93 protein-coding genes are annotated in these 114669 nt (G+C 70.7%); 64 read left to right on the plus strand and 29 right to left on the minus strand.

The window, feature by feature from the left end; all coding sequences use genetic code 11:
- Positions 1–18 precede the first annotated feature (18 nt).
- The gene (locus K8556_RS25720) at positions 19–651 is read right to left on the minus strand and encodes an ATP-binding protein (RefSeq protein WP_223742734.1); all 633 of its coding nucleotides are present in this window, start codon (positions 649–651) and stop codon (positions 19–21) included.
- Positions 652–783: 132 nt separating this feature from the next.
- Here K8556_RS25720 and K8556_RS25725 point away from each other — a divergent pair, with 132 nt between their 5' ends.
- From K8556_RS25725 to K8556_RS25735, 3 genes are all read left to right on the plus strand, one after another.
- Positions 784–1245, plus strand: a complete 462-nt coding sequence (locus tag K8556_RS25725; RefSeq protein WP_223742735.1) for a GNAT family N-acetyltransferase — start codon at positions 784–786, stop codon at positions 1243–1245.
- A 254-nt stretch (positions 1246–1499) separates the two neighbouring features.
- Positions 1500–1838 (plus strand): UBP-type zinc finger domain-containing protein, encoded by a 339-nt coding sequence (locus K8556_RS25730; protein WP_223742736.1) that lies wholly within the window; start codon positions 1500–1502, stop codon positions 1836–1838.
- A 103-nt stretch (positions 1839–1941) separates the two neighbouring features.
- The gene (locus K8556_RS25735; RefSeq protein WP_223742737.1) at positions 1942–2583 is read left to right on the plus strand and encodes a glutathione S-transferase family protein; all 642 of its coding nucleotides are present in this window, start codon (positions 1942–1944) and stop codon (positions 2581–2583) included.
- A 353-nt stretch (positions 2584–2936) separates the two neighbouring features.
- On the opposite strand, the gene K8556_RS25740 is transcribed toward K8556_RS25735, so the two are convergent.
- On the minus strand, positions 2937–4331 hold the full coding sequence (locus tag K8556_RS25740) for an IPT/TIG domain-containing protein (protein WP_223742738.1): 1395 nt from the start codon (positions 4329–4331) through the stop codon (positions 2937–2939).
- A 95-nt stretch (positions 4332–4426) separates the two neighbouring features.
- Here K8556_RS25740 and K8556_RS25745 point away from each other — a divergent pair, with 95 nt between their 5' ends.
- The 3 genes from K8556_RS25745 (at position 4427) to K8556_RS25755 (ending at position 7373) form a co-directional block, all read left to right on the plus strand.
- Entirely contained in the window at positions 4427–5356 is a 930-nt protein-coding gene (locus K8556_RS25745) for a methyltransferase domain-containing protein (RefSeq protein WP_223742739.1), read from the plus strand.
- A 73-nt stretch (positions 5357–5429) separates the two neighbouring features.
- Positions 5430–6749 carry an amidohydrolase gene (locus K8556_RS25750; protein WP_223742740.1) on the plus strand — a complete coding sequence of 440 codons (1320 nt, stop codon included), beginning with the start codon at positions 5430–5432 and terminating at the stop codon, positions 6747–6749.
- Positions 6750–6758: 9 nt separating this feature from the next.
- Positions 6759–7373: a Crp/Fnr family transcriptional regulator gene (locus tag K8556_RS25755; RefSeq protein WP_223742741.1), complete on the plus strand. Its 615-nt coding sequence runs from the start codon at positions 6759–6761 to the stop codon at positions 7371–7373.
- Here K8556_RS25755 and K8556_RS25760 read toward each other — a convergent pair.
- Entirely contained in the window at positions 7351–7995 is a 645-nt protein-coding gene (locus K8556_RS25760; protein WP_223742742.1) for a DUF4386 domain-containing protein, read from the minus strand. The two genes, K8556_RS25755 and K8556_RS25760, sit on opposite strands and share 23 nt — an antisense overlap.
- A 238-nt stretch (positions 7996–8233) precedes the next feature.
- Here K8556_RS25760 and K8556_RS25765 point away from each other — a divergent pair, with 238 nt between their 5' ends.
- From K8556_RS25765 to K8556_RS25775, 3 genes are all read left to right on the plus strand, one after another.
- Entirely contained in the window at positions 8234–9916 is a 1683-nt protein-coding gene (locus K8556_RS25765) for an invertase recombinase-like protein (RefSeq protein ID WP_223742743.1), read from the plus strand.
- A 140-nt stretch (positions 9917–10056) separates the two neighbouring features.
- Positions 10057–10578 (plus strand): MarR family winged helix-turn-helix transcriptional regulator, encoded by a 522-nt coding sequence (locus K8556_RS25770; RefSeq protein WP_223742744.1) that lies wholly within the window; start codon positions 10057–10059, stop codon positions 10576–10578.
- Positions 10562–11902: a S41 family peptidase gene (locus K8556_RS25775; RefSeq protein ID WP_223742745.1), complete on the plus strand. Its 1341-nt coding sequence runs from the start codon at positions 10562–10564 to the stop codon at positions 11900–11902. The genes K8556_RS25770 and K8556_RS25775 overlap by 17 nt, the downstream gene beginning before the upstream one ends.
- A 15-nt stretch (positions 11903–11917) precedes the next feature.
- On the opposite strand, the gene K8556_RS25780 is transcribed toward K8556_RS25775, so the two are convergent.
- Positions 11918–12781 carry a caspase family protein gene (locus tag K8556_RS25780; RefSeq protein WP_223742746.1) on the minus strand — a complete coding sequence of 288 codons (864 nt, stop codon included), beginning with the start codon at positions 12779–12781 and terminating at the stop codon, positions 11918–11920.
- A 145-nt stretch (positions 12782–12926) separates the two neighbouring features.
- On the minus strand, positions 12927–13649 hold the full coding sequence (locus K8556_RS25785; RefSeq protein WP_223742747.1) for a hypothetical protein: 723 nt from the start codon (positions 13647–13649) through the stop codon (positions 12927–12929).
- 72 nt (positions 13650–13721) lie between these two features.
- Here K8556_RS25785 and K8556_RS25790 point away from each other — a divergent pair, with 72 nt between their 5' ends.
- A complete protein-coding gene (locus K8556_RS25790) occupies positions 13722–14249 on the plus strand; it encodes an ureidoglycolate lyase (protein ID WP_223742748.1) in 528 nt (175 codons plus the stop codon).
- A gap of 9 nt (positions 14250–14258) precedes the next feature.
- On the opposite strand, the gene K8556_RS25795 is transcribed toward K8556_RS25790, so the two are convergent.
- A complete protein-coding gene (locus K8556_RS25795; RefSeq protein ID WP_304504001.1) occupies positions 14259–15623 on the minus strand; it encodes a HEAT repeat domain-containing protein in 1365 nt (454 codons plus the stop codon).
- An 81-nt stretch (positions 15624–15704) separates the two neighbouring features.
- Between K8556_RS25795 and K8556_RS25800 the strand changes: the two genes are divergently transcribed.
- Entirely contained in the window at positions 15705–16514 is an 810-nt protein-coding gene (locus K8556_RS25800; RefSeq protein ID WP_223742750.1) for a class I SAM-dependent methyltransferase, read from the plus strand.
- Between the two features lie 4 nt (positions 16515–16518).
- Here the strand turns inward: K8556_RS25800 and K8556_RS25805 are convergent, their stop codons facing one another.
- Positions 16519–17433 (minus strand): DMT family transporter, encoded by a 915-nt coding sequence (locus K8556_RS25805; protein WP_223742751.1) that lies wholly within the window; start codon positions 17431–17433, stop codon positions 16519–16521.
- Between the two features lie 123 nt (positions 17434–17556).
- On the opposite strand from K8556_RS25805, the gene K8556_RS25810 reads away from it, so the two are divergent.
- The 3 genes from K8556_RS25810 (at position 17557) to K8556_RS25820 (ending at position 20994) form a co-directional block, all read left to right on the plus strand.
- On the plus strand, positions 17557–18477 hold the full coding sequence (locus K8556_RS25810; protein ID WP_223742752.1) for a LysR substrate-binding domain-containing protein: 921 nt from the start codon (positions 17557–17559) through the stop codon (positions 18475–18477).
- Between the two features lie 86 nt (positions 18478–18563).
- Complete coding sequence (locus tag K8556_RS25815; RefSeq protein WP_223742753.1) at positions 18564–19118, plus strand: MarR family winged helix-turn-helix transcriptional regulator; 555 nt, start codon at positions 18564–18566, stop codon at positions 19116–19118.
- Positions 19105–20994: a chloride channel protein gene (locus tag K8556_RS25820; protein WP_223742754.1), complete on the plus strand. Its 1890-nt coding sequence runs from the start codon at positions 19105–19107 to the stop codon at positions 20992–20994. Before K8556_RS25815 ends, K8556_RS25820 begins: the two co-directional genes overlap by 14 nt.
- Before the next feature lie 10 nt (positions 20995–21004).
- On the opposite strand, the gene K8556_RS25825 is transcribed toward K8556_RS25820, so the two are convergent.
- A complete protein-coding gene (locus K8556_RS25825; protein WP_223742755.1) occupies positions 21005–21991 on the minus strand; it encodes an NAD-dependent epimerase/dehydratase family protein in 987 nt (328 codons plus the stop codon).
- Positions 21992–22097: 106 nt separating this feature from the next.
- Here K8556_RS25825 and K8556_RS25830 point away from each other — a divergent pair, with 106 nt between their 5' ends.
- The 6 genes from K8556_RS25830 to K8556_RS25855 all read left to right on the plus strand — a co-directional run bounded on the left by K8556_RS25830 (position 22098) and on the right by K8556_RS25855 (position 27482).
- Positions 22098–22721 carry a TetR/AcrR family transcriptional regulator gene (locus K8556_RS25830; RefSeq protein ID WP_223742756.1) on the plus strand — a complete coding sequence of 208 codons (624 nt, stop codon included), beginning with the start codon at positions 22098–22100 and terminating at the stop codon, positions 22719–22721.
- 172 nt (positions 22722–22893) lie between these two features.
- Positions 22894–23715, plus strand: coding sequence for a TadE family protein (locus K8556_RS25835; protein ID WP_223742757.1), 822 nt, complete (start codon positions 22894–22896; stop codon positions 23713–23715).
- Positions 23716–23717: 2 nt separating this feature from the next.
- On the plus strand, positions 23718–25343 hold the full coding sequence (locus K8556_RS25840) for a pilus assembly protein (RefSeq protein WP_223742758.1): 1626 nt from the start codon (positions 23718–23720) through the stop codon (positions 25341–25343).
- Positions 25343–26431 (plus strand): pilus assembly protein, encoded by a 1089-nt coding sequence (locus tag K8556_RS25845; RefSeq protein WP_223742759.1) that lies wholly within the window; start codon positions 25343–25345, stop codon positions 26429–26431. Before K8556_RS25840 ends, K8556_RS25845 begins: the two co-directional genes overlap by 1 nt.
- Positions 26428–27285: a hypothetical protein gene (locus tag K8556_RS25850; RefSeq protein ID WP_223742760.1), complete on the plus strand. Its 858-nt coding sequence runs from the start codon at positions 26428–26430 to the stop codon at positions 27283–27285. Before K8556_RS25845 ends, K8556_RS25850 begins: the two co-directional genes overlap by 4 nt.
- Entirely contained in the window at positions 27282–27482 is a 201-nt protein-coding gene (locus K8556_RS25855) for a hypothetical protein (protein WP_223742761.1), read from the plus strand. Before K8556_RS25850 ends, K8556_RS25855 begins: the two co-directional genes overlap by 4 nt.
- Before the next feature lie 16 nt (positions 27483–27498).
- Here the strand turns inward: K8556_RS25855 and K8556_RS25860 are convergent, their stop codons facing one another.
- Complete coding sequence (locus K8556_RS25860) at positions 27499–28233, minus strand: hypothetical protein (protein ID WP_223742762.1); 735 nt, start codon at positions 28231–28233, stop codon at positions 27499–27501.
- Here K8556_RS25860 and K8556_RS25865 point away from each other — a divergent pair.
- On the plus strand, positions 28232–28882 hold the full coding sequence (locus tag K8556_RS25865) for a hypothetical protein (RefSeq protein WP_223742763.1): 651 nt from the start codon (positions 28232–28234) through the stop codon (positions 28880–28882). The two genes, K8556_RS25860 and K8556_RS25865, sit on opposite strands and share 2 nt — an antisense overlap.
- Here the strand turns inward: K8556_RS25865 and K8556_RS25870 are convergent.
- Positions 28863–29483, minus strand: coding sequence for a hypothetical protein (locus tag K8556_RS25870; RefSeq protein WP_223742764.1), 621 nt, complete (start codon positions 29481–29483; stop codon positions 28863–28865). The two genes, K8556_RS25865 and K8556_RS25870, sit on opposite strands and share 20 nt — an antisense overlap.
- A 161-nt stretch (positions 29484–29644) precedes the next feature.
- Here K8556_RS25870 and K8556_RS25875 point away from each other — a divergent pair, with 161 nt between their 5' ends.
- The gene (locus tag K8556_RS25875; RefSeq protein WP_223742765.1) at positions 29645–31327 is read left to right on the plus strand and encodes a DUF1800 family protein; all 1683 of its coding nucleotides are present in this window, start codon (positions 29645–29647) and stop codon (positions 31325–31327) included.
- A 5-nt stretch (positions 31328–31332) separates the two neighbouring features.
- Entirely contained in the window at positions 31333–32880 is a 1548-nt protein-coding gene (locus K8556_RS25880; protein WP_223742766.1) for a DUF1501 domain-containing protein, read from the plus strand.
- 50 nt (positions 32881–32930) lie between these two features.
- Here the strand turns inward: K8556_RS25880 and K8556_RS25885 are convergent, their stop codons facing one another.
- On the minus strand, positions 32931–34016 hold the full coding sequence (locus K8556_RS25885; RefSeq protein WP_223742767.1) for an aldo/keto reductase: 1086 nt from the start codon (positions 34014–34016) through the stop codon (positions 32931–32933).
- A 94-nt stretch (positions 34017–34110) separates the two neighbouring features.
- On the opposite strand from K8556_RS25885, the gene K8556_RS25890 reads away from it, so the two are divergent.
- Both K8556_RS25890 and K8556_RS25895 read left to right on the plus strand, forming a co-directional pair.
- Complete coding sequence (locus K8556_RS25890; protein WP_223742768.1) at positions 34111–34518, plus strand: MarR family winged helix-turn-helix transcriptional regulator; 408 nt, start codon at positions 34111–34113, stop codon at positions 34516–34518.
- Between the two features lie 87 nt (positions 34519–34605).
- Positions 34606–35988, plus strand: coding sequence for a hypothetical protein (locus tag K8556_RS25895; RefSeq protein ID WP_223742869.1), 1383 nt, complete (start codon positions 34606–34608; stop codon positions 35986–35988).
- Positions 35989–36066: 78 nt separating this feature from the next.
- Here K8556_RS25895 and K8556_RS25900 read toward each other — a convergent pair whose 3' ends face one another.
- Entirely contained in the window at positions 36067–36999 is a 933-nt protein-coding gene (locus tag K8556_RS25900; RefSeq protein WP_223742769.1) for an MBL fold metallo-hydrolase, read from the minus strand.
- Between the two features lie 114 nt (positions 37000–37113).
- Here K8556_RS25900 and K8556_RS25905 point away from each other — a divergent pair, with 114 nt between their 5' ends.
- From K8556_RS25905 to K8556_RS25950, 10 genes are all read left to right on the plus strand, one after another.
- Positions 37114–38001 (plus strand): LysR family transcriptional regulator, encoded by an 888-nt coding sequence (locus K8556_RS25905; protein WP_223742770.1) that lies wholly within the window; start codon positions 37114–37116, stop codon positions 37999–38001.
- A gap of 39 nt (positions 38002–38040) precedes the next feature.
- Entirely contained in the window at positions 38041–38628 is a 588-nt protein-coding gene (locus K8556_RS25910) for an NYN domain-containing protein (protein ID WP_120587154.1), read from the plus strand.
- Positions 38629–38655: 27 nt separating this feature from the next.
- Complete coding sequence (locus K8556_RS25915; RefSeq protein WP_223742771.1) at positions 38656–40404, plus strand: DUF885 family protein; 1749 nt, start codon at positions 38656–38658, stop codon at positions 40402–40404.
- Complete coding sequence (locus tag K8556_RS25920) at positions 40401–41279, plus strand: alpha/beta fold hydrolase (RefSeq protein ID WP_223742772.1); 879 nt, start codon at positions 40401–40403, stop codon at positions 41277–41279. The genes K8556_RS25915 and K8556_RS25920 overlap by 4 nt, the downstream gene beginning before the upstream one ends.
- 172 nt (positions 41280–41451) lie before the next feature.
- Positions 41452–48189: a polyketide synthase gene (locus K8556_RS25925; RefSeq protein ID WP_223742773.1), complete on the plus strand. Its 6738-nt coding sequence runs from the start codon at positions 41452–41454 to the stop codon at positions 48187–48189.
- Positions 48186–54641: a non-ribosomal peptide synthetase gene (locus K8556_RS25930; RefSeq protein ID WP_223742774.1), complete on the plus strand. Its 6456-nt coding sequence runs from the start codon at positions 48186–48188 to the stop codon at positions 54639–54641. Before K8556_RS25925 ends, K8556_RS25930 begins: the two co-directional genes overlap by 4 nt.
- 28 nt (positions 54642–54669) lie before the next feature.
- Positions 54670–55446, plus strand: a complete 777-nt coding sequence (locus K8556_RS25935; protein ID WP_223742775.1) for an alpha/beta fold hydrolase — start codon at positions 54670–54672, stop codon at positions 55444–55446.
- Positions 55446–56285, plus strand: coding sequence for an alpha/beta fold hydrolase (locus K8556_RS25940; protein ID WP_223742776.1), 840 nt, complete (start codon positions 55446–55448; stop codon positions 56283–56285). Before K8556_RS25935 ends, K8556_RS25940 begins: the two co-directional genes overlap by 1 nt.
- 122 nt (positions 56286–56407) lie before the next feature.
- Complete coding sequence (locus tag K8556_RS25945) at positions 56408–56857, plus strand: hypothetical protein (protein WP_223742777.1); 450 nt, start codon at positions 56408–56410, stop codon at positions 56855–56857.
- A 149-nt stretch (positions 56858–57006) separates the two neighbouring features.
- Entirely contained in the window at positions 57007–58056 is a 1050-nt protein-coding gene (locus K8556_RS25950; protein WP_223742778.1) for a LuxR C-terminal-related transcriptional regulator, read from the plus strand.
- 20 nt (positions 58057–58076) lie between these two features.
- Here K8556_RS25950 and K8556_RS25955 read toward each other — a convergent pair whose 3' ends face one another.
- Together K8556_RS25955 and K8556_RS25960 are read right to left on the minus strand one after the other, a co-directional pair.
- Complete coding sequence (locus K8556_RS25955) at positions 58077–58766, minus strand: iron-containing redox enzyme family protein (RefSeq protein ID WP_223742779.1); 690 nt, start codon at positions 58764–58766, stop codon at positions 58077–58079.
- Between the two features lie 83 nt (positions 58767–58849).
- Entirely contained in the window at positions 58850–59644 is a 795-nt protein-coding gene (locus tag K8556_RS25960) for a GNAT family N-acetyltransferase (protein ID WP_223742780.1), read from the minus strand.
- A 207-nt stretch (positions 59645–59851) separates the two neighbouring features.
- Here K8556_RS25960 and K8556_RS25965 point away from each other — a divergent pair, with 207 nt between their 5' ends.
- From K8556_RS25965 to K8556_RS25995, 7 genes are all read left to right on the plus strand, one after another.
- On the plus strand, positions 59852–61516 hold the full coding sequence (locus K8556_RS25965) for a bifunctional aspartate transaminase/aspartate 4-decarboxylase (protein ID WP_223742781.1): 1665 nt from the start codon (positions 59852–59854) through the stop codon (positions 61514–61516).
- 262 nt (positions 61517–61778) lie between these two features.
- Positions 61779–62396 carry an RNA polymerase sigma factor gene (locus tag K8556_RS25970; RefSeq protein WP_223742782.1) on the plus strand — a complete coding sequence of 206 codons (618 nt, stop codon included), beginning with the start codon at positions 61779–61781 and terminating at the stop codon, positions 62394–62396.
- Positions 62383–62763 carry a hypothetical protein gene (locus tag K8556_RS25975; protein ID WP_223742783.1) on the plus strand — a complete coding sequence of 127 codons (381 nt, stop codon included), beginning with the start codon at positions 62383–62385 and terminating at the stop codon, positions 62761–62763. Before K8556_RS25970 ends, K8556_RS25975 begins: the two co-directional genes overlap by 14 nt.
- A gap of 113 nt (positions 62764–62876) precedes the next feature.
- A complete protein-coding gene (locus tag K8556_RS25980; protein WP_223742784.1) occupies positions 62877–63485 on the plus strand; it encodes an ImmA/IrrE family metallo-endopeptidase in 609 nt (202 codons plus the stop codon).
- 2 nt (positions 63486–63487) lie between these two features.
- Entirely contained in the window at positions 63488–64681 is a 1194-nt protein-coding gene (locus tag K8556_RS25985) for a hypothetical protein (protein WP_223742785.1), read from the plus strand.
- 15 nt (positions 64682–64696) lie between these two features.
- On the plus strand, positions 64697–66904 hold the full coding sequence (locus K8556_RS25990) for an ATP-binding protein (protein ID WP_304504000.1): 2208 nt from the start codon (positions 64697–64699) through the stop codon (positions 66902–66904).
- Between the two features lie 55 nt (positions 66905–66959).
- Positions 66960–68327, plus strand: coding sequence for a hypothetical protein (locus K8556_RS25995; protein WP_223742786.1), 1368 nt, complete (start codon positions 66960–66962; stop codon positions 68325–68327).
- Positions 68328–68331: 4 nt separating this feature from the next.
- On the opposite strand, the gene K8556_RS26000 is transcribed toward K8556_RS25995, so the two are convergent.
- Both K8556_RS26000 and K8556_RS26005 read right to left on the minus strand, forming a co-directional pair.
- The gene (locus tag K8556_RS26000) at positions 68332–68649 is read right to left on the minus strand and encodes a hypothetical protein (protein WP_223742787.1); all 318 of its coding nucleotides are present in this window, start codon (positions 68647–68649) and stop codon (positions 68332–68334) included.
- 122 nt (positions 68650–68771) lie between these two features.
- Positions 68772–69959, minus strand: coding sequence for a cyclic nucleotide-binding domain-containing protein (locus K8556_RS26005; protein WP_223742788.1), 1188 nt, complete (start codon positions 69957–69959; stop codon positions 68772–68774).
- Between the two features lie 145 nt (positions 69960–70104).
- On the opposite strand from K8556_RS26005, the gene K8556_RS26010 reads away from it, so the two are divergent.
- From K8556_RS26010 to K8556_RS26025, 4 genes are all read left to right on the plus strand, one after another.
- The gene (locus K8556_RS26010; RefSeq protein ID WP_223742789.1) at positions 70105–71091 is read left to right on the plus strand and encodes a Rieske 2Fe-2S domain-containing protein; all 987 of its coding nucleotides are present in this window, start codon (positions 70105–70107) and stop codon (positions 71089–71091) included.
- Positions 71078–71989, plus strand: coding sequence for a fatty acid desaturase (locus K8556_RS26015; RefSeq protein ID WP_223742790.1), 912 nt, complete (start codon positions 71078–71080; stop codon positions 71987–71989). The genes K8556_RS26010 and K8556_RS26015 overlap by 14 nt, the downstream gene beginning before the upstream one ends.
- Positions 71986–73512: a phosphatase PAP2 family protein gene (locus K8556_RS26020; RefSeq protein WP_223742791.1), complete on the plus strand. Its 1527-nt coding sequence runs from the start codon at positions 71986–71988 to the stop codon at positions 73510–73512. Before K8556_RS26015 ends, K8556_RS26020 begins: the two co-directional genes overlap by 4 nt.
- Positions 73513–73614: 102 nt before the next feature.
- The gene (locus tag K8556_RS26025; RefSeq protein WP_223742792.1) at positions 73615–74925 is read left to right on the plus strand and encodes a DUF418 domain-containing protein; all 1311 of its coding nucleotides are present in this window, start codon (positions 73615–73617) and stop codon (positions 74923–74925) included.
- Here K8556_RS26025 and K8556_RS26030 read toward each other — a convergent pair.
- The gene (locus K8556_RS26030; RefSeq protein ID WP_223742793.1) at positions 74888–75421 is read right to left on the minus strand and encodes an SgcJ/EcaC family oxidoreductase; all 534 of its coding nucleotides are present in this window, start codon (positions 75419–75421) and stop codon (positions 74888–74890) included. The two genes, K8556_RS26025 and K8556_RS26030, sit on opposite strands and share 38 nt — an antisense overlap.
- Before the next feature lie 1383 nt (positions 75422–76804).
- On the opposite strand from K8556_RS26030, the gene K8556_RS26035 reads away from it, so the two are divergent.
- Together K8556_RS26035 and K8556_RS26040 are read left to right on the plus strand one after the other, a co-directional pair.
- Entirely contained in the window at positions 76805–77869 is a 1065-nt protein-coding gene (locus tag K8556_RS26035) for a FadR/GntR family transcriptional regulator (RefSeq protein ID WP_223742794.1), read from the plus strand.
- A 69-nt stretch (positions 77870–77938) separates the two neighbouring features.
- Positions 77939–79210 carry a type I restriction enzyme HsdR N-terminal domain-containing protein gene (locus K8556_RS26040; protein ID WP_223742795.1) on the plus strand — a complete coding sequence of 424 codons (1272 nt, stop codon included), beginning with the start codon at positions 77939–77941 and terminating at the stop codon, positions 79208–79210.
- Here K8556_RS26040 and K8556_RS26045 read toward each other — a convergent pair.
- Both K8556_RS26045 and coaA read right to left on the minus strand, forming a co-directional pair.
- Complete coding sequence (locus tag K8556_RS26045) at positions 79185–80174, minus strand: cysteine synthase A (RefSeq protein ID WP_223742796.1); 990 nt, start codon at positions 80172–80174, stop codon at positions 79185–79187. The two genes, K8556_RS26040 and K8556_RS26045, sit on opposite strands and share 26 nt — an antisense overlap.
- A 16-nt stretch (positions 80175–80190) precedes the next feature.
- Positions 80191–81144 (minus strand): type I pantothenate kinase, encoded by a 954-nt coding sequence (coaA, locus tag K8556_RS26050; protein WP_223742797.1) that lies wholly within the window; start codon positions 81142–81144, stop codon positions 80191–80193.
- A 179-nt stretch (positions 81145–81323) separates the two neighbouring features.
- Here coaA and K8556_RS26055 point away from each other — a divergent pair, with 179 nt between their 5' ends.
- The 3 genes from K8556_RS26055 to K8556_RS26065 all read left to right on the plus strand — a co-directional run bounded on the left by K8556_RS26055 (position 81324) and on the right by K8556_RS26065 (position 85279).
- Positions 81324–82631: a porin gene (locus tag K8556_RS26055; protein ID WP_223742798.1), complete on the plus strand. Its 1308-nt coding sequence runs from the start codon at positions 81324–81326 to the stop codon at positions 82629–82631.
- Between the two features lie 162 nt (positions 82632–82793).
- On the plus strand, positions 82794–83801 hold the full coding sequence (locus K8556_RS26060; RefSeq protein WP_223742799.1) for a hypothetical protein: 1008 nt from the start codon (positions 82794–82796) through the stop codon (positions 83799–83801).
- 131 nt (positions 83802–83932) lie between these two features.
- Positions 83933–85279 (plus strand): hypothetical protein, encoded by a 1347-nt coding sequence (locus K8556_RS26065; RefSeq protein WP_223742800.1) that lies wholly within the window; start codon positions 83933–83935, stop codon positions 85277–85279.
- A 3-nt stretch (positions 85280–85282) separates the two neighbouring features.
- On the opposite strand, the gene K8556_RS26070 is transcribed toward K8556_RS26065, so the two are convergent.
- A complete protein-coding gene (locus K8556_RS26070; RefSeq protein ID WP_223742801.1) occupies positions 85283–86569 on the minus strand; it encodes an ATP-binding protein in 1287 nt (428 codons plus the stop codon).
- 33 nt (positions 86570–86602) lie between these two features.
- Entirely contained in the window at positions 86603–87298 is a 696-nt protein-coding gene (locus K8556_RS26075) for a glutamine amidotransferase (protein WP_223742802.1), read from the minus strand.
- Positions 87299–87537: 239 nt separating this feature from the next.
- On the opposite strand from K8556_RS26075, the gene K8556_RS26080 reads away from it, so the two are divergent.
- The 7 genes from K8556_RS26080 (at position 87538) to K8556_RS26110 (ending at position 94558) form a co-directional block, all read left to right on the plus strand.
- On the plus strand, positions 87538–88623 hold the full coding sequence (locus tag K8556_RS26080; protein WP_223742803.1) for a M35 family metallo-endopeptidase: 1086 nt from the start codon (positions 87538–87540) through the stop codon (positions 88621–88623).
- Between the two features lie 93 nt (positions 88624–88716).
- The gene (locus K8556_RS26085; RefSeq protein ID WP_223742804.1) at positions 88717–89334 is read left to right on the plus strand and encodes a protease; all 618 of its coding nucleotides are present in this window, start codon (positions 88717–88719) and stop codon (positions 89332–89334) included.
- Between the two features lie 114 nt (positions 89335–89448).
- A complete protein-coding gene (locus K8556_RS26090; protein WP_223742805.1) occupies positions 89449–90555 on the plus strand; it encodes an isopenicillin N synthase family oxygenase in 1107 nt (368 codons plus the stop codon).
- Positions 90556–90627: 72 nt separating this feature from the next.
- Positions 90628–91911 (plus strand): MFS transporter, encoded by a 1284-nt coding sequence (locus K8556_RS26095; protein ID WP_223742806.1) that lies wholly within the window; start codon positions 90628–90630, stop codon positions 91909–91911.
- Positions 91912–92095: 184 nt separating this feature from the next.
- Positions 92096–92269, plus strand: a complete 174-nt coding sequence (locus K8556_RS26100; RefSeq protein ID WP_223742807.1) for a hypothetical protein — start codon at positions 92096–92098, stop codon at positions 92267–92269.
- A gap of 44 nt (positions 92270–92313) precedes the next feature.
- Complete coding sequence (locus tag K8556_RS26105; protein WP_223742808.1) at positions 92314–92880, plus strand: class I SAM-dependent methyltransferase; 567 nt, start codon at positions 92314–92316, stop codon at positions 92878–92880.
- A gap of 46 nt (positions 92881–92926) precedes the next feature.
- On the plus strand, positions 92927–94558 hold the full coding sequence (locus K8556_RS26110) for a fumarate hydratase (RefSeq protein ID WP_223742809.1): 1632 nt from the start codon (positions 92927–92929) through the stop codon (positions 94556–94558).
- Between the two features lie 30 nt (positions 94559–94588).
- Here the strand turns inward: K8556_RS26110 and K8556_RS26115 are convergent, their stop codons facing one another.
- A complete protein-coding gene (locus tag K8556_RS26115) occupies positions 94589–95662 on the minus strand; it encodes a type IV pilus twitching motility protein PilT (protein ID WP_223742864.1) in 1074 nt (357 codons plus the stop codon).
- A 236-nt stretch (positions 95663–95898) separates the two neighbouring features.
- Between K8556_RS26115 and K8556_RS26120 the strand changes: the two genes are divergently transcribed.
- Entirely contained in the window at positions 95899–96192 is a 294-nt protein-coding gene (locus tag K8556_RS26120; RefSeq protein WP_223742810.1) for a FruA-associating protein, FapA, read from the plus strand.
- Positions 96193–96291: 99 nt separating this feature from the next.
- On the opposite strand, the gene K8556_RS26125 is transcribed toward K8556_RS26120, so the two are convergent.
- Positions 96292–96690, minus strand: coding sequence for a MarR family winged helix-turn-helix transcriptional regulator (locus tag K8556_RS26125; RefSeq protein WP_223764069.1), 399 nt, complete (start codon positions 96688–96690; stop codon positions 96292–96294).
- A gap of 207 nt (positions 96691–96897) precedes the next feature.
- Between K8556_RS26125 and K8556_RS26130 the strand changes: the two genes are divergently transcribed.
- Genes K8556_RS26130 through K8556_RS26140 form a run of 3 tightly spaced genes read left to right on the plus strand, consistent with a single transcriptional unit; the run spans position 96898 to position 102726 of the window.
- Positions 96898–98325 (plus strand): TolC family protein, encoded by a 1428-nt coding sequence (locus K8556_RS26130; protein WP_223742812.1) that lies wholly within the window; start codon positions 96898–96900, stop codon positions 98323–98325.
- A gap of 26 nt (positions 98326–98351) precedes the next feature.
- A complete protein-coding gene (locus tag K8556_RS26135; protein ID WP_223742813.1) occupies positions 98352–99539 on the plus strand; it encodes an efflux RND transporter periplasmic adaptor subunit in 1188 nt (395 codons plus the stop codon).
- A gap of 28 nt (positions 99540–99567) precedes the next feature.
- Positions 99568–102726 (plus strand): multidrug efflux RND transporter permease subunit, encoded by a 3159-nt coding sequence (locus K8556_RS26140; protein WP_223742814.1) that lies wholly within the window; start codon positions 99568–99570, stop codon positions 102724–102726.
- Positions 102727–102815: 89 nt separating this feature from the next.
- Here the strand turns inward: K8556_RS26140 and K8556_RS26145 are convergent, their stop codons facing one another.
- The gene (locus K8556_RS26145; RefSeq protein ID WP_223742815.1) at positions 102816–103799 is read right to left on the minus strand and encodes a hypothetical protein; all 984 of its coding nucleotides are present in this window, start codon (positions 103797–103799) and stop codon (positions 102816–102818) included.
- 148 nt (positions 103800–103947) lie between these two features.
- Complete coding sequence (locus K8556_RS26150; protein WP_223742816.1) at positions 103948–105519, minus strand: glucan 1,4-alpha-maltotetraohydrolase domain-containing protein; 1572 nt, start codon at positions 105517–105519, stop codon at positions 103948–103950.
- A 184-nt stretch (positions 105520–105703) separates the two neighbouring features.
- On the opposite strand from K8556_RS26150, the gene K8556_RS26155 reads away from it, so the two are divergent.
- Both K8556_RS26155 and K8556_RS26160 read left to right on the plus strand, forming a co-directional pair.
- Entirely contained in the window at positions 105704–106999 is a 1296-nt protein-coding gene (locus K8556_RS26155; protein ID WP_223742817.1) for an MFS transporter, read from the plus strand.
- 5 nt (positions 107000–107004) lie between these two features.
- Positions 107005–107487 (plus strand): GNAT family N-acetyltransferase, encoded by a 483-nt coding sequence (locus K8556_RS26160; RefSeq protein WP_223742818.1) that lies wholly within the window; start codon positions 107005–107007, stop codon positions 107485–107487.
- Between the two features lie 155 nt (positions 107488–107642).
- Here K8556_RS26160 and K8556_RS26165 read toward each other — a convergent pair whose 3' ends face one another.
- From K8556_RS26165 to K8556_RS26180, 4 genes are all read right to left on the minus strand, one after another.
- Positions 107643–108875 carry an HlyD family secretion protein gene (locus K8556_RS26165; protein WP_223742819.1) on the minus strand — a complete coding sequence of 411 codons (1233 nt, stop codon included), beginning with the start codon at positions 108873–108875 and terminating at the stop codon, positions 107643–107645.
- Positions 108876–108878: 3 nt separating this feature from the next.
- Positions 108879–110510, minus strand: a complete 1632-nt coding sequence (locus K8556_RS26170; RefSeq protein WP_223742820.1) for a DHA2 family efflux MFS transporter permease subunit — start codon at positions 110508–110510, stop codon at positions 108879–108881.
- A 1-nt stretch (position 110511) separates the two neighbouring features.
- The gene (locus K8556_RS26175; RefSeq protein WP_223742821.1) at positions 110512–111132 is read right to left on the minus strand and encodes a TetR/AcrR family transcriptional regulator; all 621 of its coding nucleotides are present in this window, start codon (positions 111130–111132) and stop codon (positions 110512–110514) included.
- 147 nt (positions 111133–111279) lie between these two features.
- The gene (locus K8556_RS26180) at positions 111280–114552 is read right to left on the minus strand and encodes a C45 family autoproteolytic acyltransferase/hydolase (RefSeq protein ID WP_223742822.1); all 3273 of its coding nucleotides are present in this window, start codon (positions 114550–114552) and stop codon (positions 111280–111282) included.
- Positions 114553–114669 lie beyond the last annotated feature (117 nt).

Genomic DNA, 114669 nt, shown 5'->3' on the forward strand with positions numbered 1-114669 from the left:
GACGGCAACCTCGTCATGCTACCGCAGGGAACTCGTCGCGCCGCCTGACGCGTTTCCACTCCAATTGACACGACCTCGGACGATGACGGTGCCATGCGCTCCCATCCAGTCAGGCCGCACGGCCGCCCAATCACAACCATGCTCTTCGTCCAAGTAGGGCCGGGTCGTGGTTTCAATGGACTGGGTGCCGTCATCAAGCTCCACGGACCAGATCTTCAAACCGTACTCACCGGTCTCCGGGTCCTGCTGGAGCCAGACCATCGACGGCTCCTGTCCCTCCACCCAGGACACCACCACCATGCCATGGCGGTTCCACGGCAGCAGGGACGTCTTGGAGCCCACGCCGAAGTTCTCCGCGGCTTCCCCAATGGGCTTGCTGCCTCCACCGAACGTGTTGAAGAACTCCTCGAGTTCCTCCGGACCCATGCCCTTTCCATCGTCCGCGATCACCCGCCGGTACACGCCCTTGCGTTCCACGGCCTGCCATTCGATGCCGTATTCGACGTGCCGCGCCCCGGCCTCCAGGGCGTTCATCAATGTCTCGCGCACCCACTGGAACACGCCCCCTTCTCGGTAGGTGCGTTCGACGAAGTGCTGCGTGCCCGCGGACTGCATCGCATGGATTCGGGTAGATGACTTCCGGGTGGCCATGCCCGCGTCTTGTAGCGTGCCGTTCGGCGGATGCATCTCCCCCAGAAGAGGGATTGCCGGCGAACCTTGGCGAGTTCACCGCCTCCACCGCGTGGCCCACCCGCCCCACTGTCGCTAAGGTGACCGGACACCATGGCCTCCTCTCCTCTCGACTGGCAGTGGAAGCGCTTCAACGAGCTCACGCTCGAGGAGCTGTACCGGCTGCTCGCGCTGCGCTCCGAAGTCTTCGTGGTGGAGCAGAAGAGCCTCTATCTCGATGCGGACGGCCTGGACGCCGCGTGCTTCCACCTGCTCGGGTGCGTCCCGGGCACGGGACAGTTGGGTGCCTACCTGCGGGCACTGCCGCCCGGCCTCAAGTTCCCCGAGGCGAGCCTTGGCCGCGTCGTCACCGCGCCGACGCTGCGCGGGCAGCGGCAGGGCCGCGACCTGGTCGAGCGCGGCCTGCATTTCCTCTCCGAGCGCTTTCCGGGCGCGCCCGTGCGCATCGGGGCGCAGGCCTACTTGCAGCGCTTCTACGAGGGCTTCGGCTTCGTGGCCGTGAGCGACATCTACGACGAGGACGGCATCCCGCACCTCGACATGCGCAGGGACTGAAGAGATTAGAAGACGACGCGGCTGTCCGACATCATCCGGCGCAACACCAGCATCCGGAGGATCCAGAACGAAGTCTTCTACGTGAAGTAGCGCGAAGTGCTCGGCCCCCCGGCCCGCCGCGCACCACGAGCGGCGAGCCGGGCGCCCGCCCCGCGACCGACACGGCCCCACGCGCGTTGCGGCCGGCCCTCTCGCATCCCCATGTTCGACACCATGAGGCCCTCGGACGGAGGCCCCGACGCGGAGCGCGAGCCATGAAGAAGGCATGTCCCCATCTGGAAGCGACCGAGCATCACCGGACGGCTCCCATCCACCCCAGCGGCCACGGTTGCGCGGAGTGTCTGAAGGACGGAGGGGACTGGCTTCATCTCCGGATGTGCCTGACCTGCGGACACGTGGGCTGCTGCGACGACTCGCCGTCACGCCACGCGACCCGGCACTTCCACGAAAGCGCCCACCCGGTCATCAAATCGTTCGAGCCCGGAGAGGACTGGGCCTGGTGCTTCGTGGATGAGCAGTTCGTCGAGCGGATCCCCACCTTCCCGGGTGAGTCGCCCCCGGTGCACTACTCGGCCCCCACGAGCGCGCCGTAGGCACCTGCCGCGCGGACAGAGTCCCTGAAGATACCTGACAGGCCCTTGTCACGCCGGGGGGATAGGACTTCCTCATCCACCCTTGCTGACCTGGAGGTCCGTCTTGAAGCTCTACTTCCACCCCCTGTCCGGAAACTCGCGCCGCGTGCTGCTCGTGGCCGCCCACCTCGACCTTCCCCTCGAGCGCATCGTGGTGGACCTCACCACCGGCAAGCAGCGCGAGGCGTCGTACCTGGGCATCAACCCCAACGGGCGCGTCCCCGTCCTGGACGACGGCGGCTTCGTGCTCTGGGAGTCGCGCGCCATCATGGTGTACCTCGCGGAGAAGACCCCGGGGCAGACCCTGCTCCCGACGGACGCGCAGGGCCGCGCCGACGTGAACCGCTGGCTGTTCTGGTGCTCGGCCCACATGGCCCCGGCGAACACCGTGCTCGTCCAGGAGAATTTCGTGAAGCAGCGCACCGGCCGCGGGCCGCCGGACCCCGCCGAGGTCGCGCGCGGCGAGGCCCTCTTCGCGCAGACGGCGCCCGTGCTGGACTCGCACCTGGCGGGCAGGACGTGGGTCGCGCAGGAGCGCCTGACGCTCGCGGACCTCTCGCTCGCCGCGTCGTTCGCCCTCGCGGCCCCGGCGCGCCTGCCCGTCGAAGGCTACGCGAACCTCCGGGCCTGGCTGGGGCGCGTGCAGGAGCTGGAGGCGTGGCAGCGCACCGCGCCCGCCATGCCGCCGCCGGCCGCCCGGGGCTGAGCAACCGCTCGCGGCGCTCCACCCGGCATGGGTGAGCACGGCGCCGTGCCTCAGCGCGGTTCCTGGGCGAACTGCTCACGATAGCGCCCCTGGAGCGTCTTCAGCTCCCCCACTGACGGAGGTAGGCGCAGGGATGGGGCGGCCGGAGAGGCTCCTGCGCCGAGCGCATGGCGTTGCAGGGCATGAGCTCGTAGATGAGCTCGACCTCGATCGGGAGGTTGCTCGTGGACATGGGTCCCCCTTCGGCCACGACTCGAATGGAGGCCTCGCCCGAGCACGGTGGGGGCTCCCTGACCGTCAGGAGGCCCCCTGGTGCAAACGCTTCCCTGCTGCCCCCTCGCTCGCGGCGGTCCCTACCGGGGCGCGCCCTGGGCGACCCAGTCGATGATGGCCTGCTTCTGCGCGGCCGACAGGGGGCTTCCCTTGGGCATGGCGCCCCCGGAGCACGCGGGGCTGCTGTTGGTCGCGAGGATCTTGTCGATGAGGAAGCTCTGCGCGCGCAGCGGGCCACAGGCCTGCACTCGCAGCCGCTGACCACACCCCTTGCTGCTGGTGGGGACGCCGACGAGCTCGTTGTAGGCGTTGCCGGCGGTGAGGTTCACCGGCGTGGAGGCGGTCGCATGACAGCCGCTGGTGGCGCAGGTCGCCGTGAAGATGGGTTGCACGTCCGACGCCAGCGTGGACACCTTGCTGGCCACGCCGAACGTCACGGGCGCGGACGTCTCGCGGCCCGGTGCCGGGTGGACGACGGTGACGGTGGCGGCGTTGCCGCCAGGGGCAGAGGCCACCAGCGCCGCGGGAATGGAGGCGCGCAGCTCGCTTGCACTGATGAAGGTCGCCGCCACCGTCGTGCCGTTGAAGGAGAGGCTCGCGCCCTCCTTGAAGTTCATCCCCTTCACGGTGAGCGTGAACGTCCCCGAGCCCGCCACCGTGCCGCAGGGTGACAGCGAGGACACCGTGGGGAGCACCACGCCCGTCGCGGTGACGGTGAAGTCGAGGCTGGCGCTGACGCCGCCCCCTGGCGCCGGGGTGACGACGCGCACCTGGTGCGTGCCGGCCCGCGCCGTCACGGACGCCGCCACGCGGACCTCCATCCGCTGCGGACCGTCATGGGTCGTGGCCAGGGCGACGCCGTCCAGCTCCACCTGACTTTCGTCCACGAAGCCACCGCCTCCCACGGAGAGCACCACCTCGCCCACCCCCTCCTGCACGGTGGAGGGCGTGAGGGTGTCGAGCGTGGGAACCGGACGGGTGGGCACGCCGCCATCCGTGACGGAGGTGGACGGCTCCGGCGCACCGGCGCAGATCCACCCGGCGACGTCCCGCAGCGCGGCGGTGTCCAGGTACGGGCCGCCCTGGGGCATGCGTCCCTGCGCGTCCGGCTGAAGCTTGAGGGACAGGCGGCTGCGCTCCGGGTGGCCGGGCTCCACGAGCAGGAGCGAGGAGTCGCCAACCGAGGGCCGCTGCACGGTTGCCTGCCACAGCTCGCGCGCGTCACGGAACGTCAGGCCGCCCGCGCCGGTGTCGTGGCACCCGACCGTGCAACCGGTGGGGCGGTCCGCGGCGAAGTGCGCCGCGTAGACTTCTTCTAGCGTGCGGGGGGCGACGCCCTCACAGGCGCTCCCGGTGGAGGTGCCGGGATCGGGCAGCACCTCGGCGTCCCGCTGCTCGACACAGCCTGTCAGCCCCCACACTGTGAGGCACAGCAGCCATGCGACCTTCGAGGTGCGCGAGGTCACACCGGCCATGGGGGCGCTCCGGATGGATTCTCCCTGCATGACAGGAAGGACTCGCAACCCCTCGCGCCGGCCACACCCCTGGCGATCTGATACCGTGACGCCCCATGCCCCCCTCCGCCCCCGTCCCACCTGCCCCTCCCTGGTGGGTCGAGCGCGCCGAGGCGCTCCTGGCCCCGAGCGATTTGCGGACGTTGGGACTTGGCGCGCAGTGGGAGCTCCTGGAGCGGTTCTCCTTCGTGCAGGAGAACGTGGAACCGGAGCTGCTCCTGCTCGATGTGCGGGCCCGTCCGGAGCTTCAGGCGCTCTGGGCCGCGATGCAGGCGCGGGCACTCCGGGTGACCGAGGCCTTGGATGCGGCCGGAGATGACGTCGCCCAGCAGCTTCGAACAGGGGTCCTCTCTCCGGCGCGCTTCCGGGAGCAGTGGGAGGGGCTCGGCTTCATCGAAGCCACGGGCCGCGCGAGCACGGCGGCGGATGACTGGCTCGAGGGCCTGCTGCGCATCTCCCGCATCACCACCGGCCAGGACCGTCCGCCGTTCGGGCAGGTGAACCTGGCCTCGCGGGCCCAGCGCATCTCCGACTTCCTCTCCATCACGAGTCCGGGGCCGCGCGACACGGTCTACGACCTCGGCTGTGGCAACGGGAAGTTCGCCATCACCGTCGCCGCGAGTTCCTCCGCGCGGGTCAAGGGCGTGGAGTATGGACAGACGTACGTCGAGTCCGCGCGCCGCAACAGCCAACGTTTCGCGCTGCCCAACCTGGAGTTCATCCACGCGGATGTCCGCGACGTGGACATGTCCGACGGCACCGCGTTCTATCTCTACTTCCCCTTCTGGGGAGAGGTGGCGCACGCGGTGGCCCGGATGCTCGGGGACGTCGCGCGGAAGCGGGACATCACCGTGTACGCCTCGGGCCCCCGCCACGACTACGGCGAGCACTTCCTCGAGCAGGTGTCGCAGGGGGCGCTGCGTCTCGAGCCGCGGCGCCACGACTTCGCCGACGTGATGGTGCTGCGCAGCGCCGCCTTCGCTTGAGGGGCTTCCCGCGCGAAGCTCCGCGCAAGACGTGCTGTAGTGGGGGGTGCCCTGACGGTCAGGAGGCTCCCTGGTGAAAACGCTCCCCCTGCTTCCCCTGCTCTTCGCCTGCCTGACGGCGCCCGGCGGCCCCGTGCTCGCGGCGGCGCCCCCTCCCCCGGTCCTCGCGGGTCTGGACGCGCTGTACCCCGAACTGGACGCGCTCTACCGCGACCTGCACCAGACGCCCGAGCTGTCACTCCAGGAGGAGAAGACGGCGGCGAAGCTGGCCGAGCGCCTGCGCAAGCTCGGCTTCGAGGTGACCCCGAAGGTGGGCGGTCACGGCGTGGTGGCCCTGTTGCGCAACGGCAAGGGGCCCACGGTGATGCTGCGCACGGACCTGGACGGGCTGCCGGTGGAGGAGAAGACGGGGCTGCCCTACGCCAGCAAGACGAAGGCGAGGGATGGAAGCGGGACGGAGGTCGCGGTGATGCACGCGTGCGGGCACGACGTGCACATGACGTCATGGATGGGCACGGCCACGCTGCTGGCGCGGACGAAGGACCGGTGGCGCGGCACGCTGATGCTGGTGGGGCAGCCGGCCGAGGAGATTGGAGCGGGGGCCCGGCAGATGCTGGCGGACGGCCTGTTCAAGCGCTTCCCCAAGCCGGACTTCGCCGTGGCCATGCACACCGTGGCCACCGCCGCGGCGGGGACGGTGCGGTTCACCCCGGGCTATGCGCTGGCGAGCGTGGACTCGGTGGACGTCACCCTCTACGGCAAGGGCGGGCACGGTGCGTACCCGCATACCACCGTGGACCCGGTGGTGATGGCGGCGCGAACCGTCCTCTCGCTGCAGACGCTCGTCAGCCGGGAGAAGAGCCCGCTGGAGCCAGCGGTGATCACGGTGGGCTCCATCCACGGTGGCACCAAGCACAACATCATCCCGGACGAGGTGCGCCTGCAGCTCACGGTGCGCACGTACAAGCCGGAGGTGCGCAAGGCGCTGCTGGCCGGCATCGAGCGCATCGCCAGGGCGGAGGCGATGGCGTCCGGAGCGCCCCGCCCGCCCGACGTCAACGTCACCGAAGGCACGCCCGCCACCTTCAATGACCCGGCGCTCACGAAGCGGCTGGTGGACGCGGTGGGCAAGGCGCTGGGCGAGAAGAACCTCAGCGAGACGCCGTCCGTCATGGGCGGAGAGGACTTCTCCGAGTACGGCCGCGCGGGCGTGCCCTCGGTGATGCTGTGGCTGGGCATCACCGAGCCCAAGCGCTTCGCCGAGGCCAAGGGCACGGAGGAGGCACTGCCCTCCCCGCACTCCGCCCTCTACGCGCCGGACCGCGAGCGCGCGCTGCGCACCGGCGTCACCCTGCTGACGACCTCCGCGCTGGAGCTGCTGGGCAGTCCCTGAGGCCGCGTGGTGCTTCCCTTGAAGAACAGGCTCGTCGACTACTTCCGCCGCATTGCTCCTCTGTCGGACGAGGAAGCCAGGGCCATCCTGGACAGCATCGTGGTGAAGCGCTGTCCGAAGGGTACACACCTGCTCATGGCGGGGCAGGTCTCCACCGAGGCCTACTTCGTCCTCCAGGGCTGCGTGCGCCAGTACGCCATCGTCGACGGTGAGGAGCGGAGCAACGGGTTCTTCACCGAGGACGACTGGGTCCTCTCGATTCACAGCATGATGAACCAGACCCCGGCGGATCACTTCTGGGTCTGCGCGGAAGACACCACGGTGGTGGTGGGCACCGAGCAGCGCGAAGGGGACCTGTATCGGCGCTTCCCCCGCTTCGAGAGCATCTCCCGCCAGGTGATGCAGAAGGTCCTGGCGGAACAGCAGGAGTGGTTCGCGTCCTATCTCAGGGATACGCCGGAGCAGCGCTACCTCAAGCTCTCGAAGACGCGGCCGGGCCTCCTCCAGCGGATTCCGCAGTACCAACTGGCCAGCTACATCGGCGTGAAGCCCGAGTCGCTGAGCCGGATCCGCAAGCGGCTCGCCACGCGTGGCCAGCCGGCTACGCCGCGACGGAAGGCGTGACCGTCCGGAACCCTTTCGTGATGAGCCAGCCTCCGAGCAGCAGCTCGAACAGGCCGCCGGGTCCGGAGAAGAGGATGCCCCACGGCAGCCCGAAGAGCTCAAGCACGGCCCCCAGCGCCAGGAGCCCGTAGCCCACCGCGCCCAGCAGCGGGAGCCACGCGGGAAGAAGCCGGGCGCGGTACAGCGACAGGCAGAACGCCACGCCGCCAGCCCCCAGGAGGATCATCGCGAGCTGGTACGCCCAGAAGTTCCCCTTCGAGAGGAGGTTGAGCAGCGTCACCCGCTCCGGCGGTGCGGATTCTCCGAGCTGGAGGATGCACAGCAGGAACACCACTCCGACGATGAGGGTCAGCGCCTCCATCACCCGCGTGCAGACGTACGCGACGGCGATGCCCGGGCTCCGTTGCCGGAGGATGGGAAAGAACAGCACGCCGATTCCGACGACCAGGATGGAGTTCAACAGGAGCAGCAGCGCGCCCCCGACGAACAGGGACCGCTGTCCGGCCAGTTGCTCCGGGTCCTTCAGGACGGCCGTGACGAGCGCGGTGCCGATGCCGTAGGCGAAGAACGGGAGGAGGAAGAGGCTTCCCAGGGCGCGGGAGTGAAGGCGGGTGATGCGCATCGCGAGGGCTCCAGGACGTTCAGCGACGTTGTGGCCTCGAGAGTAGGGAGGGGCCGCACTCCCCCGCATTGACGAGGGTCAATAAACCCGGGGAGGGCCGCTGGGAGCACTCCCCGGCGATGGGGGGGCACGGTCAGGCGTGGAGCAGACCCCGCCGGAGGCCGCTGAGCCCCTGCGGGTGATGGCTCTCCTGTACAGTGTGGTACGAAAGATCCAGTTCTGGAACCGGAGGCTCGCGTTGACGTTGTTTCGAGTGTGTCTGACTTCGCTGTTGGTGTTGGCCGTCGCGTGCGGCGGTGATTCGAATCCCGCGGAGACCCCCGATGCCGGGCAGACCCGGCCGGACGCGGGCGTCGAGACGCCCGACTCGGGCGAGCCGGTGCCCGACGCAGGCACCGAGACGCCTGACTCCGGCACCGAGACTCCTGACTCCGGCACCGAGACTCCTGACTCCGGCACCGAGACTCCTGACTCTGGCACGGAGACGCCGGATGCGGGCACGGAGACGCCGGACTCCGGCACCGGAACCCCGGACGCTGGCACCGAGCCGACCGACGCGGGCTCCGGGACACCGGACGCGGGCGGGCCCACCGAGGTGAACGTCATCGACAACGGGGGCTTCGAGGAGTGGCCCGGGGCGCTTCCCGCGCTGTGGTCCGGGAGCACGACGAACATCGAAGACGTCGTGCAGAAGGTCACGTCACAGCCCTACGAGGGCTTGAACGCGGCCCGGCTGATCAACACGTCGAGCACGCACAAGCGCTTCACCACCGTGGCGAAGTCCATGGCCGCGGGCCGCTACTCCTGCACCTACCGGGCGCGGGGCACCGGTGACGTCCGCAACGCCTGGTTCGGCACCGACTACTCCAGCTACTCGTCCTACACCTCCCTCGACACGCAGACGTGGACCCAGGTGAGCTACAACTTCAACCTGGCCAACGCCGTCTTCGACACCTTCGAGCTCATCTTCAGCGTCCGGAACACCAGCGGCGAGCACGTGCTCATCGACAACGTCCGCTGCGTGCGCACCCCCGAGCCGTGCGATGCGGTGAGCTGCGAGGCCTGGGCGCGGTGCGACAACGCCACCGTGACCTGCCAGCCGCTCTCCGGCCGCTGCGACGACGCCATGGACTGCAGCGAGTGGCAGGCCTGCGACGCGACCCACACCTGCGTGACCGCGGCGGACCGCTGCGTCCGCCACGCGGATTGCGCGGGGACCCCGGAGACGCCGGTCTGCGACACCGCCTCGCACCTCTGCGTGGAGGGCGACCCTTGCGCCGGCGTCACGTGCAGCAACCCGGCGACGAGCTGCAACCCCACCACGGGCGTGTGCGAGCTGGCCGAAGGCGCCTGCTTCACGACGTATGACTGCCGCGGCGCCCTGCCCGCCTGCGACCCGGCCACCCGCCGCTGCGTCGCGGCCGACCACGCGGCGAACATCATCCGCAACGGCGGCTTCGAGAACTGGAGCACCCGCCCCATCCCCTACTACGGGAACAACTACGTGCCGGATTACTGGTACGGCCTGGACAACGGCATCACGGACCCGGGCACGGAGATCAAGCCCTCGCGCCTCGCGCGCTACACGAGCGCGGTGCACGGCGGCTCCTCGGCGCTGCAGTTCGTGGTGCCCATCCAGATCGCGGAGCGCTTCACGACCGAGAAGTTCAACGTCCCGACGGGCAACTACTCCTGCTCGTACCGCGTGCGCGGCCACGGCAGCATCCGCCACCGCAGCTACTCGAGCGGCGGCTGGAGCCCGCAGACGGACTTCCTCACCGTGGACAGCGATGAGTGGCAGCCGGTGTTCTTCCGCTTCACCGGCAACGTGCGCGACTGGCGCCTGTTCTTCTACCCGAGCCGCAGCGTCGCCGACCGCGACCACCTCCAGGTCGACGACGTCGTCTGCACGAAGGACTAGGACGCGCCGTTGACAGGAAGGGAGCGGTGGGGCGTGAAGCCTCATCGCTCCCTGGCCTCCGGTCCGTCTCTCCCCTGACACCGCGCGCTCCAACCTCCCCGGCTTGACGGCGACAATATCCGTAAGCAATAACGGAGTCCATGGACGACGTCGCGAAGCAGGGGACGGGGGCGCTTGGCTCGCGGCTGCGGCGGGTGGTGGAGCGGATGGACCGCGACGTCCACGCCATCTACCAGGCGGCGGGCGTGCGCTTCGAGCCGCGCTGGTACGCGGTCTTCACGTCCCTCCGGGACCACGGCCCGCTGACGGTGGGAGAGCTGGCGGAGCGGCTGGGCGTCACGCACGCGGCCGTCAGTCAGGTGCGCACGGCGCTGGAGCGCGAGCGGCTCATCACCGGCGAGGCCGACCCCGTGGACGGCCGGAGGCAGCGCTTGAAGCTCACCGCGCACGGCCGCAAGACCGCCGCGAAGCTCGCGCCGCTCTGGGCCGCCATCCAGACCGCGGCCACGGCGCTCCTCGACGAAGGAGCGCCCCGACTGCTCGCCGAGCTGAATGGATTGGAGCGCGCGCTCGACCACTGCGGCCTGCGCGCGCGGGTGGGTGACCTGCTGCACCTCGAAGACCCAGACGCACCAGGAGCGCCCCATGATTCCAAGCGCTGACCGCCTGCTCATCGCGGCGACCGCCCTGTGGCTCGTCGCGAGCCCCCTGCCCTCCTTCGCGCAACCTCCCGCCAGTGGCGCCGTCACGGCCCCAGCGCGGCTCACCGCCGCGGAGCGCGACGCGGCGCTGTCCTCCATCCAGGCGGAGCTCCAGCGAACCTACGTCTTCCCGGAGCAGCGCGCGGCGCTGGTCGAGCGTCTGGAGCGGGAGCGGAGGGCGGGCCGCTACACCGTCGACTCTCCAGCGGAGTTCGCCGAGCGCGTCACCGCCGACCTGACGGAGGCCAGCAAGGACCGGCACCTGTACCTGGTGAACGACGCCGCGCGGTACGCCGCCGCGAAGGCGCCCAGGGCGCGGGAGACGGAGACCGACGCGTACTGGCGCCAGCGGGCCCTGCGCGAGCACCACGGCCTCACGGAGCTGCGCGTGCTGCCGGGCAACGTGCGCTACCTGAAGGTCTCCGGGTTCCACTGGGTCCAGGACGAGACCGGCACGGCCTATGACGACGCCCTGCGGTTCCTGAAGGACGGGGACGCGATCATCATCGACCTGCGGGACAACGGCGGGGGCGTCCACGCGGCGGTGCGCTACCTGGTCAGCCACTTCCTCGATGGGGACGTGCCGCTGTTGACCTTTGTCTCGGGCTCCAAGCCTCCCGAGCAGTCCAGGACGCTGGAGCACCTTCCCGCCGGGAGGTTGATGGGCAAGCCCCTGTACGTGCTGATCAACCCGCGCGTGGCTTCAGCGGCGGAGGAGTTCGCCTATCACGTCCAGCAGCTCAAGCTGGGGGAGCTGATCGGCGCCAGGACCGCGGGGGCCGCCAACAACAACGCGCTCGTGCCCGTCGCCCCCTGCTTCGTGCTCAGCGTCTCGCGTGGGCACCCGGTCCACGCGGTCAGTGAGACGAACTGGGAGGGCGTGGGCATTGCTCCGGACGTGGAGACACCTCCCGAGCAGGCCCTGGAGGTCGCGCAGTCCCGCGCCTTGAAGAAGCTGCTGGCGAACCCCGGCCTCACTCCGGCGCTCCGCTCCGGATACGCCTGGGCCCAGACGACGGTCGAGGCCGGACTGCATCCGGTCTCCGTCCCGGCGCGGATCCTCAAGCCCCTGGCTGGCCGCTTCGGGCCGAACGAGGTGTCCTGGCGGGACGGCGCGCTGTGGCTCCGCCGTGGAGGCCGGCCTGCCGCCCGGCTCACGCCCCTGACGGCGGAGGGGCTGTTCTCCGTGGAGGGCCATGAGTCCTTGCGCGCACGGCTGACCGGCAAGGCGCTGGAGCTGCTGTGGAGCGACGCGCCGGAGCCGGCCGTGTTCGCGCGCGGCTGAGGCCCCTCCCCCGCGTCATTTGACGTGGAATGGCACCTGCTGCTCGAACTCGCGGCTGGGGACTCCGATGACGGAGTACGCCGGAGACTGGATGGGCGGCATGGTGCGCAGGATGCGGCGGTGGAAGGTCGGGTAGCTGGCCTTGAACTTCCCCCCGTTCCACACGCGCAGCAGGTTGGCCGTGAAGAGGCCGTTGTGCACGCCGTCGCTGGAGAGCTGGTTGTCCTGGCAGCCGGAGATGAGCAGCACCGTGGCCTTGAGCGTCAGCCTGGGGTCGTCCTTGGGCAAGCCCTTCAGGATGGCGTCGTACATCGCCTTGTTGTCGCGGTACGTGCGGTGCTCGATGCCCAGGGGCATCTCCTTGAAGCGCCGCTCCGTGTGCTCCGTGCTCCGCAGCGAGTCCGCCAGCAACTGCAGGCTGCCGCTGGCGCGCAGGGCCGCGTAGGCGACGCTGCTCACCGAGCCGCTGTGGCAACTGTCGGAGAGCATGAAGACCCGCACGCCCGCCTTGAGCTTGCCCATCGCCTGGTAGATCTCGTCGTCGACGAGCTCCCCGTCGTACAGACACCAGGTCTCATCCAGGCCGTCGTCCTCGTCTCCGTTCAGGTCGGGGAGCTGGCCGCCGTGCCCCGAGTAGGTGAGCAGCAGCAGGTCCCCCGCCTGGAGCACCGACGCCGCCTCGCCCAGCTCCGCGAGCACCTTCGCGCGCGTGGCGTCGCGGGTGAGGAAGGGGCGGATGCGGCTGAACTCCTGCGCCTTCGCGATGCTGATCATGTCCTCGGCGTCCGCTTCGCACGCCTGCAACTGGCCATCCCAGCCCGCGTAGTGCTTCGGATCCACCGCGTTCAAACCGATGTTGATGGAATATCCCTGCGCCATGACAGTCCTTGCCTCCCTCCTTCACGGTGGAGACGGACGGCAGGGATGGCAGGAAGGAGGCGGGGCGCGCCGTGCCCCTCCCCGGCCCTGTCCCGGCCGGGAGCCCGGGGCTCGCCCCCTCCGCTGCGCGCGTGGCGGCGGTCGGTCAGTCGTCCGAGGGGACCGCCTCCCCCCAGGGGCCGTCCTTCAAGCGCAGGTGACGGCGCAGGGTGTTCGCCAGCCAGGTGACGTCGCCTTCGCTCTCGAAGCCGCTCACCAGCGTCAGCGTCCGGCCGTCTCGCGTCCTCGCGCGCAGGGCGAAGCGACGGAGGACGAGCATCCCCTTGCCGCCCTTGCGCGTGAAGGCGTGCACCGAGAGGGAGTCCAGCGTGCGCACGTCCACGGTCGCGGCGCCGGACAGCGGCAGCGGCTTCGAGAAGATGCGCATGCGGTCTCCCCGCACCTCCACCCAGGTGAGGTTGAGCGTCGCGGCGAGCGCCGGATAGAGGACCGCGAGCGCGACCACGCCCACCGCGCCCCACTGGAGGGCACTGAAGCTGGCGACCGTTTCGTGGAACCGGACGGCGAACAGGACCGCCGCGAGGAGCAGGCCCAGCATCAGGTACATCGCGTCGAAGGTCGGGGCGGTCCACCCGATGCGCAGGGCCCCGTCCTCGCGCTCCACGAGGAAGTTGGGGGGCGCCACGGAGACCGCGCCCCGGGCCTTGGCCGGCGCCTGTCCCTGAGGGGCGGCCGGGCCTCCCACGCGGCGGAAGTGGCCGTCGTCGCGCACGTGGTACGTCACACCGCAGCCCCGGCAGGTGAGAAGGACATGGCCGGGCGCCAGGCCCGGGAGTGACGTGCCGCACTGCTCACATTGCGCCTGCATCCACCGCCTCCCGGTCTCGCGAGCCTAGCCGGGAACGCGGCGTCGCGGCGCCCGCCCCCCTATAGTCCCCTCATGAAGGACGCTCCCGCCCCGCCCCGCTCCATCGTCGCCCTGCCCCTGACACCGGAGGGCTTCGCTCCCTTTGGCGACGTCGTGTCCGCCGGGCTCAAGAGCGGCGCTTCGGCGAACCAGGGCACCGCGGTGCGCTTCGACTGGTCGGCGCGGCTGGAGAACGGACGGCCGGGGGCGCAGCCCAACCTCGCGGTGTTCCGCTCCGTGCCGCAGCCGCTCCCCTTCACCGTGAAGCTGCTCGAACACCATCCCCAGTCCAGCCAGGCGTTCCTGCCCATGCGCTGCTCGCGCTTCCTCGTCTGCGTCGCGCCGACCGCGCCTTCGGGCGGGCCCGACCTGGACGGGCTCGTCGCGTTCGTCTGCGGCCCCGGCCAGGGCGTGAACTACCACCGGGGCGTGTGGCACCACCCCATCATCGCGCTCGATACGCCGGCCGAGTTCGCGATGCTGGCATGGGAGGACGGGGGTGCGGAGGACTGCGTCGTGCGGCGGTTCTCCACGCCCGTCACCGTCGTCGTCGGGGACTGAGCGGTCTCCCTACCCGTCCGTCCTCGGCTGACGCGCGAGCCACGCGCGCCACTCCTCGGCCGTTTCGTACTGCTCACCGGAGAGCTGCTTCAGCACCATGACCGCGGGGTCACGGTTGATGGGCGTCTGGAGCGCGGACATCTCCACCAGCCGCTCCCCCAACTGGCGGATCAGCCCGGTCCGCTGCGCCTTCAGCGACTCCGGGGGCAGGTCGTCCAGCAGGTAGGTGAGGAGGTAGGTCGCCTTGTTGCGGTCGCCCGTCCTCGGCAGCAGCACCGCGTCCGCCACGGTGGCCACGTCCAGCAGCGGCCGGGTCGCGGCCTGCTGCGTGGCCGTCAGCACGCGCAGCACGTTGTTGCGCACGCCGCCGCTCGGGTCGCGGATGAAGGGCCGCAGCCTGTGCACGGTCTCCTCGGCCGTGGGCGCATAGGCCAGCAGGAACGCGGCCCGGGCTCGCGTCTCCCCGTCCGACTCCTCGCGCAGGACCGCGGTCAGCGCCTCCAGGTGCCGGGGCACCTTCTCCAGGAACTCCGGCTCGAAGGCCGCGAGCTCCGGATGGCCGAACCCGCCCATGCAGTGCGCGACCTTGCAACCGGAGTCCTCCGCGAGCTGGCCCTGCGCCTGGAGCCGCTGAAGCCGCTGCTCGTACTCGCCCCACCGGGCGACCAGCCCCTCCGGGTCCGTGGGGTGGCCCTTGGGGTCCGGGAGGAAGCGCAGCCGGGCCGCGTCCTCGGCGTCCACCATGTCCATCACCACGAAGGCGCTGCCCTTGAGGTCGTCCGCGAAGAAGAGGGTCATCCCCAACTGGGCGAAGGCGAGGTGGTACTGCTGGCGCAGCGCGGCTTCCTTCTGCTTGAAGACCGCGGCGCTGTGCACGACGGGCTTGCCCACCTCCAGCCCCAGCACGCGCCGGACCGTCTCCCGGTCCACCCTCCGCGAACCGAACGCATCAATCCCCTTCAGCGTGAACGTCGGGAACGGAGGCTCGGTCGCCTTCGACAGGTTGGCGCGGGCCTCCGCGACGATGCCGCCCCACGCCGGCAGCGCGTGCAGCGCCGCCAGCTCCAGGTCGTATTCGAGGTGCTCCGCGTCGTAGTAGCCGCCCTGGACCGCCCGCTTCAGCACCTCCACGGCCGCGTCCGTGTGGCCCGCGAGCGAGGCGCACCCCGCGGCGCGATAGAAGGACTCCGCGCGGTCCGGCCCCTCCCCGGCCGCCTCGCCGGAGGCGCGGAAGCGCTCCGCGCACCGTTCAAAGTCCAACGCCGCATAGGCCTGCTCGGCTTCCGCCGAGAGCTGCTGGGCCCGCGCGGCCGGGTCCGCCGGCTTCGGGGCATGCGCGCAGCCCGCCCCCAACGCGACCACGGTCAGTGCCATCACGACTCGCATCTGGACCCACCTTTCGGAAAAAGCGCGTATCTCATGCAAGCTGCGAGCAGGTTTCAAGGAGCGCCAACCATGGCCAACGCCATCTCGAAGACCGCGTACTACACCCTGGCCTGCCGGGCCGAGGACGCGCGCCAGCCACGACCGCTGTGCAATGACACCTTCGCCTTCCGCTTCATGGATGACGAGGCGCGGCAGGTCTGGGCCCGCTTCCAGTCCTTTGACCGGGCCAACGCCAGCAACGCCGCGCGGCACCAGATCATCGACGCGCAGGTGCAGGAGGAGCTGGACCGCGAGCCCAACGCGCGGGTGGTGGTGCTGGGCGCGGGCTTCGACACGCGGGCCTACCGCCTGCGCGGAGGCCGGTGGCTGGAGGTGGACGAGCCCGCCCTCCTCACGCACAAGGACGCGAAGCTGCCGGTGACGGAGGCGAAGAACCCACTCGAGCGCCTCCCCATCGACTTCGCGTCGGAGTCGCTCGTCCGGAAGCTCGAACCCTACCGGGACGCGAGGCGCACGCACGTCATCATCGAGGGCGTGCTCATGTACCTGTCCACCGCGCAGCGCCGCGACATGCTCGCCGTGCTCCGGGAGGTGTTCCCCCACCACGCCGTGTACTGCGACCTGATGCGCGAGAGCTTCCAGCGCGAATACAGCCGCGACCTGCACGCGGTGCTCGCCAGCATGGGCGCGTCCTTCCAGGACATGTCGGACACGCCGGAGGCCCTCTTCCTGGAGGCGGGCTACACGGCCGCGTCCTCCACCTCCGTCCCCCTGCGCGCGCTGGAGCTGGCCGGCAAGCGCATCCCGGCGCTCATCGTCCGGAACTTCATGCGGCCGGTCCGCGAGGGCTACCGCATCTGGAAGTTCGAGCGGCGCTGACGCCTCACTTCGCCTTCGGCGCCGAGGAGGACTGCCCCAGCGCCACGCTCCCCAGGATGAGGGTGCCCGCCACCAGCATGGTGGGCGTCAGCGGCTCGCCCAGGAGCAGCCACGCCCACGTCAGCGCGAACAGCGGCACCAGGTAGGTGACGACGGAGGCGCGCGGCGCGCCGATGCGCTGGATGAGCCGGTAGAACACCGCGTACCCCAGGCCGGTGCAGAGGACGCCCAGGGCCGCCGCCGCCAGCCAGGGCCGCGTGCCGATGGGCTCCGTGGGCCACGTGGCCACCGCGAAGGGCACCATCAGCACCGCGCCGCAGGCCAGCGTGGCGGCGGCGACCGCGGCGGCCGGCAGTCCGGCGAAGTGGCGGCGCACCAGGTTCGACCCGATGCCGTAGAGGAACGCGCCCGTGGTCCCCGCCGCCACGGCCCCGGCGACGCTCGCGCCCCCGGCCTTGCCGCTGGCCAGCACCACCACCCCGGCGAAGCCCGCGAACAGCGCCACCGCACGCCGGGCCCCGATGCGCTCGCCGTAGAAGAGGAACGCCACCAGGGCGGTGAAGAGCACCGCCATGCTGTTGGTGATGGCCCCGACGCCCGCGGGGGCCTGCCGCGCGGCCCAGGCGAACAGCGAGAAGGGCACCGCCGCGTTGATGACGCCCACCAGCGCCAGCCGGGGCCACAGCGCGGGACGCAGGGCCGAGCGCGCGCGCCACAGGAAGGGCATCAGCACCGCCGCGCCCAGCACCAGGCGCAGCGCCACCAGCGGGATGGGGCCGAAGGCCGGCGCCGCGATGCGCAGGAACAGGAAGGACGCGCCCCAGATGGCGGCCAGCCCGCCCAGCTCCAGGGGCGTGAGCCACGCCCGGTTGAAGGTAGGAGTCACGGCCTGGGGATGGGTGAGACCGGATGCGCTCATGGCGGCCCCCTCGTGCGAGGAAGGAATCAGACTTCTGTCTGGCCCTCTCTTCACGCCGCCGCCCTTTCTTCACAAGCGCATCCTTTCCGTGCCAGACATGAGCCAGATTTGAGGCTCGTCCCCATGCCCCTCCACACCGAACTGCTCCCCGCCCTGGCGGCCTTCGAGTCCGCCGCCCGCCACCAGAACTTCGCCCGCGCGGCGGAGGAGCTGCACCTGACCGCGAGCGCCGTCAGCCACCACGTCCGCAAGCTGGAGGACCGGCTGGGGGTCGCGCTCTTCCAACGGCACGCCCGGGGCGTGGCGCTGACGGCCGAGGGGCGCCAGCTCGCGGACGCCGCCAGCAACGCGCTGTCGGACATGGACCACGTGCTCGGGGGCCTCAAGCATTCCCGGGACGAGGACGCCGTGGTGCGCATCACCACGGTGCACTCGCTGACGTACGCGTGGCTCCTGCCGCGCATGCCGGACTTCACCTCGCGGCATCCGCGCATCCGGATCCACGTGGACACGGAGATGGCGCTCACCCGCTTCGACGAGGGCGGGCCGGACCTGGGCATCCGCTACGGCCAGGGGCCCTGGCCGGGCTTGAGCGCGCAGCCGCTCATGGACGACGCCCTGTTCCCCGTGGCCTCCGCGCGGCTGGCGGGCGTGGAGCACGTGCGCGACGCGGCGGACGTGGCGAAGCTCCCGCTCATCGCGGACCTCAGCCGCCAGGGCTGGCAGGACTGGTTCCGCTCGGCGGGCGTGCGCGGGACGCGGTTCGAGGAGCGCTACAGCTTCAGCGACACCACCGGCGCGCTGATGGCCGCGGTGCAGGGCCTGGGCGCGGCGCTGGCGCGCGAGAAGATCGCCACGCCCTACTTCGCGGACGGCCGGCTCCTCCGGCTGCCCGGCCCCATCGTGCCCACCCGCGCCAGCTACTTCGTGGTGTACCCCTCGCACCGGCGCCTGCGGCCCGCCGCGCGCCTCTTCGTGGACTGGCTGCTGGCACAGCGAGACAGCGCGACGGCGCCGCCACCGCCACGCACGCCCCGGCGGTAATCCCGTCCCCGCCTCCAGGCAGCCGAGCAGCCGCCGCGCTTTCGCTTGTGCCCGCTGCCCCTGCCCCGTAGGTTGCGGGCAGTTATATGGGTTCCCATACAAATCGAACGCCGGCGCCCCCGGACGTGTCCGGCGAGGTGCGCGCGGCCATGGACGGCGTGCGGCGGCTGGTGCGGCTGCTGCGGGTCTCCGCTCGCGCCTCCGAACGGCTGGTGGGCATCAGCGGCGCCCAGCTCTTCATCCTCCAGGAGCTGGCGGAGTCCGGGCCCTGCTCCATCAACACGCTCGCGGAGCGCACGCTCACGCACCAGAGCAGCGTGTCCGTCGTCGTCACGAAGCTGATCGAGCAGGGGCTGGTGAGCCGCCGCCGCTCCGACGAGGACGGCCGCCGGGTGGAGGTGGCGCTGGAGCCGAAGGGCCGCGCGCTGGTGCGCAAGGCGCCGCCCATGGCCCAGGCGCGGCTCATCTCCGGGCTGCGCGGGCTGAAGCCCGACGTGCGCGCGGGGCTGGTCCAGGGCCTGGACGCGTGGGTGCGCGCCCTGGGGCTCGACGGGGACGTGGCCCCGCTCTTCTTCGAGGACGAAGCCTCGCGCCCTTCGCGGCGCCGCAAGACACAGGAGCACACCGATGAAGAAGCCTGATGTGGAACGCATCGAGGAGGGCCTGGGCGAGGGGGCGGACGCGCGCTCCAGCCTCCCCGTGGCCCCGTCGATGGGCCCCGCGCTCGCCACCCTGCGCACCCCCGCCGCCTCCGTGGCGGTGGACTCGCGCACCGTGTTCATCAGCGCCATGGCCGTGGTGCTCGCGGCCGTGGCGGGCCTGGTGGCGCAGGGGCTGGGCGCCCTCATCCACTTCGTCACGAACCTGGCCTTCTTCGGGCGGCTGTCCGTGCAGCCGGTGTCTCCCGGCGACAACACGCTGGGTGGCTGGGGGGTGCTGGTGCCCGTGGCGGGCGCCCTCATCGTGGGGTTGATGGCGCGCTACGGCTCGCGGGCCATCCGGGGCCACGGCATCCCGGAGGCCATGGAGCAGGTGCTCTTCAACCAGAGCCGCATCCCGCCCCGCATGACGCTGCTCAAGCCGCTGTCGGCGGCGATCGCCATCGGCACCGGCGGCCCGTTCGGCGCGGAGGGGCCCATCATCGCCACGGGTGGCGCGCTGGGGTCGCTGCTGGGCCAGGGGCTCCACGTCACGGCGGACGAGCGCAAGGCGCTGCTCGCCGCGGGCGCCGCCGCGGGCATGGCCGCCACGTTCGGCGCGCCGGTGTCCGCCGTGCTGCTGGCCGTGGAGCTGCTGCTCTTCGAGTTCAAGCCCCGCTCCGTCATCCCCGTGGCCCTGGCCACCGCCACCGCCACCGGCGTGAGGATCGCCTTCATGGGCGGCGCGCCCGCGTTCGCCATCCCGGACCTGACGACTCCGTCCGGCGGGGCGCTCGCGTTCTACGGAGTGCTGGGCCTTGTCATCGGCGCCGCCTCCGTGGCGTGCACGCGCGCGGTGTACTGGCTGGAGGACCTGTTCGAGAAGCTGCCGCTGCACTGGATGTGGTGGCCCGCGCTGGGCGCCATCGTCGTGGGCGTGGTGGGCTACTTCTCCCCGCGCACGCTGGGCGTGGGCTACACCAACATCGAGGACATCCTCTCCGGCCGCTTCGTGGGCACGGCGATGCTCGTCTTCTGCGCGCTCAAGTTCATCTCCTGGTCCGTCGCGCTGGGGAGCGGGACGTCCGGCGGAACGCTGGCGCCCCTCTTCACGCTGGGCGGCGGCCTGGGCTCCGGGCTGGGGCTGCTGGCCACGCAGGTGTTCCCCGGCCTGGGCGTGGACGTGCGCGTCGCGGCGCTGGTGGGCATGGCCGCGCTCTTCGCGGGGGCGTCCCGCGCGCTGCTCGCGTCGGTGGTGTTCGCCTTCGAGACCACGCGCCAGCCGCTGGGCCTCCTGCCGCTGCTCGCCGGCTGCGCGGCGTCCTACCTGGTGTCCGCGCTGCTCATGCGGCACTCCATCATGACGGAGAAGCTGGCCCGCCGCGGCGCCCGCATCCCCACGGAGCTGGGCGCGGACGCGCTGGGGACGGCGCTCGTGCGCGACCACGGCCTGAAGACCGTGGTGACGTTGCAGGCGGACATGCCCCTGGAAGAGGTGCGCGCGTGGCTTGCGTCCGACGCCTCGGGCTCCCACCACCAGGGCTTCCCCGTCGTGTCCCTCGAAGGGACGCTCGTGGGCGTCGTCACGCGCAGGGACCTGCTGGACGGCCACGCGAGCGAGGGCCGGCGGCTGCGGGACGTGGTGAAGCGGCCTCCCGCGGTCGTCTTCGACGACAGCTCCCTGCGCGAGGCGGCGGACCTGATGATGGACGAGGGCGTGGGCCGTCTGCCCGTCGTCTCCCGCGCGAGGCCCCAGCACGTCGTGGGCATCCTCACCCGCAGCGACCTGCTCGCGGGCCACCGGCAGCGGCTGGCGAACGCCCGCACGCGGGAGCGAGGCCTGGGCTCCGCGCGTCCCCCTTCGCCCCGGACCGCGTGAGCGCTCCGGCTCAGGTCGTCGCGGCGACCGGGGCCGGGCGGGCCTTCGCCTCCTGCTCGCGGCGCAGCGCCGCGAGCGTCTGGCGGATGCCTTCCGCGTACGGCGTCTTGTGCACCGTGCCCAGCAGCCCCCGCAGCGCGGAGTCATCCAGCAGCACGGGGTTCGTGAGCAGGTAGTACATCTCCACCAGCTCGCGCATGAAGGGGTCGAAGAGGCCCGCCAGCCGCACCATCCCCTTCCCCATCGTCATCGTCTTGGGCGCGTGGCCCGCCTGCGCGTAGATCTCCTTCACCATCTCGCGCTGGGTGGTGACGCCCGCGCCGGCCAGGTTCCAGAAGCGGCCGTACGCGCGCGGCTCGTCCATCAGCGCGGTGACGACGGGGCCCACGTCGTTCACGAAGACGAACTCATGCGGCGTGTCCAGCGGCCCGATGAGCGGGGCGCGCTTGCCCTGGCTCGCGGCGACGAAGGCCCGGTACAGGAAGCTGCGCTCCACGCCCGGCCCGTAGAAGTCCGGCAGCCGGAGGACGGTGCCCTGGATCCGGCCCGCGGCGTCCGCCTCCAGCAGCAGGTCCTCCTGCGCCTTGCGCATGCGGCCCTTGTAGGCGTTCGGCTCGCGCGGATGGGACTCCGTCACCGTCGCGGTGCGCGCCATGCCATACGGGTACACCGTGCCGATGAGCACCACCCGCTCCACGCCCTCCGCGATGGCCGCGTCCAACGTGCGGCGCATCAGCTCCGGGTGCAGGTGGAACTGCCAGTAGTTCACCCCCACCATGTAGATGAGGGTCCGCACGCCCCGCGCCGCGGCCCGGATGGACGCCGGGTCGTCCGGATTCCACGTCACCACCTCCGCCCGGGGGTCCGCGCCGAACTCCCTGCGCAGGCTGCCCTCCGAGCGCCCCACCACCCGGTAGGACCGCCCCTGCGCCTGCAGCGCCCGCGCCACGGACTGACCGATGACGCCCGAGGCGCCGAACAACGCAACCGTTTCCATGTCGCTCTCCTGGAAGATGAACATCCGAACGTTTCATGAACACCGTTCGGTGAACACCGTTCATCTATTGCTATCCGTTCGGTCCGTCAAGGCCTACCCTGGTGACATGGGCATCACGGAGCGCAAGGAACGACAGCGGGCGGAGCTGCGGGAGCACATCCTGCGGGTGGCGCGGGACATGGTGATGAAGGAGGGGTTCGGGGCCCTCTCCATGCGCAAGCTGGCGGACGCGGTGGAGTACGCGCCCGCGACGCTCTACCTGCACTTCGAGAACCGCGACGCCATCGCGCGGGAGCTGTGCGTGCGCGGCTTCCAGGAGCTGCTCGCGGCGCTGGAGCCGGCAGCCGCCGTGAAGGAGCCGGTGGAGCGGCTGTCACGCCTGGCCCAGGCCTACCTGACCTTCGGCCTGGAGCGCCCGGAGACCTACCGCCTCATCTTCATGGAGGACGCCAAGCTGTCCGCCGAGCTCTTCCAGGACAAGCAGCACGGCGAGGGCCCCCGCTCCTTCGCGCTGCTGGTGAGGGCCTGCGAGGACCTGAAGGCGGCGGGCCGGACTCCGGAGGCCACGCCCGCGGAGCAGTTGGCGGAGGTCTTCTGGGCGGGGCTGCACGGCATCGTCAGCCTCAAGCTCACCTGCACCGGTTTCCAGGGATCTCCCGCGGAGGTGCTGGCCGAGGCCCTCGTCGCCACGCTGGTGCGGGACCCGAAGCCCGGAAAACGCGCGCGGTAGCCTTCGCCTCACCCGCCAGGTGGCCCGCTGAAATCCGGGCGCGGCCATGTGCCCGATACCTTCTTTCTGGGTCCTGTATTGGATGCGGCTGTTTCATGGGAAGGGCTGGCGGGCGACCCGGCGACCGCCAACTGGCATCCCGATGACACGCTGTGTGAATATTGGACGTCCCATGAAAAGGTCCCCATCAACCCATCCCGGTGAGTCGGGTCAGGCGGTCGTTGAGTCCGCGCTGGTCATCCCGGTGATGGTGTTCCTCATCCTGGGCATCCTCCAGTTGGGGACGCTCCACCACGCGCGGCTGATGACGGAGTACGCCGCGTACCGGGCGGCGCGCGCGGGCATCGTCAACAGCGGCGACTGCGAGATCATGAAGGACGCCGCCTACGTGGCGCTGCTGCCCACCCTGGGTCCGCCCAGGTCCGGCGGCAAGGGCCGCGTGGACACGCTCATCAACGTGGCGCTGGTCCATGACGCGTACACGGACAAGAAGCTGGCGGCCCAGAACCAGCGCTACCAGCAGGTGAACCTGGAGCGCGTGCGGGTGGAGGTGCTCAACCCCCGGCGCAGCCAGTTGCCCATGCTCTTCTCCTCCTATGGCTCGCACCTGTCGGGCCTGGAGGTGGACTTCGACGACATCCGCAACGCGCAGGTCATCGAGGCCAACCTGCTCACGGTGCGCATCACGTACTTCTACGAGATGCGCATCCCGTTCGCGAACTGGCAGTTGCACGCGTTCTACATGGGCCGCGAGGCGCTCAACGGCCTGGCCATGCGGGGCCCCAACTTCACCACGCAGAAGGTGAACGGCGGCAGCCTCACGGACCACCTGGAGGACCAGGGCGCGGGCCAGAGCGCGGACCACCAGAAGATCCGCACGCTCGCCGACAGCAACGTCTTCGCCATCCCCGTCGTGGCCACCTATTCGATGCGCATGCAGTCCAACTTCCTCAACGGCACGCACGGCCCCACTTCGTGCGCGGTGGACGGCTAGCGATGTTCCGGATTCTGCGAAGACTGCGGCGCGACGAGCGCGGGCAGGCCATGGTGCTCGGGGTGGTGGTCATGCTGGTGCTGGCCGTCACCATCATGACGTCGGTGGGCATTGGCCAGGGCGTGTACGAGAAGATCAAGCTGCAGGATGCCGCGGACGCGCAGGCGTACTCGCTGGCGGTGAAGGAGGCGCGGGCCTACAACTTCCTCGCGTACACCAACCGCGCGATGATCGTGCACTACTCCGCGATGCTCACGCTGATGTCCTACGTGAGCCACGCGGTGTACCTGGACCGCACCATCGGCGTCGCGGCCAAGTACCTGCAATACATCCCCGGCATCGGCGCCATCTTCATGGCGGTCTCCACGGCGATAAAAACGTGGAAGGTCACGGTGGAGACCGTCTCACGATTACTCATCCCCGTGCTGACAGCGCTCAACATCGCGCTGTGGCTGGCCCAGGAGGCCATGCTCACGGGGACCCTCTTCGACCTCTACACCACGAAGGGACACGGGAACGTCATCCAACAGACCGACCCGCGCGCGGAGGTCACCGAGGACATGGACTCCGGACAGTCGTTCAACAACGCGTCCGTGTCCTCGCTGTTCGGCAACCCGAGCGACATCAACTACTCCAACGCCAAGAACTTCCTGCACGTGCTGGACGACGGCCCCTTCAGCAGCAGCCCCACCATGGGCGTGGACCCCACCGGCATGCTCGCGCGGGGGAAGCTGGTGACGGGCAACAAGCTGTCGGATCCGAACATGGCCAAGTACCGCCTGCTCATGGGCAACCTGGCCAACGGCGTGCGCCGGCGGTGGACGGCCGAGGGCGAGGGGCCCATCCTCATTGGCCGGCGCTGGGAGTTCAACCTGTGCGTCGTCATTGGCCAACTGCGCATCCGCAAGACGGCGGACAGCCAGATCAAGAGCTTCGACGAGAACTTCGAGAACAACCGCAAGGATCAGCTCTTCGCGTCGGACGACATCCGCATCGAGGTGCGCCCCACCTGCTTCCTCTTCGGCTGGAAGGACGTCTTCCGGCTGCGCTTCCGGGCGGCGGCGGACAACCGGGGCGGCTTCCACCAGGAATACGGCTCCAACAAGACGGATGACCACCACCCGTGGCTGGGCATCACGCCGTTCATCACGTCCGACACCAGCTTCGTCAGCCCCCGGCAGAACCACTTCGGCTACCCGTGCAACCTCATCGTCCTGGGCAAGGACATGGGCGCGGAGCGCAGCGGCAAGAAGCCCGTCTACGAGCTGGAGAACCTGAAGAACAACGCGTTCATGGAGGGCAGCGGGGACGGCAAGTACAACACCGCGGAGAACAACGACGAGGCCATCCGCGAGTCGTACCTGGACATGACCTGGGAGTACGTGGGCGGCAAGCAGGACGGCTACGCGGCGGACTTCCGCCAGCGCACGGGCGGCATGATGGCCATGGCCGTGGGCCGCGCCATCTACCACCGCCCCGGCGCGTGGAAGGAGGAGCCCAACTTCTTCAACCCGCTCTGGACCGCGCGCCTGGCGCCCGTGCAGACGCACTGGGACGCGGATCACCTCAAGTGGCTGGTGCCGGCCTGGGAGGACAGCGAATGGCTCATTCAAGGCATCAACTACTGATGCGCCCGGGCCGCCGTGCCCAGCGGGGCGCGGCGACGGTGGAGCTGGCGCTGCTGGCGCCGCTGCTCGTCGTGCTCGTCCTCTGGGCGAACTACTTCTGGGAGGTGCAGCGCGCGCGCCTCAAGATGGCGGAGATGGCCCGTTTCGTCGCCTTCGAGCGCACGGTGCGCCAGGACCTGTCCACCATCGCGGCGGAGGCGCGCACGCGCTACCAGGACCTGGACGGCTCCACCAAGACGGGCACGCTGGGCACGGCCTACCGCAACGGCATCACCCTCCAGGTCCAGGCCCAGAACGCGGACGCGCCGCTCGAGAGCGTGGAGATGTCCAAGATGGGCGGGCAGGCCGGCGTGGGCGGGCTGGCGGGCGCGGCCATTGGCGCGCTGGGCAGCTCGCCGGACAAGCTGGCCCAGGACATGGGGTTCGACCCGAGCGTCGGGGCGGTCCAGGCGGACGTGCAGGTCCGGCTGATCAACCACATCATCCCCCGGGAAGTGGCCCTCTACACGACGGGCTTCGACGGCAACCAGTTGGACCTGAACTTCCAGGAGCACTTCTACCTCTTCCACGACACGTGGAAGGCGTGGGGGCCGGGGGACGCGCCGTCACAGACGTACCCGCGCGTGGAGCAGCTCACGCATGACCGCTCCAGCAAGATCGTCTACGCGGGCGTCAGCGGCGGGGCGATGAACTCCATCTCCGCGGTGCTGTCCGTGCTGGGGCTCGACTTCCCCTTCTCCGACGAGTACATCCGCCAGTCCGTGGTCATCCGCGAGGTGACGGCCGCGGGCAACTTCAACGCGGTCCGGCCGACGCGCACGGTGCCCGGCGACGTGCTCCAGGCGGCCTACTGGCGCAACGACACCAGCTACTGCTACGGCAACTGCGAGCCCAGCGCCATCCGCACGAAGCGCGGCCTGCAGAACTCCGGAGGCCGGGACGACAACTGGCCCATGCGCTCGTACCGGTGCCGCGGGAACTTCTTCCAGGGCGCGGTCATCTCCAACCAGCCGGAGTCCGTCTACACGCAGTCCACGACGGCGGCGGCGGCGTACTTCCGCTACAACAGCGACGCCTGCATCCCATGAGCGGGCTGACGGACCGCACGGGCGCGCTCACGCGCTGGGTGGGCCTGGGCGGGTTGCTCGCGCTCGTGGCCACCGCCGCGCTCCTGAAGGACCCGCCGCCCCCGGCGCCGGAGTCCCCGGCGAAGCCGCCCTCCGCGCCCCAGGTCGCCCTGCCCCCGGCGCCGCCGTTCCCGGATGCCGGCGTGGGCCGGGTGCACCGGCTCATCCCGCCCTTCCCGGGCGTGGTGATGGTGCCCCTGGGCCGGCTGGTGACCAACGGCAGCCCCATGGAGATGGGCTACTTCGAAACGGAGCACCCGCCGGGCGAGGTGCTGGAGTTCTACGCGCGGGAGTTCCGCCTGCGGGGCCGCCACATCGTCACGCAGGACGACGGCGCGGGCGGCGGCTCCGTGAACTACTACGACGAGCGGCTGGGCGCGCTGGTGGCCGTCACCACCATCCGCGTGGGCGGCGCCGCGACGCGCACGCTCGTGTTCCCCTCCGTGGTGGAGGCGCGCGAGGGCATCCACCTGCAGGGCACGGCGCCCGCGTCGCTGCCGCAGCCGCCGGGCGCGGTGACGGTGCTGCGCGTGGACGAAGGCAACGAAGGCCCGGGCGCGGGCAGCACCACGCTCACGCAGGTGGCGCACGGCACGCCCCAGATGCTCGCGGAGTTCTACCGGGCGCAGATGCCCTCGCGCGGCTACGCGCCCGCGGACCGGCGCCTCGCGCGCGGCGTGGAGGTGCTCGAGTTCGAGCGCCCCGGTGAGCGGCTGTCGCTGACGCTGGCGCCGCTCGACAAGGACGGTCCCCCCGAATCCCTCATCACGTTCGTGCTCGAGCGTGCTGCCCTTCCCCAGGAGTCGAATCGATGAATGGCTGGTTGTCGCGTGGCTACCGGTGGCTGCGGCGTCCCCGCTCGCGGGGGCAGGCCATGGCGGAGTTCACCGTGCTGCTGATGGCGTTCATGTTCGGCGTCGGCGCCATCACCACGTTCGCGCCGGAGATGTTCGCGGCGCTCACCATCTACATCCGCGGCTTCTACTGCGTGCTGGGCTACCCGTTCGGCTGAAAGGGCCGCCCCCGCGTCAGGGCACGGGCACCCGGGGCAACGTCAGCGGCACGGAGTCCAGCGCGGGCCGGGCGCCGGTGCCGCTCTTCTGCGCCGTCCAGGTGGCCTCCGCGTCGCGCAGGGACTCCACGCCGAACACGGGGACCCGGGCCGCCGTCACCACCGTCACCTGCTGGCCGGACTCCAGGCGGAAGGTCTGTTCGCGCCCCTTGCCGGCGAAGGGGCCGGCGGCCAGGTCGGTGTCGCGCTGGCGGACGGGGGTGCCCCGGAGCGCGGCGTGGTCCGCGACCAGGTCCACCGGGACGGCGACGGGCGTGTTGGGCGGCACGGTGATGGCCAGCCGCTCCACCACGGCGCGGCCCGTCCCGGCGCGGGCCACCCAGGCGATGATGAGGGCGCGGGGCGACGTCTGGTAGTCCAGCTCCACCTGGTAGAGCGTGTCGCGCTCACGCGGCGTCTCGCCCACGATGGCGGCGCGCACCGGGAAGGTGACCTGCTTCGAGCGGACGGTGTATTCCACCCACGTGCCCACGACGGGCTGGAGCTGGCCGTAGAGCAGCAGGGCCGGCACCAGGGCGCGCGCCTCCGCGAGGCGCTCGGGGGCGATGGGCGGATCCGCGGGCGTGGGCGTTCCCGCGCCGGAGGCGGCCACCGCCGGGGCGGGAGTAAGGCCCGCGTCGGGCGCGGCGGAGGTGGCCGGCGCGGCGGAGAGCAGCACGGCGGTGCACACGGGACACAGGAGGCGGCGCATGGGAACAGCACTATCGGTCCGGGGCTTCGCGCCGGACAAGTCCGGGGGCCGCATGGGGCGGCTGCTGACGCTGCTCGCGTTGCTGCTCGTGGGCCTGGGGGCCGTGCCCGCGCGGGCGCAGGGCAGCGCGCCGGATGCGTTGTTCGGCCTGCCGCTCGTCCTGCGTGAGGGCGGCTGGGCGCGCTACGTGAACACGTCGCCGGACGGGCCCCCGCAGTTCGTCATCAAGCTGGGCGGCGCGGGACGCCACGAGGGCAGGCGCGGACGCTGGGTCCTCATCGAGCTGGACGTGCCCGCCACCGGACGCGTGGGCTTCGACTTCCTGGTGGAGGGCGACCGCTTCAGCGCGAAGGGCGTGCTGCTCATGCGCCTGCGCGTGCCCGGCCGCCCGCCAAGCGACACGCCCGCGCCCTTCCATCAACCGGGCGCCGACCGCAAGCCCCACCCCCTGCGCGAAACCACGGAGACCCTCGCCGGCAGGAAGCTGACGGTGACGGAGTACTCGTACGCCGGAGGCATCACCGCCCAGTGGTCCCCCAGCGTCCCGGCGCTGGGCCTGGTGCGCGTCTCCGGCACGCAGTCCTTCCAGTTGGAGGCCTTCGGCGTGGGCGGAGACCCGTGGAAGGACGCTACCGCCGCCGGGCGGTGAGGCCCGCACCGGCGAGCGCGGCCCGCACCGCCTCCTCATCCGCGCTGGCGAGCCGCGCCGCCAGCAGCAGCCGCGTCCCGTGCCCCGCCTGGAGGCGCACGCGGGGCAGGTCCCCCGACTCCCGCTGGAGCGTGAACCACTCCAGCCGGGAGAACGGCGTGCGCCGCCCCAGCGAGTCGATGAAGCCCGCGGGGCCCAGGAACAGCGCGGGCACGCCATGCAGGCCCACGCCCGCGAGCCACCCGGCGACGCCCAGGCAGAACGTGGCGAGCGCGGGCCGCCCCCCTGAAGTGAAGAGCCGCAGGCCCACCAGCGCCAGCACGCCCATGGTCGCGAGCACCAGCGCGTAGGTGCCCATCTCCGCGCGCGAGCGCAGCGCCAGCAGCCTCCCGCCGCGCAGCAGCCCCACGAGCGCGCCCAGCGCCACGAGCGCCAGTCCCGCCGCGGCCACCGCCACGCCCAGCGCCATCATCCCGGGACGACCTCCCAGCTCCCGCGACTCGCGCGCGAGCCACGCGGCGCAGCCCGTGAAGAAGGCCAGCGTGACGCCCTGGAAGGCGGCCGCGGAGACGGGGCGCGTGGGGACCGGAGGACGACTCACCCGGTCCTCTCTACACCACCCGCGAAACCTCCTGCATCCCACGCTTCAAGGACTACCAGAAAAGGCCGCTTTAACTGAATTTACATATCTCCTAGAATCTTTTGAGACGTCGCGGCCCCGGCGTTCCGGGGTCTTTCCCCGCAGTCACCAGGAGGTACCGGATGCTTCGTCGCACCGCCCTGGCCCTCGCCCTGTGCGCTACGTCCTGCACACAGGCCGACGGGCCTTCCGCCACAGAGTCCCCTCCCCCCGAACAGCAGGAAGTCCTGGGCCGGGCCGAACAGGCCGCGGAGTCCCTGGAGACGCCGAGCGAGGCGAACAGCATCCGCTTCCTGGAGCAGTCCTCCTTCGGTCCCAAGCTGGCGCGCGGCGTCACCCCCGCGCCCGTGGGCACCGTGGAGCGCGTGATGTCCCAGGGCATCACCCAGTCGCTCACGGAGCAGTTCGCGCTCCAGCCCGCCGCGCCGTACGACGGGGAGAGCGCCCAGGACCTGGGCTCGCAGTTCTTCCAGCGCGCGGTGGCGGGGGAGGATCAGCTCCGCCAGCGCGTGGCGTTCGCGCTCAGCCAGATCTTCGTCGTCTCCCAGAACGGCATCCCGGAGTCCACCCGGACGCCCTACTCGGATTCGCGGGTGGCGCTCGCGGGGTACCTGAACCTGCTGTCGCAGCACGCCTTCGGCGACTTCCGCGCGCTGCTGGAGGCCGTGACGAAGGACCCCGCCATGGGCCGCTACCTGGACATGGCGAACAACCGGGCCTTCGACAAGCAGGGCAACCCCATTGACCCGAACGAGAACTACGCGCGGGAGATGCTCCAGCTCTTCACCCTGGGCACGGACAAGCTGAACCTGGACGGCACCCCGGCGCTGGACGCCAACGGCAACCGGCAGCGCGCGTACAGCGAGGAGCAGGTGAAGGCCTTCGCGCACGCCCTGTCCGGCTGGACGTGGAACGCCACCGCGTGTCCGGCGAAGGGCGCCGCCATCTCCACGCCCGACTACAAGAACCCGCTGATGCCCTGCAATGACAACCACGACACGAGCAGCCAGGTGCTCCTGCGGGGCGTGTCCACCGCGGCGGGCGGGACCATCACCACGCACCTGAACCAGGCGCTGAACAACGTCTTCAACGACCCCAACGTCCCGCCCTTCATCAGCAAGCAGCTCATCCAGCACCTGGTGACGAGCAACCCGACGCCCGCGTACGTCAAGCGCGTGGCCACCGTCTTCAAGAACGACGGCACCGGCGCGCGCGGCAACCTCCAGGCGGTGGTGCGCGCCATCCTGGAGGACACCGAGGCGCGCGGCGCCCAGCCGCCCCTCGCGCTGCGGCCCGGCTTCGGGCACCTGCGCCCGCCCGCGCTGTTCGTCACCCAGGTGGTCCGCTGGTTGGACCCCACGCTGGACACGGCGACCAAGGACCCGGGCCTGAAGCTCAGCAACTGGAGCAGGACGATGAACCAGTGGGTGCCGCGCGCGCCCTCCGTGTTCAGCTACTACCCGCCCAACGCGCCGCTGCCGGGCGCGGACGGACTGGTGGGGCCGGAGTTCGCCATCCTGGACACGGCCACCCTCACGGCCCGCGCCAACTTCCTCCACGAGTTCCTCTACACCAGCGCCGCCACCAACGCGGGCCTCACCGTGGACTACGACCTGCTGCCGTCCAGCAACGCGGAGCTGGTCGCGTACCTGGGCCGCTACTGGCTGCACGGCACGATGGCGCCGGAGCTGGAGCAGAAGCTGCTCACGGCCATGGGTGACAGCCGCGCGAGCTCGCTCATCCGCAAGAAGAAGCTGGCGCTCTACCTGACGTTCCTCTCCCCCTCCTTCCAGATCCAGCGGTGAACGCCATGACCACCACCCGTCGCCAGTTCCTCCGGCGCGCCACGCAGGGCCTGGGCTTCCTGGCCGCCGCCGCCGCCCTCCCCCGCTGGGTGGGCAACGCCCACGCCGCCACCCTCAACGGCTACTCCGGCAGCCGCGTCGCCGTCTGCGTCTTCCTGCTGGGAGGCAATGACAGCAACAACATCCTCATCCCGCGCGAGGCGAACGCCTACGCGAAGTATCTGGCCGCCCGGCCCACCCTCGGGCTGAAGACGGACCAGATGGACCTCATCAACCCCACGGACCTGGCCGCGGGCTCGTTCGCGCTGCCCAAGACGCTTTCGAAGCTGCGCGCGCACTTCGAAGCGGGCCGCGCCGCGTTCGTGTGCAACGTGGGCCCGCTGGTGCTCCCGCTGACCAAGGCGGACTACCTGGCCGGCGGCACCTCCGTCCCGGAGAACCTCTTCTCCCACAGCGACCAGCAGGACGCCTGGGCGAGCGCGCTGGCCAACCCCGGCTCCAGCGCCGTCACCTCCGACATCAAGGTGACGGGCTGGGGTGGCCGCGCCGCGGACAAGCTCCACGGGCTCAACACCAGCGCGCCTCCGGACTACCCGGAGGTGACGTCGTTCGGAGGCAAGCCGCGCTTCTGCGCGGGCGTGGACCGCAAGCCCATGATGGTCGCCCCGGACGGCACGCTCGCGTTCCGCACCGTCACCACCCCGGCGTCGGACTTCGACCTGCTCCAGCAGGCGGCGCTGGCGGACGTGATGACGGCGCAGGACGGCAACGTGCTGGAGACGGGCTACGCGGGTGTCTTCACCACGGCGCAGACCTTCTCCGCCGCCCGCGCCGCCGCGCGCGACGCCGCGTGGGCGCAACTGCCGCAGGCCACCCGTGACGCCATCGAGGGCTACTTCGTGCCCACGCTGCCGCCGGAGGACACCGCCAGGTGGACGCTGCACACGCAGCTCTACCAGGTGGTGCGCGACCTGGTGGCGGGCGCCATGCCGGTGAGCAACGCGGGCCTGGGCCTCAAGCGGCAGGTGTTCTCCGTGGGCTTCGGCTCCTTCGACACGCACCAGAACCAGGACGTGGACCAGCCGAAGCTCCTGGAGCAGTTGGACTTCGCGCTGGACGCCTTCCAGCAGGCGGTGACGCTGCTGGAGACGCAGGCCGCGTTCGGCTCCAACGCGCCGCAGGCCACGCTCTTCACCATGAGCGACTTCAACCGGACGCTGCTGGAGAACGGCGACAGCGGCACGGACCACGCCTGGGGTGGCCACGCCATCGTCCTGGGCAACCGCGTGGCGGGCCGGAAGCTCTACGGCACCTTCCCCAACCTGGACCTGTCGGGCTCGCTGGACGGCTCCACGGATGAGCGCGGGCGCTGGATCCCCACGCTCACGGTGGAGCAGTACGGCTGGACGCTGGCCTCGTGGCTGGGGCTGAACACCGCCGCCGAGCGCGACTACGTGTTCCCCAACCTCGCCGGCTACGTGGCGGACGCGGTGGCGCGCAGCTTCCCGGCGCAGGCGCGCAAGTACAAGGTCGGCTTCATGCTGGCGGACTGACGCCCGCGTGAAGGAAGCAGGCCGCGAGCCCCACAAGGCTCGCGGCTCCTTCAGTAGACCTTGTCGCCCTTCTCCACGCCGAAGGGGGAGGCCGGCATCTGGATGCCGTTCACGGACGTCCCGCCGTTGTGGATGGCCGGGAACATGGGCTCCATGCTCTGCGGGAACCCGAACGTGGGCTTCGTGAGCTCATCCAGCCGGCCCAGCTCCTGGGCCGTGAGCTTCACGTCGGCGGCCTTCAGGTTGTCCTCGAGCTGCGCGAGCCGCCGCGCGCCGATGATGGTCGAGCCCACGCCCGGCTTCGCCATGACCCAGGCCAGCGCCACGCGCGCCGGGGTGCTCTCATGCGCGCGGGCGATGGCCTCGAGCGCGTCGACGACGGTGTAGGTCTTCTCGTTCAGGTAGGGCTCGAGGAAGGCGCCCCGGTCTCCCTTCACCTGGCCCGCGTTCTTGCGGGTGTACTTGCCGCTGAGCGCGCCGCTCTTGAGCGGAGACCAGGGGGTGATGCCCAGCCCGTGCTCCAGGGCCATGGGGACCAGCTCCTGCTCCACGCTGCGCTCCAGCAGCGAGTATTCAATCTGCAACCCGATGAAGGCCGACCAGCCCCGGAAGCGCGCGGTGACGTTCGCCTCGACGACCTTCCAGGCGGGCGTGTCGGAGACGCCGAGGTAGCGGACCTTGCCGGCCCGGACCAGGTCCTCGAGCGCGGCCATCGTCTCGTCGATGGGCGTGTGCTTGTCCCAGTTGTGGAGCCAGTAGAGGTCGATGTAGTCGGTCTGCAGGCGGCGGAGCGAGTTCTCGCACGCCGAGATGATGGACTTGCGGCCGGAGCCGCCCCCGTTCGGGTCGCCGGGGTAGAGGTTGCCGCTGAACTTCGTGGCGATGACCAGGCGGTCGCGCCGGGCCGCGTGCCGGCCGACGTGGTCCCCGATGATCTTCTCGGAATGACTCTTCGTGTAGAAGTTCGCGGTGTCGATGAAGTTGCCGCCCAGTTCGATGAACCGGTCGATGATCCGCTGGGACTCCTCCACGCTGGTGCCCCAGCCAAGGTCTTCACCGAACGTCATCGCACCAAGGCACAGCGGGCTCACGCGCAGGCCGGAGCGGCCGAGCGTCACGTAGTGGTCGAGAGGCATGGGGTCTCCAGGGGATGTGTTACCGTTTCAGCGAGGCCGAATTGGTTCAGCCTTGAATTGATTTAATTTTGTACCAATTTCCGCGCAAGGGCCCATGTCGAGAATCGACCCGGCGAAGATCTGGTCGCTGAACTACAACCTGCTGATGTCGGTCATCGCGGGTGTCGCCCCCGACATCGCCGCGCTGGGGTTGGACACGAAGGAGCTGTTCGTGCTGGCGCAGGTGGAGGAGCACCCCTACCCGGCCGAGCTGGCGGCGACCCTGAGCATGCCGAAGCCGACCATCACGGTGTACGTGAAGCGGCTGGAGGCGGCGGGCTTCCTGCGCCGGGAGCTGGACACGGAGGACCTGCGGCGGCACCGGCTGCAGGTGACCCCGGCCGGCCGCAAGGTGACGGCGAAGGGGCTCGCGCTGTTGTCGGAGGCGTTCGGCGCGCGGCTTGGCCGCTTGAGCGCGGCGGAGCAGGCCGAGCTGCGGGGCCTGCTCGAGAAGCTGAGCTGACGGCGGCTTGAATCCGGGTGATCCCCTGGTGCGTAATTCCGGCCATGACGCCGGGGCGGTCTCCGCCCGGCCGGGAGTTCCCCATACATGCGGACGCGTCGCGCGGGTGAAGTGGTTCTGGGTGCACTGGTGTGCTGGATGCTCGCGGCCTGTGGCGGCGGCGACAAGGTGACGGTCCATGGGCATGTCACCAACAGCGCTGGACAGCAGTCGCAGGGGCTCACCGACGGCGCGCCCGCGCTGGCGGGGGACGGGACGGTCTCGGCGGCGGCCACGGTGCGGATCAGCCGCGTGGTGGCGGCTGGCGACCTGACGACGCTGGCGGAGGCGGACGTCGCGGCGGATGGCAGCTACACGCTGGAGCTGGACGACGAGGGGCAGCGGCTGATCATCGAAGCGGTGAGCGCGTCCGGCGCCACGGTGGGCTCCGCGCTGCTGGACTCCACGACGCCTCGGTCCGGAGGGGACGCGCGCACGGCGCCGCCCATCACGAGTGAGTCCTCGCTGGAGGCGGAGGTCTTCGTGCAGATGGTGCGGGACGGGGACTCGCCGGACGGCGTGGACACGGTGGACCTGCGCGCGAGGCTGAACGCGGAGCAGGCGGCGGCGGTGCGCGGCCAGCTCAAGGCGACGGCGGCGGAGTCGGTGGAGGCGCTGGGCGCGGCGGTGCGCGCGGCGCAGGCGACGCGGATCAAGGCGTACGCCCGGGCGGGCGTGGTCGTCACGCAGGAGCAGCTCTTCAGCGCGTCGCTGGACGCGTCCGCGCGGTTGGACGCGTCGCTGGATGCCGGTGGGCAGTCCGCGGCGGACGCCTACGACACGTTCTTCGCGGCGGTGCGCGCGGCCACGCCCCAGGCGAACGACGCGCAGGACCAGCAGGCGGAGCGCGAGGCCAGCGTTTCCTATCGCATGGCGGTGGACGCGCGGCTGTCCTCGGGAGCGGGGATCGCGGTCGCGGACGCGTCGGTGCGGGCCGCCGCCGCGCTGGAGGCCCGGGCCACCGAGGCCGCCGTGAAGGCCCTGCTCCAGGGCGCGAACGCCGCCGACCTGACGGTGCAGCAGGCGAACACCGCCGCCACGTCGCTGCGCGCGAGCCTCTCTTCCGCCACGTCCGCCAGCGCCGCCGCGACGGCCTGGACGAGCTACAGCACCCAGCTCGCCACCGGCGGCAGCGCGTCCGTGATGGGCGCGCAGTTGGGGGTGACGGGCAGCAACCAGCTCGCCTTCGACTCGGCGGTGCACACGGGAGCGCAGGCAGGGGCGGTGCTGGAAGCCACGCTGGGCACGGTGCTGGAGCAGTCCGGCAAGGCCTCCGCCACGGCGCTCTCGGACGCGGTGGTCAGCGCCTTCGCCACCTATGACGCCGCGGTGCGCGGCGGAGCCACCGCCACCCTGACGGCCTTCGGCCCCAAGGCCACCACCGGCGTGGAGCTGCTGATCATCGCCGAGGGTTCCTTCCGCCTGCGGTAGTCGTGGCGCCCAGGGCCGCGTCCACCTGGACGTGGCCTGGGCACCCCGCCGCGCCCGGCCCCCGGGGAGCCTCACGCCTCAGTGCTGGTGGCCGAAGCGCACCTCCACCTCCGGGTGCGCCGCGACGAAGGCGCGCAGCTTCTTGAAGCTCTCCACGCTTCGCGGCCCGTCCTCCGTGAAGGTGCCCGGCTCCACGTCGTGCTCCCAGCCCCAGCGCGTGTGGCTGGCGTCACCCAACAGCAGCACCGGCCCCTTCGTGGAGCGCACGAGGTACGCGGTGCTGCCCGGCGTGTGCCCCGGCACCCAGAGCGCCCACACGGACCCATCCCCGAAGATGTCCACCGCGCCTTCGAAGAGGCCCTTCGGGTCGGCCGTGTAGTTCCACTCCGACAGCGGCGGCTTGCCCGCCAGCGCGCGGTCCGTGGCGCCCTGCACCACCAGGTTCCGGAAGGCGCGGAGGCCCGCCTCTCCCGGGCCGGTGTACACGGGCGTCCCCGCCGGCGCGTCCGCCATGCCGCTGATGTGGTCCGGGTGCAGGTGCGTGAGGAAGACGCCGGCGAGCGGCTGGGGCTGCTTCGCCAGCCACTCGCCCAGCGGCGCCAGCACCGTCATCTTCTCCAGGTGCATCGCGTTCGCCACGATGCCGCCCAGCGCCGAGCGCTCCGGCGCGTCCCGCAGCGCCGTCTCCACGCCGGTGTCCACGATGTACATCCCCTTCGTCGGGTGGCGCAGCGCGTGGAAGAAGACCTGCACGGGCTCGTCCCCGTCCTCCAGGTGCGCCGCCTTCGCCGCCGGGTGGTCCAGGTTGAGCAACCCGCCGCGGCCGGCGACCCAGTCGCACGAGGTGACCGTCTCCAGCTCCACCGGCCCGGGCACGGACAGCTCCGCGAGCAGCGCGTCCGCCGGCCGCGTCACGCCGAGCGCGGACTTCTGGACGCCGTGCGAGGACGTGGCGCAGCCGGTGCCGAGACCGGCGACACAGAGGCAGAGCGCGAGCAGGGAGGACTTCATGGCGGACTCCTTCTTCCTTCCGGCGCGAAGGCACCGGGCGTTCGGGACAGGCGGCACGATGCGCGATGCGCGAGTGGATGGAAATCCGCGAAAACAGCATGATGCCATCCATTCATGGATATCTCCTGGGACGACGCCCGGCTGTTCCTCGCCATCGCGGAGACGGGCAGCTTCAGCGGGGCCGCGCGGCGGCTGCGCATCGGACAGCCCACGGTGAGCCGGCGCCTGGCCGCGCTGGAGTACGCGGTGGGCTCCGCGCTGTTCCGCCGGAGCGTGGAGGGCGCGGCGCTCACGGCGGCGGGAGAGCGGCTGCTCGTGCCCGCGAAGAAGATGGCGGAGTGGGCCGGGGAGCTGCACCGCGCGGCGGAGTCCGCGGACAGCGCCCCCCGGGGCATCGTGCGCGTGACGGCCACGCCCTACATGAGCTTCGACTTCCTGGCCCCCTTCGCCGCCTTCGTCGCCCAGAAGCACCCGGGCCTGCGCCTGGAGGTGCAGTCCCAGATCCAATACCTGGACCTGGCGCGCGGAGAGGCGGACCTCGCGCTGCGCGGACGCCCGCCCACCAGCGAGGACCTGAAGCTCGTGGACACGCTGGAGGTCCCCAACGCCGTCTTCGTGTCCAAGGCCCTCAAGGCCCGGCTGCCCAGGAAGGTGTCGCTCCAGCAGTTGCCCTGGGTGGCCTGGGCGCCCCCCTTCGAAGCCGTCCCGCCCAACCCCCAGTTGGAGTCGGTGATCCCCGGCTTCACCCCGTCCTTCACGGCGGACAACTACCTGGTGATGCTCGCGGCGGCGGAGGCCGGCCTGGGTGCCATGGTGATGGCCCGCATGGCGCACCGCTTCCCCCGCCTCACCCGGCTGGTGCCGCTGGAGCTGGACCTGGGGCCCTTCTCCCGGAGCCAGACCCACCTGGTGTGCGCGAAGTCCGCGCTGGACATCCCCCGGGTGCGGCGCGTGTCGGAGCTGCTTCAGGAGGAGTTCCAACGAATTCGCCTGGGTCGATGAAAACCCCCAACGGCCGGCAGCCCGCGTATTGTCCCCGTCATGCAATCCGTCCGCCCCGCCGCAGCCTCCTACGTCCTCATCGACGCCGAGAACGTCGACTGGGCCGTCTCCAATATCGTCGGGCGCAAGCCCGAGCCCCAGGACCGGGTGCAGTTCGACCGGCTGGTCGCCTTCTGCGACACGTACTTCCCCAAGCCCGTACGCTGCGTGGTGGTGCTCAACGCGCGCGGAGAGCAACTGCCGGACGCGATGATTGGCTTCGTGCGCGCGCTGAAGTCCGCGGGCTGTGAGGTGGCGCTGCTGCACGGCCGCCCGGACCAGAAGGTCGTGGACCTGGGCATCCTCAAGCTCCTGGAGAACATCCGCACCCAGCGCCCGCAGGCGGCGGTGGGCCTGGCCAGCCACGACGGCGCGGACTTCGCGGAGGCGCTCAAGCCGCTGCTGGAGGAGAAGCGGCAGGTCGCCGTGCTGGGCCTGCGCGAGTACGTGAGCCAGAAGTTCCGCGAGCTCACCCCGATGGGCCTGAAGGTCGTCGACCTGGAGCTCAACGCCCGCGTGTTCCAGCGCCCCCTGCCCCGCCTGCTGCCGGTCAACGTGGACGAGTTCGATCCTTCGCTGTTCGTCTAGTCGCGGTTCCTCCGCCGGAGTCCGACCATGTCATCCCAGTCCGTCCCCCAGCGCGGCGCCGCGTCCGCTTCGCTGCACGCCCTGCTGGAAGCGGAGTGGCAGTACTCGCTCCAGCAGTACCCCACCTACGCGTCGCTCCTGGGGGACCGGCGCTGGAATGACCGGTGGGATGACCTGAGCCTCACCGCGCTGGAGGCGGACCACCAGCACAGCCACGCCGTGCTGCGCCGGCTCCAGGACGTGGACCGCGCCGCGCTGGACAGCGACGCGGACCGGCTGCACCTGGACCTCTTCCGCCGGATGCACGAGACCTGGATTGAAGAGTACGGGGTGAAGTGGCACCTCATGCCCCTCAACCAGATGGGCGGCCTGCCGGAGGGGCTCAAGCAGCCGCCGGGGCTCCAGACGGCGTACCAGCTCGCGGACACCCTGCGCTTCGAGACGGTGCGGGACTACGAGGACTGGGTGAAGCGGCTGGAGGGCTTCGGCGCCTACGCGGATCAGGTGGTGGCGCTGATGCGCGAGGGCATGCGCCAGCACCGCATCCACCCGCGCATCGTGCTCCAGCGCATCCCGCCGCAGTTGGAGCGGCAGGTGGTGACGGATCCGACGCGAAGCGGCTTCTACGGCCCCTTCACCCGCATGCCGGCAGGCTTCTCTCCGGAGGACGCGCGGAGGCTGTCGCAGGCGGGCCGCGACGCCATCGCGAACACCGTGGTGCCCGCGCTGAAGCGCGCCCTGGACTTCGTCACCACGGAGTACCTGCCCGCCGCGCCGGAGGCCGTGGGCGTGTGGCAGTTCCCGGACGGCGAGGCGCTGTACACGGTGCTCGCGCGCCGGCACACGACGACGCGGATGACGCCGGAGGAGATCCACGCGGTGGGCCTGGCGGAGGTCCAGCGGCTGCGCGCGGAGATGGACGCGGTGATGGCGCGCACGGGCTACACCGGCACGCTCCAGGGCTTCTTCGAAACGCTGCGCACGGAGCCGCGCTTCTACGAGCCCACCGGCGAGTCGCTGCTCGCGCGCTACCGGGCGCTGGCCCGCCGCATCGACCCGCTGCTCCCCCGGCTGTTCCGCACGATGCCGAAGAAGCCCTACGTCGTCGAACCCATCCCGGAGGCCATGGCCCCGGACGTGACGACGGGCTTCTACTTCCCGGCCTCCGCGGACGGCTCGCGCCCGGGCACCTTCCAGGTGAACCTCTACCGTCCGGAGACGCGGCCCGTCTGGGAGATGGTGCCCCTGACGCTGCACGAGGCCGTGCCCGGCCACCACTTCCAGGTGTCCCTGGCCTCCGAGCAGACGGACGTGCCGGACTTCCGCCGCTTCACGTCCTACGTCGCCTTCGACGAGGGCTGGGCGCTGTACAGCGAGTCCCTGGGCGACGAGCTGGGCCTGTACGACGACCCGCACGACAAGTTCGGCCAGCTCGCCTACGAGATGTGGCGCGCGGTGCGGCTGGTGGTGGACACCGGCCTGCACGCGAAGCGGTGGACCCGGAAGCAGGCGCTGGACTTCTTCATGGAGAACGCGCCGCGCCAGGAGCTGGACGTCACCAACGAGGTGGACCGCTACATCGCGTGGCCGGGCCAGGCGCTGGCGTACAAGGTCGGCCAGTTGCGCATGCGCGCGCTGCGGGACCGGGCGGAGGCCGCGCTGGGGGCACGCTTCGACGTGAAGGCCTTCCACGACGAGGTGCTGCTGACGGGCTCGCTGCCGCTGGACGTGCTGGAGGCGAAGATCGACGCGTGGGTGGCCCAGGAGTCCGCGTGAAGCGTCCGCTCGTCGCCGGGCTCCTGCTGGGGGGCGTGGCCCTGCTGGCGATGGCCGCCTGGGTCGCGGTGCGCAGCGCGCGCTACATCGCCCAGGAGGTGCACCCGCCCCGGCAGCCGGTGGGCAGTCCTCCGAAGGACGCGGAGCTCGCCGGCCTGCGCGACGTGGCGTTCCAGGACCGCGACGGCCTCCCGCTCAAGGGCTGGTACCTGCCGCCGCGCGACGGGGCGCTCGTCGTCCTGGTCCATGGGCTGTCGGGCAACCGCACGCAGTTGTTGCCGGAGGCCCGCTTCCTGGCCCGGGCCGGGTACGGGCTGGTGCTCTTCGACCTGGGGGCGCACGGCGAGAGCGGCGGGACGGTGTCCACCTACGGCGACCGGGAGGCCGCGCAGGTGCGGGCGGCGGTGGACTTCGCCGCGCTCCAGCCGGAGGTGGACGCGAAGCGCATCGGCGCGCTCGGGTTCTCCCTGGGGGGCTACTCCGTGCTGAAGGCCGCGGCGGAGGACCCGCGCCTCAAGGCCGTGGTGGTGGAGGCCGCCGCCGTGGCGCCCGCGCAGGCGCTCCAGGACGAGCTGGGCCACTGGGGTCCCCTGGGCCTGTGGCCGGCGCTGGGCGTGATGAAGCGCGCGGGCGTGGACGTGAACGCCGTGCAGCCCGCGCGGCACATGGCCGCGCTCGCGGGCCGCCCCGTCCTGCTGGTGGCGGGCGAGTCGGATCCGTGGGTGCCGGACGCGGCCCTGGAGGACCTGCTGCGCCAGGGGCAGGGCCCGTGGGAGAAGTGGCGCGTGCCGGGAGCGGGGCACGAGAGCTACCTCCCGGCCTCCCCTGAAGAATATCCACGCAGGGTGTTGGCGTTCTTCTCGCGCTTTCTCTGAATGTGGTGGTTGGGGAGCGGGCGAGGGGCCGTCCGGCGGTAAGAAATCTGCCCGGCCGCGATCATTCCATTCCAGGCATGGCATGCTGCGTGCCCGGTTTGCGCCGTTTTTCCATCCTTTAATCACAAACGCCTGGAACCAGACGGTCGGATGGCCCTGGGGGACTAAGTCCGTGGACGCAGCGCTCATGCAGACAGTGGTGGCGCGTTTCACCGCGCAAGCGGCCTGGACACCCGACGCGGAGGCGGTCCGGTTCGAGGGAGCGGGGCTGACGTACGCGGCGCTGGACCGCCGCTCCAACCAGCTCGCGCACCACCTCCGGGGCCTGGGTGTCACCACGGACGTGCTCGTGGGCGTGTGCCTGGAGCGCTCGGTGGAGATGGTGGTGGCGGTGCTGGCCGTGCTCAAGGCAGGCGGCGCGTATCTGCCATTGGACCCGGCCTATCCCGCGCCACGTCTGGCTTTCATGTTGGAGGACGCGAAGGCGCCGGTGCTGCTCACCCAGGCGAAGCTGCGCGCGGGCCTGCCTGCCTTCGCGGGCCCGGTGTTGTGCCTGGATGAGTCCCCTGCCCTCTTCGCTCCGGAGGCCCCGGCCTCGCCGGTGGACGCGTCCCACCTGGAGGGGCTGGCCTACGCCATCTATACGTCCGGCTCCACGGGCACGCCCAAGGGCGTGGCCATGGGGCACCGGCCGCTCGCCAACCTCATCGCGTGGCAGTTGGGCCAGTCCCTCGCGGGGCCGGGCACGCGCACGCTCCAGTTCTCCCCGCTGTCCTTCGACGTGTCGTTCCAGGAGCTGTTCGGCACGTGGTGCTCCGGCGGCACGCTGGTGCTGGTGCGGGACGCGCTGCGGCTGGACGCCGTCCTGCTGTTGCGGCTGCTGGCGGACGAGCGCGTGGAGCGGCTGTTCCTGCCCTTCATCGCGCTGCAGAACCTGGCGGAGATCGCCACCTCGCACCAGCAGGTGCCGCCCGCCCTGCGCGAGGTCGTCACCGCGGGCGAGCAGCTCCAGGTGACGCACCACCTGCGCGCGTTCTTCGCCGCGCTGCCGGGCTGCGCGCTGCACAACCACTACGGCCCGTCGGAGACGCACGTCGTCTCCAGCTACGTGCTCCGGGGCGCCCCGGAGACGTGGCCCGCGCTGCCGCCCATCGGCAAGGCGGTGGACGGCTGCGAGCTGCTGGTGCTGGACGAGCAGAAGCAGCCCGTGCCCCAGGGCGAGTCCGGCGAGCTGTTCCTCGCGGGCGTGTGCCTGGCGAAGGGCTACCTGCACCGCGAGGCGCTGACGGCGGAGCGCTTCGTGCCGCACCCGCTCAAGCCCGGCACCGGCGAGCGCGCGTACAAGACGGGCGACCTGGCGCGCGTGCTGCCGGACGGCAACGTGGAGTTCCTGGGCCGCATCGACGGACAGGTGAAGGTGCGCGGCTACCGCATCGAGCTGGGCGAGATTGAAGTCGCGCTGGGCAGCCACCCGGCGGTGAAGCAGGTGGCGGTGGTGGCGCGCGAGGACGTGCCCGGCGACAAGCGGCTCGTCGCCTACGTCGTCCCGGACGGCATGCTGGAGCACGCGGCCGGGGCGCTGCGGCGCCACCTGTCCACCCGGGTGCCGGACTACATGGTGCCCTCCGCGTTCGTGCTGATGGACGCGCTGCCGCGCACGCCCAGCGGGAAGATTGATCGCCGGGGCCTGCCCGCCCCGCTGCCCACGCGGCCGGAGCTGCAGCAGGCGTTCGTCGCGCCGCGCTCGCCGCTGGAGCGCACGCTCGCGGACGCGTGGGCGCAACTGCTCCGCATCGACCGGGTGGGCGCGCACGACAGCTTCTTCGAGCTGGGGGGCAACTCGCTGCTCGCGCTCCAGTGCGTGGCGCGGCTGCGGCAGGCGCACGGGCTGGAGCTCCCCATCGTCCAGTTGTTCCAGTCCCCCACCGTGGCGCAACTGGCGGCGGTGCTGACGGGGGATGCGTCCCGACCGTCGCTCAAGGAGTTGGCGGAGGCGCGGCAGGCGAAGCGGCGGCAGGCGGGGGGCGGCGCGGAGCCGGTGGCCATCATCGGCATGGCGGGCCGCTTCCCGGGTGCGCCGGACCTCGACACGTTCTGGAAGAACCTGGTGGGCGGCGTGGAGTCCGTCACCACCTTCGCGCGCGAGCAGGTGGACCCCTCCGTGCCCGCCGCCGAGCGCGACGCCCCCGAGTACGTGCGGGCGCGCGGCATCCTGGACGGCGTGGAGCTGTTCGACGCGGCCTTCTTCGGCATCACGCCGAAGGAGGCGCAGGTGATGGACCCGCAGCAGCGCCTGTTCCTGGAGACGGCGTGGGAGGCGCTGGAGTCCGCCGGCTGCGTGCCGGAGACGTACCCCGGCCTCATCGGCGTCTTCGCGGGCACGCACAACAACAGCTACGGGCCGCTGCACGTCATGCCCCGGCAGGACATCGTGGGCCGGGTGGGCGCCTTCCAGGCGATGGTGGCCAACGAGAAGGACTACGTGGCGACCCGCGTCGCGCACAAGCTGGACCTGCGCGGGCCCGCGCTGTCGCTCAACACCGCGTGCTCCACGTCGCTGGTCGCCGTGGCGCAGGCCTTCTGGGCGCTCCAGACGCACCAGTGCGACGTGGCGCTGGCGGGCGGCGCGTCCGTGACGGTGCCCCAGAAGTCCGGTCACCTGTACCAGGAGGGCGGCATGCTCTCCCAGGACGGGCACTGCCGCCCCTTCGACGCGGAGGCCACCGGCACCCTCTTCAGCGACGGCCTGGGCGCGGTGGTGCTCAAGCGCCTGTCGGACGCGCAGGCGGACGGCGACGTCATCCACGCCGTCCTTCGCGGCGTGGGCGTCAACAACGACGGCGCGGCCAAGGTGAGCTTCGCGGCGCCGGGCGTGGAGGGCCAGGCCACCGCCATCGCGACGGCGCACGCGAACGCGGGCATCGACCCGCGCACCCTCCGCTACGTGGAGGCGCACGGCACGGCGACGCCGCTGGGCGACCCCATTGAAGTGGAGGCGCTGTCGCAGGCGTTCCGCGCGCACACCTCCGACACGGGCTTCTGCGCCATCGGCTCGGTGAAGAGCAACTTCGGACACCTCACCGCCGCGGCGGGCGTGGCGGGCCTCTTGAAGACGGTGCTCTCGCTGAAGCACCGCGAGCTGCCGCCGACGCTGCACTTCCAGGCGCCCAACCCGAAGATCGACTTCCCGCGCAGCCCCTTCTTCGTGCAGGCGAAGCGCTCCGCGTGGCCGGAGGGCACGGGCCCCCTGCGCGCGGGGGTGAGCTCGTTCGGCGTGGGCGGCACCAACGCGCACGTCGTGGTGGAGGAGGCCCCGGAGCGTCCCGCCTCCGGCCCGTCGAAGCCGCGCCAGGTGCTGACGCTGTCCGCGAAGACGCCCGCGGCCCTGACGCAGGCGGCGCTGCGGCTGGCCGCGCACCTCCAGGCGCATCCGGAGGACTCGCTCGCGGACGTGGCGCACACGCTGGCCACGGGGCGCAAGGCGTTCCCGTTCCGGCGCGCCGTGGTGGCGGGCACCCATGAGGAGGCGGTGCGGGCGCTGACGGCGGCCGAGCCGGAGGCCCCCGGACTGGAGTCCACGCCGCCCGTCGCGTTCCTCTTCCCGGGTCAGGGCTCGCAGCACCCGGACATGGCGCACGGGCTGTACCGCCACGCGCCGGCCTTCCGCGCCACGGTGGATGCGTGCGCGGAGGTGCTCGAGCCGCTGCTCGGGCGCGACCTGCGCGAGCTGCTCTTCCCCAGGGACCCGGAGTCTCCCGAGGCCGCGGAGGCGCTGCGCCAGACGTCGTTCGCGCAGGCGGCGCTCTTCACGGTGGAGTACGCGCTCGCGCAGCTCTGGTGGAGCTGGGGCGTGCGGCCGGGCGCGCTCGTGGGCCACAGCGTGGGCGAGTTCGTCGCCGCGTGCCTCGCGGGCGTCTTCACGCTGGAGGACGCGCTGCACCTGGTCGCGAAGCGCGGCCTACTGATGCAGGCGCAGGCGCCGGGCAGCATGCTGTCGGTGCGCCTGTCCGCGGAGGCGGTGACGCCCCGGCTGACGGACGGGCTGGCCATCGCGTCGGACAACGGGCCGCGCCTGTGCGTGGTGTCCGGGCCCACGGAGGCCGTGCAGCGGCTTCAGGCCGCGCTGGAGGCGGAGGGCACCGCGTGCCGGATGCTCCAGACGTCGCACGCGTTCCACTCGCCGATGATGGACGCCGCGGTGGCGCCCTTCCTGGAGACGCTGAAGGGCGTGCGCCTGTCCGAGCCGCGCATCCCCATCGTCTCCACCGCGACGGGCACGTGGCTGAAGGCCTCCGAGGCGACGTCCCCCGAGTACTGGGCGCGGCACCTGCGCGACACGGTCCGCTTCTCCCCCGCGCTGCGCACGCTCTGGGACCGGGGGGAGCACCTGCTGTTGGAGGTGGGCCCGCGCGTGACGCTCGCCACGCTGGCGCGGCAGCAGGCCACGGCCGACCAGCGCTCGCGGGTGTTCGCCTCCCTGGGCGAGTCCACCGGCGACGCCGCGGACTGGACCGCGCTCCTGACCGCCGCGGGCCAGCTCTGGCGCCGGGGCGTGGCCCTGGACTGGCGGGCCTTCCACGCCGACGAGCAGCGCCAGCGCGTCACCCTTCCCACGTATCCCTTCCAGCGGCAGCGCCACTGGATCGACCTCGAGCGGGCGCCAGTGCCCGCCACGACACCCGCCACTGGAGTCTCCGTGAGCCCCGCCCCCGTTCCCCGTGCCGAGCGTCTCGTCCCCACCCTGCGCAACCTGTTCGAGGAGCTGAGCGGACTGGAGCTGGCCGACGCGGATCCGGGCGCGAGCTTCCTGGAGCTGGGGCTCGACTCGCTGGTGCTCACGCAGGGGGCGCTCGCGGTGCAGAAGCAGTTCGGCGTGAAGGTGACGTTCCGGCAGCTCCTGGAGGAGGTCTCGTCGCTGGGGCAGCTCGCCGCGTTCCTCGACGGGCGCATGCCCCCGGAGGCCGCCGCGCCGGCCGCGCAGCCCACCGCGAACATCCTGGGACAGCCGCACGTCTCCCCGTCCGCTGGCGCCGCGTTCCCCGCGCAGGCCGCGCCTGCGACTGGCGCCTTCCCCGCGCAGTTCGCGTCCGCTGGCGCCGCGTTCCAGGCCCAGGCGATGGCCGCGCCCGCCGGGAGCCTCCAGGCGGTCGTCGCGCAGCAACTCTGGCTGATGACGCAGCAGCTCGCGCTCCTGTCCGGTCAGCCCGCGCAGGCCGTGGCTCCGCAGGCCGTCGCTCCAGCGCCCATCGCGCAGGCCCAGGCCGAGCAGGCTCCCGCCGCGCCGCCGCAGGCCGCCCAGCCCGCTCCCGCCGCGCCGGATGAGGCCGACCTCAAGGGCCCGGTGAAGTACGACGTGAAGAAGGCCTTCGGCGCCATCGCGCGCATCAGCCTGGCCCCGAAGGACGCGCTCACGCCCCGCCAGCAGGCGTTCCTGGAGGACTTCACCCGCCGCTACAACGCGAAGACGCAAGGCTCCAAGCGCTACGCCCAGGAGCACCGGAGCCAGTTGTCGGATCCGCGCGTGGTGACGGGCTTCCGCCCGCTGCTCAAGGAGCTCATCTACCCGCTGACCGTGAACCGCTCCAAGGGCTCCAAGCTCTGGGACGTGGACGGCAACGAGTACCTGGACGCGCTCAACGGCTTCGGGTCCGTGATGTTCGGCCACGCGCCGGACTTCATCACCCAGGCCGTGCACCAGCAGGTGGACGACGGCTACGAGCTGGGGCCCATGCACCCGCTGGCCGGCGAGGTCGCGAAGCTCGTCTGTGAGTTCACCGGCGCGGACCGCGCGGCGCTCTGCAACACCGGCTCCGAGGCGGTGATGGGCGCGATGCGCATCGCCCGCACCGTCACCGGCCGCAGCACCATCGCCATCTTCACCGGCAGCTACCACGGCATCTTCGACGAGGTGCTGGTGCGCGGCACCAAGGGCCTGCGCACCGTGCCGGCCGCCCCGGGCATCATGGCGGGCGCGGTGCAGGACGTGCTGGTGCTGGACTACGGCACGCCGGAGTCGCTCGAAATCCTGCGCGCCCGCGCGGACTCGCTGGCCGCCATCATGGTGGAGCCCGTGCAGAGCCGCCGCCCGGACTTCCAGCCGCGCGAGTTCCTGCACCAACTGCGCGACCTCACCCAGAAGTCCGGCTCCGTCTACATCTTCGACGAGGTCATCACCGGCTTCCGCATGCACCCGGGCGGCGCCCAGGCCCTCTTCGGCGTGCAGGCGGACGTGGCCACCTACGGCAAGGTCGTGGGCGGCGGCATGCCCATTGGCGTCATCGCGGGCAAGCGCCCGTTCATGGACGCGCTGGACGGCGGCCACTGGCAGTTCGGCGACGACTCCGTGCCCACGGTGGGCGTGACGTACTTCGCCGGCACCTTCGTGCGCCACCCGCTGGCGCTCGCCGCCGCGAAGGCCGCGCTGCTGCACATGAAGGCCGCGGGTCCGGAGCTGCAGCGCAGCGTGAGCGCCAAGGCGGACACGCTCGCCACCACGCTCAACGCCTTCTTCGACGAGGTGGGCGCCCCGCTGCGCATCAAGCACTTCGGGTCGCTGTGGAAGACGTTCGTCACGTCGGACGTGGCGAACGCGGACCTGCTGTTCTGCCTGCTGCGCGACAAGGGCATCCACATCTGGGATGGCTTCCCGTGCTTCTTCACCACGGCGCACTCGGACGCGGACGTGCAGCGCCTCGTCACCGCGTTCCAGGACAGCGTCACGGAGCTGCAGGACGCGGGCTTGCTGCCCGGCACGGCCCGTCCCCAGCCGCAGGCCCCCGCCGCCTTCGACTCCAACCAGCCCCCCGTCCCCGGCGCCCGCCTGGGACGTGATCCGCAGGGCAACCCCGCCTGGTTCGTCCCGCACCCCACGGTGCCCGGCAAGTTCGTCAAGCTGAGCGAGACCCGATGAAGACCCCCGCGACCCCGATCCAGGACCTGCCCGACGACTTCGATCCGTTCGCCGGGCCCGCGCTGCTGCTCACCGCGCCGTCCACCGAGCCCCAGCGCGAGGTGTGGACCGGCGTGCAGATGGGCCCGGATGCGTCGTGCGCCTTCAACGAGTCCATGTCCGTGCGGCTGCACGGCCCGCTGGACGTCGAGTGCCTGCGCTCCGCGCTCCAGGACCTGAGCGAGCGCCACGAAGCGCTGCGCACCACGTTCAGCGCGGATGGCCTCACGCTGTGCGTGGCCGCCTCCACGCCCTTCCCGCTGGAAGTCCTCGCGCTGGACGCGCTGCCGCCCTCCGAGCGCGACGCCCGCGTCCGGGAGCTCGTGGCCCAGGAGGTGGAGACGCCGCTGCCCCTGGAAGCAGGGCCGCTCCTGCGTCCGCGCCTGGCCCGGCTGTCCGCGCAGGAGCACCTGCTGACGCTGACCGCGCACCACATCGTGTGCGACGGCTGGTCCATGGCGGTGATGCTGCGCGACCTGGCGACGTTCTATTCGGCGCACGCGCGGCGCGCCCCGCACACGCTGTCGCCCGCGCCCACGTTCAGCGACTACGCCCGCGCGCAGGCCCGGCTTGCCACCACGCCGGAGTACGCCGAGCACGAGCGCTACTGGCTGAAGCAGTTCTCGGGCACGCTGCCGGTGCTGGAGCTGCCGTTGGACCGGCGCCGTCCGCCGTCGAAGACGTACAGCTCCCGGCGTGAGGACTGCGTGCTGGAGCCCGCGCTCGTGGAGCAGCTCAAGCGCGTGGGCGCGAAGCACGGCGGCAGCTTCTTCACCACGCTGCTGGCGGGCTTCAAGGCGCTCCTGCACCGGCTGACGGGGCTGGAGGACGTGGTGGTGGCCATCCCCGCCGCGGGCCAGTCCGTGGCCGGGCTGAAGGACCTGGTGGGGCACTGCGTGAACGCGCTGCCCCTGCGCAGCAACGTGGCCGCGGAGGCGCCCTTCACGCAGGTGCTCAAGCAACTGCGCACCACGATGCTCGATGCCTACGAGCACCAGGAGTACACGTTCGGCACGCTGCTCAAGCAACTGGCGCTGCCGCGCGACCCCAGCCGCCTGCCGCTGGTCAACGTGCTGTTCAACGTGGACCAGGCCGTCACGGGCGAGCAGTTGGAGTTCCAGGGCCTCACCTGCACCCTGGCGAGCAACCCGCGCCACTACGAGAACTTCGACCTCTTCATCAACGCGGCCGAGGCCCATGGCCGCGTCGTGCTGGAGTGCCAGTACAACACCGACCTCTTCGATGGCTCCACCGTCCGCCGCTGGATGGCGTGTTACGAAGAGCTGCTGCGGGGCGTGGTCGCCGACGCGGAAGCGCCCGTGTCGCGCCTGCCGCTGCTGCCCGAGGCGGAGAAGCAGCGCGTGCTGGTGGACTGGAACGCCACCGGGAAGCCGTTCGACCGTCAGGCCTTCGTCCACACGCTCGTGGCCGCGCAGGCCCGGGCCACGCCCGACGCGGTGGCCCTGCGCGCGGGGGACGTGACGCTCACGTACCAGCAGCTCACCCAGCGCGCCCATCAGGTGGCGCACGCGCTGAAGCAGGAGGGCGTCGCGGCGGGGAGCCTCGTCGGCCTCTTCACGAGCCGTGGCGCGGACATGGTCGTGGGCCTGCTGGGCATCCTTGAAGCGGGCGCGGGCTACGTCCCGCTCGACCCTGGCTTCCCGGCGGAGCGTCTGGCCTTCATGGTCGAGGACGCGAAGCTCTCCACCATCCTCACGCAGCAGGCCCTGGTGGCGTCCCTGCCGTCCACGAGCGTGAAGCCCCTGCTCATCGAGCACACGGCCTCGCAGCCCGAGTCCGCGCTCCCGGCGCAGGACGTCTCGCCGGAGGCCGTGGCGTACGTCATCTACACGTCGGGTTCGACGGGCAAGCCCAAGGGCGTACGCGTGCCGCACCGCGCGGTGGTGAACTTCCTCGGCACCATGCAGGAGGCCCCGGGCCTGTCCTCGCAAGACGTCCTGCTGGCCGTCACCACGCTCTCCTTCGACATCGCCGTGCTGGAGCTGCTGCTGCCCCTCACCACGGGCGCCCAGGTGGTGCTCGCCTCGCGCGACACCGCCTCCGATGGTGCGCTCCTCAAGGCCGCCCTGGAGTCCAACGCCGTCACCGTCATGCAGGCCACGCCCTCCACCTGGCGCCTCCTGCTGGAGGCCGGCTGGCAGCCCCGCCCCGGCTTCAAGGCCCTCTGCGGTGGCGAGGCCCTTCCCCGTGAATTGGCCGAAGCCCTGCTCGCTCGCGTCGGCAACCTGTGGAACATGTACGGCCCCACGGAGACCACCGTCTGGTCCACCACCTGGCGCGTGCAGCCTCCTCTTTCTTCCATCCGCATCGGCCGCCCCATCGCCAACACCCAGCTCTACCTCCTCGACTCGCACCTGGCCCCCGTGCCGGTGGGGGTCGCCGGTGAGCTCTACATCGGCGGCGACGGCGTGACGCTGGGCTACTTGCACCGCCCGGAGCTGACGCAGGAGCGCTTCCTGCCCAACCCCTTCCGCCCTGGCGAGCGCATGTACCGCACGGGCGACCTCGCCCGGTGGCTGGCCGACGGCACCGTGGAGTACCTGGGCCGCAATGACTCGCAGGTGAAGCTGCGTGGCTTCCGCATCGAGCTGGGTGAAGTCGAGGCGGCGCTCGCCTCGCACCCGTCCCTGGCCCAGGCCGTGGCCCTCGTCCGCGAGGACCGCCCCGGGGACCGCCGCCTCGTCGCGTACCTCATCGCGCGGCCCGGTCAGACGATCCCGGCGGATGAAGCCCTGCGCGCGCACCTCAAGCAGGGGCTGCCGGAGTACATGGTGCCGCAGCACTTCGTGGCCCTGCCCGCGCTGCCGCTCACGCCCAACGGCAAGGTGGACCGCAAGGCCCTGCCGTCGCCGCAGGTGGAGTCGCAGGAGGACGCCTTCGTCGCGCCTCGCGATGAGACGGAGCAGAAGCTCGCGGCCATCTTCGCGGACGTGCTGGGGCTGCGCCGGGTGAGCGTCACGGCGGACTTCTTCCGCCTGGGCGGGCACTCGCTGCTGGCGTCGCAGGCCCTCACGCGCGCGAGCCGCGACCTGGACGTCAGCCTCACGCTGCGCCGCATGTTCGAAGCGCCCACCGTGGAGAAGCTGGCCCGGCTGGTGCGCGGCGACGACGGGGCCGCGAGCCCCGCGCAGCGCATCTCCCCCCGCGCCGGCACCGCGCCCGCGCCGCTGTCCCTGATGCAGCAGCGGCTGTGGTTCCTGGAGCAGCTCAACCCCGGCACGGCCGTCTACAACCTGCCCTCCGCGTTCCGCCTCCATGGCGAGCTCGACGTGGGCGCGCTGCGCTTCAGCTTCAACAAGCTGGTGGAGCGCCAGTCCTCCCTGCGCACCTTCGTGCGGTGGGACGAGGGCACGCCGGTGCAGCACGTGGCCCCGGCCCTGACGGTGGAGCTGGAGCCGGTGGACCTGGAGTCCGTCCCCGCGCACACGCGCGAGGAGGACCTGCTGCGCCGCCTCCAGGCGCTGGCGGACGAGTCCATCCCCATCACCGCCGCGCCGCTGTTCCGCCTGACGCTGTTCCGGCTGGGCGCCACCGAGCACGTCCTCTTCTTCATGCCCCATCACCTCATCTGGGATGGGTGGTCGTTCGACGTGTTCCTGCGCGAGCTGGACACCATCTACTCCGCGCTCACCAAGGGCCAGGACCCCAGGCTCCCCACCCTGCCCATCCAGTACGCGGACTTCACCGAGTGGCACCGCGGCTGGCTCCAGGGCGAGGAGCTGGAGCGGCAGGCCCGCTACTGGAAGGGGAAGCTCTCCGGGAACCTGCCCGCGCTGGAGCTGCCCACGGACAAGCCGCGCCCCGCGCAGATGAGCCTCAAGGGCGGCACGGAGCCCTTCGTCCTCACCGGCGCGGAGGTGGACGCCCTCACGAAGCTGGGCCGCGAGTCCAACGCGACGCTGTACATGGTGCTGCTCACGGCGTTCAAGACGCTGCTGCACCGCTACAGCGGCCAGGAGGACCTGGTGGTGGGCACGCCCATCCGGGGCCGCTCGCATCCGGAGGTCGAGGACCTGCTGGGCTTCTTCGTCAACACGCTCGTGCTGCGCACGCAGCTCGCGCCGGAGCTGACGTTCCGGCAGTTGCTGGAGCGCGTGCGCACCACGTGCATGGAGGCGTTCGGCCACCAGGACATGCCCATCGAGCTGCTGATGCAGCAACTGGGCGTGCAGCGCGACCTGAGCCGCACGCCGCTGTTCCAGACGTTCTTCACCTTCCAGGACGTGCGCAACCGCGGCTCCAACCTGGGGGACCTCACCTACGGCCAGGTGCACGTGCACGCGCACGCGACGCCGTTGGACCTGAGCTTCTGGGTGAAGGAGACGGCGAACGGCATCGTCGGCGGCATGGACTACAACACCGACCTGTTCGAGCGGGACACCGTCGTCCGCATGCTCGAACAGATCCGCACGCTGCTGCGCGCCGCGGTGTCCGACGCGGAGGTGCCGGTGTCGCGCCTGCCGCTGCTGCCCGAGACGGAGAAGCAGCGCGTGCTGGTGGACTGGAACGCCACCGGGAAGCCGTTCGACCGGAGCGCCTTCGTCCACACGCTCGTCGCCGCGCAGGCGCAGGCCACGCCCGACGCGGTGGCCCTGCGCTCCGGCGCCGTGACGCTCACGTACCAGCAGCTCCTCCAGCGCGCCCATCAGGTGGCGAACGCGCTGAAGCAGGAGGGCGTCACCGCCGGGAGCCTCGTCGGTCTCTTCACCGAGCGCGGTCCGGACATGGTCGTGGGCCTGCTGGGCATTCTTGAAGCGGGCGCGGGATACGTCCCGCTCGACCCCGGTTTCCCGGCGGAGCGCCTGGCCTTCATGGTCGAGGACGCGAAGCTCTCGCTCGTGCTCACCCAGCGCGCGCTCCAGAGCACCCTGCCCTCCACCACGGCGAAGTCCCTCTTCGTCGAGGACACCACGTCGCAGGCGGACACGGCCCCCGAGGCGCCCGGTGTCACGTCCGAAGCCGTGGCGTACGTCATCTACACGTCGGGTTCGACGGGTAAGCCGAAGGGCGTGCGCGTGCCGCACCGCGCGGTGGTGAACTTCCTGGGCACCATGCAGGAGACCCCGGGCCTGGGTGCGCAGGACGTGCTGCTGGCCGTCACCACGCTCTCCTTCGACATCGCCGTGCTGGAGCTGCTGCTGCCCCTCACCACGGGTGCCCAGGTGGTGCTCGCCTCGCGTGACACCGCCTCCGATGGCGCGCTGCTCAAGGCCGCCCTGGAGTCCAACGCCGTCACCGTCATGCAGGCCACGCCCTCCACCTGGCGCCTGCTGCTGGAGGCCGGCTGGCAGCCCCGCCCCGGCTTCAAGGCCCTCTGCGGTGGCGAGGCCCTTCCTCGTGAATTGGCCGAAGCCCTCCTCGCCCGCGTCGGCAGCCTGTGGAACATGTACGGCCCCACGGAGACCACCGTCTGGTCCACCACCTGGCGCGTGCAGCCTCCGCTCTCCTCCATCCGCATCGGCCGCCCCATCGCCAACACCCAGCTCTACCTCCTCGACGCGCACCTGGCCCCCGTGCCGGTGGGTGTCGCCGGTGAGCTCTACATCGGCGGCGACGGCGTGACGCTGGGCTACCTGCACCGCCCGGAGTTGACGCAGGAGCGCTTCCTGCCCAACCCCTTCCGCCCTGGCGAGCGCATGTACCGCACGGGCGACCTCGCCCGGTGGCTGGCCGACGGCACCGTGGAGTACCTGGGCCGCAATGACTCGCAGGTGAAGCTGCGTGGCTTCCGCATCGAGCTGGGTGAAGTCGAAGCGGCGCTCGCCTCGCACCCGTCCCTGGCCCAGGCCGTGGCCCTCGTTCGCGAGGACCGCCCCGGCGACCGCCGCCTCGTCGCGTATCTGGTGACGAAGCCGGGACAGGCCTACACGGACACGGAGCTGCGCAAGCACCTGCGCTCGCAGTTGCCCCAGTACATGGTGCCGCAGCACTTCGTGGAGCTGGAGGCGCTGCCGCTCACGCCGAACGGCAAGGTGGACCGCAAGGCCCTGCCGGCTCCGGCGGGCACCGCGCGTCCCGTCGAGGACGCCTTCGTCGCGCCGCGCACGCCGACGGAGCAGCACCTGGCGCGCATCTGGCGGGAGGTGCTCGGCATCGCGCAGGTGGGCGTGCACGACAACTTCTTCAACATCGGCGGTCACTCGCTCCTGTCCTTCCAGGTGGTGATGCGCGTGCGGAAGGAGCTGAACCAGGAGCTGCACCCGCGCACGCTGCTGCTCAACACGCTGGAGCAGGTGGCCTCCCAGCTCACGCCCGCGGCGCCAGCGCCCACGACCGCCGCCAGGGCGCAGCCCGTCGAGCAGACAAAGATTGCCACCCCGGAGACTTCTGTCCCCCTGGCGCAACGCTTGTTCAATAAGCTGAAGGGGAAACTGCCGGGGCGCTCGGACTGAGCGGCCCACCGAGGAGATTGGTTCAACCGTGACGCCCTGCTTCTTCGGCACCTCCGAACGACAGCTCTTCGGCGTGCACCACCCCGCGCAGGGCGCCGAGCGCTCCACCGGGGTGGTGCTCTGCTATCCCGCCGCACAGGAGTACATGTTGACGCACTGGGCCTTCCGGAAGCTGGCCGGGATGCTCGCGCGCGAGGGCTTCCACGTCTTCCGCTTCGACTACTACGGCACGGGGGACTCGGCCGGAGAGGGCCACGAGGGCCGCGTGGCCACGTGGGTCCAGGACCTCCGCAACGCCGTCAATGAACTGCAGGACGTGACGGGCGTGCAGCGCGTGGCGCTCGTGGGCCTGCGGCTGGGCGCGGCGCTCGCGGTGCGCGCCGCCGTGGAGGGACTGTCCACCGCCGCGCTCGTGCTCTGGGAGCCCCTGGTGGAGGGCGAGGCCTGGCTCCAGGAGCTGGAGCTGCTCCAGCAGCGCCGGGACACCCGCACCCTCTTCCCCCGGCCCGAGAGCCCGCTGGAGGTGCGCGAGGAGCTGCTCGGCTTCCCGTTCCCCCGCGCCCTGCGCGACGACATCCTCGCGCTGGACCTGGCCGCGCTGCCCGCGTGGCCGTCCACGCGCACGCACCTGGTGGTCAGCGCGCCGAAGCCCGGGTACCAGCGGCTCCAGGAGCGCCTGGAGAAGACGGGCCTGCCCTTCCAGCACCACCTGGTGCCCGAGGAGGGCGCGGGCGGCCAGGAGTCCGCGCTCCTGTCCAACCGCATCCTGCAGACCATCACCACGCTCCTGAAGGAGGCCGCGTGATGCGCGAGCGCATCTGTACCTTCGGCCCCGAGCAGAGCCTGGTGGGCATCCTCACGGAGCCGGATCCGGCGAAGGTCCTGCCGGAGGCGCCCACGGTGGTGCTGTCCAACGTGGGCCTCAACCACCACGTGGGCCCGTACCGGCTGTGGGTGGAGCTGGCGCGACAACTGGCTGGACGCGGCATCTCCACGCTGCGCTTCGACCTGTCCGGCCTGGGTGACAGCCGCCCCCGCCGCGAGGGCGGCGCCGACGAGTTCCAGCGCGCCCGCGAGGAGACGCGCGCGGCGCTCGACCACCTGGAGCAGAAGAAGGGCCAGAAGCGCTTCGTGCTGATGGGCCTGTGCTCCGGCGTGGACAGCGCGCACGCGGTGACGGTGGAGGATCCGCGCGTGGTGGGCGCGGCCTTCATCGACGGCTACACGTACCGCACGCTGGGCTACCACCTGCGCTTCCACCTGCGCTACCTGAGCCCCCGCCGGTGGACGCGCTTCCTGCGCAAGCGCAGGCTGCCCGCCCAACTGCGCGAGGCCGGCGAGGCCGACGAGGTCTACACGCGCGAGTACCCGGAGCGCTCGCGGCTGACGCAGGACTACAAGCACCTGCTGGAGCGCGGCGTCAGCCTGTGCTTCGTGTTCTCCGGAGGCATGGGGCTGTCCTTCAACCACGAGGGCCAGTTCTACGAGATGCTCTCGCCGCTGAAGCTGGAGGGCCGCGTCACCTACGCCTTCTATCCGCGCGCGGACCACCTCTTCTCCGTGCCGGAGGACCGCACGGAGCTCATGCGCAAGCTCACCGCCTGGGCCGTGGGCACGGTTCCCCCACGTGCACTGACGGGCTGACGGCCGCCTGCCCGCACAGCAGGCGGGGACACGGCTCAAGGCCGGGTGTGCGTCGAGCGCTTGTTTCCCACCCGACGGTCGCCACCTTCGAAGCACACACGTTCTTCGAAGGAGAGCCACCCATGAAGCTCCCCCTGATGGCAGCACTGGCGACACTCGCGTTCTCCGGTCAGGCGTTCGCGCAGAGCCACACCGACCACGAAACGCCGCCCCTCCAGGAGCCGTCCACGGACGCGCCCCAGGACAGCGCGGAGCGCTGGGACAAGGCCACGGGCGGCTCGGGCGCCGCTTCGGAGGACCTCCAGTCCGCGGACGAGGTGGACGACAACGCCGTGGACCCGGGCCGCGTCGATGAAGGCGTGGGCGGCTCCGGCTCCACCGAGCAGGGGAGCAACAGCACCAGCGACCACTCGGCCGCTGCGGAGCCGGGGGCCCCGAACTCGGGCACCCCGGGCAACAAGGGGGCTCAGATGGAAGTGACGCCGCCGGCCTGGGACCAGAACAAGAACATGGGCAGCTCCGCCAGCCCCACCACGGGCACCCCGCCGGTGGAAGGCAGCGCGGGCAACTAGCGGCCTCCCCGCTTCGATAGACACCGCAATGACAGGCGCGGACGGGCTTCATGGGAGTGAAGCCCGTCCATACCCATTGTGGGGGACAGATTCCCGGGCCCTCCGACCGCTAAGTCCTTGCATGGACCGGTTGGAAGGAGGCCCGTCGGATGAACCTTACCGCGCACGAACAGGGGCTCGTGCTCGAGCTGACCCGGGCACTCTCCAGCTCATTGGACCTGACCGAGGTCCTGGCCCGTGCCCAGGGAATCCTCACGCGGCTTCTGCCCTGTGACTACGCGGCCCTGTGCGTGTCCAGGCCGGAGCGGCCCGGGCACTACGAGTGGATGGGATTGGGTGCCCCGGGCATCCTCTTCACGCACTACCCGGAGCTGGCCACGGTGGGTGCCGCGCGCGCCACGAACCCGCTGTCGAGCAAGGAATTGAAGCGCAACCTCCTGTCCCTGCGCTGCCGGGAGATGGGGCTGCCCCTGGAGCACGTGCTGGCGGTGCTCCTGGACCTGAGCGAGGACTGGCACGGCGGCTTCACGCTGTACCGGGAGCACGCCCTGCCCTTCTCCGAACGGGAGCAGGCCCTGCTGGAGGACCTGACGCCCTACCTGGCGAACACCGTGCGCAACTGCCGGCTGTTCGGACACGAGGCGATGCGGGGAGACCTGCTGGACGCCCTCTTCCGCCAGCAGGGCGCCGAGTGCGTCGTGGTGGAGCCACCGGAGCACGAGAAGCTGAGGACCCCGGGGGCCACGGAGCTCCTGCGGCGCTGGTTCCCGGACGAGCTGAAGGCGGATGACTCCCGGCTGCCCCAGGCGCTGCGCGAGCACCTGACGCGTCTGCAGGCCCTGGGGACGAAGCGGACCCCGGGCATGGACACGTGGACGCGCTCCGGTGCGAAGCACGACCTGAAGGTGACGTTCGTGGAGCTGCCGGAGCAGCGCGGCCACCAGCCCTGGGGGCTGGTGTTGCAGGAGTGCTCGCGGGCCATCCCGCTGCCGGAGCCCTGGCGGCAGAAGCTCTCCCGGCGCGAGCTGGACGTGGTCCAGGGGGTCCTCTGCAACTGGACGAACGAGCTCATCGCCGAGGACCTGGGCCTGACGCTCAACACGGTGAAGACGCACCTGCGCAACATCTTCCCCAAGCTGGGCATCGAGAACCGCATGGACCTCCTCTACCAGGCCGCCTGGCGGCAGAAGCCGGGGTGAGGAGGTCCGGGCGCGCGGGCTCAGGGCTCCCGGAAGAACTTCGGGAACAGGGTGCGCGTGGTGCGGGCGGAGAGCAGCAGCGCGGCCTGCTCCTCCGGGGACGTGAGCTTGCGCAGCTCCGCCTCCAGGTCGGCCACGTGGTCGCCGTCCGCGGCGCCGTGGCCGCGCAGGAAGAGGACGGCCTTGTGGATGTTCGGGATGCCGCTCTCCGCGATGAGCCGGTCCACCGAGTCCGGGGCCCTGTTCACGGACAGGTACTCCAGCACGTAGGCCGTGCCCAGGAACGCGGTGGGCACGCCCGACTGCGTGGTGAAGCGGTTCCACTCCACGTAGGCGCGAACGGCGGGGCAGATGGGCGCGCGCTCCACGCGCTCCTCCGTCCAGCCCAGGGCCTTCAGGTCCTTGAGCAACCACTGCTCATGGCCCCGCTCCTCGTGCGCCTTCTGGAACAGCAGCTCCGCGAGCGCGGAGTTGCGGCCCTCGCGGTGCACGCGCTCGCCGGCCTCGGTGAAGAACCCCTCGCTCCAGCGCACGTACTGATACGTCTGGATGAGATAGTGGACGTAGTCGTCCTGGCGGATGCGCCCCTCGAAGAGGCGCCGGACGCCCGGCGTCGCGTCCAGCTCCCGCACGAGCATCCGGGCCTCGTGCCGCAGGGAGTCCAGCCAGTCCGTCTTCGCCGTCTGCTCATGCTTGGGCTGCTTGCACATACACGTCTCCTGACAGGGGCCCTTGGAAGGCCCGGTGGGTGTTGCGTTGAGGGTGAAGGGGAAAGGAGCGCGCCGGCCCGGGGTCAGGCGGCGTCGGCGTCCAGCGAGTCGAAGAGGTTCAGCGTCCGCGGCGGAATGGCATCCAGCGCGGCGACGAGCGGCACGGTGAAGCGGTTGAAGGCAGGGTCGAAGTGCGGCGGCGCGATGAAGCGCGCGCCCATCTTGTCCGCGAACAGCGACAGCACGGGCGGCATGCGCAGCTCGTCGAGTCCGCCCTCACGGGCCTGGGCGCGCTCCTCCGCGGTGAGCCGGGCGGCCAGGGGCTCCGCGGGCGGCGGGGGAAACTCCCGGGTCCGCACGCGGAAGCCGTTGCTCAGCCAGCCCCGGCGCGCGGCGGCCAGGAAGTAGAGGTCCGCCTCCTCCTGGCTGTCCGTCTCCATGTTGGCCGCGGCGATCCAGTGGGTGACGCCGCGCCGGCGGCTCTCGCGGTAGAGGCCCGCCTGGAGGCGCAGCACGGCGGAGTTCCGGTAGCTCCGGGTGACGCAGTAGCGCGTGGTCTCCGCGAACACGCGGCCCGGCGCGACGAGCTCCGACAGGTCGAGCTTCTTCTCGATGTCCAGCCCCACGACCGTGTCCGCGAAGGCCGCCACCTCCGCGTTGGGCGTCAGCAGGCGGGCGGTGGCCACCGGCTCCTCGCCCGCGTAGACGACGACGTGCGAGGTGCTGCGGAGCGTGTCGAAGCAGTCCGCTTCGCGCGGAGCCCGGGGCCGCTTGGGCCCCAGCATCCGCATCTCCTCGCCAAAAACCCGGTAACGGACGCGGAGCGCGTCATCCAGTTCGCGCTGCGCTGTGGCGACACGGCAACTCAATGAAGACATGGCGGGTCTCGCTTCCACGGTGCTTGCCGGACTTGTGTGTCCGGCCCCGACCTTTCATTCGTCGCAGCTCGGCCGAGTGCGCTCGCGGGTTGTCTTTTTTCGCTGAACCCGGCCAACCGCCCGCCACCTGCGCCCGCCCCACCCCGTGGCGCATGGCCCCCGTCCCCGCGAGTGGCTCACCTTGGACAGACGAAGGAGGAGGACACCATGACCGAGCAGACGCCCGAGGCCCCGGGAGCCTCTTCCGAGCGCACGCTGCAGAAGCTCAGCCCCTCCGAGCTGAAGGACGCGCTCCTCCAGGTCGAGGACGAGGCCGTGAGGACCCGCGAGGCGGTGATGCTCAACACCGGCCGGGGCAATCCCAACTGGATCGCCACCACGCCGCGCGAGGCCTTCTTCCTCCTGGGCCAGTTCGCGCTCGCGGAGAGCCGGCGGGCCTGGGACGTCCCCGAGGTGGGGCTCGCGGGCATGCCCCGGTCCCCGGGCATCGCCAGACGCCTGCAGGACTTCCTGGAGGCGAGCGACGACGAGCCCGCCGTGCAGTTGTTGCGCGGCGCGCTGACGTACGGGGTGCACACGCTCGGCTTCAACCCGGACCGGTTCGTCTGGGAGCTCACGGACGCGGTCATTGGAGACAACTATCCGGTGCCGGACCGGATGCTCGCCCACGGCGAGCGCATCGTGCAGGAGTACCTGGCGCAGGAGCTGTTCGCGGGACGGCCGCCCTCCGGGCGCTTCGACCTCTTCGCGGTGGAGGGCGGCACCGCGGCGATGACCTACGTCTTCCACTCCCTGAAGGTGAACGGCCTGCTGCGCAAGGGAGACACCCTCGCGCTGGGCGCGCCGCTCTTCACGCCCTACCTGGAGATTCCGCGCATGGAGGAGTTCGGCCTGCGCACGGTGGACATCCATCAGAGCGCCACCGCGAAGGACGGCCGCCCCACCTGGCAGTACCCGGACGCGGAGCTGCGCAAGCTGGAGGACCCGCGCGTCAAGGCGCTCTTCGTCGTCAACCCGTCGAACCCGGGCGCGGTGGCGATGCGCAAGGAGTCCGTCCACAAGCTGGTGGAGCTGGTGCGCAAGCGCCGGCCGGACCTGTTGATCATCACCGATGATGTCTACGGCACGTTCGTCAACGGCTTCCGCTCATTGGCCGCGGACCTGCCGCGCAACACGCTGCTGGTGTACTCGTACTCCAAGCACTTCGGCTGCACGGGCTGGCGGTTGGGCGTGGTGGCGCTCCACGAGGACAACATCCTGGATGAGGCGTTGGCGAAGCAGCCCGCGGCGGAGCGCGCGCGGCTGGAGGCGCGGTATGGCGCCGTCTCGCTGCGCCCGGGGCGGCTGAAGTTCATCGACCGGATGGTGGCGGACAGCCGGGCCGTGGCGCTGAACCACACGGCGGGCCTGTCGTTGCCGCAGCAGCTCCAGATGACGCTGTTCTCGCTGTTCACGCTGTTGGACAGGGACGGGGCCTACAAGAAGTACTGCCAGCGCATCTGCCAGGACCGGCTCCAGGCGCTGCTCGAAGGCATGGGCCTGCCGCTGCACGAGGATCCGCTGCGCACGGCGTACTACCAGACGATCGATCTGGAGGCCTGGTGCCGCGAGCACCTTGGCGAGGACTTCGTCCGCTTCGTCGAGGACCACCACGACCCGCTGGAGATCGTCTTCAGGCTGGCCCGGCGCTACGGCGTGGTGCTGCTCACCGGAAGCGGCGTTGACGGACCTCCCTGGTCGGCCCGTGTGTCATTGGCGAACCTGGAGGACAGCGCGTATTCACGGATTGGCCGGGACCTCCTGGATGAGGTGCGCCGCGCCATTGATGCGTGGAAGCAGGCGGGTGGAACGCCCTCTGGCGCGTCGCATTGAAACACGTCACGCCGGGATGAAACGGACCCTGGTCTCCCTGAAAGGAGACCAGGGTCTTTTTCGATCCTCGGGGGATCACGCGAGACCCTGTCCCCAAAGGCAGTACCACCTCCGAGGTACAGACACGGATCCTCGACCTCGCCAACCTGCCGGCTCGGAAAAGCGACATGTCGCCGTCGAACTCGACAGGGCTGTAGCGAACGTTCAGGCGAATCGCAGTCCAACCTGAAGCGGGGGCACGCATGCCGGTGAGGAGTGGGGGATGACCAGTCCATCACGACAACAAGTGGAGCAGCTTCACGAACGGATGCTGGGCCGGGACCCGACGGCGACCTACGACGTCTTCGAGACGTTCATGGATCCGCTGGTCCGGGGATTGAAGCGCTACCTGGGGTGCACGCATGACGACGCCAACGCCTCGGCCGCGGATGCCGTCTTTGCGTATCTGCGGCACCCGGAACGCTTCGACGCTCGCCAGTCCACGCTCTGGAATTTCCTGAACCAGATCGCCAGGCGTCGAGCCCATGACAGCCACAGGTCCAGGACAGCGCGGACAAAAAGGGAGAAAAACCCGCTGACGATTGTCGAAGTCCACCCGCCAGCTCCGAAAGAGGGTGTGGAGGGTTTCGCGATTGCGAGGCAGTTGTTGAAGCGGCTGGAGGAACGCATCGAGAAGGCCGGTCTGCCGCAACGCGACATCGCCGGTATCCGCGTCATCGTCCTCCACGAGGGCCGCGTTCCTGCCGAGGAGATGGCGGAGGCACTGGGGATGTCCCACCTGCCTCCCGGTGAGCGGCTGCACGAGGTGAGGCGCCACACCGAACGATTGAGGAGGCTTTTGCGAAGCCTCTGGATGGAGGATTCCGATGTCGACGCTTGATTGGCTGACGTACGCGGCGAAGCGCAGCACCACCGAGCAGGGACTCCTGGGCCAGGTGTTCGCGACCTACCAGTCCATCGAGGACTGCACGCCGGACACGCTCGCGGACGAACTGGGTTGCGACGAGAAGACACTCAAGCAACTGTCCTTGTGCCGCAAGCCGTCCGGGGACGGGTTCGCCGAACAGGTGAAGCTCCTCTGCGGCCGGTTCGGACTGGAGCCGTTCGCGCTCGCCAACGTCCTGCGGCAGGTGGAGATCATGGGCGGGGACTCCTCCAACGGGGATGCGGAGGCTGGCCTGCATCGCACCGGCACGCTCCAACTCGCCGCGCTCGACCTGCGCAAGAAGGACGATCCGGCCTCATGAAACCGGCCTGGCTGAGGGAGGCGGTGGAGGCCAGCGGCCTCCCTCCGTCAGAGGTATTTCCGCGTGACCTGGCGGCGGACGCATCCATGCTCCTGCCCGTGAGGCCCGTGGGATTGAAGGACCTGACCTCGGAAAAGGTGCGCCAGTGGTTGGCCCAGCGGGGGCGCACGGTGGAGGTCGGCTACCACCGCCGGATGCACGGTTGCATGGTGGCATGGGAGGGCAAGGGACTCGTGTTCTTCAACCGGGACGACGGCCCGGCGGTTCAGCGCTTCGCGGTGGCGCACGAGCTGGGTCACTTCGTCCTCGACCACCTCCTGCCGCGCAGGCGGGCACTCCACTTCTTCGGCGACGACATCCGGGACGTCCTGGACCAGAAGCGCCGTCCTACCCCGGAGGAGTCGCTGACCGCGGTGCTGGAAGGCGTTCCCATTGGCGTGCAGATCCACCTGATGGACCGGGGACCCACTGGCGACATCGGCAAGGGGGTGGTGGCTCGCTCCGAGCAGCGCGCGGACCGGCTGGCCCTGGAATGGCTCGCCCCCTCGAAGCTCGCTCGTCAGGTGATGCAGGAGGGCCCCGAAGACATGCAGCAGCAACGCTTGGAGCAGCACTTCGGGCTGCCGGATTGGATGGCGGAAACCTACGCGCGCATCCTGCGCCGCGAAGAGGGCCGCTCCCGTTTTTCCATTGTTTCATTCCTCGGTGAGGACGCAGGGTGACCATGGGCGGCCACGGGCGCTTTGACGACGACGAAGAAGATTTGACCGGTGATGAGGACTTCCGCGGCTCGTTCCGCGAGGACCTGGAGCGCACGCTGAATCTGGAGACGTGGGCGGAGGGCCTGGACCTCCAGGTCATCATGGAACGCTACCGGCGGGAGATTGGTGGCGCCATCCAGAAGGAGGACGAGCTCCGGTCCATCATCCGCCAGGAGTTGCTCCCCCGCCTCCAGACACGCCCCGGAGCCCCCGAGGGCGCTGGGCTCTACCAGTTGAGCCCCGAGCAACTGGCGGACATCCACTCGGGCCTGCTCTTCGCCGGCCAGGTGGAGGCGGTCAACGGCCTCTCCGTGACGCACGAGACGCTGCCCCTGGACATCACCCAGTTGAGCATCGCGGCCATTGGCTATGGCGGCACCGCGGGCACCTTCTCCCAGCGTCTGTTCCGCCGCGAGGTGACGGTCGACGCGCCGGACCCCTACCAGGAAGCTCTGTCCTATATCGAGATGCGCCAGAACCGCTCGCATCCGGGACGCGGTGGGCCAGACAGCCTGTCGCGACTCGCGCGGCGAGGCATCCGCGCATACGCGGAGCGCGCCATCCTGGTGGAGAAGCTGAAGGCCCCGTGGCGCATGGGCCAGGGCAATCCCTTCGCCCGTGAGCTCATCACTGGCTCCGGCTACAAGAGCCTGCTGAAAGCGTCGCTGGGGATGCTCGAACGAGTGATGAAGGACCATCCCCGTTTCGTCTTCGTCTCCGCACGGATGGACGACCGGGGCTTCCTCACCATGGGCCATGCGCTCAAGGCCGGCGAGTTCGTCATCCTCGAGTCGCTGAAGCAGGAGGGGAAGGACATCCTGGACGGATGGCAGTACGACCTCGAGGAGTACGACCTGGCGCGCGAATTCATCAACGCGTATTCACACAAGGTCGTGAAGGGCCTGTTCCGCGCCTCGGAGAACGCCCCACCCCGCATCTTCTACGCGCACGTCGACCATGCCCACATGGCCGCTTGCGTGGCCATCGCGGACAGCATGCTGCGCCCGGAACAGGGCTACCCCATGCTGCTCGACGTCGCGGAGTCCACGTGCCGTAGCGCCTTCGGCATGGATGGCTTCGAGGGCGTGGTCCAGGAGGCCTACGCGCTGGCCGACGCCCACCTTCAATACTTCAACGGTCGCAAGCCACGTCGCTGATGGGGGAACGACAGCATGTCTGACAATGGAAACACCAACGTACCCGGCCGCGGTCCCGCGCAGAATGGCGTGGCCCACAACGGCAGGCCCGTGAATGGCCACGCCGCCACCGCTCCCAATGGCCAGCGGCCAGTCGCGCCGTCCCCGCCGGGCGCCCGTCCGCCGGGCACTCCGCCCGCGAACATCCAGATGAACGGGCCACGCCCGGCGCCCCACCCCGGTGCGCCACCGAAGCCTCCGGCCAGCGCGGTCTCCCCCACCCCGGCTCCGGCAGCCCGAGGCCCTGTTCCGCAGCCGCCTCCCTCGGAGGCGCCACACAACGGGGGCGTCCTGCCCCTGCCGGACAGGGCGAAGGGCGAAATCGACGCGGCCAAGGAACGCGCGGAGGCGCTCAAGGCAGACCCGGAGCTGGAGAACGCCGTGGGCTTCACCCACTTCGACACCAGCGCGAGCCACGACAACCTCGTCACCGTCCTGTCCACGAAGGAGGACCTGCACCGGCTGGCGTCGCAGACGCTGGTGCGCATCAAGTGCCGCGAGGACGACAAGGCCTACCTGGGCGTCGTCGTGCAGGGCCCCTTCGCGGAGCCGAACGCCGTTCCTGCGAACTCCACCATGGCCATTGGCGTGGTGACGCACGGCAAGAAGCTCACGTACACCTTCGAGTACCACGGTCGCGCGGAGGTGGAAATCCTCGGGGAGGAGGTCGCGGGCGTGCTCAAGCCGCACCGCTTCCGTCCCCGGCCGCAGAGCCCCGTCTTCGTGCTCGACGAGGAGGAGAGCGCGAAGGTGCTGGGCGTCAGCGGGGAGATGAGCATCGGGACCGTGGTGGGCTACGAGCGGATGGAGGCGCGCATCAACGCCCGCGACAAGTCGGTGCTGCCCCGGCACACCGGCATCATCGGGACGACGGGCGGCGGCAAGTCCACCACCGTGGCCACGCTCATCCACCGCGCGCAGAACTCCGGCATCGCCACCATCGTCTTCGACGTGGAGGGCGAATACACGCACGTGGACCGGCCCACCGACCATCAAGCCATGGTGGAGACCCTCAAGCGCCGGGACCAGAAGCCCGAGGGTGTGAAGGACTTGCACATCCATCACCTGGTCGGCCGTGAGAGCCGCAACCCGCGCCACAAGAACAAGCACGACTTCTCGTTGAACTTCTCCAGCCTGTCGCCCTACGCACTGGCGGAGATCCTCGACATGACGGAGCCGCAGCAGGAGCGCTTCCTCAAGGCCTACGACGTCACGAAGCTGCTGCTGGAGGACTTCGAGGTCTATCCCGTGACGGATGAGGAGAGACGCGACGCGCTGGAGGTAGACGAACTGTCCACCGGCTACCCGAAGATGACCATCCAGCACCTGTTGGACGTGGTGAACGCGTACCTCTACAGCTTGAGCGACGAGGGCAAGGGGGACGGGAAGAATCGCACGAGCCGCGCCGCGAAGGGCAAGGGGACGGTCGCTGAGGAGATCGAGGTGTTGAAGGAGGACGAAGGCCCGCCAGCCAATTCACTGAGGCTCTACAGCATCTTCAAGAACAACCCCGGCAATGTGATGCGGCGGGTGATGGGGCAGAAGAGCGGCAACGTCATCAGTTGGAGAGCATTGGCCAGCAAGATCCAGCGGCTGCGCCGGCTGAACATCTTCGACATGGGGACCACGGAGGGCGTGAAGTACGACACGATGCTCTCGCCAGGGCGGGTGTCCGTCATCGACCTGTCGGACACGGAATCCCCCCAGCTCAACAACCTGGTCATCGCGGACATCCTGCGCGGCATCCAGGAGCGGCAAGAGGCCAGCTACGAGAAGGCCCACCGCGAGGGAAAGGACATCACCCCGGTCCTCATCATCATCGAGGAGGCCCACGAGTTCCTGTCCGCCAGCCGCATCGCGCAGATGAAGACCCTCTTCGAACAGGTCGCCCGGATCGCCAAGCGGGGCCGCAAGCGCTGGCTGGGGCTCGTCTTCGTCACGCAACTGCCCCAGCACCTGCCTTCCGAGGTCCTGGCCCTGCTCAACAACTTCATCATCCACAAGATCACGGACGGGGCCGTCATCAACCAGTTGAAGAAGAGCGTGGGCAGTATCGACGAGAGCCTGTGGAGCCGTGTGTCGCGGCTGGCCCCAGGCCAGGCGCTGATGTCGTTCAGCCACTTCACCCGGCCCCTGATGGTGGCCGTGGACCCCGCGCCCGTGAAGCGGCTGCTCGTCGACTAGGATTGCCCCAAACTCCAGGAACACCGGGAGGCAGGAGCGATATACAGCCAGCCTCATGTTCGGCTCCGCGCTCCTCGCCTCCGTCATCGTCGCCCAGGCTCCCGCATCCCCGGCCTCTCGTGCCGTGGAAGAACTGGGCCTGGGCCCCGTCCTCGACACCGCCGTTCACCAGGGCGTGACCTACGTCGCGCTCGGCCGTGGCGGCATCGCCCTGCTCAAGCTCGACGGCGCCTCGCCCCAGCTCGTGCGGCGCATCGAGGAGGGCCGGCGCTTCGTGCGGCTCGTCGTCGTGGGCCAGTCGCTCCTCGCCATCGAGCAGCGCGAGGAGGCCCATGCGTTCTCCCTCGCCACGCCGGAGCAGCCCCGGCCGGATTCGCTGGCCTCCGCGCTGGGCTCGGCGCGCGACCTCACCGTCGTCACCCAGGCGCCGCCGCCCCAGGCACCGCCCCCCACGTCCGCCCCCTCCTCCACCCGGCTCACCGTCACCGCCGTGCACGATGGCGACGTGACCCTCTCCGGTGGCGCCCTGGCCGGCCTGGGCGAAGGCACCCGCGTCCGCGTGCGCACGCAGGACTCCCGCGAGGTGGTGCTGCGGGTCATTGAATCGCGCGAGGACACCGCCATCGCCCGCCTGGGCCGCGGGGAGAACGTGCGCGTGGGCGACACCGCCGTCGTCACCGACGCCCCCGCCACCGCGCGCCTCTTCTTCCCCGAGCCCGGCGTGCCGCGCCTGCGCTACGGCTTCCATGCCCGGCCCTTCCTCGCGCTGGACGCGAAGACGCGTGAGGGCCAGTCCGCTCGCGCGGGCGGCCTGCTCCTGGATGCGTTCATCGCGTGGCGGCCCGGGGACCTGCCCCTGGTGCTGAGCGCGCAGTTGGACCCCGTGGGCTTCGGCCTGGGCACCGGCCTGCGCCACTCGCCGGGCTCCGCGTACGTCGCCGCGGCCTACTCCACCGACTTCCTGGAGGTCGGCATCGGCATGGGTGCGCTGTTCGGACAGAAGGAGTGCAGCACCCAGTTCGACTTCGACCCCAACACCTACGAGCCCATCAACCCCAGGACCGTGTGCGACTCCAACGCGGGCGTGTCCTTCCAGCAGGTGCTGCGGCTGGGCGCGCTCGACGGGTTCCACCTCGCGTGGAACTCCGCCATCCTCTCGCGTGACAACCAGTTCCGCTTCGGCTCCGGGCGCGGCGAGGTCCAGGTCCCCCTCACCCCCAGCCTCTCCCTCTTCGGCGCGGGCGGCGGCTCGGCCAGCGGATGGAACTTCGGGGAGCTGGGCGTGCGCAGCTTCATCAAGGGCACCGGCGGCTCCGGCACCACCGTGCTCTCCGCCAGCCTGGGCGTCGTGTCGCTCTCCGACGGCACCGGCGAGGCCCTCACCGGCCCCTCCATCGCCATCGGAATCGAGCGCCGTCCCTGAAGCGTCAGTGGCCGGAGGCCGTGGACGCGGCGAACTCCTCCGGCACCATCGCGCCGGAGATGGGGAAGTCCTTCGGCGCCCGCTTCCACGCCTCCCCACCCGGCGGGCGGGCAGCCCCCCGAGGGAGCCGCCCCAGGCCCATGAGCGCCAGCGACACCAGGCCCAGCCCCACCACCCCCGCGGCCAGCTCGTCCACGAGGCCCACCCGGCGAAGGCCGCCCACCCCCAGCAGCGGCAGCGCGGCGATGGGCGTGGCCACCCACGCCAACCACGTGCGCCAGTTCGCGCGAGCCTGTTGCCTCAGTGCGTCGATTGAAGCCATCGGGGCATCCTTCCGGACAGGGAGGTTGTCCAGGAGGATGGGGATGGACCGGGGTCCAATGAAAGGCCCCCACACAGCGCTCGCCTGCTTCCTCACGGGCGGGGCTGGGGCCCTGTGCGCGTTCAGCCGCTCAGCGCCCGCACGCGCGCCGCGAGGTTCTGCGTGAAGAGCCGGTAGATGTGCAGCGAGGCCGCGTCGTGCGTGGCCAGGAAGTGCTGGAAGCTCTCGCGGGTGATGCGCAGCGCGCGCACCGCCGTCTTCGCGCGCACGTTCGCGGACACGGGGCCGTCCTGCACGAGGGAGATCTCTCCCAGGAACGAGCCCGGCCCCAGCGTGTTGAGGTGCCGCGCGTTGGGCTCGTTGCCGGAGTAGACGTCCACGGTGCCCTCCAGCAGTACGAACAGCCCCGTGCCGGGAGCCCCCTTCTCCAGCAGCACCATGCCCGGCGTGGCCGTCACGGGCCGCGCCAGCCGGTACAGGTCCTTCATGTCCTCCAGCGGCAGCTCGCCGAAGATGGGGATGGCCTTGAGGAAGCGGTAGCCGCTGGCCTCCGGCAGGGTCGAGCCCGCGGCCAGCCGCGCGAGCAGCGCCTCCGCCTCCACGTCCAGGCCCATGCGCCGCAGGAGCCGCGCCTTCTCCGTCACCAGCACGGGATCCGCGCGCAGGTGCTCGGCGCTGCTCAGCGCGTCCGCCAGCACCGCGAGCGCCCGGTGCGTGAAGCCACCGGCGTCCAGCACCTTGCACGTGCGCAGCACGGCCTCGACGTAGCGAGGGTCCTCCGCGAGCACGCCGCCCAGGGCCTCGGCCTCCGCGTGGGCCTGTCCCAGCTCGTGGTAGAGGTCCGCGGCCTCGAAGGGGCGGCCCAGGCGGACCAGGCAGTGCGCCATGGACTCGCGGGCGCCCAGGCCCCGGTAGACCTCCAGCGCGCGCTCCAGCGCCCCGCCCCGCTCGAAGGCCGCCGCGGCGCGCTCCACCTCGCCCGCGCGCAGGTACGCCTCCGCGGCCGCCACGTGCTGACCGCCCTGGGCGTACAGGTCCGCCACGGACACGTCGTCGCCGCTGCCGTCCAGCAGCCGCGCCGCGCCCGTGAAGTCACGCGCCCGGCGCAGCACGTCCACCAGCCAGTGGCGCTCCTTCACCGTCCCCTGCGCGGCCTCCTTGCGAAGCCGCTCGCGCTGCGCCGCGCCCAGCTCCTCGTAGAGCTGCGCCGCGCGCTCCGGCTCGCCTTGCGCCGCCAGGGACTGCACCACCTGGAGCGTGCCGCCCCGCAACGAACCGCCCCGACTGCTGCCCGCCGTATCGCCTGCCATGTCACACGTCCCTTCCCAGGCCCACCCCGGTGGGGCGGCGCGCCCGGTTCCACCAGCGCCTGACTAACCAGGAACCCGGGCGTAAAGCCAGTCTCGACCGGCGCCCCCGTGGCCCTGGAGACACCGGGTCCGGTAGGGTCCGGGCATGGTTGTTCCCGTCCTGGCCGGGGTGGCTCCGGACCGTCTCCCCGGGCCCTCGCGCCCGCGCTCCTGGTACCTGGTGACCCCGTCCGAGTCCCTGCGGCCCGGCCACGCGATGGGCGTCCAGGTGGGGGGCCAGGAGGTGGTGCTGTTCCGGAGCCAGCAGGGCCGGGTCCACGCCCTGTCCGCGCACTGTCCCCACCTGGGGGCCCACCTGAAGCACGGCACCGTCCAGGGCGAGCTCTTGCGCTGTCCGCTGCACCATTGGAGCTTCGACGGAGGGGGCCGCTGCCGCGCCGTGCCCGGCCGGAGCGACGTGTCCGCCCTGCCGGGGCCCCGGGCGTGGCCGGTGGAGGAGCGCTTCGGCGGGGTGCTCGTGTTCAACGGCCCCGAGGCGCTGTTTCCCCCACCCGACCTGGGAGGTGGGGAGCACGTCTGGGACGTGGGGCCTGCGGTGACGGTGGGCTGTCCGTGGCTGCCGCTCGCGGCGAACTCGTTCGACCTGGACCACCTGCGCACGGTGCACCACCGGGAGCTGTGGGACACGCCGGCCTGGGAGACCCCGGACCGGTACACCCTGCGGCTGCGCTACACGTCGCGCGTCATCGGCACGGGCGCGAGCGACCGGCTGATGAAGGCGCTGTCCGGCAACCGCATCCGCGTGGAGCTCACGCTGCACGGCGGGACGTTGATCTCCGTGAAGAGCGACCTGGGCCGGGCGCGGGGACTGCTGCTCGCGAGCCTGACGCCCGTGGCGGAGGGCACGTCGGTGCGGCTCGCCGTCGCGGCGAGGCGGGGGCGGATTCCAGGCGCGGCGGCGCTGGTGCTCGGGGTGTCGCGGTGGCTCTACACGTCGTTCCTGCGCCGGGACGTGGCCGTGCTGGACGGCATGCGCTTCAACGTCGCGACGGCGACGGCGGACCCGGTGATGCGCCAACTGCTCGACTTCGCCGTGGGCCTGCCCGAGGACGGGGACGATGCGCGCCGATGACGCCCCGCCGATTCCCGCCGCGCTCAACGCGGGGCTCCTGGTCGTGGCGATGGGCGCGGGGGCGCTGTGCCTGTGGACGGCGTCGCACGCGCAAGCCCTCTGGGTTCGGCCGGTAGCGGCCGGGGTGTTCTCCTACGTGAACAACACGGCGTTCTCGCTGCTGCACGAAGCGACGCACGGGGTGCTGCACCCGTCGCGGCGGCTCAACGACGGGCTGGGCCGGCTGGCGGCGACGTTCTTCCCCACGTCCTTCACGTTGCAGCGCGCCTTCCACCTCACGCATCACCGGTACAACCGCACGGAGCGCGAGCAGTTCGACTACGTGCACCCGGGCGACCACCGCGTCCTCAAGTATGCGCAGTGGTACGTCATCCTGACCGGCGTCTACTGGCTGTTCGTACCGCTGGGGGCGCTGGTGTTCGCGCTCGCGCCGGGCCTGTTGCGGAGGCTGCGAGGTCCGGGCACGCGCTACGGGGAACAGACGGGCGCGGACGCATACCTGGGGCGGCTGGAGGATGCACCGGGGGCGGCCATCCGAGCGGAGGTGCTGGCCATGGTGGCGGTGCAGGCAGGGCTGGCATACGCGCTGGACCTGACGCTCGCGGGGTGGGCCCTCTGCTACGCGGCGTTCGCGGTGAACTGGAGTTCGTTGCAGTACGCGGACCACGCGTGGTCGCCGCTGGACGTGCGCGAAGGAGCATGGGACCTGAAGGTCGCGGCGCCGGTGCGCTGGGTGTTCCTCAACTATCACTACCACCGGGCGCACCACCGGTACCCGCAGGTGCCCTGGCTCTACCTGGGCCGCTACGTGGACGAGGGGGCCGAGCGGCCGTCCTTCCTGCGCATCTGGCTGTCCATGTGGCGAGGCCCCCGTCCGTTCCCGGAGCAGACGAAGTGAGCGCGTCCGCGAAGAAGGGATTGAGCACGAAGGGTCCGCTCTTCGGCTGGCCCACGTCGGAGGAACTGAAGCGCACGGGCGCGATGACGGTCGGCTTCGCGCTGTTCTTCCTCGCGGTGTACGGCGGCGCGAGCTGGGTGACAGGCTTCTATTCCGGCGGCCTGCGGGTGGACCTGCCCTTCGAACAGCACATCCCCTTCATGCCCGGCTGGGCCGCCGTCTACGTCAGCATGGATGTGCTGCTGCTCGTGTCCCTGTTCATCTTCCGGACGTGGAGACAGATGCTCCCCTTCGCACTGGCGTTGTGCGCGGAGACGGTGCTGGGCGCGCTCTGTTTCCTCGTCCTGCCGGTGGAGGTGGCGTGGCCGCCGCGCGCCGTCACCGGAGTCTGGGCCTCCGTCTTCCAGGCCGCGGACACGATGAACCTGGAGCGAAACTATCTGCCATCGCTCCACGTCGCCTTCGCCTGCACGGCGGCACTGGCCTACCGCGAGCGTTCAGGACCGGTGGCGAGCACCGTCTTCACACTCTGGGCGCTGGCCATCGCCGCATCGACCTTGTTCATCCACGAGCACCACCTGGTGGACGTATTCGCGGGAGCCTTGCTCGCCTGGGGCACGTGGCGTGTCGTGGCGCCCAGGGTCCGGAAGGAATCATTCCTCGAAGCAGTGCGGGTGGAAGCCCTCTGCGCGAGGGAGCTGTACCGCTTCGCGCGCAGGCATCCGCGCTACGGGCTCATCGCGCTCGCGCTGTACCAGCAGTCCCTGGGGCGCTGGCGCAAGGCGCGAAGAGCGCGGGTGGGGTTCTGCTTCCTCCAGATGGTGGATGACGTCCTGGATGGAGACCGTCCCGTCGAAGGCGAACCGCTGGACGCCATCGACGCGCTCCTGCGCACGCTGGAGACCGGAGCGCCGGGCCCCGCGACGGAGTTCCACGACACCGCGGTGTCTCTGGGCCAGGTGCTGCTCACGGAGCTGACCGACCCAACGGCCCGCGAGCAGGTGCTGGAGCTGGTGCGCACGATGCGCCGGGACCGGGAGCGGGTGCGCGATGAGCGCTGGTGGGACGCGGCAACGCTCCAGACTCAACTGGTGATCACCTTCCGGCTGTCCGTGAGCCTGATGCTGCACGTCGCGGATGCCCAGGTGCGAGCCGAGGACGCCCCTTCCCTGCTCGCGGCGTTGGGTTGGTGCTCCGTGATGCGCGACCTGAGAGAGGACCTGGCACAGGGGCTCTTCAACGTGCCCGAGCACGTCGCCACGGAGGTGCGCGCCCAGGGACATCGTCCCGAGGACTTCGACTCGCTGCTCACGGCGCAAGCCGGACGGGCCTGGGTGCGCGACGAGTACCAGCGAGCCCGCGCGCTGTTGGACCGCTCCACGAACGAGCTGGCCCACCTGGAAGGCAGACAGGGTGTCGCGCTGCTGCGCCTCTTCCACAGGTCGGTGGAAGCCTTCTGGGCCCGGAAGCTGCCGCGTCGCATGCCCTTCCTGCGCGAAGCGCCGGTGCTCGGAATCTCCTGAGTCCTTCACACGGGGTCGTCCTCCCTGCGCGTGGAGTGAGGCCGCGCGGGACGACGTGGTGCATGCGTTGACGCGAAGCGAGCACAGGCATCTGCTGCACGCATGTCCGACTCCGCTCCTTCCACTTCCGGCGCCCGTCCGGTGGATGTCTCCGAACGGTTGCCGCTCCTGGACGTGCTGCGAGGCTTCGCGCTGTGGGGCGTCTTCGTGTCGAACAGCTTCGCCTGGTTCAGCGGCCGGGTCCTGATGCCCCGGGAGCAGGCCCAGTCACTGGCGGCGCCGCCCTTCGAGGCGGCCGTCACGGCGCTCTACCACTTCTTCGTGAACCAGAAGTTCGTCACGCTGTTCGCCTTCCTCTTCGGGCTGGGGTTCTCCATCCAGTTGACGCGAGCCGAGGCCCGAGGGGCCTCCGTCGTCCCGGTCTATTCACGGCGCCTGCTGGTGCTGCTGGGCATCGGGGTGGTGCACCTCACGGCGCTCTGGGCGGGAGACGTGCTCTCCACCTACGCCCTGCTGGGCTTCGCGTTGCTCCTCTTCCGCGACCGTTCGGACCGGACGCTGCTGGTGTGGGTGGGGCTGTCGGTCGTGGTGGTGCCGTTGCTGGTGCCAGCGCTCCTCCACTTCGGCCCCATCCTGCTGCACGGCGCACAGGCGGCGGCCGACGCGGCGAAGGCCACGGAGGCCATGGAGGCCCAGACGCGGGAGCAGTTGCTGCTGGGACTCCAGAGCGACTCACTGTGGACGACGCAGGCCGCGAACGCGCACTTCCTCCAGTACATGCTGCCCACGTTGAAGCGGCTGCTGTGGATGATCTTCATCCTGGGCCGGTTCCTGCTGGGGCTGCTCGCGGGGCGGCACCTGTTGCTCCAGGACGTGGAGCGCCACCGCGCCTGGCACCGGAGGATGCTGGGCTGGGGGCTGGTGCTGGGCGTGCTGGGAAATGGCGCGGGAGTGGTGGTGCAGCACCTGCGGCTCGCGGGGCTGTTGGACCCGTCGAAAGCCCACTGGATGTTCACGCTGTCCGCGGTCCAGGAGATGGGCTACCTGGGCCTCGCCGCGGCCTACGTGGCCGCCTTCGCCCTGCTCTTCCAGAAGGAGCGCTGGCGCAGGTGGCTGGGCATCCTGGCCCCGGTGGGGCGCATGGCGCTCACCAACTACCTGATGCAGACGGTGGTGAGCCTCTGGCTGTATGACGGCTGGGGGTTGGGCCTCATCGGCAGGCTGCCTCCATCACGTTGCGTGGCGCTGACCCTGCTGGTGTTCGCGCTCCAGATTCCACTGAGCCACGCCTGGCTGTCACGCTTCCGCTTCGGTCCGGCCGAGTGGCTGTGGCGCTCGCTCACCTACGGCAAGCGCCAGCCCATGCGGCTCGCGCTCAAGCCGTCGCCGGCCGGCGTCCCCGACGTCCGATGAAGAACCCCGCGCCGAGCGCGGCGACCGCGACCAGCGCGCCAAAGCCCATGGCGGCGTTCTTCACCTTGGTGAGCAGGGGGTTGTCGAACACGTTGGTGGAGTAGTGGAACGCGGCGATGAGCCACTGGTCGCCCTCCTTCACCAGGGTGCAGGTCCACCGCCCGTTGATGACGAGGTCCGTGCCGTCGTTCAGGATGTAGTGGTCCAGCGACGAACCATACGCGACGCCCGCGTTGCCATACAGGCGCGTGAGCGCATCCACGTCGAACTTCGCGGTGACCTTCTTCACGACGCTGTTCGGGCCACCCAGCATCTCCGCGTAGTACGCGCGGATGGCGTCCTTCCCCACGCGAACGTCGTTGTTCATGGTGGAGAACACGACGTCCGGGTGCAGGTGCGAAAGCAGCCGGTCCAGGTCCTGCTTGTTGAGCGCGTCCTCCATGTCCTGCTTGATGGCGCGCAGCGCCTGATGCGTCGCCTCATCGCCAGAAGCCACGGCCGCCGGAGCCACGGCATCCTGAGCCCCCGAAACAAAGGGGACCGCGACGAACAGCAACGCCAGGAGACCTACGAGCCGGGTGCGCACCATCGAAGCTCCATGAAGGAAGAGGACGGCGCGCATCCTAGGCAGGTCGCCAGAGGTTCGGTAACAACCCCATCGACTCAAGGGTCCGAGTGATGACGCGAGCCTCAAGAAGCGCGGCAGGGGGGCGCGACAGCGTGCATGCGCTGAAGCCAGCAGGATGACACGGAGGGAAGCACCCACCCGGGCCAGCTCCCTCAAAACCTGTCCGACACTCCGCCCCACCTCCACGCCTGGCCCCAAGGCCGCACCCGCTCCGCAGCAGCGCGGCGTCAAACGCGAGCCCCTCAATGGGAGCCACGGACAGAGGCGTCCGCCTGGGCTCGGTTCCCGCAGAACCTGTCCGACAGTCGGACCAAGCAGCGCCTGGAGCCCGAGGCCACGCTGGGCCGACAGGGGCGCGACTTCATGCGTACGCAACCACCAAGGCATGGAACAGACAGTGGCGACCGCCTGGCCCCCGTTCCTTCAAAACCTGTCCGACAGTAGGCCCGCTTCCCACCACAAAGGGCGCGAGACCGTGCTCGACTGGGAATCGCATGATGTCGTGCATGCGGGTCCCAAGGATGGGCCATGAACCAAGGCGCCCGCCCGGGCCTGGTTGCCTCAAAACCTGTCCATCTGTCGGACCGCGTTCCACCGCAAGGGGCGGGGCCGCACTTGACTGGGAGGCACATGATGTCGTGCGTGCGCGGGTCCCAAGGGAAGGCCATGGCCGAGGCACCCGCCCGGGCCGGTTGCCGCAAAACCTGTCCGACTGTCGGACCGCTTTCCGCCGCATGGGCCTGAGGCCGGACAGGACCGGCCGGGTCTCGACGTCACGTGTTCGCGAACGCCAAGGTGGAGCAGGGATAGGGCCCCGCCCGCCCGGGCCCCGTTGCATCAAAACCTGTCCAACTGTCGGGCAAGTTCTCGCCCCATGGACCCGAGGCCGCAACGACCCAGAAGGTGAACGAAGTCGTGCGTGCTCGAACACCAAGGTGCGGCGCGGACAGAGATGCCCACCCGAAGCCGATTGCCTCAAAACCTGTCCGGCAGTCGGACAGGTATCCGCCGCATGGAGCCGAGGCCGGCTGGATCGAGACGCGCGACTTCGTGCGTGCATGAACACCAAGATGGGCGCGGACAGAGGCGCCCGCCCGGGGCCGGTTGCCTCAAAACCTGTCCGACAGTCGGACAGGTTTTCGCCTCCCGCCGCCCGGGGGGCGGGCCCGGCAAGTCCGCGACGCGGAAGGTGGGCCGCACGTCCATGTCAGACCCCTGTGGTGGGATGGCGATGCTGAAACGAGGAGGGGGATGGGGATGGAGCGGCGAGGACTCGTGGCGTACGTGGAAGCGCAAATCGAGCGCGATATCGCGCTGGGACGGCTGCACCCGAGCGGGCAGTTTGGCTCCGAAGCGAAGCTGGCGCGTCGCTATGAGGTATGCCGGGGCACCATCCGCGAGGCGCTGCGTCGGCTGGCGGCGCGGGGGTTGGTGGTGCAGCGCCCCGGGCGAAAGACTCGCGCGGTGGCCCTGGATGAATCGCTGACGCTGGAGAACCTGGGCCTGGCGCTGCATGACGCGCGCTCCCCGCAGGCCCGGTGGCTGCTGGAGGGCTACTTCAGCCTCAAGCGGCAGGTGCTGGTGGAACTGCTGGCCGACTGCTGCGCGAGGGCCTCGGACCGCGACCTGGACCGGCTGGGGAGCTCGTGCTTCCGGATCCAGGACGCGGCGCGCTGGGAGTCGGGGGCAACCTGCGCCCAGGCGGAATTCGAGTTGCTTCGGGAGGCGGCGCGCGTGGCGGAGCGGCCCGGGCATGTCCTCCTCGTCCAGTCCCTGCAACGGGCCTTCATGGGAGGCGCAGCCAAACTGCTGCCGCTTCTGGGCGGAGCCGCGCTGCGCGAGTGGGCCTCCCGTGCGATGGCAGTCCTGCACGAGCGCGACGTGCGGGCGCTTCAGCACGAGCTTCCGGCGCTGATGAAGGCTTGCGATGAGCTTGTGCTGAATGCCTTCTCCCCCGCTCCGCAGGAAACGGTGTACCCCGAGGCCTCGTGCGTCCGGGAGGAGTCTCTCGGCGCTCATGAGCCAGCCACCCCGCAATGCGATGCACTGGAGATACGCCCCAGCACCGAGGCGGGTGCCGTCGGATTACCTACTCCCGCCGTCGCACAGGATGAAGCGCGCGAAGTACAGCCCTGTGGCGAGGCGCGTGGCCCTGGCGACCTGGCTTCATCCGTTGCGGAGGACGAGGCACTCGAGGACCCACGTCACGTGGAGGAGCGGTCGCTGGGAGGACGTGACGAGCGCCCTCCCATCCCTCCTTTCGACGCAATCTCCCCCATAGGAGGTATGGCCAAGCGGAATCCAAACAGCTTGTAGTCATGGACGTCGCCAGTCTGTTCTTACTGCTGGCACGGCCCGGGCTCGACGGGTTGCTGGGGGGATACCGTGGACGCGAATCAACTGCTGGAGCTGGTCAAGCGCTATCAGGACTCCAAGGCCTTCATCTCCAACGAAGAGACCGCCAAGCTGGCCCTGGTGGTCCCCTTCATCCGGCTGCTGGGCTACGACCCCGGTCTTCCCCGGGAGGTTCGCCTCGAATACGCGGCGGACTTCGTCCAGGGCGACGGCAAGAAGCTGCCGGACCGCATGGACTTCGCCATCTTCGACCAGACAGGACAGAAGCCCCTCATCGTCATCGAGACCAAGCCCCTGGGCACGGACCTCAAGTCGCGCGCCCAGCAACTGGCCCGCTACCTCTCCCAGCTCCCGGAGCTCCACTTCGGCATCATCACGGATGGGTGCCACTACCTGTTCTTCGGAGACCTGGAGAACCCCAACGTCATGGACCCGGAGCCCTTCTTCACGTTCTCCCTGGAGGACACGAAGTCGGACTGGGCCAAGGTCGCGAAGTTCCTCTCCAAGTTCAGCCGCGAAGCCTTCAACGCCACGACGCTCATCACCGACGCGGAGAACAGCCGCTACCGCCAGGGGATGATCGACAAGCTGTCCGCCGCCCTCAAATCCCCCGGCGAGCACGAGGGCTTCCTCAAGTGGCTCACCGAGGACATCTACAAGGGGAAGCGGACAACCGCCGTGATGGAGCGCCTCGCGGAGGTCGCGAAGGAGGCCATCGAGCCCACCCTCCTCCGCGTCATGGGCGATGACTTCCTCGACAAGCTCAAGGAGCGCATCCAGCGCCTGAACGAAGGCACCGAGGCGTCCGCCTCCAAGGACGGGCCCAACGTGGTGAAGGCGGACAGCGCGAAGCCTTTCGACACGGAGCCCCGTGCCCCGGGTGACGACAAGGCCCGCGTCGCCGTGGAGACCACCGAGGAGGAGTTGGCCTTCTTCGGCGTCGTCCGGGACATCTGCACCAAGAACGGCCACGCGGCGGAGGACGTCCTCTACCGGGACACCTCGAACTACTTCAACGTGTCCTACAAGAAGCCCACCAAGTGGTTCGTGCGCTTCTTCGGCAATGGCAAGCGCAAGTGCATCGCCACCTGGGTCCCGGTCGAGGAGGCGAAGACGCTCGCCGCGGGGTTCGAGGTCGAAGCGTCCCCCTCGGCGTTCGGCATCAGCCGGGTCTACATCCAGACGATTCCTGAGGTGTGGGCGCTCAAGGCCCTGGTCGCCCGGAGCCTGGAGCTGTCCCTCACCGCCAAGGAGGAGGCGCCCGCGGAGCCCACCCTCAAGCTGGCAGTGGCTTCACCGTGAGCCCCTTGGACGCGAGGAACTCCGGGTTGAACACCTTGGAGGCGTAGCGGCTGCCGTGGTCGCACAGGAACGTGACGATGCGCAGCCCCTGCCCCTGGTGCTTGCGCGCCACCTCCCAGGCGGCCCGCACGTTCAGGGCCGCGGAGGTGCCCACCACCAGCGCGTCCTCGCGCGCCAGGTGGTAGAGCATCTCCAGCATGTCCTGGTCCTCCAGGCGCATCGCTTCATCCACGCGCGCCTGCCGGAAGTTCTCCGTCAGCCGCATGATGCCAATGCCTTCCGTGATGGAGCTCCCCGCCGTCTCCATCTTCCCCGCGCGCACCTGGCAGTAGAGCCCCGACCCCGGCGGATCCACCAACACCACTCGCAGGGCCGGGTTCTTCTCCTTCAGGTAGCGGCTCGTGCCAGACAGCGTGCCGCCGCTGCCCACCGACGCCACCAGCACGTCCACCCGGCCCTCCGCCTGCTCCCAGATCTCCGGCCCCGTCGTCTCGTAGTGGAAGTCGCCGTTCGCCGTGTTCTCGAACTGGTTCATCCACGCCCAGCCGTTCGCCTCCGCCAGCACGCGCGCCTGGTGGAAGAAATGCGAGGGATTGGAGAACGGCACCGCCGGCACCCGCCGCACCTCCACGCCCATCGCCTCCAGGTACTCGTATTTCTCGCGCGCCTGGTTGTCCGGCATCGTCACCACCACGCGGTAGCCGCGCTCGCGGCCCAGCAGGCCCAGGCCGATGCCGGTGTTGCCCGCGGTGCCCTCGACGAGGGTTCCGCCCGGCTTCAACTGCCCCGTCGCCTCCGCGCGTTGGATCATCCCCTTCGCGGCCCGGTCCTTGATGCTGCCGCCCGGGTTCATGAACTCCGCCTTGGCGACGATGTCACAGCCCGTCCGGCGGCTGAGCGAGCCGATGCGCAACAGCGGCGTGTTCCCCACCGCGTCCCAGAGCGAACCCATTCGTGGTGCCATGTCCGTCCTCCCCCAGCTACAGCTTGCGCATCCGCACGCGGCGGACCTTGTGGTCGCTGCCCTTCACCAGGATGAGCCTCGCCCGTGAGCGCGTGGGCGCGATGTTCTCCGCCAGGTTGGGCCCGTTGATCTCCGCCCACACCGACGCGGCCCGGGCAATCGCCTGGTCGCGCGTCAACTCGGAGAAGCGCCGGAAGAAGGAGCGCTCATCCCGGAACGCCGTCTCCCACAGGCGCAGGAAGCGCTCCACGTACCAGTGGCGGATGTCCGTCTCGCTCGCGTCCACGTAGATGGAGAAGTCGAAGAAGTCGGACAGGAACGTCTGCGGCAGCCGCCCGCCCTCCACCGGCCCCGTCTGCAGGACGTTGAGCCCCTCCAGGATGAGGATGTCCGGCTGCCGGATGGACTGCGCCTCCTCCGGCACGATGTCGTAGACGAGGTGCGAGTACACCGGCGCCGTCACCTCCTCGCGCCCCGCCTTCAGCTCCGCCAGGAAGCGCACCAGCGCGCGCCGGTCGTAGCTCTCCGGAAAGCCCTTGCGGTTCATGATGCCCCGCTCGGTCAGCACCCGGTTGGGGTGCAGGAAGCCGTCCGTCGTCACCAGCGCCACGCGCGGATGATCCGGCCAGCGCGCCAGGAGCGCCTGGAGGATGCGCGCCGTCGTGCTCTTGCCCACCGCCACGCTGCCCGCGATGGCGATGATGAACGGCACCTTGCGCACCGAATAGCCCAGGAACGCCTGCTGCGCCGCCCAGAGCGACTGCGCTGACGCCACCTGCAGGTGCAGCAACCGCGACAGCGGCAGGTAGACGTCCTCCACCTCCTGGAGGTCCAGCCGGTCCCCCAGCCCCCGCAGCTTCTCCACCTCCTCCGCCGTCAACGTCAGCGGCGTGGAGGCCCGGAGCTCGCGCCACGCGTCGCGGTCCAAGTCGACGTACATCGATGCGGCGCGGGGTCTGGTCACGGACATGCCGCCAAGCATGAACCAGACCTTCCCGGGTCCGGCAAGTGAAGGCGACAACAGGTCTTCCCCGTTATTCTTGACATCAAGACTTTCCCGCCTCCAACGTGCCCGTCCGCTTCCGGGGCCCGTCCGACGGACGCGGGGGCACGCCGCCCTCCCGGAGCCCGTCCCCCCAAGGTCCCTGCGTGTCCACGCTCCGCGCTCCCGCCCTCCTCGCCGCCACGGGCCTGCTGCTCGCCGCGCCCCGCGCTCACGCCCGGGCCGAGGAGCCCGCATCCCCGCCTGCCTCCGAGCCCACCACGGCGGCGCGACCGCCGATCATCCGCATCTCCGAGGAGGGCTTCACGCTTTCGTCCGCGGACGAGGCCTTCGTGCTCAAGCCGCGCGGCCAGCTCCAGGGCGACGGGCGCTTCTTCCTGGCGGACACGGACCGCACCGGCACCAACACGTTCCTCGTCCGGCGCATGCGCCCCATCCTGGACGGGACGCTCTTCGGCTTCATCGACTTCCGCCTCATGCCGGACTTCGGCGTCGGGCAGTCCATCATCCAGGACGCGTTCATCGACTTCCGCCCGGGGGAATGGGTGCGCCTGCGCGCGGGCCGGTTCAAGACGCCGTTCGGCCTGGAGCTGCTCCAGTCCGACATGGACAACCCCTTCATCGAGCGCTCGCTCACGGTGGACCTGGTCCCCAACCGCGACGAGGGCCTGGAGCTGCACGGCGAGGGTGAGGGCGGCCGGTGGCAGTACTCGCTGGCGGTGGTGAATGGAGACCCCGACGGCGCCAGCACCGACGCCAACATCGACGACAGCTTCGACCTGGCCGCCCGCGTCTTCGCCCTGCCCTTCAAGGGCCGCGCGCCGTCCTTCCTCCAGGGGCTGGGCCTGGGCATCGCGGTGACGCGCGGCCTCCAGTTCGGCACCGCCACCAACACCGGGCTCGCGCCCTTTCGCAGCACGGGCCAGCAGGTCATCTTCAGCTACCTCGGCAACGCGGACACCGGCGAGTTGGTGACGGCCCACGGCCAGCACCTGCGGCTCACGCCCCAGGGCCACTTCTACTGGGGGTCCTTCGGCCTCCTCTCGGAGTACGTGCGCTCGTCACAGGAGGTGCGGACCGCGGACGCGCGCGCCCGGCTGCACCACCACGCGTGGCAGACGGCGGTGTCGTGGGTGTTCGGGGGGAAGGCGTCCTTCGAGGGCGCGCGGCCGGCGAGGCCCTTCGACCCGAAGACGCTCGCGGGCGGCGCGCTGGAGGTGGCGGCGCGCTACCACGCGCTGGACCTGGACGACGCCGCCTTCCCCCGCTTCGCCAACCCCGCGCGCTCGGTGAGCGAGGCGAAGGGCTTCGGCGTCGCCACGACGTTCGCCCTCAACCGGCGCGTGCGCTTCGCCCTGAACTTCCACCGCACGAACTACGTGGGCGGCGCCCCGGACGGCGGCGACCGCGCCCCCGAGAACGCCCTCCTGTCCCGCTGCCAGCTCACGTTCTGAGCCTCGGCCCGCGAGCCGCGGGCCTGCCGGTGACGCCGGATGTCATCCGGCTTCGTCCTGGTGCGTCTTGATGCGCCCGCGTCAGGTGCACGACGCTCCCGCCGCCCGCGACAGGTGGCCCTTGCCCGGGGGCCGCACCCGCGGACTCCGCCGAGAGGACGCATGCCCGCGAACGAGTTCCCGCCGCGCCCCACGTCTGTCCGCCCCCTTTCCCTGTCGAAGGCGCTCACGCGCGTTGCGCTGCTCGCCCTGCTGGGCCTGGGCGCGCCCGTGGCCGCGCAGCAGCCCCAGCCGCCCGTCACGGAGGACGTGCCGCTGCCGGTGCAGCCGCCCCTGCCCGACCGGCGCGTCTACTTCACCACCCTCAACGTGGTCCGCTACAACCCGCTGGGGCTCGAGTCGCAGAACCGGCTCATCTACCAGAAGCGCCTCTTCGACAGCCCCTCGCTGCTGCTGCGCGACACGTACGCCAGCGCCGGCGCGAGCCTCAAGCTGAGCCCCGCCTTCTTCAAGCTGGGGCCCACGGTGGAGCTGCAGCCGCTGGCCATCCTCAACCTCCGCGCCGGCTACGAGTACGTCCAGTTCTTCGGCACCTTCGGCAGCGTCCAGTCGTACCCGGACTCCTTCCAGCGCTACGACGACGACCTGCGCAGCGCGACCAACGACGCCGCCTACGGCACCTCCGGGCACCACTTCTTCGTGGAGCCCATGCTCCAGGCGAAGGTGAAGTCCGTGGCGCTGCGCACGAAGCTGGCCATCGAGTACTGGAACGTGTCGCTGCGCGACGGCGGCACCCGCGGCACGTTCTACGATCCGACGCTGGACACGCTGGTGCCCGGCAAGGGCTGGGTGCTCGCCAACGACACGGACCTCCTCTGGCTGGCCGGACAGTGGACGCTGGGCGCCCGGCTCTCCGCGGTGTGGCCCCGCTACGACGAGGACGCGAACGCGGTGGAGCCGCTGCCCGGCCGCAGCCTGCCCACCAACGAGCACATCCGCGTGGGCCCGCTCGTCGCGTATGCCTTTGACACCCGGCCGGGCGGCCTCATGAGCAAGCCCACCGTGCTGCTCATCGCCGGGTGGTACCTCAAGCATGAGAACCGGGTGAACGCCATGCCGTACCTGCTGGGCGGCTTCTCCTTCACCACGGAGCTGCTCTCCGGCCGCTGAGACACGGCGGCCCGGACCGTCCAGCCGTCAAACCCAGCCCGCCCCCCGGGTGCAGTGTCCCCGGGGCCGGAGCGTTCCTACCTCGCACGGGCTGTCTGCCATTGCGGACGGCGGGAGCGAGCATGGGTTCGATGCGGATGATTCGAGGCGGGCGCCTGCTCTGGGGCGTCGTGGCGGTGCTGGCGCTCGCGCGGTGCGCTCCTCCGGAGACGGCCGGGCCACCCCCGCGGCCGATGACGCAGCGCCAGGAGGCCGGTGCCGCGTGGAACGACTTCGCCTGGGTGAAGCACCTGGGCTCCAGCCGGCTCGACGAGGCCCACGCGGTGGCCTTCGACCGCGACGGCAACATCCTCGCGCTGTTCCTCTACCAGGGCAGCGTGGACCTGGGCGCGGGCCCCGTCGGCTCCGGGAACCCCGACAGCTTTGGCTTCGCGGTGGCGAAGTACACGACGGCCGGCGCGCTCCTGTGGACCCGCGCCTACGAGGGCGTGCTGCCCCCTGGCGGACAGAACTTCGTCAACGCGGTGGCGCTCACGGTGGACCGGGAGCGCCACGTCCTCGTCGCGGGGACGTCGAACGAGGCCATCGACCTGGGCGCGGGGCTCCAGCCGCCGGGGGCCTTCCTGCTGAAGCTGAGCAAGACGGGGCAGTTCCAGTGGGCCCGGCACTTCACGGGCAACATCTCACCCCGGGACCTGGTCACCGACTCGCAGGACGGCATCGCCATGTCGGGCACCGCCTTCCGCACGGTGGACTTCGGCCTGGGGCCCAACTCCTCGCAGGTGACGGACGTCGAGACCGCCTTCCTCACGAAGTTCAACGCCACCGGCGCGGCGCAGTGGACCTTCCGCGAGCAGCTCATCCTGAGCGTCGGCGCCAGCGTCGCGGTGGATGAGGCGGACGCCTTCTACGTCGCGGGCATCCTGTACCCCGACCCGCAGGTCTGGAAGGTGTCCCCCTCGGGCACGGTGGAGTGGGCCCGGTCGCTGGTGGGCGCGTCGGGCGGAGCCGCCAGCATCGCCGTGCACGGCAACCGCGTGGTGGTGGGCGGCCAGTTCAGCAGCGCCTTCACGTTCCGGGGCCGGACCGTCACGCCCCCGGTCCCGGGCGCGGGCTTCCTCGCCGCGTGGACCCGGGCCGGCGAGGAGCGCTGGGCCCGCGCCTACCCGCAGGCCGTCAGCGCGGTCGCCGTGGCGGAGGACGACGCCGTCGTCGTGGGCGGCGCCTCCATCGAGCCGGACTCCGCCTCCGGCTACACGCTCTTCACCGCGAGGCTGGAGCGCATCGAGGGGCACCCGCAGTGGCGGCACACGTACAGCTCGACCGGGCGCCCGTTCTTCACGGACGTGGCGGTGAACAAGCAGGGCGCGTTCGTGGGGATCGGCTACTTCTCCGGCACCCTCCACCTTGGAGGAAGGAGCCTGGTCTCGCGCGGCCTCACCGACGACTTCCTCTTCAAGGGGTCCACGGCGCCCTGAGCGTCACCCGAAGCCCTGGGCGCGCAGCACCGCGCCCAGCGGCACGGAGCCCGCGCGGTACACGTCGAACCACCGCGCGGCCTCCTCCGGCGTGGGCTGCGTCCACCGCCAGCCGCCCCGTCCAGGGCCCGCCTCGCAGCGGATCAACGACGCGCGCAGTTGCTCCGCGTGGGCGAACTCCAGTTGCTCCAGCAGCAGCGGGTTCTGGCTGGTGACGAAGGCCTGCCGCGCCCCCATGTCCCGCACGCACGCGCGCACCAGGTCCGGATGCAGGCCGTCCGCCAGCTCGTCCGCGATGACGAAGGCCTCGTGCACGTCCAGGTAGTAGAGGAAGGACAGCAGCCGCTTCTGTCCATGGCCCAGTTGCTCCTGCGCCACCGGCGTGCCGTCCGGACGCACGAACGCGAAGCGGAAGCCGCTGAAGCCCAGCCGCCCGCCCTGGGACAACGGCGTGGTCTCCGTCACGTCCACCGTGAGCGTGCCGGAGGCGAACCCCGCCAGCGTCACGAAGCGCGCGAGGAAGCCCTGGGGCAGCGCGTCGTGGCGCAGGAGCAGCGACGGGGGCACGGGCTCGCGCTCCACCTGCTCGCGCAGCCAGCCCGGCATCCACGTGGGCAGCGCCATGAGCCCCAGCGGGAACAGCTCCTCACCGCGCTGCTCCATCGCGTAGCGGATGGCGCCGATGCGCTCGAACATGCCCAGCGCCTCGTCGAAGCGCGGCGGCGCCAGCAGGAACGTCTCCCGGAGCAGGTCCTTCAGCCGGTCCTTCACGCCGCGCTCCAGGTACTGCGCGGCCATGAAGAGCAGCGTCCACACGGACCGGTCCAACACCGACCAGTGCATGCGCTTGGAGAAGCCGGCCGCGCCCGCGACCTCACACGCGAAGCCCGTGGCGCTGGCGCGCATGACGAGCCTCGCGTCCTCCGCCGCGTCCCACCGCACCGTCGCCACGATGGAGGGCATCAGCCCATGCGCCAGCGCCGCCGGCGGCAGCGCCAACGCGGCGCCAGGGCCACCCTCCCCGGCGGTGGCGGGCAGGGCCGCGGGAGGCTCGTTGCGCACGGCCACGTCCACCGTGAGCGCGTCGAAGCGCAGCGCGTAGTCCAGCGCGAACGGCTCCCGCAGGAGCCCGGAGAAGTCCGAGCACAGCACCGCGGACACCAGCTCCAGCAGCGTCGTGCGCCCGCTGCCCGTCGCGCCCACCACCACGTTCAGGGCAGGGCCGAACGTCAGCACCGTGTCCGGCGCGAGCCCTCGGTAGTGGTGGACGTGCAGGCGGGTCAGCTTCATGGCGTCCGGCCCTCCCCTTGCCTTGGACGGCCGTCAGCGTAGGCCCTTCGCCAACTGATGCGCGAGCCGGTGGAGCAGCTCCGTGTTCTCCGCCTCCGCCGCCTTCAGCTTGGGCAGTTGCGCCTTCAAGGCCTCCAGGTCCTTGCCCCGCGCCGCCAGGTCCTGCGCGCCCAGTTCCAGCCAGCGCCCCAGCTCCCGCGCCGTCAGCTCCAGGTGGAACTGGAAGCCGTAGGAGCGCCCCAGGCGGAAGGCCTGCTGCGTGTACCGGTCCGTGGACGCGAGCAGCGTCGCGCCGGGCACCGGCGTGTACGTGTCCCCGTGCCAGTGCGCCACCGCGGTGCGCGGCTTCACGCCCGCCACCACCGGGTCCTTCAGCGCGTCCTGCGTCCAGCGCACCGGCCCCACGCCCACCTCGAAGCCGTTCTTCCCCGGCGACACCGTCGCCCCCGACGCCGCCGCCAGGAGCTGCGCACCCAGGCACACGCCCACGCACGCGCGGTCATTCGCCAGCCGCTCTCCCAGCAAGGCCAGCTCTTCATTCAGGAACGGATGGGCGTCCGCCTCGTACACGCCCATGGGCCCGCCCATCACCACCACCAGCGGCGCGTCCACGTCCTCGCGCTTCACCGTCCGGAAGCGCCGCACCAGCGTGAAGCCCGCCGCCTCCAGCGCCGGCCCCAAGAGGCCCGGCCCCTCGTGCTCCTCGTGCTCGAACACCACCGCGCGCATCGTCCGCCACCCCTTCCCCGGGTCCGGGTTGGTGCCACAGGCCATCCCTGCCGCGTGAAGACTAACGCTCCAGGACACGGTTGGCCGCGACGCGGCGCGAACCGGGATAGCCGGCAGGCATTTATTTCACAGTATTTCGTGCCATCATCAGCGGGCCCGGTTTCCCCTATAAGCATGCCGACCCGGGCATTCCCCCCTGGGCGTTTTTCCGTCGCGTCGTTTCCGAAAGGAAGTTCCTCGTGAGCAAGAGCCTTCGCGGTTTCAAGTGGCTGATGGGCACGGTGGTCGGCGTCTCCCTGCTGAGCGGTTGCGGCGCTCCTCCGGCGGAGGGTGAGCCCACCCCGACCGAGGCCACGGAGCAGGCCCAGGGCGCCCTGACGGCGCGGGTCTCCGTTGGCAAGGCCTCCATGGCCGCCAGCGAGCGCGTGACGGTGGAGGTGACGCTGACGAACACCTCCTCCGCGCCGGTGAGCCTCTACAAGTGGGACGCGCCGGGCGAGGGCCTCAACGAGGGCCGCCTGTCGGTGTCCCGCGACGGCCAGCCGGTGGAGTACACCGGCGCGCACTTCAAGCGCGTGCAGGGCCGCGCCGAGGACCTCATCACCCTGGCCCCCGGCCAGAGCATCTCCGGCCCGGTCGCCGTGTCGGACGCGTATGACCTGTCCGTCTCCGGCACGTACACCATCCGCTACGAGCTGGAGGCGCGCGAGGGCGTGGCGGCGCTGTCGTCCAACTCGGTCAGCCTCTTCATCGAGGGCCGCCGCAACAGCCGCGAGGAGGCCGAGGCGATGCGCCAGGTGACGGCGCAGGGCCTGTCCTACTCCGGCGCGTGCACCAGCACCGAGCAGAGCGCCATCGCGTCCGCGTTCAGCGGCGCGCAGACCTACTCCAACAACGCGTACAGCTACCTGAGCGGGACGCCGTCCGCGACCAGCCGCTTCACCACCTGGTTCGGCACGTACTCGACCACCAACTGGAACACCATCAAGACGCACTTCAGCAGCATCAAGAACGCGTTCGCGTCCGCCGCCGTCGTCGTGGACTGCAGTTGCAACGAGAGCGGGACGTACGCGTACGTGTACCCGTCCTCGCCGTACAAGATCTACGTGTGCGGCGCCTTCTGGAGCGCGCCCACCACGGGCACGGACTCCAAGGCCGGCACGCTGGTCCACGAGATGAGCCACTTCACCGTCGTGGCCGGCACGGACGACTGGGCCTACGGCCAGACGGCCGCGAAGAACCTGGCCAAGTCCAACCCGACGCGCGCGCGCGACAACGCGGACAGCCACGAATACTTCGCGGAGAACAACCCCTCGCTGCCGTAAGGTGACGCGGGTCCGTTGACTTCGGGGCGCGGGCCGCATGGGCTCGCGCCCCTTTTTTCTTTTCGCCGTACCCGACACAAGGAGCGTCACGTCATGGGGCTGGGACGAAGAAACCTCGCATGGCTCGCGGTGCTGAGCGCCGCCGGCGTCACCGCCTGTACGCCGAAGCCCGCGGAAGCGCCCGCGCAACCGCAGGCCCCCGTCGCCGCGACGCCGCCGCCCGCGCCGCCCCCCGCCGCCGAGCCCGCGAAGGAGCCCACCGCCGTGACGACCCCGAAGCTGGAGTGCGCCCTCAGCGTCCCCCCGAAGGCGAAGCCGGGCGAGCCCATCGAAGTCCTCTTCAAGCTCACCAACCGCTCGGAGTCCCCCGTCTGGGTGCTCAAGTGGCAGACGCCGCTGGAGGGCATCCTGGGCACCGTGTTCGAGGTGACCCGCGACGGCGAGGAGGTCCCGTACCAGGGCCCCATGGTGAAGCGCGCCGCACCGAACGCGGACAGCTACACGGCCATCGCCCCGGGGGCGAGCGTGGAGAACACCGTGGAGGTGACGCAGGCCTGGGACTTCAAGAAGCCGGGCACCTACCGCATCACCTTCCGCGACGCGCTGATGGACGTGGCCACGCGCAAGGAGGACGTCCCCCGGCCGGGCGGCGCCTACCAGTCCACCCCCGTGACGTGCGCCCCGGTGGACGTCACCGTCGCCGCGCGCTGATGGGTGCCGTGAGGCGGTAGGGGGCGCTTCCAGGATTTCCCCGGAAGCAGGAGGGGCATGCGGGCACGCTCCCCCTCCTCAGCCGGGCCCGGGCGCGATACACCTGGGCCCACCATGGCGGACACCCCCACGATGAACATCCCGACGGTCGACCTCTTGGACCTGGCGTCGGGTGAACCGGCGCGCCTGGAGCGCGCGGCGGCGGCCCTGCGCGAGGCCTTCGGCGTCTTCGGCCTCGTGTTCGTGAAGAACCACGGCGTGGACGCGCCGGCGCTGGAGCGCTTCTACGACGCGTTCTCCGCCTTCGTGGCCCGCCCGGACGCGCAGAAGCGCCCCCTGGGCCGCGCGGACCTCTGGTACCAGCGCGGCTGGACGCCTCCCAACACGGAGGTCGCTGTCGCCAGCAACGGGCAGCCGGACTTCAAGGAGTGCTACTTCGCGGCGCCCACGCCCACGGACCCGCAGTCCGCCATGGAGTTCCCGGAGCTGTACCCGGAGAACATCTGGCCGGACGACGCGCCGCCCTTCTTCCAGGAGGGCCTGCTCACCCTGGGCACCGCGCTGCACGAGGCCGGCCTCAAGCTCTTGCGCGGCGCCGCCCTGGCGCTGAACCTGCCAGAGGCCACCTTCACCGCCGCGTGCGAGCGGGCGCCCCACGTCACGCGCGCGCTCCAGTACCTGCCGCTGGGCCCCACCCAGGTGAACACCGGCATCCTCTGGGGCGAGGAGCACACCGACTTCAACCTGCTGACGCTGCTGCCCGGAGGCCGGTTCCTGGACCCGGCGGGCCGCCCCGCGGCGAAGCCGGATGACCAGAGCGGCCTGTACCTGCGCACCCGCGCGGCGCCGGACGCGCCCAACGGCCACATGGTGCGCGGCACCGCGCCCGCGGGCTGCATCGTGGCGCAGGTGGGCCAGCAGTTGGAGATCCTCACCGGCGGCACGTTCCTGGCCACGCCGCACGTCATCACCGCGCCGGGAGTGCCGGGGTGGCAGCGCCAGTCCGCCGCGCACTTCATGCACGTGCACACCAGCCAGGTGCTCTTCCCGCTGCCCGGCTTCCGCACGCCGGAGGCGGTGGCCAACTACGCGCCGCCGGTGCTCGCGGGCACGTACGACATCAAGACGCTGGTGGACATCGGGCTGGCGCCGCCCGCCGCGCTCGACAAGCTGGGCTACCGCCACTACGACCGGCTGAACCGGATGCGCGCGACCTCATAAGCCGCGCCGGGGCCCGGGCGCCCCTTGCCGCTGGCGGTGGGGGACGGGCTGCGTTACAGCGCAGCCACCTCCATGGCCACCCCCTCCGTCCTCGCCACGTCCGTCTTCCGTCACCGCGACTTCCGGCTGTACCAGGTGGCCCGCCTGTGCGCGGTGCTCGCGGCGCAGATCGAGTCGGTGGCCATCGGCTGGCAGGTGTACGAGCTCACCGGGAGCGCGCTCGCGCTGGGCTACACGGGCCTGGCCCAGTTCGTCCCCTTCCTCGCCTTCAGCCTGCTGGGCGGGCAGGTGGCGGACCGCTACGACCGCCGGCGCATCCTGGCCCTGTGCCAGGGCGTGATGCTGGTGTGCAGCCTGCTGCTGCTGTCCTTCACGCTGGGCCACATCGAGGACGTGCGCTTCGTCTACGGGGTGCTGGTGCTGTTCGGCACCGCGAGGGCCTTCTACGCGCCCGCGGGCTCCGCGCTCACGCCCTACCTGGTGCCGCCGGAGGAGCTGACGCGCGCGGTGGCGGTGAACTCCACCACGTGGCAGGTGGCCACCATCGCCGGCCCCGCCGTGGGCGGCCTGCTCTACGGGTGGCTGGGCGGCAAGGGCGTCTACATCACGTCCGCGTCGCTGTGCGCGCTCACGGTGGTGTGGATCCTCTCGCTCCAGGTGCGCACCGGCAGCGCGTCGCGCGAGCCCATCTCCTTGACGACGCTCGTCGCGGGGCTGCGCTTCGTGCGCCAGAAGCGGCTGCTCTTGGGCAGCCTCACCCTGGACCTGTTCGCGGTGCTGCTGGGCGGCGCGGTGGCGCTGTTGCCCATCTACGCGCGCGACGTGCTGCACACCGGCCCGTGGGGCCTGGGGCTGCTGCGCAGCGCTCCGGCCGCGGGCGCGGCGGTGGTGGCGGTGCTGCTCGCGTTCCGTCCGCTGGGCGGCCACGCCGGGTGGAAGATGTTCGGCGCGGTGGCGGTGTTCGGCGCGGCCACGCTGGTGTTCGGCCTGAGCACGTCCCTGCCCCTGTCGCTCGCGGCGCTGGCCATTGGCGGAGCGGCGGACATGGTGAGCGTGGTGGTGCGCCACACGCTGGAGCTGGTCTCCACGCCGGACGACATGCGCGGCCGCGTGGGCGCGGTGAACATGATGTGCATCGGCGCCTCCAACGAGCTGGGCGAGTTCCGCGCGGGCTCGCTCGCCGAGGCCCTGGGCGCCGTGCACGCGGTGGTGATTGGCGCCGTGGGCACGCTCGTCGTCGTGGGCCTCTGGGCCTGGCTCTTCCCGGAGCTGCGCGACGTGGACCGGCTGGAGTCCGCCGCCCACCGCCCGCCCCGCCCGGAACAGGACGCCACCGAGTCCGCGCCCTCCGTCTGAGGCCGCCCGGGCGCCGGGTGAAGGCCGTGCCCCGCGGCGGCTTGACGCCGGGTGAGGGGGCTGTTGCCTGGAGGGCCACCGGCCGACGGGGCTTGTAGCCGGGAAGGACACAACCGGGGCGCGCCCGCCCCCACCTCCCGAGGAGGGTCGCCGGTGGTATGGTCCGTGCTTGGACTCACGTCCCATGGCGTACTACTTCCACGTGCTGGCACTCTGCGTAGGGGCCGCGATGTGCCTCGTGTTCGGCCGGGCGCTCATCGAGCCTGAGGCGCCCGCCCCCGCCCGCGTCAGCCCTCCGCCGGAGTCGAGCGCGCCCCGGGTGGTCCGCGCGGAGGCCAGCCACCCCCCTCGCAAGTAGGGCCCCACGAGCGGGCGCTCCCGCGCGATGATGCGCGCCTGACCGTGAGCGCGACCGGCTCCCTCCTCCTGCTCCTGCTCCTCTGGGCGGTGCCCCTCGTGGGGGTGCTGTCCATCGTCGTCTCCACGCTTCGCACCGGCGCGCCGCCCATGCCCAGCTCGCCCCGGGTGCGGCGGGCGCTCCTGGCCATGCTCCCGGGGGACACCCGGGGCACGGTGCTGGACCTGGGCTCGGGCTGGGGCGACGTGGCCTTCAGCCTGGCGGACCACTGCCCCCAGGCGCGCGTCGTCGCGTACGAGCTGTCCTGGCTGCCCTGGCTCTTCAGCCGGCTGCGCCAGCGGCTCTCCCCCCGCGCGAACCTCACGCTCGTCCGCGGGGACTTCTTCGCCGCGTCCTTCCAGGACGCAACCTGCGTCGTCTGCTACCTGTCCCCGGGCATCATGACGCGCCTGGCGCCCCGCTTCGCGGCCGAGCTGCCGCCAGGGGCCCGCATCCTGAGCCACACCTTCGGGCTCCGGGGTTGGAAGCCGGTGCGCTTCGTGAGGCTCCAGGACCTGTACCGCACGCCTGTCTACCTCTACGAAGTGCCGCCAATGCCCGCCGCCCCGTGAGTAGAGTCCCCCGCCGTCCACCCCTTCTCGAAGAGACCCTCCCGCGATGAGTGACTTCCAGTTCCAGGACATGCTGCCGCTTGGCAAGGACGAGACGCCCTACCGCCTGCTCACGAAGGAGGGCGTCTCCACGTTCGAGGCCGGCGGACGCAGCTTCCTCCAGGTGGAGCCGGAGGCGCTCACGCTGCTCACCCGCGAGGCCATGCGGGACATCTCGCACCTGCTGCGCCCGGGTCACCTGCAGCAGCTCAACAACATCCTCAAGGACCCGGAGGCGTCGTCCAACGACCGGTTCGTGGCGCTGGAGCTGCTCAAGAACGCGAACATCGCCGCGGGCGGCGTGCTGCCCTCCTGCCAGGACACCGGCACCGCCATCGTGATGGGCAAGAAGGGCCAGTACGTCCTCACCCGAGGCGGCGACGAGGCGGCCATCTCCCGGGGCGTGTTCGACACGTACCTCACGTCCAACCTGCGCTACTCGCAGATGGCGCCGCTGGACATGTACAAGGAGGTCAACACGGGCAACAACCTGCCCGCGCAGATCGAGCTCTACGCGACCGACGGCGACGCCTACAAGTTCCTCTTCATGGCCAAGGGCGGCGGCTCCGCGAACAAGAGCTACCTCTTCCAGGAGACGAAGGCCGTCCTCAACCCGCAGAGCCTGCTGGCGTTCCTGGAGCAGAAGATCCGCTCGCTGGGCACCGCCGCGTGCCCGCCGTACCACCTGGCCATCGTGGTGGGCGGCACGTCCGCGGAGTTCGCGCTGAAGACGGCGAAGTACGCCTCCGCGCGCTATCTGGATTCGCTGCCCACCAGCGGCAACGCGCTGGGCCGGGGCTTCCGCGACGTGGAGCTGGAGCAGGAGGTGCTCAAGCTCACCCAGCGCACCGGCATTGGCGCGCAGTTCGGCGGCAAGTACTTCTGCCACGACGTGCGCGTCATCCGCCTGCCCCGCCACGGCGCGTCCTGCCCGGTGGCCATCGCCGTGTCGTGCTCCGCGGACCGCCAGGCGCTGGGGAAGATTACGCGCGACGGCGTCTTCCTGGAGGCGCTGGAGACGGACCCCGCGAAGTACCTGCCGGAGACGACGGACACGGACCTGTCCGGCGACGTGGTGAAGCTGGACCTGAACCGCCCCATGAGCGACCTGCGCGCGGAGCTGTCGCGCTACCCCATCAAGACGCGCCTGTCCCTGTCCGGCTCGCTGGTGGTGGCGCGCGACATCGCGCACGCGAAGATCAAGGAGCGGCTGGACCGGGGCGAGGGCATGCCCCAGTACCTCAAGGACCACATGGTCTACTACGCGGGCCCGGCGAAGACGCCGGAGGGCTACGCGTCCGGCTCCTTCGGCCCCACCACCGCGGGCCGCATGGACGCGTACGTGGATCAGTTCCAGGCGGAGGGCGGCAGCTTCGTGATGCTGGCCAAGGGCAACCGCTCCCCGGCCGTCACGGAGGCCTGCAAGAAGCACGGCGGCTTCTACCTGGGCTCCATCGGCGGCCCGGCCGCGCGCCTGGCGCAGGACTGCATCAAGAAGGTGGAGGTGCTGGAGTACGCCGAGCTGGGCATGGAGGCCGTGTGGAAGATCGACGTGGTCGACTTCCCGGCCTTCATCGTCGTGGATGACAAGGGCAACGACTTCTTCGCGAACATCAACAAGCCGTCCGCGAAGAAGTAGGCCGAAGCGCTCAGCTTCCGGCGCGCGCTCTCACTCGAACTCGAGCGCGCGCTGGAAGTCCGCCGGGTTGGAGGCCGCGCTCTGCGCCGTCTCCAGCGTGATGTCGCCCGCGCGGTACAACTGCGTCAGGTGCTGATCGAAGGACTGCATGCCGAACATGTCGCGGCCCTTCTCGATGACGTCCTTCAGCTCCGCGGCGCGGTCGTCCCGGATGTACTGCTCCACCGTCTTCGTCTGCACCATGATCTCCAGCGCCACCGTGCGGCCCTTGCCGGTGGCCCTGGGCAGCAGGCGCTGGGAGACGGTCGCCTTGAGCGAGTCCGCCAGGCGCATGCGCACCATGGTCTGCTCCTCCGCGGGGAACACCGACACCAGGCGGTTGATGGTGCGCGACGCGTCCGTGGTGTGCACCGTGGACAGCACCAGGTGCCCCGTCTCCGAGGCCTTCAGCGCGATGTCGATGGTCTCCGTGTCGCGCATCTCGCCCACCAGGATGACGTCCGGGTCCTGACGCAGCGCCGCCCGCAGCGCGATGGCGAAGTTCGCCGTGTCCGGGCCGATCTCGCGCTGGGAGATGGAGGACTTCACGTTCTTGTAGATGAACTCGATGGGGTCCTCGATGGTGAGGATGTGCAGGCTCTCCGTGTGGTTGATGTGGTTGATCATCGACGCCAGCGTGGAGCTCTTGCCGGACCCCGTGGCGCCCGTCACCAGCACCAGCCCGCGCTCGTTGCCCGCGATGGTCTTCAGTACCTGCGGCAGGCCCAGCCCGTCGATGCTGGGAATCTCATCCGGGATGATGCGCAGGATGCAGGCCAGCGAGCCGCGCTGCCGGTAGATGTTCACCCGGAAACGCGCCACGCCCGGCAGGCTGTAGGACGAGTCGCATTCCTGCACACTGTCGATCTGCGCCTTCATCAGCGGATCGTTCATCACATGCAGCGCGACCTGCTTCGTGTGGTCCGCCTGGAGCTTTTCCATCTTCAACGGCCGCAGCACGCCGTTCACCCGGTAGATGGGCGGATCCCCAGGACGGAAGTGGATGTCCGAAGCCCCGTTCTGGACGCCGACGGTGAGCAGCTTGTTCAGGGTGTTCTGGTCCAGGTAATCCCTCTCACTTCACGAATGGAGCGGAGGATTCTAGGAGAAGGGCACCCAATCCCTCCACGGTTGCAATCTGGGAAGCATTCCCCAGCCTCACTGTACTAACTTTCCCCGCAAATCACGGAAGGCGAGTACCCCGGGGGATGAAGGAACTGTCCTCGACTGCTCACCAGTGGCCGTCGTCCTGCCCAGGCGGCCGGGATGCCCTGCCCCAAATCCGTGGCGAACATCCGGGCATGAACGCACGAACCGAGCAGGCCCCCCACTACGAAGAGCTGTCTTCCGCTGACTACGCCGCCCTGGAGGTGTGGGATCCCACCCAGGTGGTGATTACGCCGCGCATGGCGGCCCGGCTGTGGCTTCAGACGAGCCTGCGGCTGACCCGCGCCCAGAAGGAGCTGCACGACGCCATCTTCGCCAACGACTTCAGTGAAGAGGCGAAGGACCGCTACGCCGAGGCGCGGGCGGAGCTGGACTCGGCGGAGGCGTGGGCCCTGCACGTGGCCCGCAACATCCCGCGCCACCGGTAGTCGCGACGGACCACCTCTCTTCCCCCCCGGACGTGGCGCACGGGTGGCGGCGGGGCGGCGGCGGGACGGGCATCGCGCCCGGACCTCCACCTCCCGTCGTCACCCGTTGTCGTTGGTGGGGGGCGGCGCGCAGGGCGCTTCGTCCTTGCGCGGCGGCTGCGCGGGCTCGTTGCCCAGGAGCTGGCACAGCCCCGTCTGGAGCTTGTCCAGGAGGCAGGACAGGATTTCGACCTCCGGCGGCGCCAGGAACGCCCGCGCCTGGGCATCCACCCACTGCGCGGCGAGCTCCAGGGCTTGTATCTCCCGGCGCCCCGCGTCGGTGATCTCCAGGCGCACGCAGCGGCGGTTCTCCCCCGCGCGGCGCTCCACCAGCCCATCCTCCTCCAACCGGTCCACCAGCCGGCTCACGGCGGGCGCGTCGATGAGCAGCCGCTCAGCGATCTGCGCCTGGCTGTGGATGCCGTGGATCCCGATGTTCTTCAGCACGAGCAGTTGCATCAGCGGCCGATCCGTCTGCTCACCCACTTTCTGGGTGAGCAGACGGACCACTGCGCGTCGCGTCGATGCCACTTGCTCGGCGATGGTCATGGGCGTAAGAGATGATTGCATTCAACAACGGTTGTCAATTACATCTTGACCGCGCGCAGGGAACCCGGGGTGGGTAGCACCACTCGCTCCTGCCGGAAAGACCCGCCGCTCCAGAGTATGGCCACCCCTAGCGCCCTCCTCGTCCTCCTCCTCGCGGCCGCGCAGCAGGCGCCGTCCGCGTCCCCGGCCCCGCAGCAGCCCCCGTCTGAAACCGGCGCGTCCGCACCGGTCCCCGTCCCCTTCCAGCCGAAGGTGGAGGACCCCATGCTCGCGCCCGTCCCGCCCGCGCCGGAGCAGGTGAGGACGTGGGATGACGCCCTCACCCGGGTGCGCCAGCGCTCCACGGACCTGCGCAACGCGGAGGCCGGCGTGACGCGCGCGCAGGGCCGGTGGCGCCAGTCCCTGGGCCTGCTTTTGCCCAACGCGCGGGCCACCGCGGGCGTGGGCGTGGACGTGCTGCACCCGGACGTGCCCTCCGCCGCGGGCGGCGGCTTCGTGGGCGGCTCCAACACCGGCACCGGCGCGGCGGCCCCCAGCGCGCCCCTGGGCACGGTGTCCGCGACCCTCACCCAGTCCATCATCGATGTGGGCGCGTGGCGGGGCCTGTCGTCCGCGAAGGCGTCCGAGTCCGCGTCCGTGGCCAACCTCCAGGACGTGCAGCGCCGCCTCACCCAGGGGCTGGCGCAGGTGCTGGTGGCCACGGTGGCCGCCGAGCGCGCCGCCGAGATCAACCGCGTGGGCCTGCGTCAGGCGCTGGAGCGCTACGCCCTCACCCAGCGCTCCTTCGAGCTGGGCGCCGGCACGCAGTTGGACGTGGTGCGCGTGAGCCAGGACGTGGCGGTGGCCCGTCAGGCGCTGGTGGCCGGGGACGAGCAGCTCCGCCGCACGCGGGAGTCGCTGGGCCTGTCCCTGGGCGAGGACCACGGCGTGGGCGTCAACCCGGAGTTCAACCTGGCCGGGCTGGTGGAGCAGACGCGCCAGCAGTGCGCCCCCCTGCAGGACCTGGGGAACCGCCCGGACCTGGTGGCCCAGCGGGCCAACGTGGACGCGGCCCGGGAGAGCCGGCGCCAGGCCTCCGCCGGCTACCTGCCCACCCTGGGACTGAGCAGCACGCTGGTGGGCTTCACCACCGACCCCGGCTTTGGCCGCTTCGCCACCTGGAACGTGTCCGCGGTGCTGTCCGTCCCCCTCTGGGAGGGTGGCCAGCGCGGGGGCCTCGTGCGCGAGCGCGCCGGCATTGAAGAACAGGCCGCCCAATCCGCCGAGGCCACCCGCCGCAACGTGGGCGTGGAGGTTTCCCGCGCGCGGCGTGGAGTGGAAGTCGCCGAAGCCTTGTTGAAGACCGCCGCCGAGTCCCTGGAGCTGGCGGACCGGACGGACCGGCTCACGCGCCGGGCCTTCGAGGTGGGGCGAGGTAGCAGCTTGGAGCTGGTGCAGAGCGGAGCTGCCCTCCGCCAGGCCCAGCTCGCGTTGGTTTTGAGGGAATTCGAGCTCGTCCAGGCCCGCCTGGACGCGTTCCTGACGGAGGCCCGGTGCGACTGGTGACGAGGGTACGCCCCCTGAAGGCGCTGATGACGAAGACGGTGTGGGGCGCGGCGCTGGTGGCTGGCGTGGCCGGGTGCTCGGGCAAGCCGGAGGCGAAGGCCCCCCCGCCGCCGCGCGAGGTGCAGGTGGTGGCGCTGGCGCCGCACGAGGTGCGGGACACCGGGGAGTACCTGGGCTCGCTGCTGTCGCGGCAGAGCGTGTCGGTGCTGCCGCAGGTGAACGGCTACGTCCGGAAGATTTTGGTGAAGCCGGGCCAGAAGGTGGAGGCCGGCACGCCGTTGATTGAAGTGGACGCGCGCCAGGAGACCGCGGCGCTGGACAGCGCCCAGGCGCAGCAGAGCTCCTCCGCGGTGGAGCTGGAGCTGGCGAAGCGCACCCTGGCGCGCACGGAGTCCCTCAACCGCGAGGGCCTGGCCAGCGTGCAGGAGCTGGAGCGCGCCCAGGCGGCGGTGAAGGCGGCGGAGGCGGCGTCGCGCGCGGCGGGCGCGACCGTGGCCCAGCGACAGGTGCAGTTGCAGTTCCACGTGGTGCGCGCGCCGTTCGCGGGCACCATGGGCGACGTGGTGGTGCGCGTGGGTGACTACGTGAGCGCCACCACGGTGCTCACGTCCGTGGCCCAGGCGGACGCGCTGGAGGTCAGCGTGTCCGTGCCGGCGTTCCGCGCGCGGTCGCTCAAGCCGGACACCCAGTTGGAGCTGTTGGACCGGCAGGGCAAGGTCATCCTCTCCAGCACCGTCTTCTACGTGGCGCCGCAGACGGACCCCCGCACGCAGTTGGTGGAGGTGAAGGCCGCCTTCCGCAACACGGTGGGCCTGCGCCCCAGTGAGCTGCTGCGGGCGCGGCTGGTGTACTCCACGCGGGACGCGCTCCAGATTCCGGCGCTCGCGGTGGTGCGCCAGAGCGGCCAGCCCTTCGCCATGGTGGTGGAGAAGAAGGACGGCAAGACGCTGGTGGAGCGCCGCCCGGTGGCGCTGGGGCAGTTGGGCGACATGTCCTACGTGGTGGAGGGCGGCCTGAAGCAGGGCGACCTGGTCGCGGTGTCGTCGCTGCACATGCTGCGTGACGGCATGCCCGTCATCCCCAAGCAGGTCACCCTCGACACGGACGCCGCCCCCCAGCCCACGGGCACCGTGCGGGCCGACGAGACGCCCACCAACGCCCGGCTGCCCCGCTCCGCGTCCGGTGGCGGCGGCACCACCGGCGGCAGCCGCTAGCAGGCGAAATCCAGAGAGGCGCCACACCGTGTTCGTCGACTTCTTCATCCGCAGGCCTGTCTTCGCCATCGTCTGCTCCATCATCCTGACGCTGGTGGGCGTCATCGCCATCCCGACGCTGCCCATCGCGCAGTACCCGGACCTGGCGCCGCCGCAGGTCACCGTCACCAGCACCTACGTCGGCGCCAGCGCCGAGGTGGTGGAGTCCGCCGTCACCATCCCGTTGGAGCAGGAACTCAACGGCGTGGAGGACATGCGCTACATCACCTCCACCAGCAGCAACGACGGCACCAGCACCATCACCGTCACCTTCGCCCCCACGCGCAACATCGAGGTGGCGGCGGTGGACGTGCAGAACCGCGTCAGCCGCGCCGCGGCCCGCCTGCCCGCGCAGGTGAACCAGACGGGCATCGTGGTGAACAAGGCCTCCAGCCAGATGCTGCTGACGGTGGGCCTGTCCTCCCCGGACAACCGCTACGACGCGAAGTTCCTCTCCAACTACGCGGACGTGAACCTCAAGGACGCCATCAAGCGCGTGCGCGGCGTGGGCGAGGTGCGCATCTTCGGTGAGCGCAAGTTCTCCATGCGCCTGTGGTTGGACCCCACGGAGCTGGCGCGCCGGAGCATGACGCCGCAGGACGTGGTGCGCGCGCTCCAGGAGCAGAACCTCCAGGTGGCCGCGGGCCAGGTGGGCCAGCCTCCGTCCAGCGACTCGCAGCCGTATCAGATCGCCGTGCGCGCCCGGGGCCGCCTGGTGGAGCCGGAGGAGTTCGGCGACATCGTCCTCCTGCGCAACACGGACGGCAAGGCCGTCACGGTGAAGGACGTGGGCCGCGTGGAGCTGGGCGCGGAGAACTACGGCACCCTGCTGCGCTTCAACGGCCGCACCGGCGTGGGCCTGGCCATCTTCCAGTTGCCCACCGCCAACGCGCTGGACGTGCGCGACGGCGTCATCAAGGAGCTGGACCGCCTGGCGCAGTCCTTCCCGCCGGGCCTGGAGTACCGCACCGGCACGGACACCACGCTCGCGGTGCGCGCCTCCGTCAACGAGGTCATCCACACCCTCATCGAAGCCATCGCGCTCGTCATCCTGGTCATCTTCCTGTTCCTGCACGGGTGGCGCAGCGTCTTGATCACGGCGCTCACCCTGCCGGTGTCGCTCGTCGGCACGTTCGCGTTCGTCTACCTGATGGGCTTCTCCATCAACACGCTGACGCTCTTCGGCCTCACGCTGGCCACGGGCCTGGTGGTGGACGACGCCATCGTGGTGATCGAGAACATCGAGCGCCTGATGGCGGAGCGCGGGCTCAACGCGTTCCAGGCGGCGCGCGAGGGCATGAAGGAGGTGGCCGGCGCGGTGGTGGCCATCTCCGTGGTGCTGGTGGCGGTGTTCATCCCGGTGGCCCTCTTCCCGGGCACCACGGGCTCCATCTACCGCCAGTTCGCGCTCACCATCGCCGCGTCGGTGGCCCTGTCCACCTTCTGCGCGCTGACGCTCACGCCCGCCCTGTCCGCGCGGCTGCTCAAGCACCACCACGGCCCCAAGTGGGTGTTCTTCCGCAAGGTGGACCAGGTGCTGGACTGGACCCGCGACCTGTACGGCCGGGGGCTGCGCAAGCTGCTGGTGCACCCGCTCATCGTGCTGGTGGCGTTCCTCGCCTGCATCGGCGCCACGGTGCTGCTGTTCCGCTCGGCGCCCACGGGCTTCATCCCGGACGAGGACCAGGGCTACGTCATCATCTCCGTGCAGGGGCCGGAGGGCATGTCCCTCAGCCAGACGGAGAAGGTGCTCCAGGAGGTGGAGGGGGTGCTCAAGGCCCAGCCGGAGGTGAACGTGATGTTCGCCATTGGCGGCTTCTCCCCCAACGGCAACGGCTCCAACTACGCCACCGTCTTCACGGCCCTCAAGCCGTGGGAGGAGCGCACGGGCAAGGACCAGTCCGTGGCCGCGCTGGTGGAGCGGCTGCGCGGGCCGCTGGGCAAGATTGGCAGCGCGCGCGTCATCCCCTTCCAGCCGCCGGCCATCCGCGGCGTGGGCAGCGTGGGCGGCTTCCAGTTCATCGTGGAGGACGTCGCCGGCAACCACTCGCTGGAGGACCTGGCCAACGCCACGCAGGAGATGGTGCAGAAGGGCAACGAGGAGGGCCGCCTGCGCGGCGTCTTCACCCCCTTCAACGCCAACACGCCCATCCTGGACGTGGAGGTGGACCGCCAGAAGGCCAAGGCGCTGGGCGTGCCCATTGAGCAGATCTTCGGCGTGATGCAGCTCTACATGGGCAGCCAGTACGTCAACGACTTCAACTACGCCAGCCGCACCTACCGCGTGTACGTCCAGGCCGAGCAGCAGTTCCGCGACAGCCCCCAGGACATCGGCTCCTTCTACGCGCGCACGGAAGGCGGGGACATGATCCCGCTGGAGTCGCTGGTGAAGGTGACGCCCATCGTCTCCGCGCAGGTCATCAAGCACTACAACCTGTTCCGCTCCGTGGAGATCAACGGCCAGGGCGCGCCCGGCGTGTCGTCCGGTCAGGCGCTGGAGGCCATGGAGCAGGTGGCCCGGGCGGCGCTGCCCCAGGGCATGTCGTCCGAGTGGACGGGCATCAGCCTGGAGCAGAAGGAGTCCGGCGGCCAGACGCTGCTCATCTTCGCCCTGGGCATCCTCTTCGTGTTCCTGGTGCTGGCGGCGCAGTACGAGTCCTTCAGCCTCCCGTTCGTCATCATCCTGTCCGTGCCGCTGGCCATCATGGGCGCGCTGGGGTTGCAGGTGGCGCGCGGCTTCGCGAACGACGTGTTCTGCCAGGTGGGGCTGGTGATGCTCGTGGGCCTCGCGTCCAAGAACGCCATCCTCATCGTGGAGTTCGCGGAGCAGTTGCGCGAGCAGGGCCGGAGCGCGCTGGACGCGGTGGTGACGGCGGCGGAGGTGCGCTTGCGCCCCATCCTCATGACGTCCATCGCGTTCCTCCTGGGCGTGGTGCCGCTGATGACGGCGTCCGGCGCGGGCGCGGCGGCGCGCAACTCGCTGGGCACGGCCGTGTTCGGCGGCATGCTGGTGTCCACCATCGTCAACCTCATCTTCATCCCGGGCCTCTACATCCTCATGCAGAAGGTGCGCGGGGACGCGAAGCGCTCCAGCGGTGAGGAGGACGCGCCCCCGTCCCACGAGCCGGCCCCGGCCCACGCGCCGTGAGCTGAGCGTCATCGCTGAAGAACGCACCGCCCTCCCCTTCCGGTCCGCGAAGAGGAGGGCGGTGGTGTTTCCGGGGGACGGCGCGCGCGTCAGATTTCGTGCGCGGTCTGCTCGTACACGAGCACGTGGCGGGAGACGGGCAGGAGGATGATGTTGAGCGTGCGCCAGTTGTCGCCGTTGGGGCCGGTGCTGAACTCGCGGAAGTAGCTCTTCACCTGCGCGTTCGCGGCGTCCTCGCCGTAGGTGTCCGGGATGGCCGGGTGCAGCCCCTGGAACTGCAGGTACATCCGGGACTGGAACGCCGCGTAGGTGTACGTGCCCGGGGACGGGTCGTTGCGGTAGCCCGAGTACTCGCTGCGCGCGAGCACCGCCGCCGCCGCCGCGTCCAGCGTCGCGGGCGTCGAGTACGGCCACGCGAAGTCATACCGGTCGAGGAAGGAGAACATGTCCTCGCGGTACGCGTTGCCCCCATTGAGCAGCGCCTGGAGGTTGGGCTCCAGGGGGAACGCCGCCAGCGTCACCGGGGCGCTGGCCGGCGCCGGGCTGGGGTTCGCCACGCACGCGCCGCCCACGCAGGAGGCCTGGAGGCGGTAGTTCTTGCCCAGGCCGTTGCTCCAGCCCGCCACCACCAGGTACTCGCCCGCCTTGTCGAGGGTCGCGAGGGGAATCTTGCTCAGCTCGCCGTAGCCGGAGTCGTCGTCCTGGAAGAGGATGCGCGTGCCGTAGCTGCCGTTCGCGTCCTTGGGGCCGTACACGAAGAGGCCCGTGTCCACGCCCATGCCGGTGCCCAGGTGCGTCACCTCCAGCGCCACCTGCGTGTGCGCCGCGACGGTGAGCTTGAAGCCCTCGTAGGCCGCCGTCGAGCCGGTGTTCGACGACACCGCGCCGCCCACCGTCAGCGTGCCCAGGTAGTTCATGAAGCCGCCGGACAGCGAGGCCGGAGGCGACACCAGCGGCTGCGCCGCCACCGCCACCGTGTCGCCGTTCGCCGGAGCCTGCTCCGGCGGACCGCCGCAGGCGCCCATCAGGCCCACCGCGGCCATGCACCACACCACTGCCGTTCCACGCTTCATCGCTTCCGCCTTCGTTCAAGGAGGGCGGGAGGGGCCCGCCCGGAGAGTGAAGCGGCCCCTGTGACAGCTTGAAGCATGGAACTCAAGCAACAGATGAAACACAGGCGCCCCCGGTAAGACATGCGACAGGGGCGCCTGTCCCGGCCTCTTAGAAGCTGGCGGTGGCGGTGATGCTGCCGCCGGCGGCCGGGGTGCTGACGGTGTTGTTGCTGCCGCCCTGCCAGACGACGTTGCCGCTGCCGTCGCGCTTGAGGCACTTCCACTGCACGGTGGTGTTCGCGGGCAGCGCGTAGGTGCCGCGCCAGGTGGGGTACGCGGTGGGGCTGAGGATCTTGGAGGTGGTGGGGCTCCAGTTGTCGAGCTCCGCGACGCTGCCGGTGACGTAGACGTTCTGGCCCATCACGGTCGTGCCGTTGTTGCACACGAACTCCACGTTGGCGGTGGTGCCGGTGGGGGGCGGCGTGGTGCCGGTGGTCCACACGGTGTAGTCCGTTCCGGAGGCGGCCTGCGTCCAGCCGGTGCCGGGGCTCCAGGAGCCGGTGCCCAGCTTCACCGCCACCTTGCCACCGATGATGGCCGCGTACAGGCCGGCCTCCGCGCGCTGGATGCTGACGGTGGATTCAGAGGTGAGGCCCGCGCTCTTGCGGATGTCCATCAGCGTCTTGATGGAGCTGCCCAGGCCCCAGTTGAAGTAGTGCGCCCAGTAGACGGTGGGGATGCCCGGGTGGGTGAGCACGTAGGCGTAGCCCGTCATCACCTTGGCGCACGGCACCGGCCAGTGGTTCTGCCCGTTGCCGCACGTCTCGCTGGGGCCGGTGTCGTGGTTGTCCACGAAGGTGACGTGGCGGCTGGCCCACCAGCCGATGCCGCCCGCGGGCTTCCCGTCGGACGCCTTCAGGCGCGAGTAGTTGTTGTTGGTGAGCGCGTCGTTGAGCAGGCCCTTGGTGGCGAAGTCGAACGCGGCGCAGGTGCCCGTGGTCGCGTCCACCCAGTTGGTGATCTGCTGCTTCCAGTTGTTGGGGTTGTTCGCGTCGAAGTAGTTCGTGGGCCAGAACTCACCCACGCAGAACCACGGGTCCGTGGCGGTGACGTACTCCTTCACGTAGCCGCCCGCGAAGCCCTTCACGAAGTCGAACCGCCAGCCCGCGAAGCCCACGCCCTTCAGGCGGGTGCCCATCCACGTCTTCAGGTCCGCGCGCACGTTCGTCTGCGAGTGGTCCAGGTCGCGCGCCGCGGCGTAGCCCTCGCCGCTGTCCGCGTTGCCGCAGGCGCTGGCCCACTCGTCCCCCGCGGCCACCGCGCTGCAGCCGCTCCAGGTGGGGTTGGTGAAGTCCGCCCAGTTGGTGGTGCCCACGCGGTGGTTCACCACGATGTCCGCGATGGGCTTGACGCCCTGCGCGTTGAGCGCGGCCAGCGCCTGGGTGAGCTCCGCCTCCGTGCCGTAGCTGGAGTTGAGCACGTTGAGCTGCCGGGGCAGGTAGCCCTGCGTGGACGCCGCGTCGGAGGGCGGCGGCAGCCAGATCATCGTGAAGCCCGCCGCCTTCAGCGTGGCCGCGTTGTTCTTCACCGTGTTCCACCACCCGCCCGCGCTGGCGGAGTTCCAGTGGAAGCCCTGGATCATCACGTCGGTGCTGGCGCCATCCAGCGGCTTGGCCACGGCGGGAGCGGCGGCGAACAGGCCAGCCGTGGAGACGACCAGCAGTCGGGTCTTCAACGTCATCGGGGGACCTCGGGGTTGTGGGGGAAAGCGCGGGCAAGCTAGTCCCGCCTTCCGACATGAACCAGGACTCCCCGTTGAAGGGGACTCTCCCACCCCGTGCTTCCGAGGAGACGGCGCAGCGCGTTGCGCTGTGCAGGACGCCGGAGGTGTCTAGAATCCCACCCTCCCCTGTCCTGCCCTGTAGGTGTCGCCCTTGATTGAACAAGAGACTGCCCTTCCGGCCACCGCCTCCGCCGAGGAGCCGCGCTGGGCCTGGCCCCCGCTGTTCGGACTGCTGGAGGTGCAGTTCGGCGCCGCGGTGGGCTACCTCCAGACGGCGGTGCCGTACTGGCTGGCGAAGGACGGGATGCCGCTGGCGGAGATTGGCGTGCTGTCCGGCACGGCGTTCTCGCCGCATGCGTGGAAGCTGTTGTGGGTGCCGCTCATCGACCTGGGGCCGTGGCGGCGCGTCTGGTACGGCGTGAGCACGCTGCTCACCGCGCTGCTGCTGCTGGCGTGCGCGGTGTTCCCGGAGCCCGCGCAACACCTGGGCGTCTTCACGCTGCTGCTCACCGCGTTGCAGGCGGCGGCGACGACGGCGCACGCGGCGCTCAACGGGCTGATGGCCACGACGTCCAAGCCGTCCGACAAGGGGCGCACGGGCGGCTGGCAGATGGCGGGCAACGTGGGCTCCACCGCGATGATGGGCGCGCTGGCCATCTTCCTGGCGACCCAGTTCTCCCGGCAGGTGGCGGGCATCGTGCTGGCCACGCTGGTGCTGGCGAGCGGCGCGGGCATCTTCTGGATCACCGAGCGGCATGACCCATCCACCGTGCCCACCGGGCCGCTGCTCAAGGCGGCGGTGGACCGGGTGAAGAGCATCGTGATGGACCTGGTGAAGACGGCCTTCAGCCGCGACGGGCTCATCATGCTGGTGCTCTGCCTGGCGCCGGTGAGCTGCGGCGCGCTCACCAACCTCTTCAGCGCGATGGCGGGCGCGTACCAGGTGCCGGAGCACACGGTGGAGATGGTGAACGGCCCGGGCATGGCCGTCACCGGCGCGGTGGGCTCGCTGATGGGCGGCTGGCTGTCCGACCGGATGAACCGCAAGGTCGCGTACGCGCTGATGGGCGGGGCCACGGCGATGGCCGCGTTCGCCATGGCGGCGGGGCCCATGACGACGGACACGTACATCTGGGGCTCGCTCGCGTACAGCTTCGCGAACGGCGCGGGCTTCGCGGCGTTCGCCGGCATGGTGCTGGAGATGGTGAGCGACGGCGCGGCGGTGACGACGAAGTACTCGCTCTTCGTCGCGGCCTCCAACTTCGCCATCAGCTACACGACGGCGCTGGACGGGCACGCGTCGGAGTTCCGGGGCATCGGCACGCGCGCCACCATCGCGGCGGACGGGCTGATCACGCTGGTGGGCATCAGCATCGTGGCGGTCATCTTCGTGCTCTTCCTGCGCAAGAAGCCCGCCGCGACCGCCGCCGCCGCGTGAGCGCCATGGCCCCTGCCTCCGTCGAGGTCGTCCCCTACCGGCCGGAGCTGCGCGAGCACTTCGCGCGGCTCAACCGGCAATGGATCGAGAAGGACTTCCGCGTCGAGGGCTCGGACGAGGCCTCGTTCGCGGATCCGCACGGCATGTTCGTGGCGCCGGGGGGCGAGGTGTTCTTCGCCCTGGTGGACGGACAGGTGCTGGGCACGTGCGCGCTGAGGCGCGAGGACGCGGACACGTTCGAGCTGTGCAAGATGGCGGTGGCCCCGGAGGCGAGGGGCCGCGACCTGGGTGACGCGCTGATGCGGGCCGCGCTGGCCACGGCCCGGGAGCGCGGCGCGAAGCGGATGTACCTCGTCACCAACAGCGCGTTGGGGCCCGCACTGGGGCTGTACCGCAAGCATGGGTTCGTCACCACGCGCGAGGGTCCGGAGGTGTCGCGCGACACGGGCTATTCGCGCGCGGACGTGGAGATGGCCGTCGAGCTCTGACGGCCCGGCGCAGCTCCCGCGAGCAGTACAGACGCCGGGCGCAGGTCGAAGCGTGGCCCCCGCGCGACAGCGTAAGCACGGCGCCCCCGTGCGAAGAAAAGCGCCGCGACCCTTGAGGGGCGCGGCGCTGGGGTGTGGGGCTTCGGGCTCGCGGCCTACTTCGTGTGCACCGTCACGTCGGCGGAGAGGCCGGCGCGCAGGGCCAGGCCTTGCGGCGGGTGCACCCAGGAGATGCGCACCGGCACGCGCTGCACCACCTTCACGAAGTTGCCGGACGCGTTGTCCGGCGGCAGCAGGGAGAAGCGGGCGCCGGTGCCTCCGGACAGGCTCTCCACCCTGCCCTCCAGCTTCTCACCGGAGAAGGCGTCCAGCTCCACCTCCACGCGCTGGCCGGGCTGCATGTGGCCCACCTGCGTCTCCTTGAAGTTCGCCACCACGTACGTCGTCGTGGGCACCAGCTCCGCCACGGCCTGGCCGGGGGTGAGCAACTGGCCCGCGTGCACGGACAGCTTGGACACCTGGCCGTCCGCCGGAGCGATGATGCGCGTGTCCTCCAACTGGAGCTTCGCCTGGTCCAGCGCGGCCTCCGCGCCCTTCACCCGCGCGTGCGCCAGCGACGCGTTGGCCTGGGCGGCGGCGATCTTCTCGTCGATGGGCGCGCTCACGTCGAGCTGGCCCCGGGCCTCCGCCACCTTGCTCTCCGCGGTGCGCCGGCCCTCCTCCGCCAGGGCGAGCTGCGCGCGGGCGCCATCGAGCGCGGCCTGCGCCGTCTCGTGGGCCGTCTGCGCGTCATCCAGCGCGCTCTGCGCCACCACGTTCTGCTGACGCAGGCTCCGGGTCCGCTCCAGGTCCAGCGTGGCCTTGCGGGCCTGGGCCTCCGCGCGGGTCAGCGCCGCGCGGGCCGCCGCCACCTGCGCCTGGGCGCCGCTCACCGCGGACGTGCTCGTGGACACGAGCGCCTTCGCGCTGGACAGGCCGCCCTTCGCGCCGGCCGCCGCCACCGTGGCCTGCGCGTCCGCCGCCGCGGCCTGGGCGCGCGCGGACTCCAGCTCCGCCTCCGCCTGCTTCACGCGCGCTTCGTACGGGCGCGGGTCTATCTGGAGGAGCACGTCGCCCTGGTGCACGGTGGCGTTGTCCAGCACGGCCACCTTCACCACGGGACCGGACACGCGCGCGGACAGGGGCACCACGTCCGCCTCCACCTGCGCGTCGTCGGTGGTCTCCTGTCCGGCCGTGACGACCTTGAAGCCGCCGATGCCCAGCAGGAGGGCCGCCACGACACCGCCGAGGATGAGGAAGCCCCGCTTGCCGCGCTTCGCCTGCGCTCCGGCGGCGGGCGCGGGCGCCGCTTCGGGGACGAGCTGGGGTGCTGTGGTTGTCGTTGCCATGTCTCAAATCTCCACGTCGATGTGCGGTTTCTCGTGGGAGCCCCCGACACTCGGGGGGTCCTTGAGGAAGTAGATGAGCGGCAGCACCACCACGAACATCAGCGCCGCCAGCACGAAGAGCTTGTCGAACGCGAGCACCATGGCCTGCCGTGACACGTTGCCCACCATCATCTGGAGGCTGGCCATGCTGGCGCTCGCGGCGTCCAGGCCGTGCTGCATGAGCCCCTTCTGGGTGGCGGCCATGCGGCTGGCCACCTCCCACCGCTCCGGGTTCAGGTGCGCGGCGATGGAGGCCTTGGACAGCACGGTGTAGCGCGACAGGAGCGTGGTGAAGATGGCCAGGCCCACGGACCCGCCAATCTGCCGCAAGAGCGAGTTGAGGCCCGTCGCGTCCGCCAACCGCTCGCGCGGGATGCTCCCGAGCGCCGTGGCGCTGAGCGGCACGAACATCAGGCTGAAGCCCACGCCCTGCAACGCGATGGCCGCGATGATGTTGCTGGAGCCCGTCGCGAGCGAGAAGTGGCTCATCTCGTACGCGCCGAAGCCCGCGAACACGATGCCCGCGCCCACCAGGATGCGCGCCGGCACCTTCCCATACAGCCGCCCGACGATGGGCATCATCAACATCATCACCAGCGTGCGCGGCATCAGCGAGAAGCCGGACTGCGTCGCGGTGAAGCCCAGCAGCTCCTGCATGAACACCGGCAGCAGGAACATGCTGGCCATGAGCACCGCGAACACCAGCGCGCCCAACAGCGTGCCGGACGCGAACACCGGGTCCTTGAACAGCCGCAGGTTCACCGCGGGCGCCTCCGCGGTCAGCTCGCGGATGACGAAGGCGATGAGGCACGTGGCGGAGATGAGCGCGCAGAGGACGATGACGGGGGACTCGAACCAGTCATCCGCCTGTCCCTCCTCCAGGAAGTACTGGAGCGTGGCCAGGCCCATGCAGAGCAGCGTGATGCCGGACCAGTCCATGTGCTTGCGCTGCTTCTCGGCCTCCAGGCGCGCGGTGGCGCGCAACTGCTCGTCCTCCTGGACGAAGCGGGCCACCATGAAGAAGCCCAGGATGCCCACCGGCACGTTGATGAAGAAGATCCAGGACCAGTGCCAGTTGTCCACGATGTAGCCGCCCAGCGTGGGGCCAATGGCCGGGCCCACCATCACGGCCATGCCGAAGATGGCCATCGCGGTGCCCTGCTCCTTCGGCGGGAACGTCTGCCGGAGGATGGCCTGCTCGGTGGGTTGCAGCGCGCCCGCGCCCAACCCCTGAAGGAAGCGGAAGAGCACCAGCGTGGGCAGGTTCCACGCGAGCCCGCACAGGAACGAGCCCGCGACGAAGAGCACCAGGCACGCCAGGTACACGCGCTTCTGGCCGAACATGCGGCCCAGGAAGCCCGTGAGCGGCATCACCATCACCGTGGCGATGACGAAGCCGGTGGTGGCCCAGGTGATCTCCTGCACCGTGGCGCCCACCGCGCCGCGGATCTGCGGCAGCGCCACGTTCACGATGGACGAGTCGATGGCGCCCATCAGCGTGCCGAACGTCACCGACAGGGTGACGAGCCACTTGTTGACGGGGGCCTTGGGCGTGGCCTGAGCCAGGACCTCCGGTGTCGCGGCGGCTGTCGCCATGTCAGTCGACCTCGATGCCCTTCAAGAAGACGCGGAGGATCTCCTCCGCCCAGGCGGCTACCGGAGGGTTCGCGGCGTCGTCCTCGCGCAGGCGGTCCAGCGCGCCGCGCACCATTCCCATCAGGAGATTCGGATAGAACGCGCGCCCTTCCGCGCGCAGCTCCCCGGCCTGGATGCCCCGGTCGAGGATGACCGTCAGACGCCGGGTGAGCTCCGCCAGGATGCGGCTCTTGCGCGCCGGGTCCTCCGGGAGCTGCACCAGGACGCGCACGAACGCGTCGCGCTCCGCCACGTGGGCGAACAGCGCCGTCACGAAGGCGCGCAGTTGTTCGCGCGCGGGCCGCTCCGCCACGGGCGCCAGGGCCGCGTCCAGCCGGTCCAGCATCACCTGGCGGCGCCTGGCGCGCAGCGCGTCCAGCAGGGCCGCGCGGTCGGTGAAGTGGTTGTAGAGCGTCCCCACCGACACGCCCGCCTGCTCGGCGATGGACTCCATCTTCGCCGCGTGCAGGCCGTCGCGAGCGAACACCGCCGCGGCCGCCGACAGGATGGCGTCCGCGGTGGCTTCCTTCAGACGAGAGCGCAGCCGTTTGACGGGGGCCTCAGATTTTGAATCTGGATTCATTTCCTGAAGAGAGATTTAACCCTCTCCAGGCCGGAGTCAAATCGACCGGGTCCTCAGAGGGAGGGAGCGGCCGAACGCAAGAAGGGCCGGCGGGAGTGCGCTCCGCCGGCCCTTGCTCGGTGCTGCGGGATGTTCAGCGACGGTGGCTCAGGGGGTGAGCATGCCCAGCTTGGGGGCGGGCAGGTCCACGGACAGCTCCTGGGTGAAGCCCTCGGTGGCGTGGAAGCCCTTGCCGCTGACCTCGCCCGCGCGGAACAGGGCCCAGCTCTGGAGGCCGCGCTGGAAGGAGCGCGTCATGTGCCACAGCTCCAGGCCGCTGTTGGCGACGAAGAGGTACAGCGTCCGCTTCGGGTTCCAGGGGTTGGGCAGCGCCAGGGCCAGGCCGTCATCCGCGCGGCCGTACGTCTTGCCCTGCCAGCGGAAGAAGCGCCGGCCCAGCTCCACCGGCAGCTTCTTCTCCGCCGCCAGGCGCGCCATGAGCCCGTTGTCCTCCAGGCCGCCGAAGACGACCAGGTCGCGGTCCGCCAGCTCCGCGTCCGTCACCTCCGCGTCTGGCTTGAGCGGGGCCAGGCGCTCCGGGGACGCGTCCGCCAACTGCTCGCGGTAGTTCGTGGCCAGCGTGCGCATGGACTCCACCTGGCGCGCGGAGCCGTACACGAAGAGGAGCTTGTCCCAGTCATCCAGCGTGTTGGCCAGGGTCTGGTAGCGCTCGCGGGCCACGGGGATGTCGTTGCCCACGTTGAACACCACGCGCACCGGCCGGTCCGGGACCTTCACGGTGAAGGTGTCGCCGGAGCCCTTCACCTCCACGCGCTCCAGCACGCTGCCCTTCTCCGTCTGCACCTCCACCAGCGTGGCGAAGCGCCAGGGCGTGCCGGACTGGTCCACCTTCAGCGTCACCTCGTAGCCCTCCTTCGCCTTCTGGGCGCGGGAGGTGAGGCGCGGCGCGGGCAGGCCCCCGCGCTCCACCCACTGCTTCACCCACGGCCCCACGTCCTGGCCCGCGGCCTCCGACGCGGTGCGGATGAAGTCCTGGGTGGTGAGCTTCTTGTTCGCGAACTTCGAGTGCACCGCGCCCATCACCCTGGCGAACTTCGCGTTGCCCAGCGTCAGCCGCAGTTGGTGCAGCAGGTACGTGCCCTTGATGCGAGGCACCGCGTACGCGCCGTAGCGGCCGTAGTCCGTGCGCGCGGCGGTGGGCACCACGTCGCCCTCGCGGGCGGTGACGTAGAGGTAGCGGGCGTTGAGCTCCGAGAGCGCGTCGCGCTGGGCGTCGAAGGCCTTGGACAGGTCATCCCCTTCCGGCAGGTCCTTGAGCAGGGTCCAGTACGCGGCGGACCCGCTGCCGAACCAGTTGTCCGCGTCCGTCGCGGGGAACACCGTGTTGGCCCAGAGCTTCTTCTCGTCGAAGGACAGCGCGTCCTTCACGCGAGCGAAGTCGCGCTTGGGCTTGTCCGCCTTGGGCTCCGGCTTCTGCTTCGCCTTCGCGGCCTTGAGCTGGTCCGCCACGTAGATGGGGCTGAAGGCGGTGTAGCCCAGGGACAGGTGCGGCGTGGCGCCGGGCAGGTCGGGAATCCAGCGGCTGCCGACCATCTTCTCGCGCAGCGTCGTCTTGCCGTAGTGGGCCAGGAACATCAGCTTCTCGGTCATCTCCGAGGTGGTGATCTTCCCGTCACACGCGTGCGGACGGTTGATGGGGCTGGACGCCATCATGCGCGTGGCGCTGTCCACGTCGAAGCCGCCCTTGCCGTACTTCGCGTAGAACTCCTGGAAGGCGATGTCGCGGTTCCAGGTGTTGAAGGCCAGGTCCACCGGGGCGTTGCTCGCGTTGGGGACGGACTCCTTGCGGACCTCCGGGTCGCGGTTGTTGTTGTTGGCCCAGATGAAGTCCTTGAGGTTTCCGGGCGTGTCCGAGGCCTTGCCCTTGCTGCCGGTGCGCCACAGGCGCGTCTTCGCGGTGCCCAGGAGGAGGCACGCGCCCTCGTCCGTCTTGGTGTCCGCGAGCGTCCAGTCGTTGGTGTAGAGGCCGTTGTTGCGGTCCTTGAGGATGCGCTCCACGTCGTCGATGGAGTTCGCGTACTGCACGGCCTTGCGGATGCGGTTGCTCTGCGGGGTGCCGTCGATGTTGAAGGGCGTCTGGCCCACGGTCGTCTCACCGATGACGATGCCCGCGTCGTTGAGCATCCAGTCGGAGCCGCTGTGGATGCCGCCCGGGAAGGTCTGCATCACGAAGCGGTGGCCCTTGGTGGGCTGCACGTCCAGCACCACGTCCCAGTGGACCCCGGTGTAGCCGTTCCACATGAAGATCTGGCCCATGACGACGCGGCCGTCCTTCGTCGCGGACTTCGTGGCCACGAAGGACGAGCAGTGGTCGCCCTCCCCCGCGCGGCCGTTCTCGTCCTCGCCCTTGAGGAAGGTGCGGCCGGAGAGCGGGGACGCGGTGACGCGGTTGGCATCATCCAGTTGGCCCAGGTCCACGGCGGAGTTGAGGGCGACGACGTCGAGCACGTCCAGGTCGCGCTCCTTGCCATCCGGGCCCTTGAACTTCGCGCCGCCCACGTTGGCGCCGTCGGCGATGCCCTTCATCTCCTCCAGGAACTCGGCGTCGAAGCGGCGAAGGAACAGCGAGTCCGCGAGCAGGCGCACCTGCGCCCAGCCCTTCGCGGCGTCCGCCTTGTCCTTCTGGATGCCCAGCTTCTCGATGTAGCGGACGATCTCCTGCGACACGAGCTCGCCGTACTGCCGGCCGCGCTCGTAGGGCTCGCCCTCGATGTGCACGTACACCCAGCCGCCGTCGTCGTAGCGGAAGCCCTTGCCGGCCCACCGCACGCTCTCCATGGGGATGTACTGGGTGACGTCGCTCACCTCCTCCAGCTTCACGTCGTCGAACCACGCGGTGCCGGTGGCCTTGCCGTTGTGGCCCAGGTGCGCGCGCACGCGGTCCGTGGACGTGGTGGCGAAGAACAGCACCTGCACCCGGCCGCTCTGGTCCGCGCCCTGGGGCGGAGAGCAGTTGGTGAAGGGGAAGCTCTGCATGGACAGACACGCGCCCAGCGCCGTGGGGTAGCGGGCCTGCGCATCCGCCTGCACGCCCTGGGTGCGCACCCAGGCGGAGAGCCGGTAGAGGCGGCCCACCTGGAGCTTCACGGGCTCGGAGACGACGGTGGTCTCCGCGCCGCCCTGGGGGCTCTCGATGGCGAGGCTGCGGCTGCCCTCCGACTTCGCGTCGGTGCGGGCGGACACCTTGCCCTGGCCGGATGCCGTCCAGCCCTGGGGAAGGCCGGTGGCGGCGGCGTTCTCAAAGCCCCCGTTGGGGACGGCGATGGACGCGGGGGCGGCCCAGGCGGAGGCCGAGGCGCACGCGGCCAGCGCGGGCCAGAGCAGACGGGAGCGTTTCCACATCAGACGCAGGTGGGACATGGCTTGCTCATGGGAAGGAGGAATGGGTGCGGCATCCTGTCACGTCGTACGCGGACGTGCCGCCACGCATTGCGAGGGGTTCACTCCCGGCGCGATGGGGGCGCGTCACGCCATGAC

The sequence above is a fragment of the Corallococcus sp. AS-1-12 genome, assembly GCF_020036995.1.
Classification (GTDB): Bacteria; Myxococcota; Myxococcia; order Myxococcales; family Myxococcaceae; genus Corallococcus.

Excerpts from the sequence above, each read along its gene's own strand:
- K8556_RS25970 (WP_223742782.1), top strand. The coding sequence starts at position 61,779 with ATGACCAGTCCATCACGACAACAAGTGGAGCAGCTTCACGAACGGATG.
- K8556_RS25850 (WP_223742760.1), top strand. The coding sequence starts at position 26,428 with ATGAGCGGGCTGACGGACCGCACGGGCGCGCTCACGCGCTGGGTGGGC.
- K8556_RS26175 (WP_223742821.1), bottom strand. The coding sequence starts at position 111,132 with ATGAATCCAGATTCAAAATCTGAGGCCCCCGTCAAACGGCTGCGCTCT.
- K8556_RS25730 (WP_223742736.1), top strand. The coding sequence starts at position 1,500 with ATGAAGAAGGCATGTCCCCATCTGGAAGCGACCGAGCATCACCGGACG.
- K8556_RS25845 (WP_223742759.1), top strand. The coding sequence starts at position 25,343 with ATGCGCCCGGGCCGCCGTGCCCAGCGGGGCGCGGCGACGGTGGAGCTG.
- K8556_RS26075 (WP_223742802.1), bottom strand. The coding sequence starts at position 87,298 with ATGCGCGCGGTGGTGTTCGAGCACGAGGAGCACGAGGGGCCGGGCCTC.
- K8556_RS25840 (WP_223742758.1), top strand. The coding sequence starts at position 23,718 with ATGTTCCGGATTCTGCGAAGACTGCGGCGCGACGAGCGCGGGCAGGCC.
- K8556_RS25915 (WP_223742771.1), top strand. The coding sequence starts at position 38,656 with ATGTCATCCCAGTCCGTCCCCCAGCGCGGCGCCGCGTCCGCTTCGCTG.
- K8556_RS26095 (WP_223742806.1), top strand. The coding sequence starts at position 90,628 with ATGGCCACCCCCTCCGTCCTCGCCACGTCCGTCTTCCGTCACCGCGAC.
- K8556_RS25905 (WP_223742770.1), top strand. The coding sequence starts at position 37,114 with ATGGATATCTCCTGGGACGACGCCCGGCTGTTCCTCGCCATCGCGGAG.
- K8556_RS26180 (WP_223742822.1), bottom strand. The coding sequence starts at position 114,552 with ATGTCCCACCTGCGTCTGATGTGGAAACGCTCCCGTCTGCTCTGGCCC.
- K8556_RS26165 (WP_223742819.1), bottom strand. The coding sequence starts at position 108,875 with ATGGCAACGACAACCACAGCACCCCAGCTCGTCCCCGAAGCGGCGCCC.
- K8556_RS25985 (WP_223742785.1), top strand. The coding sequence starts at position 63,488 with ATGGGCGGCCACGGGCGCTTTGACGACGACGAAGAAGATTTGACCGGT.
- K8556_RS26045 (WP_223742796.1), bottom strand. The coding sequence starts at position 80,174 with ATGGCACCACGAATGGGTTCGCTCTGGGACGCGGTGGGGAACACGCCG.
- K8556_RS26160 (WP_223742818.1), top strand. The coding sequence starts at position 107,005 with ATGGCCCCTGCCTCCGTCGAGGTCGTCCCCTACCGGCCGGAGCTGCGC.
- K8556_RS26125 (WP_223764069.1), bottom strand. The coding sequence starts at position 96,690 with ATGCAACTGCTCGTGCTGAAGAACATCGGGATCCACGGCATCCACAGC.
- K8556_RS25790 (WP_223742748.1), top strand. The coding sequence starts at position 13,722 with ATGAAGGACGCTCCCGCCCCGCCCCGCTCCATCGTCGCCCTGCCCCTG.
- K8556_RS26085 (WP_223742804.1), top strand. The coding sequence starts at position 88,717 with ATGGGGCTGGGACGAAGAAACCTCGCATGGCTCGCGGTGCTGAGCGCC.
- K8556_RS25860 (WP_223742762.1), bottom strand. The coding sequence starts at position 28,233 with ATGCGCCGCCTCCTGTGTCCCGTGTGCACCGCCGTGCTGCTCTCCGCC.
- K8556_RS25740 (WP_223742738.1), bottom strand. The coding sequence starts at position 4,331 with ATGGCCGGTGTGACCTCGCGCACCTCGAAGGTCGCATGGCTGCTGTGC.
- K8556_RS25955 (WP_223742779.1), bottom strand. The coding sequence starts at position 58,766 with ATGTGCAAGCAGCCCAAGCATGAGCAGACGGCGAAGACGGACTGGCTG.
- K8556_RS25785 (WP_223742747.1), bottom strand. The coding sequence starts at position 13,649 with ATGCAGGCGCAATGTGAGCAGTGCGGCACGTCACTCCCGGGCCTGGCG.
- K8556_RS25930 (WP_223742774.1), top strand. The coding sequence starts at position 48,186 with ATGAAGACCCCCGCGACCCCGATCCAGGACCTGCCCGACGACTTCGAT.
- K8556_RS26015 (WP_223742790.1), top strand. The coding sequence starts at position 71,078 with ATGCGCGCCGATGACGCCCCGCCGATTCCCGCCGCGCTCAACGCGGGG.
- K8556_RS25910 (WP_120587154.1), top strand. The coding sequence starts at position 38,041 with ATGCAATCCGTCCGCCCCGCCGCAGCCTCCTACGTCCTCATCGACGCC.
- K8556_RS26035 (WP_223742794.1), top strand. The coding sequence starts at position 76,805 with ATGGGGATGGAGCGGCGAGGACTCGTGGCGTACGTGGAAGCGCAAATC.
- K8556_RS25795 (WP_304504001.1), bottom strand. The coding sequence starts at position 15,623 with ATGGCACTGACCGTGGTCGCGTTGGGGGCGGGCTGCGCGCATGCCCCG.
- K8556_RS25725 (WP_223742735.1), top strand. The coding sequence starts at position 784 with ATGGCCTCCTCTCCTCTCGACTGGCAGTGGAAGCGCTTCAACGAGCTC.
- K8556_RS25865 (WP_223742763.1), top strand. The coding sequence starts at position 28,232 with ATGGGAACAGCACTATCGGTCCGGGGCTTCGCGCCGGACAAGTCCGGG.
- K8556_RS25995 (WP_223742786.1), top strand. The coding sequence starts at position 66,960 with ATGTTCGGCTCCGCGCTCCTCGCCTCCGTCATCGTCGCCCAGGCTCCC.
- K8556_RS25760 (WP_223742742.1), bottom strand. The coding sequence starts at position 7,995 with ATGCGCATCACCCGCCTTCACTCCCGCGCCCTGGGAAGCCTCTTCCTC.
- K8556_RS25890 (WP_223742768.1), top strand. The coding sequence starts at position 34,111 with ATGTCGAGAATCGACCCGGCGAAGATCTGGTCGCTGAACTACAACCTG.
- K8556_RS26120 (WP_223742810.1), top strand. The coding sequence starts at position 95,899 with ATGAACGCACGAACCGAGCAGGCCCCCCACTACGAAGAGCTGTCTTCC.
- K8556_RS25945 (WP_223742777.1), top strand. The coding sequence starts at position 56,408 with ATGAAGCTCCCCCTGATGGCAGCACTGGCGACACTCGCGTTCTCCGGT.
- K8556_RS26060 (WP_223742799.1), top strand. The coding sequence starts at position 82,794 with ATGCCCGCGAACGAGTTCCCGCCGCGCCCCACGTCTGTCCGCCCCCTT.
- K8556_RS26135 (WP_223742813.1), top strand. The coding sequence starts at position 98,352 with ATGACGAAGACGGTGTGGGGCGCGGCGCTGGTGGCTGGCGTGGCCGGG.
- K8556_RS25940 (WP_223742776.1), top strand. The coding sequence starts at position 55,446 with ATGCGCGAGCGCATCTGTACCTTCGGCCCCGAGCAGAGCCTGGTGGGC.
- K8556_RS25810 (WP_223742752.1), top strand. The coding sequence starts at position 17,557 with ATGCCCCTCCACACCGAACTGCTCCCCGCCCTGGCGGCCTTCGAGTCC.
- K8556_RS25875 (WP_223742765.1), top strand. The coding sequence starts at position 29,645 with ATGCTTCGTCGCACCGCCCTGGCCCTCGCCCTGTGCGCTACGTCCTGC.
- K8556_RS25880 (WP_223742766.1), top strand. The coding sequence starts at position 31,333 with ATGACCACCACCCGTCGCCAGTTCCTCCGGCGCGCCACGCAGGGCCTG.
- K8556_RS26100 (WP_223742807.1), top strand. The coding sequence starts at position 92,096 with ATGGCGTACTACTTCCACGTGCTGGCACTCTGCGTAGGGGCCGCGATG.
- K8556_RS26150 (WP_223742816.1), bottom strand. The coding sequence starts at position 105,519 with ATGACGTTGAAGACCCGACTGCTGGTCGTCTCCACGGCTGGCCTGTTC.
- K8556_RS25990 (WP_304504000.1), top strand. The coding sequence starts at position 64,697 with ATGTCTGACAATGGAAACACCAACGTACCCGGCCGCGGTCCCGCGCAG.
- K8556_RS25960 (WP_223742780.1), bottom strand. The coding sequence starts at position 59,644 with ATGTCTTCATTGAGTTGCCGTGTCGCCACAGCGCAGCGCGAACTGGAT.
- K8556_RS26130 (WP_223742812.1), top strand. The coding sequence starts at position 96,898 with ATGGCCACCCCTAGCGCCCTCCTCGTCCTCCTCCTCGCGGCCGCGCAG.
- K8556_RS26090 (WP_223742805.1), top strand. The coding sequence starts at position 89,449 with ATGGCGGACACCCCCACGATGAACATCCCGACGGTCGACCTCTTGGAC.
- K8556_RS25800 (WP_223742750.1), top strand. The coding sequence starts at position 15,705 with ATGGCCAACGCCATCTCGAAGACCGCGTACTACACCCTGGCCTGCCGG.
- K8556_RS25965 (WP_223742781.1), top strand. The coding sequence starts at position 59,852 with ATGACCGAGCAGACGCCCGAGGCCCCGGGAGCCTCTTCCGAGCGCACG.
- K8556_RS26070 (WP_223742801.1), bottom strand. The coding sequence starts at position 86,569 with ATGAAGCTGACCCGCCTGCACGTCCACCACTACCGAGGGCTCGCGCCG.
- K8556_RS25900 (WP_223742769.1), bottom strand. The coding sequence starts at position 36,999 with ATGAAGTCCTCCCTGCTCGCGCTCTGCCTCTGTGTCGCCGGTCTCGGC.
- K8556_RS25780 (WP_223742746.1), bottom strand. The coding sequence starts at position 12,781 with ATGGCGCAGGGATATTCCATCAACATCGGTTTGAACGCGGTGGATCCG.
- K8556_RS25805 (WP_223742751.1), bottom strand. The coding sequence starts at position 17,433 with ATGAGCGCATCCGGTCTCACCCATCCCCAGGCCGTGACTCCTACCTTC.
- K8556_RS25830 (WP_223742756.1), top strand. The coding sequence starts at position 22,098 with ATGGGCATCACGGAGCGCAAGGAACGACAGCGGGCGGAGCTGCGGGAG.
- K8556_RS25855 (WP_223742761.1), top strand. The coding sequence starts at position 27,282 with ATGAATGGCTGGTTGTCGCGTGGCTACCGGTGGCTGCGGCGTCCCCGC.
- K8556_RS25720 (WP_223742734.1), bottom strand. The coding sequence starts at position 651 with ATGGCCACCCGGAAGTCATCTACCCGAATCCATGCGATGCAGTCCGCG.
- K8556_RS25885 (WP_223742767.1), bottom strand. The coding sequence starts at position 34,016 with ATGCCTCTCGACCACTACGTGACGCTCGGCCGCTCCGGCCTGCGCGTG.
- K8556_RS25895 (WP_223742869.1), top strand. The coding sequence starts at position 34,606 with ATGCGGACGCGTCGCGCGGGTGAAGTGGTTCTGGGTGCACTGGTGTGC.
- coaA (WP_223742797.1), bottom strand. The coding sequence starts at position 81,144 with ATGTCCGTGACCAGACCCCGCGCCGCATCGATGTACGTCGACTTGGAC.
- K8556_RS26010 (WP_223742789.1), top strand. The coding sequence starts at position 70,105 with ATGGTTGTTCCCGTCCTGGCCGGGGTGGCTCCGGACCGTCTCCCCGGG.
- K8556_RS25820 (WP_223742754.1), top strand. The coding sequence starts at position 19,105 with ATGAAGAAGCCTGATGTGGAACGCATCGAGGAGGGCCTGGGCGAGGGG.
- K8556_RS25950 (WP_223742778.1), top strand. The coding sequence starts at position 57,007 with ATGAACCTTACCGCGCACGAACAGGGGCTCGTGCTCGAGCTGACCCGG.
- K8556_RS26170 (WP_223742820.1), bottom strand. The coding sequence starts at position 110,510 with ATGGCGACAGCCGCCGCGACACCGGAGGTCCTGGCTCAGGCCACGCCC.
- K8556_RS26005 (WP_223742788.1), bottom strand. The coding sequence starts at position 69,959 with ATGGCAGGCGATACGGCGGGCAGCAGTCGGGGCGGTTCGTTGCGGGGC.
- K8556_RS25745 (WP_223742739.1), top strand. The coding sequence starts at position 4,427 with ATGCCCCCCTCCGCCCCCGTCCCACCTGCCCCTCCCTGGTGGGTCGAG.
- K8556_RS26000 (WP_223742787.1), bottom strand. The coding sequence starts at position 68,649 with ATGGCTTCAATCGACGCACTGAGGCAACAGGCTCGCGCGAACTGGCGC.
- K8556_RS25815 (WP_223742753.1), top strand. The coding sequence starts at position 18,564 with ATGGGTTCCCATACAAATCGAACGCCGGCGCCCCCGGACGTGTCCGGC.
- K8556_RS25835 (WP_223742757.1), top strand. The coding sequence starts at position 22,894 with ATGAAAAGGTCCCCATCAACCCATCCCGGTGAGTCGGGTCAGGCGGTC.
- K8556_RS26145 (WP_223742815.1), bottom strand. The coding sequence starts at position 103,799 with ATGAAGCGTGGAACGGCAGTGGTGTGGTGCATGGCCGCGGTGGGCCTG.
- K8556_RS25770 (WP_223742744.1), top strand. The coding sequence starts at position 10,057 with ATGGACGACGTCGCGAAGCAGGGGACGGGGGCGCTTGGCTCGCGGCTG.
- K8556_RS26025 (WP_223742792.1), top strand. The coding sequence starts at position 73,615 with ATGTCCGACTCCGCTCCTTCCACTTCCGGCGCCCGTCCGGTGGATGTC.
- K8556_RS26110 (WP_223742809.1), top strand. The coding sequence starts at position 92,927 with ATGAGTGACTTCCAGTTCCAGGACATGCTGCCGCTTGGCAAGGACGAG.
- K8556_RS26065 (WP_223742800.1), top strand. The coding sequence starts at position 83,933 with ATGCGGATGATTCGAGGCGGGCGCCTGCTCTGGGGCGTCGTGGCGGTG.
- K8556_RS25775 (WP_223742745.1), top strand. The coding sequence starts at position 10,562 with ATGATTCCAAGCGCTGACCGCCTGCTCATCGCGGCGACCGCCCTGTGG.
- K8556_RS25825 (WP_223742755.1), bottom strand. The coding sequence starts at position 21,991 with ATGGAAACGGTTGCGTTGTTCGGCGCCTCGGGCGTCATCGGTCAGTCC.
- K8556_RS25975 (WP_223742783.1), top strand. The coding sequence starts at position 62,383 with ATGTCGACGCTTGATTGGCTGACGTACGCGGCGAAGCGCAGCACCACC.